This is a genomic window from Paenibacillus sp. ATY16 (assembly GCF_003399985.2).
Lineage (GTDB): Bacteria > Bacillota > Bacilli > Paenibacillales > Paenibacillaceae > Pristimantibacillus > Pristimantibacillus glycanilyticus.
The window spans coordinates 173,015-288,357 of record NZ_NMOK02000022.1; the positions used below are offsets into that span (position 1 = coordinate 173,015).

General features: G+C 51.4%; 99 protein-coding genes and 1 pseudogene (2 of these 100 running past the window's edge). 24 read left to right on the forward strand and 76 right to left on the reverse strand.

The window, feature by feature from the left end; all coding sequences use genetic code 11:
• The 5 genes from CFI03_RS12475 to CFI03_RS12495 form a co-directional block, all read right to left on the reverse strand.
• On the reverse strand, positions 1-681 hold the 5' portion of the coding sequence (locus tag CFI03_RS12475; RefSeq protein ID WP_116393875.1) for a Ger(x)C family spore germination protein. It extends 495 nt beyond the left edge of the window; 681 of the gene's 1,176 nt are visible here — the first part of the coding sequence; its start codon is at positions 679-681; its stop codon lies beyond the left edge, outside the window.
• Positions 678-2,174, reverse strand: a complete 1,497-nt coding sequence (locus CFI03_RS12480) for a spore germination protein (protein ID WP_116393876.1) — start codon at positions 2,172-2,174, stop codon at positions 678-680. The genes CFI03_RS12475 and CFI03_RS12480 overlap by 4 nt, the downstream gene beginning before the upstream one ends.
• Complete coding sequence (locus tag CFI03_RS12485) at positions 2,164-3,294, reverse strand: endospore germination permease (RefSeq protein WP_116393877.1); 1,131 nt, start codon at positions 3,292-3,294, stop codon at positions 2,164-2,166. The genes CFI03_RS12480 and CFI03_RS12485 overlap by 11 nt, the downstream gene beginning before the upstream one ends.
• Positions 3,295-3,403: 109 nt before the next feature.
• Positions 3,404-4,069 (reverse strand): adaptor complexes medium subunit family protein, encoded by a 666-nt coding sequence (locus CFI03_RS12490; RefSeq protein WP_116393878.1) that lies wholly within the window; start codon positions 4,067-4,069, stop codon positions 3,404-3,406.
• Between the two features lie 79 nt (positions 4,070-4,148).
• The gene (locus CFI03_RS12495; RefSeq protein ID WP_116393879.1) at positions 4,149-4,895 is read right to left on the reverse strand and encodes a hypothetical protein; all 747 of its coding nucleotides are present in this window, start codon (positions 4,893-4,895) and stop codon (positions 4,149-4,151) included.
• Positions 4,896-5,212: 317 nt separating this feature from the next.
• Between CFI03_RS12495 and CFI03_RS12500 the strand changes: the two genes are divergently transcribed.
• Entirely contained in the window at positions 5,213-6,277 is a 1,065-nt protein-coding gene (locus tag CFI03_RS12500; RefSeq protein WP_116393880.1) for a CotH kinase family protein, read from the forward strand.
• A 28-nt stretch (positions 6,278-6,305) separates the two neighbouring features.
• Here the strand turns inward: CFI03_RS12500 and cysK are convergent, their stop codons facing one another.
• The 5 genes from cysK to CFI03_RS12525 form a co-directional block, all read right to left on the reverse strand.
• The gene (cysK, locus tag CFI03_RS12505; RefSeq protein ID WP_116393881.1) at positions 6,306-7,223 is read right to left on the reverse strand and encodes a cysteine synthase A; all 918 of its coding nucleotides are present in this window, start codon (positions 7,221-7,223) and stop codon (positions 6,306-6,308) included.
• A gap of 209 nt (positions 7,224-7,432) precedes the next feature.
• On the reverse strand, positions 7,433-8,722 hold the full coding sequence (locus CFI03_RS12510) for an MFS transporter (protein ID WP_116393882.1): 1,290 nt from the start codon (positions 8,720-8,722) through the stop codon (positions 7,433-7,435).
• 71 nt (positions 8,723-8,793) lie between these two features.
• Positions 8,794-9,303 carry a hypothetical protein gene (locus CFI03_RS12515; RefSeq protein WP_116393883.1) on the reverse strand — a complete coding sequence of 170 codons (510 nt, stop codon included), beginning with the start codon at positions 9,301-9,303 and terminating at the stop codon, positions 8,794-8,796.
• Between the two features lie 238 nt (positions 9,304-9,541).
• Positions 9,542-9,964: a DUF350 domain-containing protein gene (locus tag CFI03_RS12520; protein ID WP_116393884.1), complete on the reverse strand. Its 423-nt coding sequence runs from the start codon at positions 9,962-9,964 to the stop codon at positions 9,542-9,544.
• Positions 9,965-10,015: 51 nt separating this feature from the next.
• Complete coding sequence (locus tag CFI03_RS12525) at positions 10,016-12,388, reverse strand: endonuclease MutS2 (RefSeq protein ID WP_116393885.1); 2,373 nt, start codon at positions 12,386-12,388, stop codon at positions 10,016-10,018.
• Between the two features lie 153 nt (positions 12,389-12,541).
• On the opposite strand from CFI03_RS12525, the gene CFI03_RS12530 reads away from it, so the two are divergent.
• The 3 genes from CFI03_RS12530 (at position 12,542) to CFI03_RS12540 (ending at position 14,316) form a co-directional block, all read left to right on the forward strand.
• Positions 12,542-12,910, forward strand: a complete 369-nt coding sequence (locus tag CFI03_RS12530; RefSeq protein WP_116393886.1) for a phage holin family protein — start codon at positions 12,542-12,544, stop codon at positions 12,908-12,910.
• A 155-nt stretch (positions 12,911-13,065) separates the two neighbouring features.
• The gene (locus CFI03_RS12535; protein ID WP_015843009.1) at positions 13,066-13,434 is read left to right on the forward strand and encodes a cupredoxin domain-containing protein; all 369 of its coding nucleotides are present in this window, start codon (positions 13,066-13,068) and stop codon (positions 13,432-13,434) included.
• Positions 13,435-13,635: 201 nt separating this feature from the next.
• Positions 13,636-14,316: an SDR family NAD(P)-dependent oxidoreductase gene (locus tag CFI03_RS12540; RefSeq protein WP_116393887.1), complete on the forward strand. Its 681-nt coding sequence runs from the start codon at positions 13,636-13,638 to the stop codon at positions 14,314-14,316.
• 430 nt (positions 14,317-14,746) lie between these two features.
• On the opposite strand, the gene CFI03_RS12545 is transcribed toward CFI03_RS12540, so the two are convergent.
• From CFI03_RS12545 to CFI03_RS12565, 6 genes are all read right to left on the reverse strand, one after another.
• Positions 14,747-18,574 (reverse strand): hypothetical protein, encoded by a 3,828-nt coding sequence (locus CFI03_RS12545; RefSeq protein WP_116393888.1) that lies wholly within the window; start codon positions 18,572-18,574, stop codon positions 14,747-14,749.
• A gap of 215 nt (positions 18,575-18,789) precedes the next feature.
• Positions 18,790-21,237: a phenylalanine--tRNA ligase subunit beta gene (pheT, locus tag CFI03_RS12550; RefSeq protein ID WP_116393889.1), complete on the reverse strand. Its 2,448-nt coding sequence runs from the start codon at positions 21,235-21,237 to the stop codon at positions 18,790-18,792.
• Between the two features lie 18 nt (positions 21,238-21,255).
• A complete protein-coding gene (gene pheS / locus CFI03_RS12555; protein WP_116393890.1) occupies positions 21,256-22,287 on the reverse strand; it encodes a phenylalanine--tRNA ligase subunit alpha in 1,032 nt (343 codons plus the stop codon).
• A 127-nt stretch (positions 22,288-22,414) separates the two neighbouring features.
• Positions 22,415-22,546, reverse strand: a complete 132-nt coding sequence (locus CFI03_RS31070; RefSeq protein ID WP_283094513.1) for a hypothetical protein — start codon at positions 22,544-22,546, stop codon at positions 22,415-22,417.
• 135 nt (positions 22,547-22,681) lie between these two features.
• Entirely contained in the window at positions 22,682-23,392 is a 711-nt protein-coding gene (locus tag CFI03_RS12560; protein WP_116393891.1) for a response regulator, read from the reverse strand.
• Positions 23,389-24,231: a sensor histidine kinase gene (locus CFI03_RS12565; protein WP_116393892.1), complete on the reverse strand. Its 843-nt coding sequence runs from the start codon at positions 24,229-24,231 to the stop codon at positions 23,389-23,391. Before CFI03_RS12565 ends, CFI03_RS12560 begins: the two co-directional genes overlap by 4 nt.
• A gap of 386 nt (positions 24,232-24,617) precedes the next feature.
• Between CFI03_RS12565 and CFI03_RS12570 the strand changes: the two genes are divergently transcribed.
• The 3 genes from CFI03_RS12570 (at position 24,618) to CFI03_RS12580 (ending at position 26,768) form a co-directional block, all read left to right on the forward strand.
• Positions 24,618-24,764, forward strand: coding sequence for a hypothetical protein (locus CFI03_RS12570; RefSeq protein ID WP_162862759.1), 147 nt, complete (start codon positions 24,618-24,620; stop codon positions 24,762-24,764).
• A 120-nt stretch (positions 24,765-24,884) separates the two neighbouring features.
• Complete coding sequence (locus CFI03_RS12575) at positions 24,885-25,361, forward strand: MarR family winged helix-turn-helix transcriptional regulator (protein WP_116393893.1); 477 nt, start codon at positions 24,885-24,887, stop codon at positions 25,359-25,361.
• Positions 25,362-25,496: 135 nt separating this feature from the next.
• The gene (locus CFI03_RS12580; RefSeq protein WP_116393894.1) at positions 25,497-26,768 is read left to right on the forward strand and encodes an MFS transporter; all 1,272 of its coding nucleotides are present in this window, start codon (positions 25,497-25,499) and stop codon (positions 26,766-26,768) included.
• Here the strand turns inward: CFI03_RS12580 and CFI03_RS12585 are convergent.
• The 7 genes from CFI03_RS12585 to CFI03_RS12615 form a co-directional block, all read right to left on the reverse strand.
• On the reverse strand, positions 26,765-27,211 hold the full coding sequence (locus CFI03_RS12585; protein WP_248757524.1) for a CHASE3 domain-containing protein: 447 nt from the start codon (positions 27,209-27,211) through the stop codon (positions 26,765-26,767). The two genes, CFI03_RS12580 and CFI03_RS12585, sit on opposite strands and share 4 nt — an antisense overlap.
• Before the next feature lie 230 nt (positions 27,212-27,441).
• A complete protein-coding gene (locus tag CFI03_RS12590; protein ID WP_015842998.1) occupies positions 27,442-27,630 on the reverse strand; it encodes a hypothetical protein in 189 nt (62 codons plus the stop codon).
• Between the two features lie 92 nt (positions 27,631-27,722).
• Positions 27,723-28,148: a gamma-glutamylcyclotransferase family protein gene (locus CFI03_RS12595; protein ID WP_116393895.1), complete on the reverse strand. Its 426-nt coding sequence runs from the start codon at positions 28,146-28,148 to the stop codon at positions 27,723-27,725.
• A 3-nt stretch (positions 28,149-28,151) separates the two neighbouring features.
• Positions 28,152-28,937: a LamB/YcsF family protein gene (locus CFI03_RS12600; RefSeq protein WP_116393896.1), complete on the reverse strand. Its 786-nt coding sequence runs from the start codon at positions 28,935-28,937 to the stop codon at positions 28,152-28,154.
• Positions 28,938-28,954: 17 nt separating this feature from the next.
• A complete protein-coding gene (locus CFI03_RS12605; protein WP_248757525.1) occupies positions 28,955-30,070 on the reverse strand; it encodes a 5-oxoprolinase subunit C family protein in 1,116 nt (371 codons plus the stop codon).
• Positions 30,070-30,780: a 5-oxoprolinase subunit PxpB gene (gene pxpB / locus CFI03_RS12610; RefSeq protein WP_116393897.1), complete on the reverse strand. Its 711-nt coding sequence runs from the start codon at positions 30,778-30,780 to the stop codon at positions 30,070-30,072. Before pxpB ends, CFI03_RS12605 begins: the two co-directional genes overlap by 1 nt.
• Before the next feature lie 171 nt (positions 30,781-30,951).
• Positions 30,952-32,241 (reverse strand): VWA domain-containing protein, encoded by a 1,290-nt coding sequence (locus tag CFI03_RS12615; protein WP_116393898.1) that lies wholly within the window; start codon positions 32,239-32,241, stop codon positions 30,952-30,954.
• 143 nt (positions 32,242-32,384) lie between these two features.
• Here CFI03_RS12615 and CFI03_RS12620 point away from each other — a divergent pair, with 143 nt between their 5' ends.
• The gene (locus CFI03_RS12620) at positions 32,385-32,687 is read left to right on the forward strand and encodes a hypothetical protein (protein WP_116393899.1); all 303 of its coding nucleotides are present in this window, start codon (positions 32,385-32,387) and stop codon (positions 32,685-32,687) included.
• A gap of 34 nt (positions 32,688-32,721) precedes the next feature.
• Positions 32,722-33,150 carry a GNAT family N-acetyltransferase gene (locus tag CFI03_RS12625; protein ID WP_116393900.1) on the forward strand — a complete coding sequence of 143 codons (429 nt, stop codon included), beginning with the start codon at positions 32,722-32,724 and terminating at the stop codon, positions 33,148-33,150.
• 667 nt (positions 33,151-33,817) lie between these two features.
• Here CFI03_RS12625 and CFI03_RS12630 read toward each other — a convergent pair.
• The 3 genes from CFI03_RS12630 to CFI03_RS12640 form a co-directional block, all read right to left on the reverse strand.
• Complete coding sequence (locus CFI03_RS12630; RefSeq protein WP_116393901.1) at positions 33,818-34,780, reverse strand: aldolase catalytic domain-containing protein; 963 nt, start codon at positions 34,778-34,780, stop codon at positions 33,818-33,820.
• A 92-nt stretch (positions 34,781-34,872) separates the two neighbouring features.
• Entirely contained in the window at positions 34,873-35,874 is a 1,002-nt protein-coding gene (locus CFI03_RS12635) for a hypothetical protein (protein WP_162862760.1), read from the reverse strand.
• 123 nt (positions 35,875-35,997) lie between these two features.
• Positions 35,998-36,738 (reverse strand): GTP cyclohydrolase II, encoded by a 741-nt coding sequence (locus tag CFI03_RS12640; RefSeq protein WP_116393903.1) that lies wholly within the window; start codon positions 36,736-36,738, stop codon positions 35,998-36,000.
• Between the two features lie 296 nt (positions 36,739-37,034).
• Here CFI03_RS12640 and CFI03_RS12645 point away from each other — a divergent pair, with 296 nt between their 5' ends.
• Positions 37,035-37,373: a winged helix-turn-helix transcriptional regulator gene (locus CFI03_RS12645; protein WP_116393904.1), complete on the forward strand. Its 339-nt coding sequence runs from the start codon at positions 37,035-37,037 to the stop codon at positions 37,371-37,373.
• 137 nt (positions 37,374-37,510) lie between these two features.
• On the opposite strand, the gene CFI03_RS12650 is transcribed toward CFI03_RS12645, so the two are convergent.
• From CFI03_RS12650 to CFI03_RS12660, 3 genes are read right to left on the reverse strand one after another with little or no spacing between them, the layout of a single operon-like run.
• A complete protein-coding gene (locus CFI03_RS12650; protein ID WP_116393905.1) occupies positions 37,511-38,275 on the reverse strand; it encodes an ABC transporter permease in 765 nt (254 codons plus the stop codon).
• The gene (locus tag CFI03_RS12655; protein ID WP_248757526.1) at positions 38,268-39,029 is read right to left on the reverse strand and encodes an ABC transporter ATP-binding protein; all 762 of its coding nucleotides are present in this window, start codon (positions 39,027-39,029) and stop codon (positions 38,268-38,270) included. The genes CFI03_RS12650 and CFI03_RS12655 overlap by 8 nt, the downstream gene beginning before the upstream one ends.
• A 26-nt stretch (positions 39,030-39,055) precedes the next feature.
• Positions 39,056-40,291, reverse strand: a complete 1,236-nt coding sequence (locus CFI03_RS12660; protein WP_116393906.1) for a DUF445 domain-containing protein — start codon at positions 40,289-40,291, stop codon at positions 39,056-39,058.
• 112 nt (positions 40,292-40,403) lie between these two features.
• Here CFI03_RS12660 and CFI03_RS12665 point away from each other — a divergent pair, with 112 nt between their 5' ends.
• Positions 40,404-41,747: a TrkH family potassium uptake protein gene (locus CFI03_RS12665; protein WP_116393907.1), complete on the forward strand. Its 1,344-nt coding sequence runs from the start codon at positions 40,404-40,406 to the stop codon at positions 41,745-41,747.
• Positions 41,748-41,907: 160 nt separating this feature from the next.
• Positions 41,908-43,134, forward strand: coding sequence for an aspartate aminotransferase family protein (locus CFI03_RS12670; protein ID WP_116393908.1), 1,227 nt, complete (start codon positions 41,908-41,910; stop codon positions 43,132-43,134).
• On the opposite strand, the gene CFI03_RS12675 is transcribed toward CFI03_RS12670, so the two are convergent.
• The 6 genes from CFI03_RS12675 to CFI03_RS12700 all read right to left on the reverse strand — a co-directional run bounded on the left by CFI03_RS12675 (position 43,125) and on the right by CFI03_RS12700 (position 48,752).
• On the reverse strand, positions 43,125-43,526 hold the full coding sequence (locus CFI03_RS12675) for an acyl-CoA thioesterase (RefSeq protein ID WP_116393909.1): 402 nt from the start codon (positions 43,524-43,526) through the stop codon (positions 43,125-43,127). The genes CFI03_RS12670 and CFI03_RS12675 overlap by 10 nt on opposite strands.
• Positions 43,527-43,649: 123 nt before the next feature.
• Positions 43,650-44,810, reverse strand: a complete 1,161-nt coding sequence (locus CFI03_RS12680; RefSeq protein WP_116393910.1) for a trans-sulfuration enzyme family protein — start codon at positions 44,808-44,810, stop codon at positions 43,650-43,652.
• 57 nt (positions 44,811-44,867) lie between these two features.
• Positions 44,868-45,695 carry a carbohydrate ABC transporter permease gene (locus CFI03_RS12685; protein ID WP_116393911.1) on the reverse strand — a complete coding sequence of 276 codons (828 nt, stop codon included), beginning with the start codon at positions 45,693-45,695 and terminating at the stop codon, positions 44,868-44,870.
• Entirely contained in the window at positions 45,696-46,481 is a 786-nt protein-coding gene (locus CFI03_RS12690; protein WP_248757527.1) for a carbohydrate ABC transporter permease, read from the reverse strand.
• 164 nt (positions 46,482-46,645) lie between these two features.
• Entirely contained in the window at positions 46,646-47,971 is a 1,326-nt protein-coding gene (locus CFI03_RS12695) for an ABC transporter substrate-binding protein (RefSeq protein WP_116393913.1), read from the reverse strand.
• A gap of 100 nt (positions 47,972-48,071) precedes the next feature.
• Positions 48,072-48,752, reverse strand: coding sequence for a FadR/GntR family transcriptional regulator (locus CFI03_RS12700; protein WP_116393914.1), 681 nt, complete (start codon positions 48,750-48,752; stop codon positions 48,072-48,074).
• A gap of 417 nt (positions 48,753-49,169) precedes the next feature.
• Here CFI03_RS12700 and CFI03_RS12705 point away from each other — a divergent pair, with 417 nt between their 5' ends.
• Complete coding sequence (locus tag CFI03_RS12705) at positions 49,170-49,466, forward strand: CD3324 family protein (RefSeq protein WP_015842974.1); 297 nt, start codon at positions 49,170-49,172, stop codon at positions 49,464-49,466.
• Positions 49,467-49,538: 72 nt separating this feature from the next.
• On the opposite strand, the gene CFI03_RS12710 is transcribed toward CFI03_RS12705, so the two are convergent.
• Positions 49,539-51,089: a TolB family protein gene (locus tag CFI03_RS12710; RefSeq protein ID WP_248757528.1), complete on the reverse strand. Its 1,551-nt coding sequence runs from the start codon at positions 51,087-51,089 to the stop codon at positions 49,539-49,541.
• Between the two features lie 256 nt (positions 51,090-51,345).
• Here CFI03_RS12710 and CFI03_RS12715 point away from each other — a divergent pair, with 256 nt between their 5' ends.
• Positions 51,346-52,971 carry a glycosyl hydrolase gene (locus tag CFI03_RS12715; protein ID WP_116393917.1) on the forward strand — a complete coding sequence of 542 codons (1,626 nt, stop codon included), beginning with the start codon at positions 51,346-51,348 and terminating at the stop codon, positions 52,969-52,971.
• A gap of 546 nt (positions 52,972-53,517) precedes the next feature.
• Here CFI03_RS12715 and CFI03_RS12720 read toward each other — a convergent pair.
• The 4 genes from CFI03_RS12720 to CFI03_RS12735 all read right to left on the reverse strand — a co-directional run bounded on the left by CFI03_RS12720 (position 53,518) and on the right by CFI03_RS12735 (position 58,032).
• On the reverse strand, positions 53,518-53,946 hold the full coding sequence (locus CFI03_RS12720) for an RbsD/FucU family protein (protein WP_116393918.1): 429 nt from the start codon (positions 53,944-53,946) through the stop codon (positions 53,518-53,520).
• A 31-nt stretch (positions 53,947-53,977) separates the two neighbouring features.
• The gene (locus CFI03_RS12725; RefSeq protein WP_116393919.1) at positions 53,978-55,465 is read right to left on the reverse strand and encodes a rhamnulokinase; all 1,488 of its coding nucleotides are present in this window, start codon (positions 55,463-55,465) and stop codon (positions 53,978-53,980) included.
• 42 nt (positions 55,466-55,507) lie between these two features.
• A complete protein-coding gene (locus tag CFI03_RS12730) occupies positions 55,508-56,167 on the reverse strand; it encodes a class II aldolase/adducin family protein (RefSeq protein WP_116393920.1) in 660 nt (219 codons plus the stop codon).
• Between the two features lie 74 nt (positions 56,168-56,241).
• Positions 56,242-58,032, reverse strand: coding sequence for an L-fucose isomerase (locus CFI03_RS12735; protein ID WP_116393921.1), 1,791 nt, complete (start codon positions 58,030-58,032; stop codon positions 56,242-56,244).
• Between the two features lie 144 nt (positions 58,033-58,176).
• On the opposite strand from CFI03_RS12735, the gene CFI03_RS12740 reads away from it, so the two are divergent.
• A complete protein-coding gene (locus tag CFI03_RS12740; RefSeq protein WP_116393922.1) occupies positions 58,177-59,187 on the forward strand; it encodes a LacI family DNA-binding transcriptional regulator in 1,011 nt (336 codons plus the stop codon).
• Positions 59,188-59,229: 42 nt separating this feature from the next.
• Here CFI03_RS12740 and CFI03_RS12745 read toward each other — a convergent pair whose 3' ends face one another.
• Positions 59,230-61,050, reverse strand: a complete 1,821-nt coding sequence (locus CFI03_RS12745) for a PAS domain-containing sensor histidine kinase (protein ID WP_116393923.1) — start codon at positions 61,048-61,050, stop codon at positions 59,230-59,232.
• A gap of 174 nt (positions 61,051-61,224) precedes the next feature.
• Between CFI03_RS12745 and CFI03_RS12750 the strand changes: the two genes are divergently transcribed.
• From CFI03_RS12750 to CFI03_RS12765, 4 genes are all read left to right on the forward strand, one after another.
• Complete coding sequence (locus tag CFI03_RS12750; protein ID WP_116393924.1) at positions 61,225-62,208, forward strand: substrate-binding domain-containing protein; 984 nt, start codon at positions 61,225-61,227, stop codon at positions 62,206-62,208.
• Entirely contained in the window at positions 62,205-63,674 is a 1,470-nt protein-coding gene (locus tag CFI03_RS12755) for a sensor histidine kinase (protein ID WP_116393925.1), read from the forward strand. The genes CFI03_RS12750 and CFI03_RS12755 overlap by 4 nt, the downstream gene beginning before the upstream one ends.
• On the forward strand, positions 63,649-65,004 hold the full coding sequence (locus CFI03_RS12760; RefSeq protein ID WP_116393926.1) for an AraC family transcriptional regulator: 1,356 nt from the start codon (positions 63,649-63,651) through the stop codon (positions 65,002-65,004). The genes CFI03_RS12755 and CFI03_RS12760 overlap by 26 nt, the downstream gene beginning before the upstream one ends.
• A 242-nt stretch (positions 65,005-65,246) precedes the next feature.
• The gene (locus CFI03_RS12765) at positions 65,247-66,623 is read left to right on the forward strand and encodes a sugar porter family MFS transporter (RefSeq protein WP_116393927.1); all 1,377 of its coding nucleotides are present in this window, start codon (positions 65,247-65,249) and stop codon (positions 66,621-66,623) included.
• 205 nt (positions 66,624-66,828) lie between these two features.
• Here the strand turns inward: CFI03_RS12765 and CFI03_RS12770 are convergent.
• From CFI03_RS12770 to CFI03_RS12800, 7 genes and pseudogenes are all read right to left on the reverse strand, one after another.
• Positions 66,829-67,358: pseudogene (locus tag CFI03_RS12770) on the reverse strand (aspartate/glutamate racemase family protein).
• Between the two features lie 110 nt (positions 67,359-67,468).
• A complete protein-coding gene (locus CFI03_RS12775) occupies positions 67,469-68,866 on the reverse strand; it encodes a glycoside hydrolase family 32 protein (RefSeq protein ID WP_116393928.1) in 1,398 nt (465 codons plus the stop codon).
• A gap of 163 nt (positions 68,867-69,029) precedes the next feature.
• The gene (locus CFI03_RS12780; protein WP_116393929.1) at positions 69,030-70,481 is read right to left on the reverse strand and encodes an ABC transporter substrate-binding protein; all 1,452 of its coding nucleotides are present in this window, start codon (positions 70,479-70,481) and stop codon (positions 69,030-69,032) included.
• Between the two features lie 115 nt (positions 70,482-70,596).
• The gene (locus tag CFI03_RS12785; protein WP_116393930.1) at positions 70,597-71,469 is read right to left on the reverse strand and encodes a carbohydrate ABC transporter permease; all 873 of its coding nucleotides are present in this window, start codon (positions 71,467-71,469) and stop codon (positions 70,597-70,599) included.
• The gene (locus tag CFI03_RS12790) at positions 71,466-72,392 is read right to left on the reverse strand and encodes a carbohydrate ABC transporter permease (RefSeq protein WP_015842957.1); all 927 of its coding nucleotides are present in this window, start codon (positions 72,390-72,392) and stop codon (positions 71,466-71,468) included. Before CFI03_RS12790 ends, CFI03_RS12785 begins: the two co-directional genes overlap by 4 nt.
• 97 nt (positions 72,393-72,489) lie before the next feature.
• Positions 72,490-73,824, reverse strand: coding sequence for a response regulator (locus CFI03_RS12795; RefSeq protein WP_116393931.1), 1,335 nt, complete (start codon positions 73,822-73,824; stop codon positions 72,490-72,492).
• Positions 73,817-75,622, reverse strand: coding sequence for a cache domain-containing sensor histidine kinase (locus CFI03_RS12800; protein WP_116393932.1), 1,806 nt, complete (start codon positions 75,620-75,622; stop codon positions 73,817-73,819). The genes CFI03_RS12795 and CFI03_RS12800 overlap by 8 nt, the downstream gene beginning before the upstream one ends.
• A 347-nt stretch (positions 75,623-75,969) precedes the next feature.
• Here CFI03_RS12800 and CFI03_RS12805 point away from each other — a divergent pair, with 347 nt between their 5' ends.
• Entirely contained in the window at positions 75,970-76,572 is a 603-nt protein-coding gene (locus tag CFI03_RS12805; protein ID WP_116393933.1) for a DJ-1/PfpI family protein, read from the forward strand.
• Positions 76,573-76,645: 73 nt separating this feature from the next.
• Here the strand turns inward: CFI03_RS12805 and CFI03_RS12810 are convergent, their stop codons facing one another.
• Positions 76,646-77,482, reverse strand: a complete 837-nt coding sequence (locus CFI03_RS12810; protein ID WP_116393934.1) for an AraC family transcriptional regulator — start codon at positions 77,480-77,482, stop codon at positions 76,646-76,648.
• 147 nt (positions 77,483-77,629) lie between these two features.
• Between CFI03_RS12810 and CFI03_RS12815 the strand changes: the two genes are divergently transcribed.
• Together CFI03_RS12815 and CFI03_RS12820 are read left to right on the forward strand one after the other, a co-directional pair.
• The gene (locus CFI03_RS12815) at positions 77,630-78,145 is read left to right on the forward strand and encodes a hypothetical protein (protein ID WP_116393935.1); all 516 of its coding nucleotides are present in this window, start codon (positions 77,630-77,632) and stop codon (positions 78,143-78,145) included.
• Positions 78,146-78,181: 36 nt separating this feature from the next.
• The gene (locus CFI03_RS12820) at positions 78,182-79,375 is read left to right on the forward strand and encodes an MFS transporter (protein WP_116393936.1); all 1,194 of its coding nucleotides are present in this window, start codon (positions 78,182-78,184) and stop codon (positions 79,373-79,375) included.
• Between the two features lie 50 nt (positions 79,376-79,425).
• Here the strand turns inward: CFI03_RS12820 and CFI03_RS12825 are convergent, their stop codons facing one another.
• The 22 genes from CFI03_RS12825 to ilvB form a co-directional block, all read right to left on the reverse strand.
• Positions 79,426-80,133 (reverse strand): DNA alkylation repair protein, encoded by a 708-nt coding sequence (locus tag CFI03_RS12825; RefSeq protein ID WP_116393937.1) that lies wholly within the window; start codon positions 80,131-80,133, stop codon positions 79,426-79,428.
• A 119-nt stretch (positions 80,134-80,252) separates the two neighbouring features.
• Positions 80,253-81,377, reverse strand: a complete 1,125-nt coding sequence (locus CFI03_RS12830) for an NADH-dependent flavin oxidoreductase (RefSeq protein ID WP_116393938.1) — start codon at positions 81,375-81,377, stop codon at positions 80,253-80,255.
• A 204-nt stretch (positions 81,378-81,581) separates the two neighbouring features.
• Positions 81,582-83,153: a glycoside hydrolase family 43 protein gene (locus CFI03_RS12835; protein WP_116393939.1), complete on the reverse strand. Its 1,572-nt coding sequence runs from the start codon at positions 83,151-83,153 to the stop codon at positions 81,582-81,584.
• 74 nt (positions 83,154-83,227) lie between these two features.
• Complete coding sequence (locus CFI03_RS12840; RefSeq protein WP_116393976.1) at positions 83,228-84,235, reverse strand: endo-1,4-beta-xylanase; 1,008 nt, start codon at positions 84,233-84,235, stop codon at positions 83,228-83,230.
• Between the two features lie 27 nt (positions 84,236-84,262).
• Entirely contained in the window at positions 84,263-86,326 is a 2,064-nt protein-coding gene (locus CFI03_RS12845) for an alpha-glucuronidase family glycosyl hydrolase (protein ID WP_116393940.1), read from the reverse strand.
• 103 nt (positions 86,327-86,429) lie between these two features.
• Positions 86,430-87,350 (reverse strand): carbohydrate ABC transporter permease, encoded by a 921-nt coding sequence (locus CFI03_RS12850; RefSeq protein ID WP_116393941.1) that lies wholly within the window; start codon positions 87,348-87,350, stop codon positions 86,430-86,432.
• Positions 87,351-87,389: 39 nt separating this feature from the next.
• Entirely contained in the window at positions 87,390-88,292 is a 903-nt protein-coding gene (locus CFI03_RS12855) for an ABC transporter permease (protein ID WP_283094518.1), read from the reverse strand.
• A gap of 158 nt (positions 88,293-88,450) precedes the next feature.
• A complete protein-coding gene (locus tag CFI03_RS12860) occupies positions 88,451-90,163 on the reverse strand; it encodes an ABC transporter substrate-binding protein (protein ID WP_116393943.1) in 1,713 nt (570 codons plus the stop codon).
• Positions 90,164-90,296: 133 nt separating this feature from the next.
• Positions 90,297-92,030 (reverse strand): sensor histidine kinase, encoded by a 1,734-nt coding sequence (locus CFI03_RS12865; RefSeq protein ID WP_116393944.1) that lies wholly within the window; start codon positions 92,028-92,030, stop codon positions 90,297-90,299.
• 15 nt (positions 92,031-92,045) lie between these two features.
• Positions 92,046-93,614, reverse strand: a complete 1,569-nt coding sequence (locus CFI03_RS12870) for a response regulator (protein WP_116393945.1) — start codon at positions 93,612-93,614, stop codon at positions 92,046-92,048.
• Positions 93,615-93,961: 347 nt separating this feature from the next.
• Entirely contained in the window at positions 93,962-95,479 is a 1,518-nt protein-coding gene (locus tag CFI03_RS12875) for a leucyl aminopeptidase (protein ID WP_116393946.1), read from the reverse strand.
• A gap of 75 nt (positions 95,480-95,554) precedes the next feature.
• A complete protein-coding gene (locus tag CFI03_RS12880) occupies positions 95,555-96,934 on the reverse strand; it encodes an ATP-binding protein (protein ID WP_116393947.1) in 1,380 nt (459 codons plus the stop codon).
• A 173-nt stretch (positions 96,935-97,107) separates the two neighbouring features.
• Complete coding sequence (locus CFI03_RS12885; protein WP_116393948.1) at positions 97,108-98,403, reverse strand: anti-sigma factor domain-containing protein; 1,296 nt, start codon at positions 98,401-98,403, stop codon at positions 97,108-97,110.
• Positions 98,400-99,191 (reverse strand): RNA polymerase sigma factor SigI, encoded by a 792-nt coding sequence (gene sigI, locus CFI03_RS12890; RefSeq protein ID WP_116393949.1) that lies wholly within the window; start codon positions 99,189-99,191, stop codon positions 98,400-98,402. The genes CFI03_RS12885 and sigI overlap by 4 nt, the downstream gene beginning before the upstream one ends.
• A 177-nt stretch (positions 99,192-99,368) precedes the next feature.
• A complete protein-coding gene (locus CFI03_RS12895) occupies positions 99,369-99,785 on the reverse strand; it encodes a hypothetical protein (protein WP_116393950.1) in 417 nt (138 codons plus the stop codon).
• Positions 99,786-100,074: 289 nt separating this feature from the next.
• Positions 100,075-100,623, reverse strand: coding sequence for a peroxiredoxin (locus tag CFI03_RS12900; RefSeq protein ID WP_116393951.1), 549 nt, complete (start codon positions 100,621-100,623; stop codon positions 100,075-100,077).
• Between the two features lie 150 nt (positions 100,624-100,773).
• Positions 100,774-101,853 (reverse strand): 3-isopropylmalate dehydrogenase, encoded by a 1,080-nt coding sequence (gene leuB / locus CFI03_RS12905; RefSeq protein WP_116393952.1) that lies wholly within the window; start codon positions 101,851-101,853, stop codon positions 100,774-100,776.
• Positions 101,854-101,989: 136 nt separating this feature from the next.
• Positions 101,990-102,388 carry a secondary thiamine-phosphate synthase enzyme YjbQ gene (locus CFI03_RS12910; protein ID WP_116393953.1) on the reverse strand — a complete coding sequence of 133 codons (399 nt, stop codon included), beginning with the start codon at positions 102,386-102,388 and terminating at the stop codon, positions 101,990-101,992.
• 86 nt (positions 102,389-102,474) lie between these two features.
• Positions 102,475-104,019, reverse strand: a complete 1,545-nt coding sequence (locus tag CFI03_RS12915; protein WP_116393954.1) for a 2-isopropylmalate synthase — start codon at positions 104,017-104,019, stop codon at positions 102,475-102,477.
• A gap of 123 nt (positions 104,020-104,142) precedes the next feature.
• Positions 104,143-105,135: a ketol-acid reductoisomerase gene (ilvC, locus tag CFI03_RS12920; RefSeq protein ID WP_015842927.1), complete on the reverse strand. Its 993-nt coding sequence runs from the start codon at positions 105,133-105,135 to the stop codon at positions 104,143-104,145.
• A 128-nt stretch (positions 105,136-105,263) separates the two neighbouring features.
• A complete protein-coding gene (ilvN, locus tag CFI03_RS12925) occupies positions 105,264-105,749 on the reverse strand; it encodes an acetolactate synthase small subunit (protein WP_015842926.1) in 486 nt (161 codons plus the stop codon).
• Positions 105,746-107,491, reverse strand: a complete 1,746-nt coding sequence (gene ilvB / locus CFI03_RS12930) for a biosynthetic-type acetolactate synthase large subunit (protein ID WP_116393955.1) — start codon at positions 107,489-107,491, stop codon at positions 105,746-105,748. Before ilvB ends, ilvN begins: the two co-directional genes overlap by 4 nt.
• A 518-nt stretch (positions 107,492-108,009) precedes the next feature.
• Here ilvB and CFI03_RS12935 point away from each other — a divergent pair.
• Complete coding sequence (locus tag CFI03_RS12935; RefSeq protein WP_116393956.1) at positions 108,010-108,477, forward strand: GNAT family N-acetyltransferase; 468 nt, start codon at positions 108,010-108,012, stop codon at positions 108,475-108,477.
• On the opposite strand, the gene CFI03_RS12940 is transcribed toward CFI03_RS12935, so the two are convergent.
• The 5 genes from CFI03_RS12940 to CFI03_RS12960 form a co-directional block, all read right to left on the reverse strand.
• Complete coding sequence (locus tag CFI03_RS12940; RefSeq protein WP_116393957.1) at positions 108,474-108,872, reverse strand: hypothetical protein; 399 nt, start codon at positions 108,870-108,872, stop codon at positions 108,474-108,476. The genes CFI03_RS12935 and CFI03_RS12940 overlap by 4 nt on opposite strands.
• Positions 108,873-109,164: 292 nt before the next feature.
• Positions 109,165-111,222 (reverse strand): alpha-galactosidase, encoded by a 2,058-nt coding sequence (locus CFI03_RS12945; protein WP_162862761.1) that lies wholly within the window; start codon positions 111,220-111,222, stop codon positions 109,165-109,167.
• 110 nt (positions 111,223-111,332) lie between these two features.
• Positions 111,333-112,970, reverse strand: coding sequence for an ABC transporter substrate-binding protein (locus tag CFI03_RS12950; protein WP_116393959.1), 1,638 nt, complete (start codon positions 112,968-112,970; stop codon positions 111,333-111,335).
• A gap of 116 nt (positions 112,971-113,086) precedes the next feature.
• Complete coding sequence (locus CFI03_RS12955) at positions 113,087-113,974, reverse strand: carbohydrate ABC transporter permease (protein WP_116393960.1); 888 nt, start codon at positions 113,972-113,974, stop codon at positions 113,087-113,089.
• A gap of 28 nt (positions 113,975-114,002) precedes the next feature.
• The gene (locus tag CFI03_RS12960; protein WP_116393961.1) at positions 114,003-114,986 is read right to left on the reverse strand and encodes an ABC transporter permease; all 984 of its coding nucleotides are present in this window, start codon (positions 114,984-114,986) and stop codon (positions 114,003-114,005) included.
• A 215-nt stretch (positions 114,987-115,201) separates the two neighbouring features.
• Between CFI03_RS12960 and CFI03_RS12965 the strand changes: the two genes are divergently transcribed.
• Positions 115,202-115,343: the beginning of a response regulator transcription factor gene (locus tag CFI03_RS12965; RefSeq protein ID WP_116393962.1), read on the forward strand. 1,457 nt of this gene lie beyond the right edge of the window; 142 of the gene's 1,599 nt are visible here — the first part of the coding sequence; it begins with the start codon at positions 115,202-115,204; its stop codon lies off the right edge, out of view.

Genomic DNA, 115,343 nt, shown 5'->3' on the forward strand with positions numbered 1-115,343 from the left:
AAACACGCCGTCAATGGTTAAAAAGTTTAGCTTCTTTTTATTGTTCTCCCAGTCATCCGGCAGAATCGAAAGCGAAGGAAGCTTGACGGACATAGCCGGTTCAAGAGCATCGCGCACAAATGTCTGCAGGGTCATCGGCTCGACATAGCTGTTCTGGTTATTCTCGATTTGAGGTGCGTAAAGCGGCGTTGTCAGCGGCGTTTTGTTGAACAGCATATCCATCGTAAACAACTCGTTAATGTCTGTTTTGGTTCCAAATATAAAGGAATTGAATCGGGTGGAGCTAAGCCGGTTAAGGCTGTCGATAATCTGCTTCATTTCTTTGAAAGCGCGTTCGTGGATTACGACCGACTTCAAGTGATTAAGCGACAGCTTGTACTGGGATGAATCCATCAAATTAAACACTGCGGCAAGATTGGTGTTGCCTTCATGTTTTCCTATCCATATCGGATTCCCTGGCGGCGGTGCGCCGCCTTCCTGCTTGGCGATGACGCCAAACGATATCATTTGGGCGTACACAACGAATTTATCGTCGACATAGTCGACGCCGATAGCCGATATGTAACTAACATCCTGCAAATTTACTTCGTCCCAGCAGCCACCTGTCACAAGCATGATGCAGATGGCAATGGTAGCTTTAACCGATTTTACATAGCCCCGCAGGTTCGCAGGAATCGTCATGACTTCTCACCTTTTGCTCTCGACTTCCACGACTTCTGCAGCAAGCCCGATACAAGCCCCTTCCATTTGATTGGGGCAATCGGCTGCATGTAGTTTTGATTAAACGTTTCAAGGGAACACATATAGATCAAGATTAAAAACACGCTGACAAAGAACCCGAATATACCAAACATGGAAGAGAGGATTAATACGAAGTACCTTAAAATACTTACCGTTCCGCTTAAAGTTTGGTTAACCAGCGTAAAGGTAGCTACGGCTGTAATCGCTGCTGCTACCAGCATTGTCGGAGAAGTCAGACCCGCCCGAATGGCAGCATCGCCAATAATTAATCCTCCTACAACGGATACGGTCTGGCCGACCGGACGCGGCAGCCGGACGCCAGCCTCCCGAAACAGTTCGAACATTGTCATCATTAAGAACATTTCCATCGTGGCGGACATGGGAAGACCAATTCGGGAGTTGGTCACCGTAGCCAGTAGCGTAAACGGGATCTGATCGGTGTTGTACGCCGATAGTGCAACCCAGAAGCCTGGCAAACAGATTGAAAGAATAAACCCGCTAATCCGGAGCAAACGCTCGAGGGAGACAAAATAATAGGGGAGATGAGCATCCTCCGGTGATTTGATCAGGAGCGACAAATTGCCGGGAAGTATAATGACAGACGGATTGCCGTCAACAAACAGGCACACCCTGCCCTGCATTACCGCTTGAACGACATAGTCTGGACGGCCAATATAATCAACCAGCGGGAACAAGCTGTTGGGCCGGTCAGACACAAGCTCCTCCAACTCGGACGAGCTGTACAAGGCCTCGATATGGATAGCTTCCAGTCTTTTTCTCGCTTCATTGACCAAGGAAACTTCTGCTTTGCTGCTCAAGTACATCATTGAAACTTCCGTTTGTGATCGCGTCCCGATTCTCATGTATTCCACTTTTAGATCCGGCGTACGAAGTCTTCTGCGAACAAGCGCGATATTCGTTGCGATTGCTTCTACAAACCCGTCCCTCGGCCCTTTAACCGACAGCTCCATCGTAGATTCTTCAGGCTGTCGCCCCGGAATGCTGGCAATATCAAAGGAATACAAAGACCGCGTAGTCTCGTCGATGGCGATAACGCTGCCCGAAAAAAGGTTGGAATAAAAGAAATCCATTTCCCGTTCATCATCCAATGAGAGACGCGTACCAAACGAGCAGCCTTGTTTGTACAGATTTTTTTCCATCACAACCGGTTCATGCTCGTCTCCTGCCGACTCAGACTGGCTTAAATCTTTATTTAACGTCTCGGCCAGCTTGTCCAACTGCGGCAACAAAGCGATAAACACGGTCTGCATGTCCACCATGCCGCTGCACATAAGGATACGAAACACCCGCTTAGGCTCTGCTCTGCCAACCTCAATGGTCTGGATGACGATATCTCCGGAGCCGTCCAGCTCATCATAAATCTGATCGAGGCGGTCCCGCTTGCGATGTTGTAATTCCGGATCAAGACTCATTACGGTAACCTCCTTGCGCTTCCGGTCGGGCTGATTTCTTTGGTTTGCGGTACGAGAGAACCCATAACAGCAGTAGAACGACGCCAAACAGAATCCAGGCTACTTGAAAGTAGCCTTTCATCAGGATCATGTACCATTTCATATGCATCAGAACGGTAATGCTTGCTATAGCCAAAACAAAAACGGTGATCAGCATGCTGATCCATTTTCGCTTTATTTTCCTGAACGGTCCGTAAAGCTGAATGAGATAGAGTGGCAGCGATATCCGGATAAGCGCTCCGGAAAGCCATTGAAACACGGCAAAAAAATCAACATGCTCGAAATATTTGCCAATCTTCACTAGACGCCATTGCGAATAAGCCGGATAACGCATCATGCTTGCTTCTTCAGGTCCAAACAGAGTAATAGCTCCTACCGTAGGCCCCAGGGTCAAGAGCATGAGCATAATGGTCAGCAGCAGGAGATGCCACTTCTTAAAGCTTCTCTTCATCTCATGTTGGATAAGAAGCAGGAAGGACAGTTCCATAAATGCGCTAAGGGAATAGACAGAACCTTTGAGTATCGGGTACATCCCCATTTCGAACATCGGCAGCAAGTACCGGTAATCCTTGGACGGCATGTTGGCCGACATGACAAAGTCTCCCAGCACTACAACGATTGGAAGCAGAATGCAGGATACATAAGCAATCGTGCGCAGTCCGTTCATAGCCGCAAACATGCAGATAAAGCAGAAAATAAACAGAACCACGTATTGCGGTGTCAACGGCAAATAGGTATTGGATGTCCAGGCGACAACGTCTACCAAAGATCCGAAAGCGACGAAAAGCAAAGCCAAATTAATAATTGCGAGAATCAACCATACAAAAAAAGCCGGAACACGTTGCCTGAGCCATTCGTCAAAGCGTACTCTGTTCATCTTGAACATCACGCGCTGCAAAGGAAACACGGCAATGGGAAGCGCGATAATAAGCGCAACCGGAATACTCAGCCATGCATCTCTTTTCGCTTCGGCAAGCAGTAGGGGAACAACGATGACGTGATTGACAAGGCCAACGCTGAGCAGAGTCATCATAACAATTGGCCATAAACCGATAGGCTTCGCATTTAGCTGCACAGACATTCACCACCTTCGCTTCCAGCATTCCCCTTAGGAAGAAAAGTGATGCATTTTCTTATCCATGGAAAAAAGCCCTTTGATTTGCTGGACGCGATCAAAAGGGCTTTACCGTTTATGGCAGGTGAATCGTTTTGACGTGATCAAAATGGATAAACACCGATGATCCACTCGCATCCGCAAGTTCAAGCAGGTTCAAATCGACATTTTTGAGGACACCTGTTTTTCTAGGATTCTCCCCCAGATCAAGAACGACGAATTGTCCGATATGTTTGCGCAGCTGCTGATCAAAGGTTCGGGCAAGGGTTAAGGGCGTTGGCTTGAGCGGAAATTGTTCGGATGACAACGAGTAAGGGGTAACATTGGCGTTATAAGGTACCAGATATTTAAGATGCCGCATGGAGATCATGACGGAATGGTAGACCGGCGAATAAAAAACAAAGAAATCGTTCATGACTGCCGTCACATAGCCATGTATGGATTGATTGCCGGTAATATAAATTTCCGAAAACATGCCTTTGGAATTCAATAAAATTTTGCGGAAAGATATGGAGTCGTTATACGATTCGAAAGGTAGCTCCGGCGTACTGCTGTAGTTTTGATTTTCATCCTGCACAATTCTCATTTGCTGCAAATGGATCAGCGGTACGTAAAAAAACTGGGTGCCGTTATAAAGCACAAGGATATCGGGGCCAAAATCAATCAGCTTGCCGCGTATGCCCGCTCTTCCGGAAATAACAAGCTCAACCTGTGAATCGAGGAATGGATGCTGGTTTTTCAACTGCTCGACCTCCTTTTCAAAAGCTTCATCTATTAAGGAAGCCGGACACTAAAGTAAATGCCCGGCTTCTATCTATCGATTAGCCTTTTTTCGAGCGGTTGCTGCTACCGGATTTTTTCGATTTGTTGCCTGTCGACTGCCCTTGAGCTTGAGCACCGGTACGGTTGCCCGATTTGTTGCCGCCGGATTTGTTGTTGTTTTTATTGCCCGATTTGTTGTTGTTTTTGTTGCCGCCGGATTTGTTACCGCCTTGGTTGCCGCCTTGGTTGCCGCCTTGGTTGCCGCCGCTCTTGTTGCCGCCGGATTTGCCGCCGAGTTTTTTGATTGTTTTGATGTGGTCAACCAGGAGATAAACAACTTGATTATTTGCTGCTACAACGAGTGCTGTGTTGCCTTGTACTTCAGCGAGGAAGCCTTCTACCTTTTCCGGTCCGCCCCAGTTGATTTGCACGAATTCTTTCGTTAAAGCATTAATAACGCCTCTGAAGTTGTTCGCGTTGATATAATCAGCGCTAGTACCGCCGCTTTTGCTTGTAGCAAATCCTGTTACGCTTTTAACATGGCTGAGGTCAACGTATACAACGCCTTCTCTTGTCGAAAGAACCAGGTAATCGTTTTTAACTGCGAGCAGTTTGCCTTCCAGAGATTCCGGACCGCCACGGTTGATTCTGACAGTTTCTCCTACCAAGTTTCTTAGTTCAGTGTTGCCTGTTCCTGTGTTTCCTGTTCCTGTGCTTTTGCCATTGCTTCTGTGGCTTTTGTGACTCTTGTGCCATTGGTGTCCGCCGCTGTTGTTGCTACCTTGCTGCCAATTGCATCCGTACATGTAATAAATCCCTCCGATAACTTTCTCTTAATAGATTTACAACCGTGCCATCCAATTGACCTTCTACCACTAATAGGCTGAACTTCCTGGTGTTTCGCTATCTAGTCATCTACCATTGGTGACGGTTTGTAATATATTTATATGTAACCCGTATAGGAGAGGTACTAGATTAGTAACCATTTATGCGGACAAAAAGAAGAAATAAACAATTTCATCACTTGCGGGTGTCATTCTCCCCCTTTCCCGAATACCGTAAATAAGCACAGGAGCCTATCGGCCACGATAGGCTTTGACTTCGGTCTTAAGGGGTGAAGCCCGTGGCACAGCTGCCTATACGTAAAATTGAAATTGACGAGGATGATCTGTGGGATCTGAAGAACAATCCTTGGAGCAAATCGTTTAAACCCATCCATATTGAAATAGATGGAAAAAGCTATTCGGGGACTTGCGGCATTCGGGGCGGCCATACGCGCAATTACACGAAAAAATCGTTCGAGATCAGGCTAGACGGGGGCAAAACGCTGCACTGGAACGCGGAATTCGACGATCCCTCCATGATCCGCAACGCCTTATCCTTTCAGTTTTTCAACCTCATTGGAGTGCCGTCCCCGGAAACCCAGCATATCTCCGTCGAGATTAACGGTTATGAGCAAGGGGTTTATTTGGAGATTGAGGCGGTGGACCGGCGGTTCTTTAGAAAAAGAGGCATCGGTTATACCTCCTTGATCTATGCCGTTAATGACAGCGCGGATTTCAGTCTTGTCGATCAGAATACAAATGCCAAAAAAGACTCGCTGTTTGACGGATATGAAATCGTGAACGGACAAACAAACACAAAATACCGGCTGGTCCGTTTCATTCGCAATATCAACTCCCTCTCTAGCAAACAGTTGAGCGTCTATACGGCCAAACGGCTGGATATCAATCAATATTTATTGTGGCTGGCCGGAGCGGTTCTTACCGGCAACTACGACGGCTTTGATCAGAACTATGCCCTCTATGAGCATAAGAAAACAAGCAAATATCGAATTATTCCTTGGGATTACGAGGGAACCTGGGGGAGAAACTGCTACGGGAAGCCATGCGGCAGCGATCTTGTAAGGCTGCAAGGCTATAATAGTCTGACCGGCAAGCTGTTTAAATTCTCTTCCTGCCGCCAAAAATACCGCGCAATCCTGCATAGACTATTAAAAACAGCCTTTACCGTTGAGCGGATCGATCCTATGATTACCCGCTTATACAAAGAGATCACGCCGGCAATCCGTGATGATTTTACCCGCAAAAGCAGCTACGACACGTTTCTCGACGAGCCTTCTTTTATACTCGATTATGTAAGAGAACGCCGCGGACTTATTAAAGAAGCCCTTAAAGCTTGGAAATAAGCTTTAAGGGCTTTCTTTTCGGACTCTTTTAAAATAGATTCATGCTTAAATACCGCTCGCCGGTATCCGGTGCGATGCATAAAACACGCTTGCCCTCTCCAAGCTTCTTTGCAACCTGCATAGCCGCCCAAACGGAAGCGCCGGAGGACGGTCCCAGCAGCAACCCTTCAAGACGCGCAAGGTCTCTCATCGTCCTAATGGCATCTTCATCGGCTACCTGAATAATCTCGTCATAAACTTCCGTGTTCAGGATCGCGGGTACAAATCCGGGACTTGTGCCAACCAGCTTATGAGGACCGGGCTGGCCTCCCGACAGAACGGGAGAACCGGCAGGTTCGACAACCGCGATATGTATATGAGGCAATGAGGCCTTCAGCGTCTCCCCGGTGCCGGTAATGGTCCCACCCGTTCCGGCAGTCGCAACGAAGGCATCAAGCTTGCCGCCCGTTTGCTCCAGGATCTCTACCGCGGTTGTAGTCCGGTGGATGTCCGGGTTGGCATGGTTCTCGAACTGGTTCGGAATAAAGCTGCCCGGTATTTCGGCTTGCAGCTCCAGCGCCTTGCGGATGGCTCCCGGCATTCTTTCCGCGGCCGGGGTTAAAACAACGTCCGCCCCGTATGCCTGAAGCAGCTTGATTCGCTCCGCCGACATATTGTCCGGCATGATCAGGATAAGCTTGTAGCCCTTGGCAGCCGCATTCATCGCCAGACCAATACCGGTGTTGCCGCTGGTCGGCTCGATAATGGTACTGCCCGGGGAGATTAAACCTTGACGCTCGGCCGCTTCGATAAGAGCCGACGCGGCGCGGTCTTTCACGCTGCCGCTCGGATTGAACCGCTCCAGCTTAACGCACACTTCCGCGCTTCCCGGTTGAATAAGACGGTTAAGTTTGATGACGGGCGTTTCGCCGATGAGGTCGATGATGGTGGACACAATTCGTGGCATAAATTCTCCTTTTCGTGTTCGTTAAAAAACTGGCAGCCGTGGCGTATGGCTACGCAAAACTATTAGATTCCGATCGCTGTTGCCCTCGAATTTCTTCATTTCAAACCGCTTTAGCGGTTGAAATTCGGGGGCAAAGGCGAACGCTAACGCTTCTCCATTCTAATAGTTTTGCTTCGCACAAACGGCTTAACAGTTATTTTAAAAAGCACTTAACGAAATTTATTGTTGGCCGAAAGGAACGGCCGGATAAAAAACCATCCGGCGATTGGAACGATACCAACACAAAACATAAGGGTAACGATAGCCGCCGGCGTCTGCGTCTGGGATACGACAACCAGATAAGCGGCTAGACCGATGACACGGCCTATAATGAGGCCGGCCTCGCGGAGAACGATTAACTCTTCGCGATTAACGGCGCTTTCCTCGGAGTGGCCGATCAGGTCGAACACCCGGGATGTCATCGGAATAATGTACAACGGTATAAACAAGGAAGTGCCTATGCCGAAGATCAGCAATGTACTATAGGTGACTTTATAGAACAACGGAAGAATGATCAGACCAATCATGATCGTACCTGCCAGCATCGCGATTCTGCGGTTGCTCGGTTTGAGGCGCTTGCCGACAAACCAGAAGCTGATGAGGGCAACAAGGGAAGTAATCAGCGAGAAATTACCCAATTTTCCTTCGTTTTTAGTTGCGATATAGATGACAAGTCCGATCAGGAACATAAAGACGCCTTCGCGAACGCCTTGAGCGACGATAGCACCAAACATCCGCCGCCATGGACTTCCCTTTTCTTTCAGTTCTTGAAGTCCAAGGAACCATTTGTACTTCTCTCCAATAACGCCGCGGTTCTTCAGCCAGAAGCTGCCGACAACGGCCAGACCAAAGATAACAAGGGAAATCGTGAAAATAAGCTTGTAACCGCGCTCGCCATGCAGCGTCGTAATCAGGAAACCCGACACCCATGGGGCGATAATCCCCGACAATGATCCTAATATGCCTGCTATTCCATTAAACCGGTCGCGGTTATCCGGCTCGGTAATTTCGAAATAAACCACATTATAAGCCATCCAATAAAAGCCTAATGCCATACCGCTTAGCATGCCGAGAGGTATGCTGTAAGTTTTGGCCTGCTGGCCCAGCATGAGTACCATAAAATAAAACGCCCCCGACAGCACGATGCCAAGACGGAGGCTGTACATTTTATGATGTTCCTTCACCCATTTGCCTGCCAGCCAAAAGATGATGCCGCTTGTTATGTATTGTCCAAGCGTGTACCAGCCAATTAGCATAAAGGACTGGCTTGCTTTCCAGAGATAGACCGGGATGAACGTTCCGGATAGTGCGCTTGCTACGCCAAACAGACCTTGTACCGTCAGCAGCAGGATGGCCTGCGCATCCATCGCCCCGCTGTGGCGTGAACCCGGGACAACGCGGCCGACTGATCTGCCAGGCATACGCCCGCCTGTCTTAACGCCATGATGACTCTGCTTCAATCCGATTCCTCCTAACAGTGATGTTCCGTTAGGTTTCCCAATTAAACAGGCCGCATGCCGTATTCCAGTAATTACTCTTTTGGCGCAAGCAGCTCCAGCATCTGGATCCGGGCTTTCTCGCTTAGAACCGTCGAAGTCTGGAAGCAAGACGGACAGATATAAGTTACGGTCTCAAACGGCGATTGGATAACGGGTTTACCGGTTACGGCATGCACCGTTGGCTGAAGCGATACCGTTTGTTTACCCGCCTCCAGCATATATTCACGACAAGAAGGACATTCCGGCGCTTCTTCCTGATTGTCCGTCATTTGACGGATCGTTTCTTCGGCAGCAAGCCAGGAAACATTCATTTGACGGAAGCCTTCGTTGGATTCATCGTTAAAGGAATCATCCTGCTTTTGCTCTTCCTGCCCCTCGTCCCAGTTATCGTCCTGCTCGTCTTCATCGCGGTCGATCCCGATCTGCATCGTACGGTAGCCGCTTAGTTCATTCTCGCAATGCGGACAATGCTTCTCCGGCCCAATCTCTTCATCCCATACGATTTCGGTATCGCACCATGGGCAAATTGTTTGCTCTTCCATTCCAAAACCCTCCACAAGCTTAATTGTTCAAAATATAGATAACGCCTAATCCAAAAAATATAATTGCAATCGCGAGTAAAATTCCCCATAAATACTTCATGACTGCCCTCCTACAAAGAATTGCGAAGCAATTCTTACTTCGAAAGCATACGCTTAAAGAATTGCGAAGCAATTCTTACTTCGAAAGCATAAGCTTAAAGAATTGCAGAGCAATTCTTATTACGCAAGCCTATGCCGCTTACAATATAACCGTTGCTCCGATAACATAAGACAAAGAAATGGAAATAATCATGGCAATAAATCCTACCGCCCGGTTATCCTTAGCGATTTCGTCATCGATCTTGAACACCGGCGTAAGAAACTCAAACAAGAAATAGGCGGCAAGCAATATGATAAAGCCGAATATCCCCCAGATCAAACTTTCGTACACGGAAACTTTCGCTTCAATGGAAAACCTGAAAATATTGCATATCCCGAATATTTTCCCGCTTGTCGCCATAGCTACCGCTACGTTGCCGTTCTTGATTTCCTTCCAGCAATTATAACGGGTCACAAGCTCAAACACGGACAAAAAGACGATAAGCGACAGGACAACCAGCGATACATAAACGAGAGATGCCGCATAAGAATTGCTGAGCAAACGATCGACTTCATTACCCATCCTTATCACTCCCAAAGGCTTGCTTGCCGTGCCGCAAGCTTAACGGCGAAGCTATTTCAGCTCCGCCACGGTTACGCCTGCGCCGCCTTCGCCGTATTTTCCGAGACGATACGCCTTCACAAGACTATGCTTGCGCAAATATTGTTGGATTCCCGCACGCAATACGCCGGTACCCATGCCATGGATGATATATACTTGACCAAGCCCGCCCAAATACGACTCGTCGAGGAAACGATCCACTTCAATAATAGCTTCCTCCAGATTCGCCCCGCGCAGATCCAGCTCCATGCGGAGGCTATCTTCCTTGGAACGCTTCAGGCTTGCCGTCTGCTTAGGCTGCTGCTGCTTGTTGAGCTGCGCCACCGGCTTAATCAGCTCGAGATCATCAAGCGCGACCTTCATCTTCAGAATGCCAAGCTGAACGGTAGCATCCGATGCGCCTATCTCTACAACGATACCCTTTTGATTAAGGCTGTAGACCATAACCTCATCGCCGGCTCCGATCTTCGCCGGCTTCTTCGCTCCGCCGCCTGCCGGACGCTTCTTCTTCGTGGCAAGCTCCGGTGCCGCTTCTTCCAGTCTGCGCTTCGCTTCAATCAGCTTATGCTCCTTGACGGAAGCGCCTTCCTCCAGAGCCAGCTTGCGAAGATCCGCGATAATCTGATCCGCTTCGCGTCTGGCCTTTGCAACTGCCTCATGCGCTTCTTCCTGCGCCTTCTGCAGCATTTTGTCGCGCTGCTCCTCGAAGCGCTCCAGCTCCGCTTCGTGGCGTTTGCGCTGCGCTTCCATCTCGCGCCGCATCGACTCTGCCGTATTACGCTCCGATTCCGCGCTTAGACGATCTTCCTCCAGAGAGGCAATCATGTTCTCAACGCGTTGATCCTCTTCGCTGACCTCGCCCTTGGCATGATCGATAATCGCCTGGCTGAGACCCAGCCTCTCCGCAATGGCAAACGCATTGCTTCGTCCCGGAACGCCAACAAGAAGGCGGTAAGTCGGGCTTAGCGTTGCAACGTCGAACTCCATGCTTGCGTTAATGACGCCTTTGCGGTTATAAGCATAAGCCTTAAGCTCGCTATAATGCGTAGTCGCAATAATGCGGCTGTCGAGCTTATGGATATGCTCCAGAATGGCAATCGCAAGCGCCGAGCCTTCGGCCGGGTCCGTTCCCGCACCAAGCTCATCGAGCAGTACAAGGCTCTTGGACGTCATGGATTCCAGAATCCGGATAATATTCGTCATATGGCTGGAGAAGGTACTAAGGCTTTGCTCGATGCTCTGCTCATCGCCGATATCGGCATAAATGGAGTCAAACACGCAAAGCTGGCTTCCTTCTTCAGCCGGTACAAACAAACCGGACATCGCCATCAGGCTGAGCAGACCCACGGTCTTTAGGGATACCGTTTTACCGCCCGTATTCGGACCGGTAACGATAATGGCCGTAAACTGATTGCCAAGCTCCACATCAAGCGGCACAACTTTGTCCGGAGCGATCAACGGATGGCGCCCGCGTTTGATTTTGAGGAAGCCCCTGTCGTTCATGCGCGGCAAAGTCGCTTTCATTTCATGGGCAAGCCGCGCCTTGGCATAGGCAAAGTCCAGCTTTCCTAGCAGATCCTGGTTATAAAGCAGGTCCTCTACATGCTCTGCCGCGCGGGCCGTCAGCTTTTGCAGGATTTTCTCGATTTCGCGAAGCTCCGCGGCTTTGGTCTCCCGCAGCTTGTTATTCATCGATACAATAGCTTCCGGCTCAATAAACAGGGTAGCGCCGGAACCGGACTGGTCGTGGACAATCCCGCCAAAATGCGAACGGTACTCCTGCTTAACCGGTATGACGTAACGATCATTCCGAAGCGTAATAATGGAATCCTGCAGCATCTTCTGCACCGAAGACGAACGGATCATCTGTTCCAGCTTCTCCCGGATCCGCGACTCTCCGCTCCGCAGCTCGCGGCGGATGGACGCAAGTTCAGGGCTCGCGCTGTCCACGACTTCCGCCTGGTCATCGATGCAGTCAAAGACGGCATCCTCCAGCGGCTTGTGCTCGGATAATTGCTCAGACAGCTGGAACAAAAGCGGAATCGGATCATCCTCATGCAGATTGTCGATATGCTTCTTGACCCGGCGTGCGCCTCTAGCCGTTGCCGCGATATCCAACAGCTCGGCGGGGTTCAGGGTTCCTCCGATTCTTGCGCGATGAAGGGAAGCGCTGATGTCCACAACGCCTCCAAACGGTGCATTACCCTTCAGTCTGTCCGCTTTGTACGCTTCATCGGTCGTCTGCAGCATATGCTTGACGTCTTCCAGATCGGAGACCGGAGCAAGCTGCCCCGACACGTTTTTCCCTAGCGATGTAGCGGCATGATGCACTAATTTATTCGTAATTTTATGAAATTCCAAAGTGGATAAAATTTTGCTGTCCAAGTGAACACTCCTCTCGCCCTTATATTATAGCTGATCGGGGTTTAGGATGCACGACATCACCGCTTGATTCATACATGTTTCCCTGATTAATGGTCATAATAAGGGAGGAAACGCACCATACTTAGGCTAACCTAACATGAGGAGGCTAATGATATGAGTTTTCTTGGTCATGTTGTCCGTTTTATCGTTGCAGCCATCGTTCTGATGGTAGTCGGCTGGATCGTTCCGCAATTCAGTGTCGGCGGCTTCTGGAGCGCCCTCCTGCTGGCGCTTGTTATCGCGGCGCTGGGCTGGATCATTGAAGGTATTTTCGGCAAAAAAGTTACCCCGTTTGGACGCGGTATCGTTGGCTTTATCGCCAGCGCGGCTGTCATCTGGATTGCACAGTTTATCGTGGGCGGCGTATCCGTCACTTGGCTTGGCGCAATCTTAGCCGCTCTCGTTATCGGGATTATCGACTTGTTCATTCCGGTCAGCACCCCGTACGAAGCAGGCAGAAGCGATTACCGCAACCGCGACTAGCAGTAAATAAGCTTTGAAGCCCTTGTCCTGTCGGAAACGATGGACAGGGGCTTTTTCATTTGTCACGGGACTGTCACTGCAAATTGGATGCGGATAAGCTACAATAGGAAAAGAATTGAAGTTTGTATGCTTTTGGCTATGAAAGGGGTATGAAGATGAAGAAATGGCTCATATTTGCATCCGTGCTTTGCCTTGTGTTTGTCGTTGCTGCCTGCGGCTCCAACAGCAAGAGCAATAACTCCGGATCAGACGCGGCAAGCTCTACGGTTGCGGACGTTGTGATTAAAGCGAGCAGCTGGGAATTCGATCAGCCGGAATACCATATCAAAAAAGGTCAGACCATTAAGCTCGAGCTCATCGATGGCGTTCACGGCGTCGAGATTGAGAAGACAAACGTGAAGCTGACTCAGAATAAAGCAAAAACCATCACGCTTGATGCCGGCGAATACGAAATCAAATGCAACATTCCTTGCGGCGGCGGACATTCGAAAATGTCGGCCAAGCTTATTGTTGAAGCTGCCTAAGCCTTATTACCGCAAAGACCTCTTTATTTTGAAGAGGTCTTTTTTTCTTTCCGCGACATGCCTGCTTGCCAGCCTACATATGAATTATAATGATTCCTTTACAAAAGGGTAAGAAAGACTGATGCTATGAACTCTTCCCCTACCGCCTTCCGGTCTGATAAGATGATTCATAAATTATTCTTTTGAGGAGGGGTATGATCCATGAGCTTATTAAACGGACGGATTGCCGTCGTAAGCGGTGCAGGTTCGGGACTCGGAAGAGCAGCTTCCCTGTCGTTCGCGAAAGAAGGAGGCGAGGTTGCTTTGTTAGGCCGCCGTGAAAGCAAGCTGCAGGAGACAGCCGAGCTGATCAAACAGAATACGGGCCGCGAAGCGCTGATCATCCCTACCGACATTACGCAGGAAAGCCAAATTCAATCCGCAGTCCAGCAGGTCATCGATCGATGGGGTTCCATCCATGTGTTATTAAATAATGCGGCCGTATTCGAGCCCGGTTCCGTGCTGGAATTAACCTCCGAGAATTGGCATGCGCAAGTGGCCACCAATTTGACAGGACCGTTTCTGCTTACAAAGGCCGTTCTGCCAACCATGCGCAAAAGCAAATACGGCCGCATTATTAATATAACCTCCGGCTTGTCCTGGAACGGAGCAGGCGGTTACGCCGCCTACAGCGCAGCGAAAGCCGGCCTGGAATCGCTGACCCGCACGCTCGCCGACGAGGAGCATGAGCACGGCATTCTTATTAACTTATACAATCCCGGTACGCTGCGTACCGAAATGCACGCCACCGGCAAAGATCCGGCGGTCGTCACCCCGGACCTCATCCGCTTGGCCAGCCTTCCGGTAGGCGGTCCTACCGGAACGATTGTCAGCTACGGATAACAACAGAGAAGAAGCCGCTCCAATGCTGTGACATTGGGGCGGCTTTTTCTTTGCGTCCGGTAATTCGGTGGTGCATCGTTAAGCTTGCCGGAAACGCCCGAACTTGCTTCGAATCGAGCCCCAGCAGCTCCCTTAACGATGCGGCGCATCGTTAAGCTCTTGCAAGGGCCATTTTCATTGCACCTTAACGATGTCCCGCATCTTTAAGCCTGCCGGAAACGTCCGAATTTGCTTTATATCGAGCACTAGCAGCCCCCTTAACGATGCGGCGCATCGTTAAGCTCTCGCAAAGGCTATTTTCACTATACCTTTAAGATGTCGCGCATCTTTAAGCCTGCCGGAAACGTCCCGATTCTTTTCCACCCCCTATGCCAATAGGCACAAAAGAGCCGCCTGCATTTTTAGCAGGCGGCTCTTTTGTTAGTACGGCTTAGCTGTGCTCGATCAGCTCAATCCATTCATTGTATTCCGTTTGAAGCTTGCGGTATTCGATTTCCAGCTTCTCATGCTTCACGCCAAGTACGCGGAGTTCCTCGCGGAGGGCTTCCGTTTCCCCGGAAGCATCCTGATGCTCAGCCGCCAATGCTTGTGCCTGTTCATCCAGCAATACCCGCAGATCCGCAGCTGCAGCCGCTTCTTTCCGTGCCGCTTCGAGCTCCTCAAGAAGAGACTTTTCTGCTGCTTCGGAGGCACGTTCCGATTCCGACAGACGCTCCGCTTCCTGCTTCGCTTGCTCCGCAAGCTGCTGCTCAGCCCGCAGTTTCTCGTTAAGCTCCTTGATCTGTTGCGAGGCAACCTCGATCTGCTGTACCGTAATCCGTTCGCGAGCAGCGGTATATTCCAGCTGCTCCAGAAGCTCGCTTTCACGTTTTGTTGAATCCGCGAGCTGTTCTTCTTTTTCAAGACTGCGCAGCTCCGACTCTTTCAGTAAAGACTCTAACTCTTCAATGCGAGAGCGCAGGCTATGCTGCTGCTCTTCCTGCTTCGCCAGAAGCTCGGAGTAACGATCTTCCGCTTCCGATAGACGCTCCTCGTAGCGTTGCTCATACAGCTGGCGCTGCTGCTCGAGTTTACGGTTATTCTCCTGTTCCCGTTCGTCCCACTCTGCCTTGAGCTCTTGCTGCTGGCGTTCCAACAGCTCGATTTGCTCCATGTATTGAAGCTCTAGCAATTCATTCTGATCGGTGAACTGCCGTTCGAGGGAACGAAGCTGCTCTTGATGACGCTGCTCCACCTCGGCAATTTGCTGCTCCTGCTGCTCTGCCATGGCGGCATTTTGCGCCTGCAACCGCTCTTCCAGCTCCCGATTCGTCGACTGAACGGCTTCCAGCTGCTGCTTCAGCTCATCGTATTGCTGCGCATAGCGTTCCTTCAATTCAAATTGCTGCTCGGCAAAACGCAGCTCAAGCTGCTCCTGCTGCTCTTGATACTTACGCTCCAGCTTGTGCTTGTCCTCTTCGTATTGAAGTTCCAGTTCAAGCTCTTTTTCTTCAAAAATAGCAGATGCTTCTGTCAGCTGACGCGCTTGTTCCTCAAGTCGGCGTTCCGCTTCGCTGTATCGATCCGCGTGAAGCTGCTCGACAACAGAGCGTTCCGCTTCGAATTGGCGCTGCTGCTTCACCATTTCATCCTGGAGAAGATCGAATTGCTCCTGCAATTGCTGCAGCTTCTCCGTTTGTTCCGCGGCAAGCACTTCAACGGCCGTCTGCAATTCCAGCTGCTTGGAAGCTTGCTGCTCCAACTGCCCGATTTTCTCTAGCGATATCGCATACTGCTGAGAAACTTCCTCCAGCTGTTCTTTTACCTCAGCGTATTGCTGATCAAGCTCCTTCGATTGCTGCTCCATCGTCCGGATAGAAGCACGCAGCGCTTCTTCCTGCTCCATCGCTTGCATCAGATGTTCATCCGCAGCCTCAAGACGAAGCTCGTGCAGCTGTTTATCCTGATTCCAAGCCTGCTCCAGCTCGGACAATTTCGTAAGAAGTTTGGTACGCTCTTCAATCCAGCCATTGCGGCGGCGTTCGAAATCAGCCTTCAGCGATTGTTCCAGCTGAGCTAGCTGCTCTTGCCACTGCTGCTCCTTCGACTGTATAAGCTCCAGCGTTTTTGCGCGTTCCTGCTCCAACTCTTCAGCAGCGATCACTTGAGCCAAGGCAAGCTCGTCTACGGCTTCCGCTACCTTCGCTCGCTCGCGTTCCAGTTCAAGTGCCGCTGCCGCCTGCTGTTCCAAGAGGGCTTGCGCCGATACAGAGCGTTCTTGTTCCAGCTGGGCGGACAAAGCTTCCGCTGCTCTAATACGTTCAACCTCAAGCTCTTCCGCGGCAAGCGTTTGGTTCAGCAACAGCTCTTCTGCCGCTTCAGCCGCTTTCGCGCGTTCGCGTTCGAGCTGTTCCGCAAGCACTGCGGCTTTAGCACGCTCCAGCTCCAATTCTTCCGCGGCATAGGCTTGAGCCAAGGCAAGCTCCTCCGCTGCCGCCGCTTGCTGTTCTGCTAGTGCTTGCGAAGCCCGAGCACGCTCGCGTTCTACTTGCTCGGCTAGTACGTCGGCAGCTTTCATACGCTCCTGCTCCAGTTCCTGTGCAGCTTGCGTCTGCGAAGCGGCCAACGCTTCCGCGGCTTTTGCTCGCTCGCGTTCCAGCTCCTCTGCTGCAAGAGCTTGCGCCAGCGCCAGTTCCTCTGCGGCTTCCGCGGCTCTCGCCCGTTCTTGCTCCAGCTCCCGTGCGGCCTGGGCCTGCAAAGCAGCCAATGCTTCCGCTGCTCCCGCGCGTTCGCGTTCCAGCTCTTCTGCTGCAAGAGCTTGCGCCAGCGCTAATTCTTCAGCGGCTTCTACCGCTCTCAGCCGCTCGCGCTCCAGCTCTTCCTCAGCCTTCGCCTGCTGCTCTGCTAGTGCTTGTGCAGCTGCCAGACGCTCTCGCTCTACTTGCTCAGCGAGCATTTCCAATGCTTTCGCACGCTCTTGCTCCAGCTTTTGTGCGGCCTGGGCCTGTAAAGCAGCCAAAGCTTCCGACGCTTTTGCGCGCTCGCGTTCCAGTTCTTCTTCGGCCAGGGATTGCGCCAAAATCAGCTCCTCCGCAGCTTCACTTGCTTTCGCACGCTCTTGCTCCAGTTCCTGCGCCGCCTGCGCCTGCTGCTCCGCCAAACTTGCCGCTGCTGCAGCGCGCTCGCGTTCCCGCTCTTCGGCCGCCAAAGCTTGCGCCAAGGCCCATTCCTCGGCTGCTTCAACGGCCCTTAACCGTTCACGCTCCAGCTCTTCGTTCAGCTTCGCCTGCTGCTCCGCCAAACTTGACGCTGCTCTCGCTCGTTCCCGCTCCAGCTGCTCTGCCAGCTCCTCCGCAGCCTTCGCGCGCTCGCGTTCGAGCTCCTCCGCCGCCAGCGCTTCGGCTAGCGCCAGCTCTTCCGTAGCTTCAGCCGCTCGCGCGCGTTCCCGCTCGAGCTCTTGCTCCGCTGCCGCCTGCTGCGCGGCTAACGCTTCCGCCGCTCGCGCGCGCTCCCGCTCCAGCTCCTGCGCCGCTGCCGCCTGCTGCTCCGCCAGCGCTTCCGCAGCCTTCGCGCGCTCGCGCTCCAGCTCCTCCGCGGCTAGCGCCTGCGCCAGCGCCAGCTCGTCCGCTGCCTCCGCCGCACGCGCGCGTTCCCGCTCGAGCTCTTGCTCCGCTGCAGCCCGCTGCGCGGCTAACGCTTCCGCCGCTCTCGCGCGCTCGCGCTCCAGCTCGGCCTCCGCTTTTGCCTGCGCAATTTCGAGCTCCCGCTCCAGCTGCTCCGCGGCAAGAGCTTGAACGCGCTCAATTTCCTCCGTCGCCTCCGCCTGGGCTAAAGCCAGCAGCTCGGCTGCTTCTTCCAGCCTCGCAGCCAGTTCTTCGGCAGCAGCCTCTTTCGCGGCGGCAAGCTCGGTATCATATTCTCCCCGCAGCTCTTCCAGCTCCGCCTTGGACTTCTGCTGAACAGCCGCAAGCTCCTCGCGCAGCGAAACCTCCAGCCGGCTGGCCTGCTCGAGCAAATCAACCAGCACAAGCCGCTTGGCCTCGGCGTCGTGCAGCGTATCGTTTTCGCGGCGAAGCCGGAAAACTTCCTCGGTCATCTGAACGGCTGCCAGAACGGCCAGCTTGGGCATATCGAGACGTGGATTGCCAATCGCCAGCTTTTTCATGGCGTCATCGATCGTGCCGGCTACCCGCTTTATATAATCAGCATTGTTATGACCTTTAAGCTTATATTGATGTCCGTATATATCAACTGTTACTACGGTTTGGTCAGCATCCATACTGGGTTATCCTCCTATTCAACGCCTCGCGTTTTTTTAAGTGCTACGCAAATCCAAACAATTTGCCTTCATCTATGTAACAAAAATCGATTGCGAAAGTTTCAAATATGTGAAAAAACTCATCTTTTGAACCCTTTTTAGCGCCTTTCAGCATAAAAAAGCCGCATCGAAAGTTCACAAGGAACTATTTCGATGCGGCTTAAAAGGTTTCCTGCCTACTTTCTTAATTCTGCGGCAAAAGATTGCTCAAGCTCGGCTACGACTTTGCCGTGCAGCTCGGTCACTTCTTCGTCGGTCAGCGTGCGGTCCGCATGGCGGTAAACAAGCGCCACGGCAACGCTTTTCTTGCCGGCTCCAAGCTTCTCGCCGGTGAACACGTCGAACACTCGAACGGACTCAAGCAATTCGCCTGCAACGGCCCAAGCAACGTCCGTCAGCTTCGCAGCCGGCACGGCTTGGTCAAGCACTACGGCGATATCGCGCTGCATAGCAGGGTAACGAGGAAGCGCCTTGTACTCGATGCCGGAATCAGCCAGCTCATACAATGTGCCTAATTCCACCTCTACCACGTACGTATCGGCAAGGTCGCTTTCATGCTGCAAAGTCGGATGCAGCTGGCCGACGTAACCGATCGTTTCCGGTCCATGAGCGGTGTCCACGATAACCGCTGCCGTTCTGCCCGGATGGAAGTTCGTTGGCTGAGCCGATTCGTAACGAACCTTCGAGGTCAAGCCAAGAACGTCAACCACGGTCTCCAGAACGCCTTTGGCATCGTAGAAATCAACCGGCTCCGCTTTACGGTTCCATTGCGCGTCTACACGGTTGCCCGTGAGCAATACCGCCAGGCGCTGCTTCTCCTTCGGAAGGCGCGTAAGCTGCTCTTCTTCCGTATGGAAGACGCTGCCGATTTCGAAAATAGCGGATGATTCATTTTTACGGTTGCGGTTATACGTCGCCGTCTCGATCAATTGAGCGATCAGCGTAGTACGCAGAACGCTGCGGTCCTCGCTCATTGGCATAGCCAGCTTCACCGGCTTCAGATCCTTGCCGGTCAATTCGGGGAACAGCCCCGTGCGGGAAGGACCCGTGAACGAATACGTGATCACTTCATGCAGGCCGGCATCGGTCAATCTTCTGCGCAGCTCGCGGCGAATCGTCTGCGGCTTGGTCAGCCCGCCAGGCGTCACATCGCCGTGAATTGGCGTAGTCGGAATATTGTCGTAGCCATACAAACGGGCTACCTCTTCGATTAAGTCAACATCGCGCGTAATGTCACCGCGGCGCGTCGGCACCGTTACGGCGAATTGGTCATTAGCATCGGACAGACGGTAGCTGAAATGCAGACGGTCGAAAATCGTCTCAACCTCAAGGCGCGACAGCTCCGTTCCAAGGTAACCGTTGATTTTGTCCAGCGTTACTTGAACAACAGCCGGCTCCGTTTTCGTAATTACCGCTTCCACGATTCCTTCCGCCACAAGACCGTTAGCAAGCTCCGCAATAAGAGCAGCCGCGCGGTTCAGCGCCGGGATAACGCGGGCCGGATCCACTTCCTTCTCGAAGCGGATGCTCGATTCCGAACGGAGGCCAAGCTGGCGGGAGGTTTTGCGGACCGTACCGCCGTCGAACTTCGCCGACTCCAGCAAAATGTTAACCGTCTTCTCGTTTACTTCGGAATTCGCTCCGCCCATGACGCCAGCGAGGGCTACAGGCTTCTCGCCATCCGTGATAACAAGCATATGAGGCTCAAGCATGCGCTCCTGATCATCCAACGTAACGATCTTCTCGCCTTGCTTCGCCAGACGAACGTCGATCCGGCCCGTCGTAATGGCATCCGCGTCAAAAGCATGCAGCGGCTGGCCGTATTCCAGCATAACGAAGTTTGTTACGTCAACCACGTTGCTGATCGGACGGATGCCCGCCGCGATCAGGCGGTTTTGCAGCCATTGCGGGGACGGACCAACCTTCACGCCTTTGATGTAACGCGCGCTGTAATGGGAGCATTGCTCCGGGGAGCTGATCGATACGGCAATATGGCTGTCCGCACGGTCTGCCGCATGGTTGACGGCCGGTTCGGGAATGCGAACCTCGCGGCCGGTCAAGGCGCCAATCTCGTAAGCAACGCCCAGCATGCTAAGGCAGTCCGAACGGTTAGGCGTCAGATCCAGTTCAAGCACCTCGTCGTTGATGCCAAGCACTTCGCCGATTGGCGTGCCGACCGGAGTCGATTCCGGGAGCACGAGAATCCCTTCCTGCTGCTCTTTCGGCAGAAGCTTGTCGTTAATGCCAAGCTCCTTCGCCGAGCAGATCATGCCTTGCGATTCCACGCCGCGCAGCTTCGCGCGTTTGATTGCGAAATCTCCCGGCAGCTTCGCGCCGATCATCGCAACCGGCACCTTTTGGCCGGCGTCCACGTTTTTCGCTCCGCATACGATCTGAAGCTCTTCGTCCGTACCGACATCGATCTTGCATACGCTAAGCTTGTCGGCATCCGGATGCTTCTCGCGGGATTTCACATAACCGACAACAACGCCGGAAACCCCTTTATTCAGGGATTCCACGCTGTCGATCTCGATGCCGCCGCGCGTCATTTTTTCGGCTAATTCCTCGCCTGTATAGCCTGTCAAATCGATATATTCATTTAACCATTGGTAAGATACTTTCATCGCTTGTTTCCCCTCCCTTTACATTCTCGCGAATTGGCTTAAGAACCGCTGATCGTTCGTGTAGAAATGACGGATATCGTCGATGCCGTACTTCAGAAGCGCGATACGCTCAACGCCCATGCCGAACGCGAAACCGCTCACTTCCTTCGGATCGTAGCCGCCCATCTCGAGAACGCGCGGATGCACCATGCCGCAGCCGAGAATTTCAAGCCAGCCTGTTTGCTTGCACATGCGGCAGCCGTGGCCGCCGCATTGCACGCAGGTTACGTCAACCTCCGCGCTTGGCTCCGTGAACGGGAAGAAGCTTGGGCGAAGACGGATTTGAGCCTGCTCTCCGAACATTTGCTGCACGAATTGCAGCAGCGTGCCCTTCAGGTCGCTCATGCGGATGTTAGGGCCAACGACAAGGCCTTCAATCTGATTGAACATGAACGAATGCGTCGCGTCGTCGTCGTCGCGGCGGTAAACTTTGCCCGGGCAGATGACTTTGATAGGCTTGCCGTTCATTTGCTGCATCGTGCGAACCTGAACCGGCGACGTATGCGTGCGCATCAGAATGTCTTCCGTAATGTAGAACGAGTCCTGCATATCGCGGGCAGGGTGGTTCTTCGGCAGGTTAAGAGCTTCGAAGTTGAAATAATCCGTCTCGACTTCCGGACCTTCGGCAATGGAATACCCAAGTCCGATAAATACGTCTTCGATTTCCTGCGCGACTTTGTTCAGCGGATGCACCGCGCCCGTCGGCAAAGCTTTGCCCGGCAGCGTTACGTCAATCGTCTCCGCGCGAAGACGGTTTTCCGTCTCGGCAGCGAGGAACGCGTTTTGCTTCTCGTCGATTACGCCTTCAATTGCGGCGCGAACATCATTGGCCACTTGACCGATAACCGGACGCTCTTCCGCGCTCAGGCCGCCCATGCCGCGCAAAATCTCGGTCAGCGCCCCTTTTTTTCCCAAGTACTTCACACGCAAATCATTCAGCTGCTGCGGACTGTCAACCTGCTGCAGCTCTTGCAGCGCTTCTACGCGCAATGCTTCCAAACGTTCTTTCATCGTAAAATCTCGCCTCCACTCTGGAATTAAAAACAAAATAGCAACAAAAAAAGGCCTTTCTCCCCGCAAGGGACGAAAGACCGTGGTACCACCCTAATTCGGATTGCCCATAAAAAACGGCAACCCCTCAAATCCCGTTAACGGCGGGAACCGGACCTTCCCTAATTCGCCTTCGGCCATTGGAGGCTTGAAGCGGTTCAGGCGTCTGCTCCGGAGTGAACTTCGGCAGCCTAATCCCGTAAAGACGCTCGCAATCCATGGCGCCTTCTCCCTGTACGGAAGCTCTGCTTACTTATCTCCATCAAAGCTTTCATCCATTTTTACACTTGGACACAATAATCTATATTATATGCATTTCCTTATTTCCTTGCAACCATTCGCTGCCAAGGCAAATTTATTTTTCGAGCAGCCCTTGTTCATAGGCATAACGGGTAAGCTGAACGCGGTTATCCAGATGAAGCTTCTGCAAAATGTTTTTCAAATGGTTTTTGACCGTATGCTCGGACAATCCGAAGGCAACCGCAATCTCTTTATTCGATTCTCCCGTCACCACCCGTTCAAGAATATCCTTCTCGCGGGAAGTAAGCGGCGTTGTCATTGCCGAAGCATCACTGGCAACGCCAGTTCTTGTACCGGTCTTAGCCGGGTTTGTCCCGTTTGAAGAGGCAGCAGAAGTAAACTCCTGCAGCAGCCTGAAGGCAATTTCCTTCGACATCGGCGCCTCGTCATCCACAACGGCCCGGAGATATTCCCTCCATGCGGAAGGAGAAAGATTTTTGAACAGGTAGCCCTGAGCCCCCCGCTTGATCGCTTCGAACAGATGGGTAATGTCGTCCGAGACGGTCACCATAACAATCTTCAGGGACGGGTAGAGGTATTTCAGCTGCTGCGTCGCCTCAAGCCCGCCCATGCCCGGCATGTTGATGTCCATCAGCACCAGATCGGGCAGCACGTCATCGATGCGGGCGATAGCTTCCTCGCCGCTGGCTGCTTCTCCGACAACCGTAAATTCCGGATCCGCTCCGATAATTTCCCTCATGCCTTCCCTTCCGTGGGGATGATCATCCACCAAAAAAACGCGAATCTGCCCGTTTGCTTCACTCATTTCCCTTCACCTCCGGATTGAATGCGTACCGTTGTTCCTTCGCCGACCGCGCTTTTTATGTCAAACAGCCAGCCCATTTGCTCTGCGCGATCCCGCATCATGCGAATGCCGTACCGATCCTTTGCATCGATCTGGCTAGGTTCCGCCCCAATCCCGTTATCCTTTATTTCGCATACAAAATCCTCATCGCCCTGCTGCCGGCTAATGACCCGAACCTCGGTCGCCTGCGCGTATTTGCGGACGTTCATAAGCGCTTCCCGAATAATCGACTGCAGCTCGACCAGCTGTTTGTTGGATAATACGCCTTCCTGCAGCTGCCAATCGAGCTTTGCGCGAATGCCGCTGTTTTGCAATAAATCATTCACCGCTCCGTGAATCGCGGTCAGCCATGAATCGTCAACGACTACGGCCGGGGACTGCAAATTCGCAATGGACTGCCGGACATCCTCGTACACATGCTTAACGGTCTGCCGGATTTGAACGGTCGTTTCCCTTGCATCATCTCCAAGCTCCATACGCTCCAGCTTATCCAGCTTAACGGAGAGCAGGAATAACGATTGGGAGATGCCGTCATGCAGCTCGCGGGCCAGCTGCTCCCGCTGCTGAAAGGACGCCTTGGACACCCGTTCCCGTTGAAGGGCTTCCTGCGTCTGCTCCAGCCTGCCGAACAATCCGCGCAATAAAGTTAACGTAAACAGAAATACAAGAGCCGGCGCCAAAAAATTCCCCAGCTCCATGGAAACGTACGGAAGCAGAAAGACGTGCCTGACGTACTCCCATAAGCCAACGACGATAGTAGGGATCCATAATATTAAAAATTTCAGGGATTTGTAGGACATTTTTGCATCTCCTAAAAAGAATTGTCACCTATACAGCCTGATGTAGGCTGTATGTGATGATTCTTGCTTCGTAAGCATTAACTTAATGAATTAGAACACAAGCAGCTTAAAAGCTGCTCGTGGTGATTCATACTTCGTAAGCGATCACCTAAAGAATTGTCACCTATACAGCCTGATGTAGGCTGTATGTGATGATTCTTGCTTCGTAAGCATTAACTTAATGAATGATCGCACATCACTAATGCTCTAAATGATTAACGCAGATAACATTTCCCGGGTAATCGCATTTGACTCCCCTCCAAGTGTACTAGACACCTTGCGAAAGAACAATTCGTATAAGAATGCTCCACCGCGAGCACAATGAAAATTAGAGAGGAGGAATACCAATGACCAATAATCATTTCAAGCTTGCTGAGCTTGAAGGCCATACGGAAGCGCTTGAAGAGATCCGACAATTAGAGCAAAAGCTAACCGGCCAGATGGGTTCAACAATCAGCTTAATCGCTTACGAGTCCGAGGACGAACATAAGTAGATTCATAACGCCTCCATTTTGGGCATGGGGGCGTTTTTCTATTGACAGGAAGTTCAATTTGAATTATTTTTGTTGTACATACAAAATAGAAGTCATCAAACTCCAAGGAGGGCATAGGATATGACAAAAGACATCGACCCGGCAACGGCTGCTGATATTGAACAACAAGTGGAAAATCCCGAAGCTTTCCTGCATACCTGCTTATATTTTACGGCGAACCGCCTGAGCAGAGCGATTACCCGCATGGCAGACGATGCTTTTGCTACCACGGGGCTTGCACCCGGTTATGGCTATGTCATTCGTCTCAGTGTCGCCAAACCCGGCATTACGCAAAAGGAATTATCCGAGAAGCTGTATATTACCCCTTCTACCTTAACCCGCTTTATTGATAAGCTTGAAGCCAAACAGCTTGTCGAGCGCAAGGTGCAAGGGAAAACCGTTCTGGTCTATCCGACGGATAAAGGCCGCGAGCTGGAGCCAGCGATTCGTGCCGCTTCCAAAAAGCTGCTTGAATCGTACCAAGCGATTCTTGGCAATGAAGCTGCGGCGCAGCTGACGCTATCTCTGGAAACAACAAGCGAACAGCTGGAGAAATAACGGCCCGTAACTGCAATAAGTCATACTTTTGCAACTCGAAATGGGTTTAAATCAAAGCTTCTGCCATAGTTCCTTTATCCGAATTATTTATGTTCATACGTTTGTATGTACAAACAAATTAAGTAGAGGTGCGACATGAATCAGGTAAAGAGCAAGTTTTATTACGGGTGGATAATCGTTCTGCTCACCTTCGTTACCCTGCTGGTATCGGCAGGCATTCGTTCCATGCCAAGCGTACTGATGATCCCTTTCCAGGACGAATTCGGCTGGAGCCGGGGAGAAATCTCCAGCGTAGCATCCATCGGCATTTTACTATACGGTCTGGTTGGTCCGTTCTCCGCTGCCCTGTTACTGCGCTTCGGCATCCGTAAGGTCGTGCTTATCGCTCTAGCGGTATTGGCCGCAAGCCTTGCCGTTACGCCATTCATTACAGCGTTATGGCAGTTCGATCTGCTGTGGGGCCTCGTCTCCGGTCTTGCAACCGGCATGATGGCCAACGTGCTTGGCGTTACCGTCAGCAACCTGTGGTTTGTGAAGCGAAAAGGGCTGGTTGTCGGTATGCTGACGGCAAGCGCCGCCGCCGGACAGCTGTTGTTCCTGCCGCTGCTTGCCAAAATGACCTCCGATTATGGCTGGCGCTCCGCGATGTATACGGCAGTTGCTGGTATTGTAACGGTGTTTGTGCTGGTTGCCATCTGGATGAAAAATCATCCTTCCGATGTGGGTGCCGCTCCTTACGGTACGGATGAAATCGTTAAGCCTACGCCGTTCCGCGGCAATCTGTTCCTGTCTCCTATCCAGAATCTTGGCTATGCGATGAAAAACAAAACGTTCTGGCTGCTCGCCGGCACTTTCTTTTTCTGCGGCTTCTCTACAAACGGCCTGATCGGCACCCATCTGATTGCCGCCTGCGGGGATCACGGGATGGTAGAGGTTGCCGCTGCGGGTCTGCTCGCGATGATGGGGATCTTTGACCTCTTTGGCACCACGATCTCCGGCTGGTTGTCCGACCGTTTCGACAGTCGCTGGCTGCTGTTCTGGTATTACGGTCTGAGGGGGCTGTCGCTGTTGTTCCTTCCTTACGCGCTTGACGCCACTCCGGCTATGCTTGTCATTTTCTCCGTATTCTATGGCCTGGACTGGATTGCGACCGTACCGCCTACCGCCAAGCTCGCCGGCGAAACCTTCGGCAAAGAAAAGTCCGGCATGATCTTCGGCTGGATCGTGGTAGCTCACCAGATCGGCGCTTCAACCGCCGCGTACGGCGCAGGCGTTATGCGCGACTGGCTTGGCAGCTACACGCAGGCTTTTGTTATCGCTGGCTTCACTTGTTTCTTCGCTTCCCTGATGGCAATCCGGGTAAAACGGCATCTGGCGGAGCGCAAAGACATGACGCTTCAGGCTTAATGCTGTAAAAAACCTCGGGCAGCTCCTTGAATAAGGAGTGTCCGAGGTTTTTGATCCTTCAGCTGCATCTCCCGAGTGGCGACCTCATGGAACTGGTTCTCCAGCCCAATTAGCTGCTCAAGCAGCTCCTTTGCTTTCGGAAGCTTTACGATGGCGCTTAGCTCCTTGCTCAGCTGAAGGAAGCTTTCATGGGCAGCATTGAAATTTTGCGAGGAGGAATCATCCTTCAGAATCAAATACCCCCTTGCGCTAAGCTGCTCTTTTTTGATCGCTGCGTTTAGCTCCTGAATCAGGATCAGCTTCTTCGCCTTGTCATCAATCAGCTTGCCATAGGCGCGGTCAACCGTCGTAATTTTGGAGTAGCCGATAAATACGATTGCGGCCAAAACGATAAGCACAGCCAAAAATCCCATAAATAATTTCCTGCTTACGGTTACCTTCATAACTACACCTCTTATCGGTAATTGGATACATGCACGGCTGCGGATTTTATAAAAGTTAACGAATTTTCGTTTTATTCCACCACTTCCATAAATTAACTGCATTAACAGTCCTTATTTTAGGAGATTTGGCCTATCTTGATCTAGTACAAAATTTGGGGTTGCCACATTTTTGAAGGATAAAGAAAGAGAATGTACCACATGGTACATTCTCCCGTTCAAGCTTTATCGTGTTATTTCAGAAACTTCACCAAGTCCAGCTTAACCTCTTCTACCCATACATCCGTAATTTCAGCATCTCTGAAGTATTTCCAGGCTTCATAATATACCTTTGTCATATAGACGGATACATCATATCGTCCCATAGGGAATGTGACCTTATAACCTTCAAAAAACTCTCCCGTGATCCCATCTTCAGTCATAGTTAATCTCTCCCCTAGCCCTAGATCATACCTCTACATCATATCTAATTCTAGGAGATTATGTGATTCCAGTCTAGCAGTAATTTTACATTTCATGAAAGCTTTGGTTTAGTGGTCAAGCTATTCAAATAATCCGGCCACGATGAACCGGGAACCGGCGGGCAGCTGCGGTCTGACGGCCAAATATAGACCCAGCCCTCGAGCTCTGGATTCCTGGCATCCTGGACCCAAACCCGCTCGTAGTCATTGCTCTCCTCGATCCCGTAAAACTCCTCCAGCTCGTCGAGCACAGCTAGTCCGGCACGGTCGATCGTAAGCCATAAGCCTTCGATTACCGCACCGTTCGTTCTGGCCGACTGATCCCTGACCGCAGCCGGATAAGCCCCAACGTCCACCAGCCTGCCCGAAATCATGCCGCTCCTGCTGTCTATAAGAAAAGGTGCTATGACAAAATGGTTGATCAAACCCGGGAGTAAGGAGCCATATACAAACACGGTAAGCCTGTCGCGTACAAACATATCTTACGCCTTGCCCGGCGCCCGGAGAGTAATCCCCTCTTGGATCAACGCCTCCCGAATGCGGGAAGCAAACAGAGCCGCGTGGGAACCGTCGCCATGCAGGCAAATCGTGTCGGCTTGCACGTTTACCGGAGCGCCTTCCGGCGTAAAAGCAATGCCCTTCGCTGCCATCGCTACCGCTTGGGCTGCCGCTTGATCCGCATCATGCAGAACGGCTCCTTGCTTGCCGCGGGGAGCGAGACTTCCGTCCGGCTCGTAAGCCCGGTCCGCGAATACCTCGGATGCGGAAGGCAGTCCGTATTGCTTGGCCGCATCCAGCAGCAAGCTGCCGGATTGACCGTAAATAATAAGGCGGTCATCAACAGCCAAGGCCGCTTTGACAATCGCCTCAGAGATCGCTTTATCGCGATTAGCCATATGATAAAGGGCTCCATGCGGTTTCAGGTGAGCCATTTCCCCGCCTACTGCCCGAACAAAAGCCTGCAATGCGCCAACCTGGTATAAAACAAAATCATACACCTCGGCTGCGGTTACCTGCATCTCCCGGCGGCCAAAGCCAAGCCGGTCGGGCAGGCCGGGATGGGCGCCAATTGCGGCGCCCGCGGACAAAGCCTGCTTCACGGCCGCATGCATCGTGTGGGGATCGCCGGCATGAAAGCCGCAGGCGATATTCACGCTTGTTATATAGGGAAGAAGCTCGGCATCTTGCCCGAAGGAATAGCTGCCGTAGCCTTCTCCGAAATCGCAATTGAGATCTACCGCGCGATTGTCCGTATCAATGTTTACCATGCTGGTGCTCCTTTCTTTTAAGGCTGACGGCTGCGGATCGCGGAGGCCAGATAGCGGATATCCTGCTCGCGCTGGCGATCCAGCCGCTGCGCTTCGTCCAGGGTAACAGGCTGGAACCGGATCGTATCGCCCGGTTTCGCCTGGGCCAGGAGCGGCATGTCGACCGTCGCGACATGCGCGATTTTGGGGTAGCCGCCGGTTGTCTGGCAGTCGGCGGCCAGAATGATCGGCCCGCCGCCGGGCGGTACCTGGACGGCGCCGGGCGTTACCCCGTGCGAGAGCAGCTCCGCACGGGACTCTCTTGCCAGCGGGGTGCCGATCAGGCGGCACCCCATGCGGTCCGAGGCGGGAGCGATGGCATACCGCTCCCGGAAGAACGCTTCACGGGCAGCTGCGCTGAACTGCCCGTGCTCGCTCCCCGGCATCGCGCGAAGCACGATGCCGGTTTCGTCGCCGCCGTAGGCTCCCGGCGGCGCGAACCATGGCGCGGCCGCCCACGGCAGGCGGCGGCCCGCGCCTTCCGGCGCTTTCGCGGCGGAGGCTTCGCCCTGCCGCGAAAGCGCCGCTGCCCATGCGGCTGCCCACCGGGACGGGGCAGCTGCGCCATGCGCCGCGCCGCAGGGCAAGGCGTCGCCGGCGGCAAGGCGCCGCCCGGCGAGCCCGCCCAGCGCGGCGCGCGTATCCGTGCTGCGGCTGCCAAGCTCGCGCGGCACGCCGAAGCCCCCCGCTGCCGCCACGTAGGCGCGGCAGCCGCTTACGGCGCGGCCAAAGCGAAGCACCGCGCCGCGCGGAACAAAGACCGGCCTCCACATCGGCAGCTCTTCCCCGTCTATGGTTGGCTCCAGATAGGCGCCGCAAACGGAAATGAGAAGATCCGTATCCACCCTCAGCTCCGGCCCGACAAGCGTTACCTCAAGTCCCGCTTCCCCTTCCTCATTGCCCACTAGAAGATTGGCCATCCGCAGCGCATACCGGTCCATCGCCCCTCCGGCCGCAATGCCCGAAGAACGGTAGCCCTCCCTGCCCAAATCCTGAATCGTGGTCGAGAGGCCGGGTTTCAATACCTTTAATCCACTGAAGCTCTCTGCTTCGCTTTTTATCGCGGTAATCCCGGTTATGCTTTGATCCGTCATTAGCGGAAGTCACCTCCGGAAACGGGAATAAATCGGACGCGGTCGCCTGCCCGAAGCAGCACAGGCTCGCTGCGCTCCTTGTCAAACATTTGGATCGGCGTGTAGCCGACGATCTGCCATCCCCCGGGCGAAGCAAGCGGATAAATCCCGGTTTGCTTTCCCGCAATTCCCACAGACCCTGCCGGGACAATAGCACGCGGCACGGCCTTTCGCGGCTGCTCCAGGTTATCCGGAAGCCCGCTCATATACGGAAAGCCCGGCATAAACCCAATCATCGCCACGGTATACTCCACCCTCGAATGCTCCTCGACGAACTCCGCCGCCGTCAGCCCCGAACGTTCGGCCGACTCTTCCAGATCCGGACCGTATTGGCCTCCGTAATACACGGGAAGATCGAATCTGCGGCCTTTTCCTCCTCGATCCGAGGCTGCTCTTCCATTCTCGATCAAATCGCGCAGCTTCCGTTCCGCAAGCTGATACGGCAGCAGAACGGCAGCCTCCGGCCCTTGTTCAATCTCCCGCCACAGCTTGGCAGGGTCATACAGGACGGTAACCGTCTCGTAAGCCGGTACAATATCAATCACCCACGCTTCGGCTTGCTGCTTCAATGTCCATGCAAGATCGGCCATCTGCTTCCAGCCGTCCGCTCCCTGCGTATCCTGTCGGAGGACAAGCGCGCGGTCGCCAAGCGGCGTTACGTGAACAGACATGATCAGCACCTCCGGATCTGCTCTTTTTCCCCATTGTAAAAGAAATCCGCGATACCTACCATCCTATAGTCACAAAAAAAGAGCTGCCCGTTTATCCGGACAACTCTTGTTTTTACAACCAGGACAACCACTATCCCGTCCAAACGGTCCGTTAGGGGCTTTATCCTTTACCTATTGAACATACCGGTTAATGACTTCAACCAACAGATCATTTAACAGCTTTGTCTCGTATTCGCCTACCGCCGGTTCCAGATGATCGCTGCCGATGCCGCTGTCGTCGGTCAGGAACAAATAGGTGCCTCCGGTTGCAACCGCTGCAAACCTGAGCAAATATTCCGTATCCACATCAACGCCGCTTGAGGCAACCGGAATAATGCGAATCCCTGCCTTAGCCGCTTCCGCCAATACGCTATGCATTTCCTGCATAATCTGGGTTTCATGATGAGGCGGCGCGTCCAGCACAAGGAACAGAAGCCTTGCCCGCGCGTTCTCGCTCCATTTATGATCGCTGACCGCATTGCGCAATGCCTGCTCCACCGCTTCCGGATAATCCCCGCCGCCCTGCGCTTTTTGCATAGCAATAAGCTTTACCGCCTGATCGATATTGGCTGTAAAAGGATTTGCCTTCACCACGTAATCATCATGAATATCCCGGTAAAAATTCGTGCTCATCCGGATGTCCAGCTGATTGGCATGCTTCTCGCCCACTCGGGTGATCACATCCTTCAGCTCGGCTTCCAAATAATCCATCTCATCCTGCATGGAGCCGGTCGTATCCATCACGAACATGACGTCTACCTGATTAGATTCCGGCAGCTCCCCGTCCAGATCTACCTTCAAGGCTCCCTGACCGGGCACCTCGATGTTCGATACCTTTTTCTTCTGCTGGTCGGCCATTACCTCAACCGAATAACGCGTTCTCTGATAAGGCTGCTCGTTATCCTGGAACAATCCCGCAAATACGTATGCCTTGCCCTCTGCATTTGTCTTGGCATCCCAGACCGTCTGATTCTGCTGACCGATCAGCCTTACCCTTGCATCGGACACGGCACGGCCGTCAGAGGTCACCGATACTTCCAGCCGATTAAAATATTCAAAGCCCCAATGCGCGGAGCTGTCGCTGCCTTCATAACTATTAAGCAAATTATTGAACCGGTCCCATGCGGCAAGATCATCCCACTCGCCGGCAGTCAGTTGACCTGCCTGAATAGGCGCGTCGGTCCGTCCTTGTCGGCGTACCTCTTCCCGGTGGGATTCAGGTTCTTCAGCCCTATTCTCAACCCGGTTCCCCCGGTCATCCGCTGAAGATTCGGCTTTACTGCTATCCGTCCCGCGATCCGGAGCCGCCCGGTCGGCTGCGTTATCGTTCCGGCTTGACGAACAGCCGGCCAGAATAAGCAACATAACGAGCATTGAAACGATCATGGACATGAGCTTGTTTTTTGTTTGGTTTTTAATCATTTTCCATAACCCCCTTTATTTTCTAAATAGACGTTGGGAACAGGGGGATTGTTGCATTAACCGGCAATCAACATTACAATCAGAAGCAGGCATCCCGGCTGAAGATCGGGCCGTTTTATGCCAGTTCATGGAGGGCTGCAATAATGGAAATTATTCAACTTAAGAACATTGAGATTGTATACCGGCAGCAGATGAAGGAGCTTCTGTTCCGATCCGCTGAGCTTGTGCTAGTGTCGGATTACGGATCAAAGCTATGGTATGTGGATGTTAACGGAGTAAAAGATACCGAACTGCTTCAATGGTTTGGACAAAGCGAGGATATCCGGGTCGAATTATACGCAACGGCAACCGACGGACGAGCCTTTAACGGGACCGCCTATTTGCACCCGAACGAGCCGCATCAGGCCGCTGCCATCCGGGGCGACGGCGAGCTGCGCCAATCCTAGCCTCTTGTACATAGGGAAGGAGAAAGAGAACAACATGACAATTACTTCAAGATTGGTTGCCAATGAACAAGATCTGAAGGCGGTTTACGACATCCGCAAAAAAGTTTTTGTGGACGAGCAAGGCGTGCCGGCCGAGAACGAATACGATGAATTCGAAGAATCGTCCAAGCATGTCTTGGTCCTTTACAACAATGAGCCCGTAGCCGCTGGCCGCGTAAGGGTAGTTGACGGCGCAGCAAAGCTGCAGCGCATTTGCGTCCTTGCCTCCCACCGCAAATACGGACTCGGCCGCGCCGTTGTGGAAGCACTTGAGTCGGTTGCCCGCGAAGACGGACTCAAGGAAGCAAAGCTTAACGGCCAGACGCATGCGGAAGCCTTCTACTCCAAGCTGGGCTACCACACTGTCTCCGACGTATTCCTGGAAGAGGGCATCCCTCACGTAACCATGAAAAAGAAACTTTAAGGTCCCTGTTGCACCAGAAAGGAGCTGCCCTAACCGGCAGCTCCTTTCTTCGTTGTCTTTCCACGCCTTTCTATCCCTTTGAATCTATGCCTGTCCCTTACTTCGTTTGTCCATCAGTGCTTGACTAGTTATGCTTCCCCTTCAATTACCTTTCCACTGCCCTTTCATCTGCCATATCGGAGCCGAACCTCGGCACTAACAATAAGTAGGTTATGATTTTTCTTGCAGCATCCTGCAGTCGCCAATTATTTATCACTTTTCGTAAGGCATGTGCTCACACGCCTTTCCCGGCCCGCGCCTGGAATCCACCAGGCGCCTCCACTTCCCCACCACAAAGGGGCTGCCTATTTTAAGGCAGCCCCTTTGTGGGCAGAGTGCGAAGGTTGGGAAGCACGCGGAGTGGGCGAAGAGAGGGTATTGTATCTCCTGGAAGAGCGGAGCGCCTGCCTTTGTTCCTCTGAATACTCATCAGATGAATAAGTTCAATATTCAGAGGAACAACAGCAACAACGAATTGTTGTAGGGTGAATTACTACTATTGCAATTCGGTGAGCTGGAAGGAGATACAATACCCGACCTGAGCAACACGCAGCGCAGCATGATCCAACCTGAGCATGCAGTCATCCCTAAAAAACAAAGGCTGCCTTAAACCAAGGCAGCCCCACCATTATTTGCTATGAGCAACTTCCGGAGTCGTCAAACGATCGTAGAAGTCAACGCATTTATCTTTGTCTTCGGAATCACGAAGCGCCATCGCCGAGCGCGGATGCTCATCCAGCATGCCTGTGATCATGTAAGGGATAATGTAGCCCCACTCTTCCTTCTCGCGGAGAGGAATCATGTATTTCTCGATCATGTCGAGAACCGGACGCACGTTGTATTTCGCGTTTTGCAGGTTAGCGACAAGCAGCTCCGTGTTGCAGTTGCCTGCAGCGCGGCCCATGCCGTATACGGAAGCATCAAGCAGCTCTACGCCTTTTTCCGCGGCAAGCAGCGTGTTTGCGAAAGCAAGCTGCATGTTGTTATGCGTATGAATACCAAGGCGTTTGTTAGGCAGATGATGCTGGAATTTCTCAATCAGGTAGCTGTAATCGTTAGGCTTCAGGCTGCCGTACGAGTCTACGATGTAGACAACGTCCACTACGCTTTCCTTGATCAGTTCAAAGGCATCGATCAGCTGATTCTCCATCACGTTGGAGAGTGCCATGATGTTAAGAGTAGTTTCGTATCCTCGTTCATGGAACAGTTGAACCAATTGCAGAGCCTTATCTACATCCTGGATGTAGCAGGCTACGCGGATGAGGTCAAGAAGGCTCTCGCTGCGCGGCAGAATGTCATTCTCGTCTACGCGGCCGATATCGACAAGAGCAGACAGCTTGGTATTGCCTTTATTAGGGATGACTTGCTTCAGGAAGTTGTCATCCAGGAAACGCCAAGGACCAGCCGAATCTGCGCCTTTCAGCAGCTTTGGCGAGTTTTTGTAGCCGATTTCCATATAGTCTACGCCGGCTTCGTTCAATGTATTATAGAGATGTTGAACGAATTCAACGCTGAAATCCCAGTTGTTCACAAGTCCGCCGTCGCGGATCGTACAATCGACAATTTTACAATGGCTAGTTTTCGAGTTCATGTCCTACTCCTTCTGGTTCGTTTATGTTACATCCAATCATACTTGAAATAGATGCGGAACGCAAAATAATTTTGTCGTTTTTTGGATGCGCTCTAGGCTTCCTTCAACAGGTTTAAAGCCGTCAGGCGGTAGTTTTTCTGGAATTTCTTCACCTCTGGCAGCAGCTGCGTACCAGCAGGCCCGCGCATCATGCCGACATCATCCGACTTCGCCAATATCTCCAAAAACCGGTTCGCCATAATGCCGGTAACGGTATCCGGATTTTCAGCCGCCACTTTCTTATAACTTGCTTTCACTTCCGGTATTATCTTCAAATGGTTTGAATCGAAAATTGGCGTATTCGAAAGTCCGTTTATATACATTCTCAAATAAGTATCCAGATAGATACTCTCAACCTCCGTGTATTCCGGGGAATCCGCATATTGCTTCAGAAAGGTCTCGGCCATCACCGCTCTGCTCGCTAATTCGTTCCACGAAATAACAAGCCCGGCATCCATGGCAGCCGGTTCGTCGGATTCCGCGGCTTTCAAAGCGATATAGCTGTTTAACGGCTTGGACAGATACATGCTGTATTTCTGCTGGTTGCTATAGTCTACAATCGGATAGATGGTGCCTTCTACCCATACCAGCTTGTAACCGCCGGACAGCTTGGTCACCACAAGCTGCCTGACCGCTTCGTCGGTAATGGACGCCGCGTTCGCCGAGGTGATCGGCCAGTCCATTTCCGTCAGCACATTTTGAACATTATCGCCAAAAAAAGCTTCCTGGGAGGTCGGCAGATCCTTCGCGTAAAAGGCGTAAAGCTCCCTAACCATCTGGTCCGCATTATTCTGCCCCGCTTTGTTCAAATTCTCGTTCAGAAAGGATACGATATCGGAAGCTTCCTTCGCCGTGCTGACCACCGTCTTGAATTTATGTATGAGAGCATCCTGCTCAGAGCTTTTCTCAACGGCTTCCGTGGTTGCAGGTTGCTTGACAGCCCGGTCAGCCCGGGCGGCATTATCATTTGGTTCCCCTTTGCTGCACCCCATTAATCCGAACACGATGCAGACGGTAAATAGTCTATATAAGAATTGTTTTAGACGAGAGTTCATTTACACCCAACCTTCCGTTCCATATAGTGTATGCCAGATTGAGCATATCCATTAGACGACAGGATAGATCGATTGGTTTCGGTCATTGCGCAAAAAAAACAGGCCGAATGCTCGGCCTGTTCCTTATTTTACCGCCAGCTCCCGCTCGAAATGACCGGAACGGGCAACCTTGGTGGATAAATACTTCTCATTATGAACGGATGCCTCTCCCCATAACGGCACGCGGGAGGTGATATTCATCCCCGCGTCGCGAAGGGCTTCCACCTTGCGCGGATTGTTCGTAATGATGGATACCGGCGCTTGGCGAAGAAGCTTCAATACGTCAATAGCTTCGCTGTAGTCACGAGCGTCCTCGGCAAAACCAAGCTCAAGATTGGCATCTACCGTATCAAGGCCTTCCTCTTGGAGCAGGTAAGCCATCGCTTTGCTGAATAGTCCGATACCGCGTCCCTCATGGTTGGCCAGATAGAACAATGCGCCTGCTCCGTGGGCCATAATCATCCGCATCGACTGCTTCAGCTGGAAGCCGCAGTCGCAGCGCTGGCTGCCGAAGATATCGCCGGTATGACAGATGCTGTGCATGCGAATAAGCACTTCCTCCTCATGCTCGAAGTCGCCGTATACCAGAACGCTCGACTGCTGAAAGTCCGCATAATGAACTTGATTAAGCTCCGTAATCAGCTCTTCCACGGATTCGCTCTTCCCGATATCGCGGCGGAGCCAGCTGTACCATTGGAATGTTACGGTTTCTCCGTCCAGCTCGACGGGAAGCTTGATTGGACCTACGACATGGATCGCATGATCGCCTTTGTCGATGGTTTTAATTTTATTTTTTAATATCGATAAGATATGTTCATTAGACATGTTTACCGCACCTTCTTTTTAGCTGAATAATAAACCACGAATAATTGACCAAATTCTTGCAGTAGATACCAGTATATTGAGAATGAAGCCATAGCGCAACAGGCTGCTGGTCCATCCTCGCATTCGCCCATGTAGGCTGGAATAGGGATATCTTCATCAGAATTCCTCGTTACTAATAGTAACTAATTATAATTTCATAATGAAGTGACGTCAAGTTACAAGCCTAACAAAAGTTTGCTTGTATTCATTTAACAATGTGACTATAATGGAATGGAAATGAACCAGAGGTGATCGTTATGGAGCAATCTGACCTTTGTCCGCGCGTGCAGAAAGGGATGGATCTCATTGGAAAACGTTGGATCGGCCTAATTATTTATCAGCTGTTAGCTGGCCCGCAGCGTTTCTGCGCTGTTCAAGCCGCGCTTCCGATCAGCGGCAGGCTGTTATCCGAACGTTTCAAGGATTTGGAGACTGAAGGAATCGTTACCCGCGTTGTTTATCCGGAAATTCCTGTCCGCATCGAATATTCCCTAACGGAAAAGGGCCGTGCACTAGAGCCTGTTGTAAGGGAAATCGAGAAGTGGTCACGGGAGTGGATAAGCCTGGAGGAACAGGCGGCGACCCTTTCTGAATAAATGTAGTTTTGGTAAAGGCTTGTCTTTTCCGATACGGAAAAGGCGGGCTTTTTTTCTTCTATAAGAATTGCCGCCCTCTAATTATAGAACGCATGTTCGCAACTTTCAATAGAATTTACAAATTCTTTTTCTTAACCTCAATTATCTTCCGGAAGCATAGGCAGCAGCCTGGCATCCTTCGTAAACCATAAGCGGTAACTGATCAAGCTGAGCACCATTGCGGTCATTGCCGCGGAGGAGGCCAGCACGAACATAATGAGAATCTGATAACGGACCGCTTCAATCGGATCCGCTCCCGCCACAATCATCCCTGTCATCATGCCGGGAAGCTGCACCAGGCCAACCGTCTTCATGCCGTCTAACGTCGGAATCATGCTGGCTCTGACAGAGCGGCGCAAGGAACCGTGGACCGCCTGCTTTTCCGTTGCCCCCAGGGCAAGAAGCATCTCCATCTCGCCCCTGGCCGTCTCCATCTCCCTCTTCATCTGGTTCAAGAGCAAGCCGCATACGATCATCGAGCTTCCAATAATAATACCGCTGACAGGTATGATATATTGCGGCGTTGGATCTATAATGCCTAGGCCAAGCAAAATCGCCATCGTGACCCCTTCCGTGCAGGCCAGTGCTATAGCAATCCGGCTGCGGATCCCCCGGACGTGCTTCGCCTTGGCTCCCGCATTCCATGCGGCAACCATAATCATGCATAAAATAATAATAATGATGAAAGCCGGATGGCTTGTTTCGAAAACGAAATGAAGAACGTAGCCGATAAACAGCAGTTGAACCGCCGACCGGATCGTGCCGATCAGAATTTCCTTCTCCAGCCCAAGCTTCTGTTTCATGGAGATTAAGGCCGCAACCGCAACAAAACATACGGTGCATAGGAGGGCAATATTATTCATTGCTTCTCCCCCCTGTTTCCTGCAAGCTGCGTATAAACAAGCCCGCCTGTTCCGTAGCCGGATTTTCGAAAAACATCTCTGTAGCGCTCCTCTCAAGCAACCTTCCTTCGGCCATAAACCAGACTTGATTGCTGATCAAGCGTGCCTGATCCAGATCATGCGTAATCCACAGGTATGCTCTCTCCAATCCATTGGCCTGTCCAGCCGCCCAATCCATAAGAAGCTTCTCGACGGCTCTCTTGCTTGCCGGATCTAACGAAGACGTAATTTCATCAAGCAGCAGCAGCTCGGGATGAAGCAGCAGGGAACGGACAAGCGCAAGCCGCTGCTGCTCGCCGCCGGAGAGATCCGAAGCCTGCTTGTCCCAATCCATCCGCCCTAGGCCAACAGCCTCCATATAGCTGCGGGCCAGCTCTTCTTCGAAAGGCTTATTATGCAGCTCGCTGACCGTACGGAGATTGTGAGCAACCGTGCCGCTTCGCATAACCGGCTTCTGCGCCACATAGGTAACCTTTTTGCGCCAGTTTTGCGGCTTGCATTCGGCGGACGTCTGCCCATCCAAATGAATGTCGCCCTTATCGAAAGGCTCGAGCAGCGAAAAAATACGGAGCAGCGTGCTTTTCCCTTGGCCGGAGCCTCCCAGCAGAACAATCCGGTCTTCCGGCCGGATCTCTGCCGTAACGCCGCTGAACAGCCACTCATTACGGTTATCGAACTTGGATTTTGCCATTTCATTTACCTGCAATACGGTCACTAATTTATCCTCCAATACGGCCCTCATTAAAAGAAGGAAAGGATGATGCCGACGATAAAGCCGCACACCGCGCCGTTCACCCTAATCCACTGCAGGTCCTTACCGATCTTCTGCTCCAGCATTTGAACGAGCGCCTGATCATCCATTTGGTTGACGTTATCCCGCACCAGCACGCCAATCCGGTAATGGTTCTTCTCGATCCAGCTGACCAAATAAGCCAGAATAGACTGTTCCCAGCGATGGATTAACTCTTCTCTGCTCTTCGCCTGCTCGACCAGGAAGCGGAAGGCTTTGACGAGAATGCGTCCCCCGTTCAGGCATTCCTCCTCCAGCTTATCGAGCAGCAGTTGACGGAGCTCTTCCAGACGAAGATGGATAAACCGTTCCACTCCAACGCTCTCCGCGCCGGACTCCAGTCCAGCCTTCATGCGGGTCATCAGCTCTTCATTGGAAGACAAGGCCAAAGCATGCTTCTTCAATTCATCCAGCAGCTTCTGCCTGTTCGGATTGCCCGGCGTGCCAAGCTCCTTGATACTCGAGAGCAGCATGCCCTGAATGATCGGTCCCAGCTTCTCCGGACTCATAAAGCCAACAAAGGCTTGCACGGCGAAGCCCATAAAGCCGCCTACCTGCAATTCTTCCATCTTGCTATGCGCCAGTCTTCCGAAGAATTGCTCGGTTTCCCGCTTCTTCACCCATTCCTGTCCTTGCGCAAGAACGAAATCCAATGCTTTCTCGTCCCAGCCTTCATAGACGAATTTGTCCGTCAGCTTGTCTACGATCGGAACGATATCCTGCTTGCGGATATAATCCACGGCAAGCTCCTGAATTTTGGCGCTCAGCTTCTCGAGCGGAACCTCTTCAAGCGAGGACTGGGCGAACCGCAGAATGCCAACCCTCAATTTACGCTTGCCGATCAGTCCCGTAATGCCCGATGCCAATCCTCTGAACAGCTTCAGCTCCTTCAGCTTTTTGCTGATGCTTTCCTTGTTCAGCAGCTCGTTTTCCATCGCCGATATGAGAGAATTGACGATTTTGTCCCTGTTCTTCAGCAGCAGGGACGTATGCGGAATCGGAATGCCGAACGGATGACGGAACAAAGCCGTAACCGCAAACCAATCCGCAATTCCCCCGACAAGACCGGCTTCAAAGCCGCTCTCGAGGAGCCGCGTCCACCAATTGTCCGGCAGCCACAACCTGGTTACGATAAAGCCGATAAACATAATGGCCAATGACAAACTCGCAATGTATCTTGATTTCATAGTAGCTGTAGTCCTCCTGTACCGTTTGCTTTATACTAATTATACCAGATAACGTCGGGAACTTAGAATTTTCGCATAAGTCCTAGGCTTTCCATGAAAGGTGATACACGGCTTGAAGAAATCCACGCTAACCAAAATCAGTCCTCCGCAAATCCTGACCGCAGGCTTTATTGTTATTATTCTGATCGGCTCTATTCTTCTTTCGTTGCCCTACGCTTCGGAAGACGGCATGCATACGCCTTTTAACGATGCCTTCTTTACCGCCACAACGGCGGCCTGCGTAACCGGTCTTGTCGTTGTCGATACCGGGACCCATTTCTCTGCCTTCGGCGAGCTTGTCATCCTGATGCTGATGCAGGTCGGCGGACTTGGCTTTATGACGATGGCCACCTTATTCGCTCTCGCCTTCCGCAAACGGATCTCGCTCCGGGAACGGCTGTGGCTGCAGGAATCGATGAGCCATACCTCGCTTGAAGGGATTGTCCGTTTTATCCGCCGCGTCTTGATCTACGCGTTTACGATTGAATTTGCCGGTGCCCTGCTCCTTACCTTGCGCTGGTCGGCTATGATGCCGTTTGACAAAGCCTTATATTACGGCGTCTTCCATAGCGTATCCATGTTCACGAATGCAGGCCTCGATATAATGGGACCGATTCATGGTCCTTTTAACAGCTTTACCAATCATGTCGACGATCCGATTATCAACGCGGTCCTGATGCTGCTTATTTTTCTTGGCGGGATCGGCTTTATCGTTCTGGCCGAAGTGATTGACTATCCGAAGATACGCAAGCTGTCGTTACACTCCAAGGTTGTGCTGTATACGTCCGGCCTCTTGTTCTTGGGAGGAGCGGTTCTCCTCTTTATATTCGAATATACAAACACGCTGGAGCCTCTTAGCTTTGCGGGCAAGCTGTACAGCTCCTTGTTCCAGTCCATCTCGCCGCGGTCCGGCGGCGCGAATACGCTGAATATCGCCGATATGCGCAATGCGAGCCAATTCCTGCTTGTTATTCTGATGTTTATCGGGGCCTCCCCGGGATCCGCGGGCGGCGGCATTAAGGTCACGACTTTCGCCATTCTGATCGGAGCCGTTATTGCCATGATCCGCGGGAAAGAGGATGTCGTCTTCTTCAAGCGCCGTTTGGCAAAAGACCGGGTACACAAAGCCCTGACGATTACGGCCGTATCCGTTGCCACCATTGTCTTGTTTACGATGATTTTGTCCGCTACGGAGAAGACGGATTTCCTGACGGTGATGTTCGAGGTTACCTCCGCCTTCGGAACGACGGGCTTATCGATGGGGTTAACCCCGCATTTGACCGACATCGGGAAAATCTTAATCATTATCGTTATGTTTGTCGGAAGGATGGGGCCGCTCACCCTCGCTTATACCCTGGTTCCGAATCAGTCCAAAGAGCTTTACCGGCACCCGGAAGGAAAAATTACAATCGGATAAAGGAAACGTAAGGCCATCCCGCCTATGCGGGATGGCCTTTTCTCATGCTTAAAAGCAGGAAAAATATTCTTTTCGCAAATCGCTCGTCCCGATATTGAATTAATATACATTATGCTGTATATTAATTCACATCATGTTAGAGATGGAGGTTCGATCATTCATGCAATCGTTAACGAAAACAACCGACGCCTTGCTCGCATCCGCCAAGCAATCGCTCCTATATACGGCTAAACGTCCTGAAGTAGTCATGACCCGCGGGGAAGGCATGTATATGTGGGATACCGAAGACAAGGCTTATCTGGACTTTATTGGGGGTTGGGCGGTTACGAGTCTTGGACATTCCCCTGCCGTATTGCAGGAAGCTCTCGCTCATCAAAGCGGTCAACTCGTGCATGCAAGTCCGGGATTCTATAACAAGCCCATGATTGAGTTCGCGAACCTCCTTACGGAGATTTCGGGCTTTGACAAAGTTTTCTTCGCAAGCAGCGGCGCCGAGGCGAACGAAAGCGCGATTAAGCTTGCCCGGAAGCATGGCGCCCTTCATCTGAACGGCGCTTACGAGATTATTACGTTGACGAACAGCTTCCACGGCAGAACGCTGGCCACGATGTCGGCAACCGGCAAACCGGCGTTCGAGAATTTATTCGAGCCTAAGGTCCCAGGCTTCAAACATGTGCCGATTAATGACTTCGACGCCTGCTTTGCCGCGATCAGCGATAAAACCTGCGCGATTATGCTTGAGCTTGTACAAGGCGAAAGCGGCGTCCACTCGGTGGATGCTCCTTATTTGCAAGCCTTGCGCAAAGCCTGCGACATATACGACATTATGCTGATTTTCGACGAAGTACAGACCGGCCTCGGAAGAACCGGGAAGCTGTTTGCTTACGAGCATTACGGCGTGAAGCCGGACGTGATGACGCTCGCAAAAGGAATCGCCGGCGGATTCCCGCTTTCGGCGATGCTGACTACGGAGCAATACGATCTGTTCGAGCCGGGGGATCAAGGCGGCACCTATAGCGCGGCGCCGCTTGGCATGGCGGCCGGCCATGCGGTCGTGAGCGAAATCCTGCAGCGGGGACTAACGGATAATGCGGCAAAACAGGGGGCTTTTATTCAAGAGAAGCTGAACGGACTGGCTAACAATTATGCGGTCAGTCAAGTCCGCGGCAAAGGACTGCTGCTTGCTTTTGACGTACCCGAGGGAACTGCCCCAGCCCTTGCCGAACAGTGCATGAACAACGGTCTGCTTGTGAATGCACCAAATGCGCACACGATTCGCTTAATGCCGCCGCTTATCGTAACCGCCGAGGATGTAGAGAAGATGATTGGGATTCTTACGGGCGTACTGGAAACCTGCGGTCTGAAAAATGAGGCCGTTTATTCCTGAGATTTGAAAAACTTCCTAAGCTCGTCCGGGACCGCGCGGCTTTTGCGGGTGGATTGATCCATCGTTACGCTCGTAACCAAGGCATCGGCCCGGACTTCGCCGCGCTCGTCCTTAATCTCCTGCCTCAAAACGTAGCTGGAATTGCCTATTCGTTCAGGCTGGCAGGTGACCGTTAATTGGTCTCCTTGCCTGCACTCGCTTCTATAGTTTACGTTGATGTTTACGGTAACCGTTTGTATATTCATGCTGGCGAAGGCTTCATAAGGAAGCCCGCATAACTCGTACCATTCCTCTCGTCCCCATTCGAAATATTCCAGGTACTTTGCGTTGTTCACATGTCCGTTGACGTCAATTTCCGTAGAGCGAACAATGATAGGCAGCGACGATTTCATCTCATCCATTCTCCTTCTATATATTAATGTGGCTACTTATTAAAATAACACATGCCCTTAAGTTAGCAAAAAGCCCGCCATGCGGCGGGCTGCTGTCCTGCTATTCCTTATAACGGACTGACGTTATGTTCCGATAACGTGATCCCAAGCCTGCTCGATATCCCCGATCAGCGTTTGCGGATCCTCCAGACCGATGTACAGTCGGGCTACAGAAGGGTTATTACCCGCTGCATTGCGGCTTGCAGGCGTTTGCCCAACCGTCACCAGGCTTTCGAAGCCGCCCCAGCTGACTCCAATCCGAAAATAACGCAAGGCGTCCGCCCACTTCTTCAGCATTTCTGCCGGCAACTGAGTTTCGAAGGAAAATAGGCTGCCGTACCCGTCCAATTGCTTGCATGCGAGAGCGTGCTGCGGGTGCGAAGGCAGACCGGGGTGATTCACGCGGTTCACGAGCGGATGCTTCTCCATAAATTCCGCGATAATCAACCCGCTGCTATGATGTCTTTCCATCCTGAGAGGCAGCGTTCGCAGCCCCCGGATCATGAGGGAAGCCGTATGCGGAGTCATAACGCCCCCAAACAGCATATACCCTTTGTTTGCAATTTCATCGATCAGGTCCGCGCGGCCTGCCACGACGCCTCCCAGGCAATCGCTATGGCCGGAGAAATATTTGGTCATCGAGTGAAGCACGAGATCTATTCCCCAATTAAGCGGACGCTGGTAGCATGGCGTCGCCCAGCTGCTGTCAATCATCGTAAGAACACCCTCGCGTTTCGCAAGCGCCGCGACTCCCTCCAAGTCCTGCAGCTGGAACAAGCCCGATGTCGGGCTCTCCAGATAGATCAGTCGCGTATGCGGCTGTAACTGCTCTTCGAAGTCGGATAACAGACAGCCGTCGACATAAGTAACTTCGACCCGGTACCGTTCCGACAATTCGTCCAGGAACTGCCTCGTTGGTCCATAAGCTTGATTGACGCAGATGACATGGTCTCCTGATCTCAACAGCGCGTGCAAGGAGCCGGCTATGGCAGCCATCCCCGACGCGAAGCAGCGCGCCCGTTCAGCCTCTTCCAATTCCGCTATTTTGCCCTCCAAATATTGTACCGTCGGATTATTGCCCCGGGAATAGACGGTAGCAGCCAATACGTCCTGCATGGCATGATCGAATGATTCATGGTTTTCGAACGCAAACAGGCTATTTTGATAAATCGGCATCGTGACGGCGCCGTAATGCTTCGTATCCACTTCGTCATGCGCTACTTTGGTATGCAGTCCTTCATTCATTCGGTTTCTCTCCCTATGCATTCATTCCTTTGTTTGCGTCATTCCGCCGCTATGCCTCTAACCCTTCTCGGCGCCTTGCGTCAGCCCTTCCACGATATACCGCTGAGCGAACGCAAACAGAACGACGGTCGGAATGACGGACAATACGGTACCGGCGGACATGGAACCCCAATCCACGTCGAACTTCATGACGAAGGAGTTCATCGCCACGGGCAGCGTCTTCAAATTCTCATCGTCAATAAACATAACCGCCATAAACAGCTCGTTCCAATTTTGCACGAATGCGAAAATAAAGGTGGATGCAATTCCGGGCAGCATGACCGGTATAATGACCCGAATCAGAGCCGTCAGCCTGGAGCAGCCGTCAATCATCGCCGCTTCCTCCAGACTGCTGGGAATTCGCTGGAAGAACCCCCGAAGCATAATCGTGGAAAAAGGAATAAGCATAACCGTGTAGGCAAGAACCAAGGAAAACCGGTTATTGATCAGGTTCATGTCGGCCATCAGCAGATAGAGCGGCGCGAGCGAAATAAATCCGGGCAGCATTTGCGTCAAGAAAAAGGCCATCATAATTTGCTTATGCCCCCGGAACTGGAACCGGGCCATGACATAACCGCTTAACGTTGCAATGCAGATGACGATAAGTGCGGCAATTACCGAAATAAGCAGACTGTTTCCGATATAGACATGAAACTTTGAAACTTTAAAAATATTGGCATAGTTTTCGAAGGTAAATTTCTCCGGCCAATACCGAATCGGCAAAGAAAAAATCTCCTTGCGCGGCTTAAGCGAAGTGATCACGATCCAATAGAGCGGAAAAACCATAATGAGGAAAAAAATGGCAAGATAAAGCGACTTCAGGCCCGTCAACGCGCGTTGCTTCATCTAGAAGTCACCTGCCTTTTCCGATCTTGTAGCGAACAAATAGAACACGGTGTACAGCATAAGAATGATGATCATGATTACGCCAATCGCCGAGGCCATTCCGTAATCCCCGCCATAGATAATCTTATCCAGCATAAGCGAAGAAAGAATATGGGTCGTTCCGGCAGGTCCGCCGTTCGTAAGGCCGTAGATGATGGACGGATCGTTGAAGATCCAGATGGCCCGAAGCAAAGTCGTTGCGATAACCGTCGGCAGGATATAAGGAAACGTCACGTTAAAAAACTTGCGCAGCCCTCCGGCACCGTCCATTTCCGCCGCTTCGTACAGATCCGCGGGCACGGATTGCAGCGCGGCCAGCAGCATAATCGCGAAGAACGCGATGCCGTACCAGACGTTAGCGATGATAACCGACGTCATGGCCCATTTCGGATCGGAGAGGAAGCCGATGCGCGTATCAATAAGGCCCGTTCGCATTAACAGATCGTTAATGACGCCAATTTGCGAGTTGAACATCCACTTCCAGATCAGGCCGATTAGAAAACCGGACAAAGCCCAGGAATAGAAAACAAAGCCTTGATAGATCCCTCTTCCCCTGAATTTTTTTCGCAGCGTCAGAGCAAGCGACAAACCGATCAGGAATTGCAGCACAAGCGAGAAAAACACCCAATACCCGCTGTTCTCGAGCGCCGAAAGAAACTTCGCGTCCCGAAACGCGGTTCCGAAGTTTTGCAAGCCGATGAACTGAACGTTGGTCAGGTCAAAGAGCACGTAATTTTGAAACGCCATGACTACCCCTTGCAAAAAAGGATAGAACGTAAAAACCAGCAGCAATGCCAATGCAGGAAGCAAACTGAGTAATATGTACCTTCGCTGCTTGCTCATGCCATCTCACCTTCCCCCGCTAGTAAAATGCGGCAGGCGGTTCTCATGCCGCCCACCGCTATTTAAGGTCATTTTTTCAATTCAGCTTTCGCTTTCACCCAGTAATCGTCCCATTTCTTCAACGTATCTTCCACGCTCGTCTGTCCCAGCAGCATGCTCTGTCCGGATTCCATGGCTACCGTGCCCCATTGTCCATTCGCAGGATATTGGAAAGGCGGCTTGAAGTTAACGAACGTGTCCGGCTGATTCGTCATATCGAGCAGCGTCTTGTACGGTCCGCTTTGGAAAAATGCATCCTCGGTAGCGGAAGAGTGAATCGGCACGGTGCCGTGGCTCTTCGACAGCTTGGTATTCTCTTCAGGCGAGGACAAGAAGCTGATCAGCTTCCAGGCAGCTTCTTTGTTTTTCGAGTAGGAGGTAATTCCCCAACCCGCGCCGCCGGCGGAAATGAGCGCTTTGCCATTCGGGCCCTTCGGCATTGGAGCGGTTGCCCACGTGCCTTCCTCCATGCTATCGTTCAACGTCTGTATAACGTCCGGATCCTGCAACAGGAATGCCGTCACGCCGGACGTAAACGCTTGCACCTGTTCCTGGAAGCCCCAGTTGATAGAGTCGGGCGGCGAGCCTTCTTTATAGAGCTTCACGTATTGTTCGACCGCTTCCTTCGCTTCCGGAGACGAATAGATGGTGCCGCCGTCCTTCAGGAACATCGCGTCATCGATATTGATTTTTTCCGAATCGTAAGCCTGGATCATCGTATCCGGAACGGCGTTGGCGCCGGATCCTCCGCGGAACGAGAAGCCGAAGCGGTTTTTGGAAGGGTCGGTCAGCTTCACGGAAGCATCGATTAACTCCTGGTATGTAGCCGGAACGGAGATGCCCGCTTCCTTCAGCCAATCCGCGCGATAGAACAGCTGCCGCTGATAGAGTCCGTTTGCGATGAAATACAGCTTGTCGCCAACGGTAGCGACGGACTGGGCGACGGAGGTGACGGTTTTGAAGTCATCCCAATTTTTCGTATAGTCATTAAGCGGTTCCACGTAGCCGTTGTTTACGAATTCCGCCACGTTGAGATCGCGAACCTCAAGCACGTCAAGCTCTTGCTTCGCGTTAAGCATCGTTCTGATCTTGTTGTCCGCCTGATCGAACGGCGGCGAGATCAGTTCGACCTTAATGTTCGGATTCTGATCCATGAATGCCTTTATGCCTTCTTGAATGATGGCCGTGCGATTAGGGCTCGTCAAGCTTTCGATCATGCGCAGCGTAACAACCTTGTCTCCTCCACCGTCTCCATTCTTGGAGCCGGAAGAACTGCATGCCGTTACGGTCAAACTTAGTGCCACACCAATCATAGATACGGATAACAGTGATTTCTTCCAAGACATTTGTTGCATTGGAATCCCCCTTAAAATGAGTGAGTATCATACTGTATACCTGTCTGATAGGTTTAATATAAGTGAGCCATTTACAAGTTGTCAATATCTAAATTTTCTGTCAATATTCCCGTATAGTCTCCTCGATAATGTCCATCATTTGGCTAAATTCTTTCAACGCGTGCTTTGCATCGTGGTTTGCAATCCCGTCGAATAAGGTGCGGTGGAACGGGTAGGTATTGTCGAACAGTTCTTTAACCCCGAACGGGCCCGAAAAGAACTTCTTAATCAGCTCCGATATGGAGTCGTACACGCTATGAAGCAGCGGATTTCCTGCGGCGTCGTAAATATGCTGATGGAATTCGTAATCGATCGCCGACGTATCCAGACCTTTTTGCTTTCGTTCGTCGTATTCCGCGAGGCATGCTTTCATCTCCTCGATCTTGGCGTCCGTTATCCGTTTCGCGGCCAGCTCGACGGCTTTGCCTTCCAGCGCCCTTCTAACGTCAAGAATATCGAGCAGAAACGATTTTTCGTCGTCTATTTTTACTTTTCCGCTGTACCGGTAAGAGCCCGCATCGTTGACGTATATGCCTTTTCCGTTAATGACCTTTACGATTTCAATGGCTTCCAAATATCGCAGCGCTTCGCGCAGGGAGGACCGTCCTACACCAAACATCCGGACCAGCTCGTCAACGGACGGAAGCTTGTCCCCTTCGGTCAATTCCTTGTCTGCAATATATTTGATGATCTCCTCGGATACGAGTTCATGGGTGTGCTGCTTTTTAATTTTGCGAATCATCGTTCAACCGTCCTTTATACCTGTCAGATAGGTGAATATTATTTAAATATTTTAAGAATGTCAACTAGGCGTACGTTTCAGCTGGCTGAGAAGGCGAATGAGCAAGAAGGATTTAAAATTCGATTATGGCAAAATACAAATTTAACCGTTTTTGCCCTTGCGGGACACCGTCTTTCTATGCGTTAATATAGATGTCGGGCCGACGAAATGAACGGAAAGGAGGCTGAACGAAATGATTCAGATCCAGGAGGTGGCATTCGCGTAAGCGAATGTCCCATATAGGGGGAACCTACCCGGTTCCCCCATCAATTTTGAATATAATCGCAACGCAAAATACGAAAGGAGGAGGGTTAGCCATGTTTAACGCAAAACAAGCCAACGAAAGCCAATGGAACCAAATATCGAAGGAGGGCCTCGATGGGGCGTTACAAAAACGGAAAAGATGTGCTTCCCCCGACTCTGCTTAGGCAAATCCAGCAATATATTGATGGCGAATTGCTTTACATTCCGAAACAAAGCGAAGAGCGAGCCGGCTGGGGACAGCTGAGCGGCACCAAAGCGCGGATCAACGATCGCAATGGTGAGATCTACGCGGAATATTGCAAAGGGCGGTCAATCGCTGACCTTGAGCGGGTTTACTTTTTATCCGGGGACAGCTTACGAAAAATCATTTGCAAACAACAGCAGAATGCCCGCATAGGCAGCGGAAGCTGATGCGGTACTTATATAGCATGACCATAAAGATAGCCTGCCACCGGTAATTCGAGGGCAGGCTATTCGCCTATTTTAATGAATCCATCTATAGTTCATTTTGTTGTCGACAATAAGCGTATCGTCGACTAATTGAAGCCCCTCACCGAGCGGTTCATTAAATACCGTAACGGAGGTGGCATGATTCACCGGGCTATAGCGGCTAATCGTCAATTGCTCCGAGCTGTAATCGCGTGCCGCCCATATCAGCTGCGGCCCTTCCGGTTTCGACAGCAGTACGTAATTCCTGTCTTCATTGGCCTTCTCTTCCGCTGGCGACCAGAATAGCCCCTCATCACGGTCAACAAACAGAAGCGGTCCGGTTCGGTTGACCACCGCCATCGGCGACTTCAAATCCTCCAGCTTTTTCGCTGGCTTCAGGTTCGTGATTTGACCGGTCGTCACGTTAGCCAAGGCGTATGTTCGATCAATCTTGCGGGGGACCGCCCCCTCTTCAGCACGATCCAGCCGGTACCACGACAGCACTCCCTCATTGCCTTCCGCAAGCCAGCCGTTCCAGTCCACATGAGTCAGACCTTCCTTCGTCTTAGCCTGAACATCCCAGGTCAAGTCCCCTTTCTCATCATAAAAAGCTATTGCTTCAGGCGCGATAATGTAGACCTCATCCCCGCCCAGCACATTGTCATGACTGTCGCTCAACGTAAAGGACAATGCCGCAAACCGGCTGTCCGGGCTCCATTCGAATGCCGGATAGGAATGGTAACCAAGCGTTGGCGGAATAACCTTAAGCTCTTTGCCATTCCGGTTGTATAGACGGAAGCTGTCGGTTTGTTCATGCCAGAACAGATTGCCGTCCGGCGAAGGCGTCACGAGATATAACGGCCATTCGTGCTTGAATGGTCCTTCTATCCGCCGAACCTCGCCCGTAAGTACGTCCACCGACCAAAGACGGCCATCCGAATAGCTGTTCAGATACAGATATCCGGAATTGTTCATCCATCCCCTTGCATAAAAAGACGGCGATACATCCGGCACCGCATTCGCCGCTATTGTCTTCATCCGCCCATTGCGTAAATCGAGCGCGACCACGTCGTATTGGAGCCCCTCCTGCCCGTCCTCCCGCTTCTTGGGCTGCACAAGAACAAGCTGATCCTGTTTCGTAAACCCGTAAGCCCCGGCAATGGAATCGACGGAATAATTATCCTTCACGGTAATATCCGCCACCGGATACAGACTATACGTCTGCTCTTTGGGATTAACCGCAACGACGTCCAATCGATATCTAATCCCCTCCGGGTCGTAGACGGTTCGTTTTACGAGATGGGCCACGAGATTACGGTCATTCGGGACTGGAAATGTTTGTGCGACAAAACCGTTAAGTTCTTCCGAGTCATGTAAGGGAAGGGAGAACCCTTTATCCTGTTTTATTAAGTCTATGCGCAAATCTTCGCTAGCGGATGGCGCAGCGGAAGGCGTAGCGGATGCCGGCGGAATGCCGGAAGCTTTTGCTTCCGCCGTTGCCGGCTGTTTTGCAGAGGTCGCAGAATTAGAGTTTGAATCCGGGCTGCAGCCCGTTAAGAGTAACGGCACAAATAAGATTGCAGTCGTTATGGCGGTGAGCTTCATTCGTTAAACCTCCCTTTTGCTCCTATATGATCTAGACTTTATTTTCCAGATAAAGGTTGCTGCGATTGAGGTTTGGCTTTTCATTTTCTTCCGTTTCAAGTTCCCTGGTCTATGTGTAAAAGAAGTTAATAGGACTAAAGTCGTCTATTTCGGACAAGTATTCAGCTGTGCAAACGCGAAACCGATAATTGTAGAAAGAAATGCCTATTCCAGGCAAATACAACAAGCTATAGGACAAATAAGGAGGGCATGACAAATGACAACCGCTCGTAAGAAAAGCTGGAGGGGATTGCGCTTCATCCTTGCGATGGCGTTTATTCTAGCCTTAACGGTACAGCCGCTCGCGCAAACCGTGCATGCGGCAGACACGGTACACCATTGGAAGCATTACACAAACGGTGTTTCTTATATGAATCAAGGCAAAATCAAGCTCGCGATCAAGGAATTCGAGCTTGCCGTAGCCCAGTCGGAGCAAGCCGGTTACTTGCGTAAGCTGGCAGAGGCTTATACGCTGGACAATCAGTTCCAGAAGGCAGCCGATACGTATTACCGGGAAGCCAAAATCCACAAAGCGATCGGGGAAAAATCCGGCGACCTAAACACGTATTTTGCCGTACTGGCCAAAGCTGACGCCTTGAATACGGAAATCGATCTTTATCTCGAGAAAGATGGCGCCTCACCTGCATCCGGAAGTAGCCATTTAGCGAAGTTCGAACCCGCGTCGGGTATGTACATCGGTGCCTACGTAGAGAAAGACAGCGGCGTCGAGAAACAAAAAGACGGCAAATTTGACGCCTTCAACAAGCTCGCCGGCAAGCAGCATGCCGTATTTTTCAATTACCATAAATACGGCAATCCGTTCCCTTATCATTGGGCAGAGACCGTAAAAGAAGCCGGTGGCGCGATTCAAATTGCGCTGCAGCCGGATGACGGGTTAAACGCGGTGAAGGATGATGCGTATTTACGCAAATTCGCGCGGGATGCAAAAGCTGCGGGCGTTCCGGTCTTCCTCCGGTTCGCCTCCGAGATGAACGGCAGCTGGGTGAAGTGGAATGGCAATCCGTCGCTCTACATCGAGAAGTTCCGCCTGGTCTCGAAGGTCATGAAGGAAGAAGCTCCGAATGTCGCTATGGTCTGGTCGCCGGCGGCGAATCCGAAGCAAAAAATCGCCGCTTATTATCCGGGAGACGATTATGTTGACTGGGTTGGCCTCAGCATCTACAGCGTCAAATATTTCAACGGCAACGTGAAGGAGCCCGCCGATCAAGTGAATCCGCTGGATTCCGTGGATTACACGTACAAGCTGTACGCTTCCCGCAAGCCCATCATGATCAGTGAATTTGGCGCGACGCACTTCAGCAAAGCCGGTAATACGTCTGCCGTCAATTTTGCCATTACGAAGATGAACATGCTCTATCATGGCGCAAAACTGAAGTATCCCCGCGTAAAATCAATCAACTGGTTCAGTCTCAATACGTTGACGGATTCCTACAGCGCGGAGCGCAGCCTGAACAACTTCAGCCTGACGGAAAGTCCGGCATTGCTCGCTTCTTACGGCAAAATGATCCAAGATCCTTATTACTTGTCGAAGGTCGTATCGGGTTCAAGCAGTTATACGAAAACCGTAAGCAAGTTTGCGAATCAAGGCACAATCGGCAAGCCGGCTACCGGCGTCGTATGGGTGAAAACGTATGACCCTTATATTAGCAAGGTCGTCATCAAGCTGGACGGCGCCGTTGTATTGACGCGCCAGCAGTATCCATACACCTTCTCGATCCAGCCGGACAAGCTGAAAGCCGGCAGCCATAAAATCGAGGTTGTTGTGTTTGATTCCAAGAACCGCGAAGCTTCCCGCAAATCGTATACGTTTAAAACGACTTAGATCTTGTTGGCCGTGCCGGATTACCGGCACGGCCTTTTCGCGTCCGCGTCCCCTACGCGTTGACCCGCCGGCCCCCCAGTAACACGGTTTTTCCCGCTTACCGGGCTGCTCTCACCTCGCGTTAACCCGCCTGCTCTCTCAGAAACACGGTTTTTCCGGCTTACCGGGCTGCTCTCACCTCGCGTTGACCCGCCGCCCTCCCAGTAACACGGTTTTTCCCGCTTACCTGACTGCTCTCACCTCGCGTTGACCCGCCTGCCCATTCAGTAACTTGGTTTTTTCGCGTTATCTTCTTAACGATGTGCCGCATCGTTAAGACCAGTTAATATACTCGCTTGGGCTAACTTAACGATGCCGCGCATCGCTAAGCTACTTAAAATCAACCAAAACTGGGCATTTTCCCTGTATGAGCGCCACCTATACGATGTGCCACATCGTTAAGACCAGTTAATTTACTCACTTGGGCTAGCTTAACGATGCCGCGCAGCGTTAAGCGATCGCGAACGAAAAAAGCTGCCCTCGCGGGCAGCTTCCTCAAGAAATCTATTATTTAATAACGCCTTTTTTCAAGATTAAGTTAGCGTAGATCGCGCTTTCGCCGGTTGCAACGATAGCGTAGGCTTTCTTCGCGCGCTCGTAGAAGGCGAACCGCTCCACTTCCTCGAATGGCTCTTCCAGGCCGCTGCGCTGCGCAATAATGGCCTTATACTCGCCCCAGATCGGCGTCTCCGCCGGATCGCCCGGCATCACCTGCATGAGAGCAGCCGGCTTCTCGACATATTGGTCAAGCGGGAACAGCTGCATAATCGCATCCAGCAGCTCGGGCACGTCATGTCCGTCGCAGCGGACAAGACGCTGGGCGTGGCTTGCCGCCGGGAAATTGCCGTCGGCCAGCACAATTTCGTCGCTATGCCCCATTTCCATCAGGATCTTCAGCAATTCGGGTGAAAGGATCTTCGGAATACCATTCAACATCGCTAGGGGTCCTCCCTAAATTAAGATCAGCCTATAACAGCTGCTTGAATCGTGCATAAGCCTCATTCCATACATCCGTATCCGTTGGCTCGTAGATTTCAACCGGGAAGGAAGCTGCCGACAAATGCCGTGCCTCCTCCAGATTCGCGCATTCTCCAAGCGCCATAAATTGTGCCAGCATGTTGCCAATCGCGCTTGCTTCTACCGGTCCAGCCCATACCGGGCGGCCGATCGCATTTGACGTCAGACGGCATAGCAGCTTGTTCTGAATGCCGCCGCCAACCATATGCATGCCGCCGTAATGCTTGCCCGTCAGCTTCTCAATCTGCTCGAGCGCATTCCGGTACTTAAGAGCAAGACTGTCCATAATGCACCTTGCAACCTCCGCCGCCGATTCCGGAACGGGCTGCCCCGTCTCGCGGCAATAGCCTCTTACCTTTTCCGTCATGTTGGACGGGCCGAAGAACCGCAGGTCATCCGGATTAATGAGATAACGGAAAGGCTCCTCCCGCTCGGCCATAACCGCAAGCTCGCCAAAAGAAAACGCCATCCCCTGCTCTTCCCACTCCCGCCTGCACTCCTGCAAAATCCACAGTCCCATGATGTTCTTGAGCAGCTGGTATTTGCCGCCAACTCCGCCCTCATTCGAGAACTCAAGCTCCATCGCCTCTTCGGTTAACAACGGCTGGTCAAGCTCCGTCCCTACCAGCGACCAGGTGCCGCATACCAGGTACACAAACGGTTCTTCCGCTGCCGGAATGGCTGCGACGGCCGATTCCGTGTCATGCGTGGCAACGGCAACCGCTTCAACGGCCGGAATTGCCAGCTCCTCGCAAACTTCCTCCGACAAGGGCCCAATCCGGGTTCCCGGATAAACAGGCTCAAGGAACATCTCTTCCGGAATCCCCAGCTTCTTCATAAGAGCCGTGTTCCACTTCCTAGTATCCGGATGAAGAAGCTGCGTGGTAGTCGCCATCGAAAACTCGCAAACCCGCTTCCCCGTCAGCAAATAGACAAGCAGGTCCGGCGTCAGCAGCAGCGTTCTCGCCGTTTCCAGCTTTGGAGAAGCCGCCTTCTTCATGGCATACAGCTGATAGACCGTATTAAACGGCATAAACTGCAGACCGCCCTGCCGGAACAGCTCTCCTCTGCCAAATCTGGCTTCGATTTCCTCAATCAGCCCTTCCGTATGCGGATCCCGGTAATGATAGGGATTGCCAAGGAGCTCGCCATTCGCGTCCAGAAGGCCAAAGTCGACGCCCCATGTATCCACGCCAAACGTAACCGGCTTATACCCAAGCTGGAACGCCTTGCGCAGCGCATGCTTCATCTCCTGCAGCAGCCTAAGAATATCCCAGTGCAAATGACGGCCAACCTGAACCGCAACATTCGGAAAACGGTGTATCTCCTCTACTTCCAGCCTGCGCTCCGCCAAATCGGATCCCGTCAGCCTGCCAATCAGCGCCCTGCCGCTGCTTGCTCCAAGATCAAACGCCAATACGGTGGTTGCTTGTTCCATATGCCTGAATTCCTCCTTGCAGCGGCAGCCGCTGTCCTTAAGTTATTGCTGCTTCTGCAGCAGCTTGATCCGGTAAGCCTCGCTCTCAAGCGACGCGATCTCCTCGAATTCTTCCTTCGTCAGCACCTTTGGTTCTTTAACCTGGCTGGCGATTAGGAAGATCTTCGCGCTCTCTTCCACAACCTCCGTCCGGTAATACGCCTCGCGCAGGTTTCGTCCGGTTGTGACAAGGCCGTGATTGCCAAGCAAAATGCTGCTTGCTTCCTTCACTTTAGGGACAAGGGCATCCGCCAGCTTTTCCGTCGTAGGCAGCACGTATGGAATATAGACGGTCTTGCCGACAAGCGCCGCCTGGTCCGGGAACATAATCGGAAGCTCCTCTTCCACCAGCGTAAAAGCGATACAGTATGGCGGATGGGTATGAACAATGGCCCCAATCGCCGGATTCGCACGGTAAGCGTACAGATGCATCAGCACCTCGGAGGATGGACGAAGTCCGTTATCCTCTACAGCGCCGGTCTCGATATCAACGGCTACCCATTGCTCCGGCTCCACTTCGTCAAGGGCAAATCCGCTTGGCGACAGATACATTTTCCCTTCATGCTTCGCGCTTATATTGCCGCCCGGTCCAACGACCAGCTTATTCGAAACGGTCTTTCTTGCGTATTTACACAGCTCCTGCCGAATATCCAATCCTCTCATCTCCTAAAAAGAATTTCCGTATTTGGGCCCACTAGTGGACATATTAGGTAATTCTTACTTCGAAAGCATGTTGCTTACTTGTACAATGGCCCGAAATTCGAGCAAGCCCGGTAGTCAGCCGCTTCTTTGTCGTTAGTGCCGAACAGTCCCCATGCCCGCGGACGGAAAATGTTCTCTTCCGGAACGTTATGCATATTGACCGGAATACGCAGCATCGAAGCAAGAGTAATCAGCTCTGCGCCGATATGGCCGAAGCTGATCGAGCCGTGGTTGGCTCCCCAGTTGTCCATCACGTCGTATACGGAAGTGAAGGCGCCTTTGCCTGTCAGATTCGGGGCGAACCAAGTCGTTGGCCAGGTTGGATCCGTCCGCTTGTCGAGCTTGTCATGCACATCGCTTGGCAGCTCCACGGAGTAGCCTTCCGCAATTTGCAGAACCGGCCCTACGCCTTTAACGAAATTGATCCTGGACATCGTCATCGGCATGCCTCCGCGCGACAGGAAGTCGGAGGAGAAGCCGCCGCCGCGGAAATATTCCACGCCCGCCGGTCTCCACGAAGTAGCCGCAAGGCAAGCCGCCGCTTCGTCCTCCGTAATATCCCAGAACGGCTTCATCGCCGGCTGGCCGTCAAGCTGCTGCTCGCCGGTACCGTCAAGCGTTGCCGAACCCGAGTTAAGCAGATGCAAAATGCCGTTAGCCGCATGGCCTTCAAGCTTATGTCCCGTTACCCGCTCCACGGAAGCCGGGCTCCAGTAAGTGCGCACGTCCGCGAAAATTTGCGGCGTATTCGTCAGCAGGTAACCAAACAGCATAACGACGCCGTTCAGGCTATCGTTCTCCGTTGCGACAATAAACGGAGGGCGGATGCCGTTCCAGTCAAAGGAGGAGTTCAGAATCGCTTCCATAAAGTCGCCGTTCGGGAAATGGTCCGTCCACTGGCGTTGTCCCTGGAAGCCGGATACAACCGCGTTATGGCCCATCGCTTCTTCGCCGAAGCCAAGCTCCGCAAGGCGCGGGTTGCCGATCATCAGGTCGCGGGCGATCATCGTCATTTTGACAACCGTCTCCCAGTCCTGATCCTTCTTCTCGCGCGAGGTCTGAATCGCTTCCGGGTTATTGTCCGGACCTTCCGCGCAGTTCTCTTTCACCCAAGCAAGCGCTCTCTCGAATTCGGCAGGATCGTAGATCTGCTCTTCGAAGCGGCGTACAAACTCGGACATATCGATGTATTCCGTCCGCATGCCGAGGTATTCCTGGAAAAAGGAATCGCTTACAATAGAGCCCGCGATGCCCATCGATACCGAACCCATCGACAAATACGATTTGCCGCGCATGTAAGCTACCGCAAGTCCCGATTTCGCAAAGGAAAGCAGCTTGCCTCGCACGTCATCCGGAATGGAGGTATCGGATGCTTCCTGAACTTCCTCGCCGTAAATGCCAAATGCCGGAATGCCTTTTTGCGCGTAGCCTGCCAGAACGGCAGCCAAATAAACCGCACCCGGACGCTCCGTTCCGTTAAAGCCCCATACCGCATTCGGGATGGAAGCGTTCATATCCATCGTTTCCGTACCGTAACACCAGCAAGGCGTAACCGTTATCGATACCCCAACATTCTCGCGGGCGAATTTGTCCGCGCATGCCGCTGCTTCCGCCACCCCGCCTATTGTCGTATCCGCAATGACGCATTGCACAGGTTCACCGTTCGGGTAACGCAAATTTTCGGCGATCAGATTCGCGACCGATCTAGCCATATTCATCGTTTGAACCTCAAGCGACTCGCGAACTCCCTTGCGGCGTCCGTCTATCGTCGGACGAATCCCGATCTTGGGAAAACCATTCTGAAAGCGATAAGCGATGTCCGTCATAAATACCCCTCCAAATGAATGAATAATAACGAAACTAGCAAATAAAATGTTACCGATAACTCTAATTTAACAAGGCGTCCTGTTGCTGTCAATCGTTTTCTCTTGTAAGATAAAAGCATGAAATGTCGATGAGGAGCAGTAGGTATGGTTACAATCTATGATATTGCGGAGAAAGCTAACGTATCCGCGATGACCGTTTCTAGAGTTATCAATAACACAGGAAGAATAAGCGAGAAAACAAGAGCCAGGGTCAAAAAGGTAATGGAAGAGCTGAACTATGTTCCGAACCAAATGGCCCGCAGCCTTGTTCTGCAGCAGACCCGGAGCTTGTTCCTGCTTATTACCGATATAACGAACCCGTTCTATACAACATTGTCCCGGGGGGCCGAAGATGCTGCCACCAAGAACGGCTACCGCCTGCTGTTCGGCAACAGCGACGAAAGTCTGGAGAAGGAAGCCGATTACATTAACACGATTCTGACGACCCGGGTAGACGGCGTGCTGATTGCCCCGGCCGGCGATCCATCCCTGCCCCATCTCGAATCGCTGCAGCGGCATAACATCCCGTTCGTCCTTCTGGACCGCGAGGTGCCCGGCGTCGAATGCGACATCGTGCTTGGAGACAGCAAGGAAGGCGCACGCCAGCTGGTTAACCATCTTGCCAAGCAGGGCCATCACCGCATTGCGATGGTAAACGGATCGGATACGATTTCAAGCGCAAGACTGCGTCTTGAAGGCTATAAGGAAGCGCTAATCCTGAACGGATTGACCTATGACGAGAGCATCGTCTTTGAGACCAGTTACGGTCCGCGCACCGATCTGTCGGAGATGGAAGCCTGGCTGGATTCGCTAGACCCGCTCCCGACGGCCGTCGTAGCCGGCAACAATGTGCTGGCGATCGAAGCCATCCGCCTGCTGAGAAAACGGAATATGCGGATTCCGGAAGACATCTCTATCGTCTGCTTTGACGATTTTGGCCCGTATTCCGAGGTTGATCCGTTTATGACGGTTGCCGCGCAACAGGCCTATCAATTCGGTTACCTGGGCATGCAGATGCTGATCGACCGCATTCAGAATAAAGAGGAAGCCGGACCGTGGAAAAAAATCGTCCTGCCCGCGGAGCTGATTATCCGCCGGTCCGTCTCTTCCCTATAAAAGACAAAAAAGGCTGAGCGATATCGTCGCTCAGCCTTCTCTTCATTGCTCCTCCGTATTTAACGGCAGAATAATTTCAATCGTTGTTCCTTCTCCCGGAACGCTTGATATATTCATCAGCCCTTGATGCTGCTCGATAATGCGCGAGCTGATCATAAGGCCAAGCCCCGTCCCCTTCTCCTTCGTCGTAATAAACGGCTGTCCGATTTGACGGATGATCTCGTCCGGAATGCCCATGCCTTCATCGCGGATCGTAAGGCGCATCCGCTCATGATCCGGTTCCATCGCCGCCGTGATCGTGATCTGCCCTCCAAGGGGCATTGCTTCTATCGCATTTTTAATAATATTGATAAAGACCTGCTTCAGCTGATTCTCATCGCAATAAATCGACGGAATACAGCTCTCGAACTCCGTGCGGATCGATACGTTCATCAGAATCGCCTGCGTTTCCAAAATCGAAATGACGGCATGTAAAATATGATCCAGCCTTCGCGTGCTAAATTTGGAGAAATGCGGCTTCGCAAGGGTCATAAATTCGTTCACGATAAAATTGATCCGGTCCAGCTCATTGGTCATAATGTCATAATAGAACGAGTTCCCCTCCGCCTTGGATTTCAGCAGCTGGGTAAAACCTTTCAATGCGGTTAACGGGTTGCGGATTTCATGCGCTACGCCCGCGGCCAGCTGCCCGATCACCGAGAGCTTCTCGGAACGGACAAGCATCTCTTCCGACCGTTTGCGGTCCGTCAAATCCCGGATAACGGTAAGAATCACCATTTTTCCCCGGTAATTATGGATCCGGATGCTTGACATCTCAACGTCGATCGTCTGGCCGTCGTTGCACAGCAGCTTATTTTCGATAAAATTCGTGGGGTCGTCGGTATGAATCACTTTGTTGAGCACATCCATCAGATCGTCGCTATAAGCGGGATCGACGTAATCAAGGATAGGCCGTCCGACCATCTCGGAGTCGTCGGCAGCGCCAATCAGCTTGACCGCTAATTTATTGGCATACACAATTTCGCCATTGTCGATCAAGACAATAGGCTCGGGGAGGAACTTGATGATACGCTGATACATGTTGGCACTGTCGCGAAGGGAGCGCTCTTTTTCCTTCTTGATCGTAATATCCTGTACCGTGCCTAGCAGCGCAGGCTTGCCTTGAAAGGAGATCAGGCAGGAGTTGCCTTCGAGGTGAACAGGGGAGCCGTCCTTCTTAACCCCTGTAATGTTGAAATGAAAGTAGATTTGCTTCTGATCCATCAAGGTTACTTGCGCATCCCGCGTAACGACTTCCAGCTCGCCGGGCAGCATTAACCTTTTCAAGTCAACCTGCAGCAATTCCTCGTTCGTATAACCGTAAAGAGCCGCCAAATAAGGATTGGCGTACAAAATACGCCCCGCCTGCCCGACAAACACGCCGGCCAGCGCACTGTCAGCCAGATGACTGTACAAGCTTTCCGCTTCAAACAAAGAGGCTTCCATCTTGATTCGGTCGGATATATCCCTCTCGATTCCAACAATCCCGATAATACTTCCGCGCTCATCCCTAAGAGCTGTAAGAGTAAGACTGACATACACCATCGTGCCGTCCTTGCGCAGCTTAAACGTCTCCTGGCACTGCAGACTTTCGCCAAGCTTGGCCTTCTCGATCATTAATCTTCGTTCTTCCAGAAGATGTACTGGCGTAAAGCAGCAGGGCCTGCCAATCAGCTCTTCCCTCTTCCATCCGTGAAGAGCTTCAAACCCCGGGTTCACATCAAGAATATTCTCATCCAAATCTATCACGACAATCCCATCCGGGATATTGTTCCATATCGATTCCATAAAGTTATGCTTCATTATATGACCATGCTTGTCCATTCGAATATTTTCCACCTTTTCGAAGTCAAAGTGATCGCTACTCAAATCAATTCCACAAAATGCCGGAATCCCCTGCTAACATGAACATTGAATTTAGATTAATTTTGGCTTTAATGTCCGTTCATGTATAATGTGGCTATTATTCAGACACCCGAGGAGAGCTTAAGAAGCCATATGGCCAACCGAAGAAGATGGAACATCGGCGTCCTTCTGTTACTTATTATTTTTGCCTATGTACTAGTCCAGTTTTATTGGTCTACCGTACGGATTAGAGGCCTTGTAACCCCGCTGGAGGCAAGCGATCAAGATCAAACCAAGCGGCAGATCGCCCTAATCTCGCAAGAGCTGGACAATCCGTTCTGGCGATCCGTCGAACAGGGGGCGCTCAAAGCTGCCGGTCAATACCGGATGGAGCTGCAATACATGGGACCGTTCCGCATTAACGCGGAGGAGCAGATGAAGCTGCTGGAGAAGGCGATTGCCTCCAAGATGGACGGGATTATTTTGCAGGGGATCGGAACCGAGCAAGATAAGGCGTTAATCGAAAAAGCGAACAAGCTTGGGATTCCGGTGGTTACCGTCGACACGGATGAACCCGGCAGCAAGCGCCTCGCTTATGTCGGCACCAATAACGCTTATGCTGGTCAAGAAATGGGACGCCTTATTGCGGAAGACGGACCGAAGGAACCAAGCGGCGTCATTGGCGTTCTTGTAGGCAGCAAGGAGGCCGCCAATCAGCGGCTCCGACTGGAAGGATTCCAGTCGGTCATTAACGCTAATAAGGGGCTCTCCATTGCGGAAGTACGCGCTTCGAATATATCCAGGCTTCAAGCCGCGCAGCAGGCTGAGTTAATGCTGAAGGAGCATCCGGAGATCGATTATATGGTCGGCTTCAGCTCCCTTGACGGTATTGGCATGGCGGAAGCCGTTGCCCGCGTTAAGCCCGGCGGGGTTACTATCTTTGCTTTCGATGACCTGGAGGATACTCTAACCGCTATCAAGAAGAAGCAGATCGAAGCTTCGATTGTGCAGCAGCCCTCCCAAATGGGCTATGAAGCGATGTCGCTGCTGAATCAATATTTTCAGGGACAAACCGTTTCTTCGAAGCAGTATACTCCGATTTCCGTCATTACGGATAAGGAGGTTCCCTCCCCATGACACTTCGAAGGAAGCTGCTGCTCTTTATCCCGCTGCTGGTGCTCCTGACAAACGGCGTCACGTTCTTCCTGTTCGAAAGCTCCAAAACGGTGCAGCACAGCTACAATACGATGATGGACCGCATGCTGCTGTATACCCGGTCGGCGCAAACGGCCGATGAGAATGTGCGGGCCTTGTACGCGTATCTGCTGAACCCCGAAGGCAACAACCGGGCTTCGCTTCAGCAGCAACAGGCGGAACTCGCGCAAATCAGCGGGCAGCTGGCAAGCCAGCGGACGGAATCCGACATCGCCGGTGTTCTGCGGGGATATATTCATATGCTTCAGACGCTCGCAGAGCAAATACAAGCGGCTGAAAAGTCTGCCGCTCCGAACGAGGCGCTGGATTACTATGAAGATACGGAGCGGACGAGCTCTTTTATAAGAGAGGAAGAACGCCGTCTCATTGACCTGGAGCTTAGCGCTTACGAGCCGGTATACCGGAGCATCCAATTGGAAATCGTACGAATGGACTGGCTTGGTCCTGCCGTATTCATCATCAATACGCTGCTGAGTATCGTTCTTGCGTTATGGATATCCAGAAGCATTACGGAGCCGGTGGACCGTCTCGTGCAAACGGCGCAGCATCTGTCCAAAGGGCAGCTCGATACCGCTTATCTTCCCGAACGCTCGAATGACGAGCTTGGCATCCTGTCGGAAGCGTTCCGCCATATGATCAAGGATTTGAATGACTTGATGGGCCGGGATAAAGAACGCATGGAATCGGAGCGTCTGGTGAAAGAACTGGAGCTTCAAGCCCTTCAAAGCCAGATCAACCCGCATTTTTTGTTCAATACGCTAAATGTGCTGTCCAAGCTGGCGCTGCTTGAAGGGGCCGATCAGACAAGCGACCTTATTGTGTCGATGTCCAAGCTGATCCGTTACAACTTAAGCCAGCTGGACCGTCCGGTTACGCTTGGTGACGAGCTTAAGCATGTTCAAGAGTACTTCACGATTCAACAAGCCCGGTTCCGCAACCGCGTAGAAATCGGACAACAGATCGACGAATCCGTGCTGGATATGTTGATTCCCGCTCTGACGGTACAGCCGCTTGTGGAGAACGCTTTTGTGCACGGCGTGGAACGGATGGAGTCAGGCGGAATGATTCAGCTTGTTATCGAGCGGTCCGGCGAAAACGTTAAAATAGTCATTAGGGACAACGGAGCCGGAATGACGATAGAGGATCGCGACGCGCTTCTTGCCTTGCAAGAGCCCGTCCAACCCGCTCCCGCGAAAAAAAATTCGATGGGCTTTGGCACGCGAAATGTAATTAAGCGGCTGAGGCTTTTCTATAACCGGCAAGATGTCGTAAGGATCGAAAGCGAGCCAGGACGGGGAACCTCGGTTATTCTCCTCCTGCCTTATCCACCGGGCGAAGAGCAGAAAGGAGGACCGGATCACGATGTACCGTCTATTGATCGCCGATGACGAAGCGCTGGAACGCGAAGGGCTGGAGCATCTCATTCACCGCATGCTGCCGGACAGGTTCCAGATCGAGTTTGCCGATAATGGCCGAAGAGCCATTGAACAGGCAGAGGAATTCCGCCCCCATATCATTATGATGGATATTAATATGCCCGGTATTCAAGGTCTGCAAGCCATCCGGGAAATAAAATCGCGCCTTCCGGACACCAAGTTTATTCTGGTGACGGCTTATGACTTTTTTGCCTATGCCAAAGAAGCGGTGTCCCTAGGCGTAAAAGAATATATCGTCAAGCCTGCCGGACGCGAGCAGATCTCGTCGATCTTGAACCAGCTCATTGAGGAGCTGGAACGCGAGAAATCCAAACGGACCGAGGAGCTGCATTTGCGGGATAGAGTATCTCAACTGCAGCCGCTGGTGGAAAACGAGCTGTCCCTCCTGCTTATGGTCGATCAGGTGTTGGATGCGGATGAAGAGAAGCTGTCCGACTGGCTAAGCTTCCCGCTTGATGAGGGCTGCGCGGTTGTTGCGGCCTTCCCTAAGCAGATTTATACGCTGGATAAGAAAAAGCTGTACGAAACGTTCCGCAGCTTCGCCAAGACTTACGGGATTTCCTGTATTGTCAGCTCCTTGATCGACTTGCATATGGCTATTTTTATTCGGAATGATACGAAAGATCATGCCTGGAAAGCCGAAATCAAGATGTTTGGAGAGAAGCTGTGCAGTCTGGCCGAAAGGCAATTCCAGCTGCCGGTTACGATAGGAATCGGATCGGTCCAATCGGGCGCTGGAGGCTGGCGCAAATCGTATTTCGAGGCTGTATTCGCTTCTGACGTTGACCGGCATCTCGGCGAGGTCCGCGATTTCGAAGGTGTGGTACAAGGAACGGGGGTAACCGTTGCCGCAGCGGCTGCTGCTCCAGCTTCTTCGGGCGAACACTCCGATCCGGAGGATCAGCGCTCCTATGTCATCTCCGCCTTGCAGCGGATTCGGGAGCAGCGGGAGCAGCAGACGATTAACGTAATGGATAAGGCTAAGCAATACATAGGGCTTCATTTTACGGAGGAATTGTCGCTCGAGGAGACAGCCGAACATGTCCATCTGAATCCCCACTACTTCAGCAAAGTGTTCAAGCAGCAGGTTGGAGCCACGTTTATCGATTATTTGACGGGGCTTCGGATCGAGAAAGCCAAGCAGCTGATCTCGTCGGCCGATGAGCTGGCGTTGAAGGAAGTATGCTTCGAGGTTGGTTATAAGGACCCGAATTATTTCAGCCGGGTATTCAAGCGGGTGACCGGGCTTACCCCGACCGAATACCGCAGTCAAGCGAAATGATCAGGATATGCAGGAAGTTCATGCCAGGGCAGCATGGACTTTTTTGTTTTGGCAAACTAATAAAATGCTATTCGCTTCAAGCGCTCTCCTTTATAGCGGACAAGGCGGCTTTTCCATGCTGGAACTACACAAATAAGTGCTGACGAATGTCCGCTAACCCTCTCCATTCCGGTGTTATAATGAGACTCGTTTCAATAAACGCAACCATTCAATCAGTCACATATGGAAGGGGAATAAATAAAATGAGCAGCTTAACTGCAAATGCCGATGGCAAAAGCATGAAGTTTGTTACGCTCGTTTCGATGATTGCCGCTCTCGGCGGTTTATTATTCGGCTTCGATACCGCTGTCGTATCGGGAGCAATCGGATTTATGCAAGACCGTTTTGACTTAAACGAGGTGGCCGTCGGCTGGGCCGTATCCTCGCTTATCATCGGATGTATTGTTGGCGCGGGATTCTCCGGCGTGCTAAGCGACCGTTTCGGCCGTAAAAAAGTACTTATCGCGGCAGCAGCCCTGTTCATTATCGGCTCGATTGGCTCCGCGATTCCGGATACGTTCTCGATGTACATCGTTGCCCGCATGATCGGCGGTCTTGGGATCGGGATTACGTCCACGCTTTGCCCGCTGTATAACGCGGAGATTGCTCCGGCTAAATACCGCGGCCGTCTCGTTGCCTTGAACCAATTCGCAACGGTTACGGGGATCTTCCTTGTTTACTTCGTCAACTCGGGTATTGCCGGCTATGGCGACGATGCTTGGGATATTGCAAACGCATGGCGCTGGATGTTTGGCGTAGGCGTTGTGCCAGGCGTTATTTTCTTCATTCTGCTCTTCCTTGTGCCTGAAAGCCCACGATGGCTAATTAAGCAAGGTCGGGCGGAGCAAGCTCTCCATATCCTTCTTCGCATCCATGGCGAAGAAGAGGCAAGGCAAGAGGTTCTCGATATTAAAGCCTCTTTCGCTGAGGAAAAAGGCAGCTCGCTCAAAGAGATTTTCCGCCCGGGCATCCGCCTTGCATTGATCGTTGGCGTCGTGCTTGCCGTTCTTCAGCAAGTTACCGGCATTAATGCGGTTATGTACTACGCGCCGGAAATCTTCAAGTCGATGGGCTCCGGCACGGATTCGTCCCTGCTGCAAACGATCCTGATTGGACTCGTTAACTTCCTGTTTACGATTCTGGCCATCTGGCTGATTGATAAAGTCGGCCGCAAAGTATTGCTGCTTGTTGGTTCGTCCGTCATGACGATCTGTCTGGCGGTTATCGGCATCGCATTCCATACCGGCCATACGACCGGCTCGCTTGTGCTGATCTTTATCCTGATCTATGTTGCGGCATTTGCCGTGTCGCTTGGACCTGTTGTATGGGTCGTTCTGAGCGAGATCTTCCCGAACCGCGTCCGCGGCCGGGCTACCGCAATCGCATCGATGGCGCTGTGGATCGCCGACTACGTCGTATCCCAGTCGTTCCCGCCAATGCTTGAATCGGCAGGACCATCCGTAACGTTCTGGATCTTTGGCGCCATGTCGCTGATTACGTTCCTGTTTACGATGCGCGTTGTACCGGAGACGAAAGGCAAGTCGCTGGAGGAAATCGAGGCGTCCTGGAACGGGAAATAAGAAATTAAGGTATCGCTCAGGCGGACGGGATATCTCCTAAAGCCGCTGTTGCCATTGTGAAATTTCGAATTAATCGTTATATGTATATTTCACAAGTGGCAAAGGCGGACGTTACACTCTTTAGGAGATACCCCTTTCCTCTACCGACTACCTTTTTAAAATAACTAGAAAAGCTGGGCGATTAATTTCGCCCAGCTTTTTTTATTTAGTTGCTCCTGTCCTTTCTTGAAACATAGCCTTCCAATGGCGCTAATGGATTGGAGATGGAAATATTAAATTCCAGTGCCACCTTTTCAACTGCTTTGACCATCGAGAGCTGAGCAACGGCTATTTTCTTATCCTGTTCCGATTGGAGCAGTTTCTCGATATACTTGAAGACTTCGTCGTTTCTGTCCCTGCATAATAAGCTGGAACGCGTTCTCAATCACTCTGACTTCAATGTCCGGAAGCTGGTAACCATGCGATGAAGCAAAATTCTTCAGCCGCTTCATCGTACCTTCAACAGTTGCGGGATTCGTGAACAGAAGAATTTGCGGCTGCGTTATTTTACATATTTCATGGCAGATTAGTCATAGTCTCAACTTCTTCAAGTATAGCAATGTAGCCGGTGCAAGTAATGAGAATCGCGTCTACTCCTGATTGAGTGATCCATTTGATCTGATCAGCCTTCGAACCAATTGAAGCTTCAATATATTCAATATTGGAATAATGAGCATGTAAACAGCCAATCTTCATTTCATTCAACCTGCCTCTTTGCATGATCGATATTATTTAAAGAATATCATGATGAGCTTGGTGCTGAAAGTCAAAAAGAGCACCCGCGATGCTCTTATTATTGTTATCTTCTATTTGATTCCCGCAGCCTTCATCTCCCAAATCTGAAGACTGGAAACCTCGGCTTCACCGCTGTCTGTTCGGAGCTGGATGCCGCTACTGTTTTCCAATGACGGATAAACTCTGGCCGTTAGGCAGGTCTCGTCATCCACAAACACTTCCACAATGGATTGGTCCGCGAAAATACGAAGCTTGATAAGCTCCGTGCCGTCTGCAGCCGGCAGTTCACCTTGAACCGGCGTTTTATGTACCTTTGGAAGCAGGCTTGAATTCGACCGGTCGATCGTAATCGTATGGGAAGCCAAGTTGAGGCATACATCGGTATGCTCCTTGCCGCAGTCGGATGCGAATAAGGAAACGGTCAGACCTGCTGCTTCAATCGACTTCCTGTCGATTTCGAGCAAACATTCGAAGGAGGTCGATTGTACTCCCGATAGAACTGGCGTTTGTCCGATTGCTATATCTTTAAAGCTGTAATTCACGCCTCGCAGCGTCTCCACCTCAGGTACCGGGGACATGGAAAGCGCGCCGCTTGGCTTAAGATCTACGACACGCGGCAGCGCCAGAGCCCCGGCCCAGTCCAGGTTCTCGGGAAATTCCTCGCCTCTGCTGCCTTCCGGGATCCAGCCATGCACAATGCGGCGGCCGTTCTCGTCTACGAATCCGGTTGAAGCATAATAGCCTTCCCAGCCGCCATGGTCTACGGTGCCGTGCTTTTGCACATCGATAAGCTTATCCCCGCTGATCGTACCGGAAAGATAACGAACCGGACCGCTTGGCGAATAGAACAATACCGCTTTATCGCCGAAACGGAACAAATGCGGACATTCCCAGATCCATTCTTCGCCCTCATAAAAAATACCTTGGAAACTCCATTTCTCCAAATCCTCGGAGTTGTATATAAACGCACAGCCTTTTTCCTCATGGATTCCGCCAAGAATCATTCGCCAGCCGTCTTCCGTCTTCCAGACGTAAGGATCCCGCCAGTCCCGAATCTCAAGGTCTCCATGAAGTTCCAGGGTTAGAACCGGGTTAATGTCCGGTTTCCGCCAGGTACGCAAATCCGTCCCGCGAGCCATCCATTGCTGTGCTCCGGTAGCCGCATTCCGTTCCCCCTCGCCAATGCTTGTATAGAACAAAGTCACTTCGCCGTCATGGACTACGGAGCATCCGGAGAAGCAGTGAGCTTCGCCATGCTCATAAGAGGGAGCCATTCCAACGGGCAGATGCGTCCAATTCACCAGATCCGGACTTGTGGCATGCCCCCAATGAATATCGCCCCACTCGGGCTTTGACGGGTTATGCTGGTAAAACAAATGATACTCGCCGTTTAACTGAAACGGTCCATTCGGGTCATTCATCCAGTTGCGAGGTGCCGTAAAATGATACCTTGGTCTATAACGATCCATGTTATCTCCCCTATCCTTTTGGCTGCCAGCTTCATACGTTTACCTTCACAATATAAACGATATATTGAATATGTCAACGGTCAAATAAAAACGGCCGTGCAGATTCAAATTCATCTGCACGGCCGCTTATAGGGTTAGACCGAAGGAGAAAATCCCGTCCTTCTTATGGCTTGATTGCGTCGTAATACTTCGTTTGCATTTCTTTCGCTGCCGCGTCGAGCTGAGCTTGCGTGTCGGTACCTTTTTTCGAGAATACTTCTTGCAATACGTTCGTCATAGAGCCGTAGTATTCTTGCGTGTTGTACTGAGCCTCAGGCTTGCCGTCGAGCAGAGCATTGGATTCCGCGTTGTATTTGTATACGTTGTCGTACTTGTCGAAGATCGCTTGAACTTTTTTGCCATACTCCGAATCCGGGCTGAAGTAGTTAATGTGCGGCGGAATGAAGTATTTGCCTTCCGTTTTGCGAGCTTGAATGTCTTTTTCGATCGAAGTCAGATAGTCTTCGGTGAAGTAGTCGAACGTGATGTAACGGAACGCCATTTCTTGCTCGTCTTTCGTAGCGTTAGGGTTGATGACGAGATAGTCGCCGCCCAATACGCCTGTATGTTTGCCGCCTTTTTCGGCTGCTGGCATTGGATAAGTCAATACATCTTCGATCTTCATGCCGCCTTGGTTCAGCGCTTGCTCCAGTACGCCTTCCGCGCCGGCGATAACCATGCCCGTACGTCCTTGACCAAACGCGCCTACGGCGTCGCCCCAGCCAAGTGCCCAGTCTTTCGGAATAACGTCCGCGTCCCATCTCAGCTTGTTATAGAAGTCGAGAGCTTTCTTGCCGGCTTCGGAGTTGAATGCCGCCGTTACTTTGCCGTCCGCAATGTTTTGAATCTCGCCGCCTGCCTCGAACAGGAAGTTGGTCCAGTTCCAGCCTGCTTCGTTGCCTTTACCCATTGGAGCGATACCCGCGATCCCTTTCTTCGCATCGGCAACGCCTTTAGCGGTATTCACCATGTCATCCCAAGTCCAGTCGTACGAAGGTACGGCTACGCCTTTGTCATCCAGCATTTTTTTGTTAACAACCGTAGTTGTTACATAACCTTTTTGAGCGATACCGTATACTTTGCCGTCAATGATGAATTGGTTTTGAAGAACCGGGTTGATTTGATCCTTGAACTCATAGCTGTTGTACAGGTCCGTAATATCGGCTGCCCAGCCTTTTTCAACGAGGAACTTCGCTTCGGTTGCGTAAGTGTTGAAGAAGGTTGGCGCTTCGTTGGCAGCCATTTTGATTCCGATTTCGTTAGGAGCGTAATGCCAGTCGCTCTTCACGATCTCTACGTTAGGATACACCTTGTTGAAGCGTGCGATCTTGTCGTCTTCCAGCTTGCGGTTTTCGACTTGGTCAGGAAGCGGATAATAAATGCTGATTTTAATTTTCTTTTGCGTGATATCCTCAGATGGTTGTGGAGTGGCTGTTGCCGTGTCAGTGCTTGCGCTTGCATTCGCGCTTTCAGCCGGCTTGTTGCCGTTGTTCGACGTATTGTTGTTGCCGCCGCAGGCAGCAAGAGTCGAACAAAGTAATACCGCAGCTACTGTCGTAAAGACGCTCTTTCTCATTGTAACTCCCCTTCTCGAGTTCGTTTATTTGTTACACCTTCATCATAGTGGAGAGGTGCAGGCGCCTGCGAGGTGTATTCCTATTCCGATCATGTGCACGATTACGATTTGAATACTACCCTTTCACGCCGCCCAGATGCAATCCGCGCATGATGTACTTTTGGAAGATCAGGAACACGACGATTGGCGGAAGCATAACCATGGTCAGAATCGCAAACCGGATATTAAGCGCCAGGCCTTTGGCGTTAATAACGTATTTGTAGATCGCCGTCGCCAGCGGATAATGGCTGTCATTATGCATGATGAGCGATGGCCAGAACCAGTCGTTCCAGGAAGACGAGAAAATAAAGATCGCAAGCGTCGAGAAGATCGGTACCGACAGCGGCAATGCAATCTGCGCAAAGCTTCTCCAGTCGGAAGCGCCGTCAATACGAGCCGCTTCGAAAATTTCGTAATGAATCTCGTCGAAGAAGTTTTTGAGCAGCAGCAGGAAGAAGGCATTTGCGCCTGCCGGCAGCCAGAAGGCCGCAAACGAGTTCATGAGGCCAAGATCCTTCAGGTTCACGAAGTTCGGAATGATATACGTTGTTGGCGGAATAAACAAGGTCATCATAAAGAAGAAATAGACCGCTTTGCGCTTAGGCACGTTCAGCCTCGACAAGCTGAAAGATGCAAGGCCAAGAACGCCGACGGTAATGACCAGGTTGCCTCCGAAAATATACAGCGTGTTTCTTAGAAATTCGGGCAGATCGATAAAATTCCAGCCTTTGTTAAAGTTGTCGAAATGCCATTCGCTTGGCAGGAACCTCGGCGGGAAAGAGTTGACTTCCACATTGGTTTTGAGGCCGTTAAAGAATGTCGTCAGTATCGGATAAATCATCGAACAGGACATGACGACCAGAATAAGCACCATGATCGAATAACCGATCAAGATAGGCTTCTTCTTCAGGTCAAACGAAGAGAGTATACCTCTGTCCATCTGTTTCATCGTACGTCTCCCTCCTTGCCTTGAAGCCTGTATTGAACGATGGCGAGCAAGCCCAGCACGATAAACATCAGAACGCCAAGCGCGGCCGCAACCCCGTAATTTTGCTGGTTAAAGGCGTATTTCACGATAAGCAGCGCGTATGTCAACGTAGCATTGTTAGGTCCGCCGTCGAGCATCGCAAGCTGGGATTGGTAACCCTGCGAGGTGCCGATCAGCTGCAGAATGAGAAGCAAGCCGAGCAAGCCTTTAATTGAAGGCAGCGTGATATGCCGGATCCGGTTCCATACGCCTGCCCCGTCGATTTCCGCCGCTTCGTACCAGTCGCGCGGAATGCTGAGCACGGCGGCCAAATAGATAAGCATCGCCGATCCGAATTGCTGCCATGATTCCATAATAACAAGGGAGATCATCGACCATTTGGTATCCGTCATAAAGGATACCGGTTCATCGGCGCCAAACCAGCCTGTAATCACGCCGTTGATCGGGCCGACAGGGTCATAGAACCAGCGCCATAATCCGTACAATACGACTACCGGAATTATATTCGGCAGATAAGCGGCTACGCGGACAACGCCTTGGAACCGGCGAAGCTCGGAAATCGCAATGGCGAACACGATCGGAATCCAGAAGCCAATCACAAGACAAAGGAACATATAATAAACGGTGTTTTTCACCGCCGTCCAGGCGTCTTTATCGTGAAGCGCGACTTTATAGTTGTCGAATCCAACGAAGCTGTTCCCTTTTACAAAGTCAATGTGGTAGAAGCTGTAGATGAATCCTTTGAAGATCGGGACCCATAGAAACAAGATAAAAATAATAAAGGCGGGAAGCAGGAACAGTAGTCCCCAGAAATGCTTCCTCAAAAATACGGCAAATCGGCCTTTACGCTCGAGAGGCGCGTTTGCGACAGCGTGTTGCTCCATACAAGTCTCCCTCTTTTCTTTAACAATCCTCTATCCTTATTGTAAAAAAAGGAGCCTCCCGAGGTAATGTGCGTATCCAAGGCAATGATGAGTAATTCTACTTCTTTAGCTCGCTCGGACTCATGCCGTAATACTTTTTAAAAATTTTGCTGAAATGCTCCGGCGATTCGTACCCCACCTTCTCCGAAATCTCGTAACGTCTCATGTCCGTATGAAGAAGAAGCCGCTTGCTCTCCTCCATCCGCAGCTTAACGACGTATTCCCACAGGTTATAACCCGTCTCCTTCTTGAACAGATAGCTGAGGTAGTTCGGGCTGACATGGTTGTTCTGCGCGACTTCATGCAGGGTTAAGCCCTTCTGCGCGAAATTCTGGTTAATGTACTCCATCGCTTTCTCGACAATCAGGCTGGTCTGGGCGGTGAACTCTTCTTCGGTTGGGCGCTGGGAATATTGGTTCCAGTTGAAATCCCCGTAATAGAACACATAGTGGTCCTTATGGCGGTCATTGCAGCTGAGCGCTTTGATCACCTGATCGTGAAGCACGTCAATAAATTCGATCCCCTTCAGAATCTGGCTGATTCCGATTACGCTTGTGATTCCCAGAAACTTCTGGATGTTGAAATGCAGGCTGCGGCCGATCATATCCAGCTCGTTCATAATGCCGGAAGATGCCGTCTCCCCATACAACGTCTCATTCCATTGCAAAATAATATTGATTTCCCGCTCCGAAGCGTAAAAGGCGGTATTATTCCAATGCTCGTCAAAGAGCTCGTTTACGATATTAAGCGCGGCATAACGGAGCAGTCTTTCATCCGTCTTCGATAACTCGCGGTTACGGTCCGCAAGATTAAGCCGGATGCGGATCATGGAGAAATAAGGACCCTCGAGCCGGATCCCGTGCTTCTCCTTCAAAATTCGAACGATATCCTGTACTTTAAGCGATGGCTGACTGCTCACGAGTTGATTAAGCCAATCCACGGATTGCGGATTCAGCTCATCCATATGGAAATGCTCCTGCATGCCCGCGATCAGCTCCTCTTGTTCGGCGGGTTCGGGCTTATGGAGCTTTAGCAATACGTTGCGCACGGAATCCAAAAACTGCTCGTTGTTCAGCGGCTTGATCAAATAGTCCTTAGCTCCGAGACGGATCGCCATCTGGGCATAATGAAACGTCTCGTGGGCCGAAATAATAATCGTCTGCACCCATGGCTTAATTAATTTCGCCTGCTGCATCAGCTCGATGCCGTTCATCGTCCCCATCTGAATATCGGTAACGAGCAGATCAATATCGTCGGTCCGCAGGACGTCAAGCGCCTCGTAACCGTTATGAGCCATGTGAATGGCGGAAATATCAATGCCGGAAGAAGCCAGTACGCTGCTTAGACCTTTGCAAATAAGCGGTTCGTCGTCCACCACCAGTATGTTATACATCGCCTAGTTCCTTCCTTTCGCCGACTGCCGGAAGCTGGATCGTAACGATCGTTCCGCCGCCGTTTCTTTTTTTGTACTGAATGCCGTAGACATTGCCGAAATGCAGCTGAAGCCGCTGATGGATGTTTTTGACGCCGTATCCGGAGGACGATTGTGCGGCCGGTTCGTTCAGCAGAGACTCAATCGCTTTATGATCCACCTCTTTATAACCGTTGTCCTCCACGCGGATCAGCAGCTTGTCGCCTTCGTATTCCGCGTTAATATGAATCTCGCCGTCTTCCCCCATGTTCTTGACGCCGTGGATGATAGCATTCTCGATCAACGGCTGCAGCGTTACCTTCGGAATGAGATGATTCATCATCTCCTCCGGTACCGCCCAGATGACCCGGAAGTCATAGTCGTAACGCTTCTGCTGCAGCTTCACGTAAGCAGCCGCATGCTCCAGCTCCTCCGCCAGCGTAATCAGCTCCCGGCCGCGGCTTAAGCTGATCTTCATCAGCTTCGACAGCTCCTTGATCATTTCCGCCGATTCGGAATTGCCTTCGAGCGAGCTTTTCCAATAAATGCTTTCAAGCGTGTTGTAGAGTAGATGAGGATTAATCTGTTGATACAAAATTTGAAGCTGGCTTTCCCGCTGCTTGATCTCCATCTGGTATTTGTCGTGAATAAGTCCATTAAGCCGGCGGGCCATATCGTACAGAGCTCCAATCAATACTCCCACCTCGTCGTTTCTGCCTTTGCCAGGCGTCTCCGGCACTCTCTTGCCAGGCTCGTAACGGCGGACAAACGTTGCCAGTCTCTGCAAAGGCGTCATTAGCGAACGCCAGAAATAGAAAATGACGATACACCCGAACAGGATGTAAGCCACCGATATCAGCTGGATAACCCGCTTCACTTCATTTTGCTGCTGTAGGAGCGATTTGATCGGGATTTTGTAGATCAGCCGCTGCTGCAGCAGCTCGTTGTCGCTGGCCATATAAATGTACTCCGAGGTCATAATCGGTTTATTCAGGCTTTCCGCTTCGCCGGAAGCGGTTACAGGAAGCTCAACCGTGGAGCCCATCGTCTTCGGACTTGTGGAGGCCAGAATATAATTCTGCTTATCCGTGAAAAAGATTTCTCCGCCGGGCAAGGATACCGACTGCATGGATTCGGCAAGCTTCTTATCCATGTTGGTTGCGATGAGCACGCCGATGACGCTGTGCCCCTGACTAACGGTATTTACCGCCCGGATATAAGCCAAAGTACGTTTCTTGACGAGCATATCGTTATTTTCGATAATCTCCATAAAGCCTTGACCCTTCAGCCCTACCGCTTTATCAAACCATTTCGGCTTATTGGCGTCGGAGAAGAAATATACGCCGCTCTGGATCATCTGAACTTTAGGCGCAAAAAAATAATAGTTATTAGGATCATAGATATACAGGCTGTAATAAACAGCCTCCCCGCCGTTTAAGGCGGTTGAATAGCCTGCCAGCAAAGCATCCATTTTCTCGTATTTCCGGACGCGTTCAATGACGGTTTCATCGTCATCGGGGACTAGCTGCTGAGCCGTGGGGTTCTGGATAATCGTCGTTGTGATTTTGTTGACGGTATCGATATCCCGGTCGATCAGCGTATGGTTCTGTTTGTTCAGTTCAGCGTAGGCATTCGTTACGTGGCGTTTGAGTATCTGTTCGGCCTCCGAATTTCCGTAGCTGTGAAGAATGAATATCGGGCTGACCATAAGCAGGAACAAGAGCAGCAGCTGCTGCTTCACGCTTAGCTTGGTCATTGGATTGGAAAAGCCCGTTCTCATGATGACGCACCCCCAGCTTCCTTCCTTTAAATATAGCAAATATGCAATTCGGCAGTATGGCTATTCTTATTTATTGTATAGGTAATTTCACGCACTTCAAGCTTTGATTCTAGTAGAAACGAACGATTTTTCGAGACAAGAAAAGGAAAATATTGACTGTCCCAATAGTGAAGGGCATAATAGCTGTGTATTCATCATCACGATTCTTTAAGCGAATGCTTGCGAAGTAAGAATTGCTTCACCATTCTTTAAGCCCATGCTTTCGAAGTAAGAATTGCTTCACAATTCTTTTAAGCCCATGCTTTCGAAGTAAGAATTGCTTCACAATTCTTTTAAGGAGTGATCCTATGTCGAACAAAGTGCTTATCGTGACTGGCGATGCCGCGGAAGTGTTGGAAGTGTATTATCCTTATTACCGACTGCTGGAGGAAGGCTACGAGGCTGTTATCGCTTCCCCGACGCAAAAAACCTTACATACCGTCTGCCATGACTTTATCGAGGGCTGGGACACGTATACGGAAAAGCCGGCTCATCAGCTGCAGTCCCATTTGGGCTTCGCCGATGTTGACCCTTCCGAATACGCTGCGATTATTATTCCCGGGGGAAGAGCGCCGGAATATATTCGCGGCAACGCGGAGCTGCCTCGCATTCTGCAGCATTTTATCGATGCCGACAAGCCGATTGGCGCGATCTGCCATGGGGCGCAGGTATTCCTGTCGCTGCCCGATTACAGCTATTTCAACGGCCGTACCATGACGGCTTACAACGCTTCGCGCCTTGAAGTTGAGCGCCTTGGCGCCTGCTATGCGGACGAAACGCTTCATGTGGACGGCAAGCTTGTAACCGGCCATGCCTGGCCGGATCTTCCCGGCTTTATGCGCGAGTTCCTGAAGCTTGTCCGCGAGGATGCCGCAACAACCGAAGCAGACGCAGAAGCTCTGACATCATAATTGCAAATACGCACAAGCGGCAGCTTAATGGCTAAATGGCCATAAGCTGCCGCTTTTTTGCTTGGAAAGCTTTTTAGCGGGGAAACAAATTTTGCTGATTGCTCTCCCGGAACCGGTTGGGCGACAAACCCGTGACCCGGCGGAAAATAATCGAAAAATAATTCGGATTGTCGTAGCCGAGAAGCTTCGCCACTTCCCATACCTTCATCTCCGTTGTGACGAGCAGCCTGGTCGCCTCTCCAATCCGGCGGTGAATGGCATAGTTAATCGGGGAAATCCGATAATGATCTTTAAATACATGGGAAATATAATAAGGATTCACGTGGAATTGCCGCCCCAAATCTTTGAGGCTTATATTTTGCGTATAATTCCTGTCGATATAATCCTTGATCTGCTCAGCCAGTCCGGTATTGGATTCCTGCTTAATTTGCTGCTGATTCCTTACCGCTCTTCTGAGCAGCAAAATAACGGAATTAATCAAATAACGGCTGATCCCCTCGTATCCTTCTTCCTTGATGGAGGATTCATCAACAATCATCCTCATCAAAGCCTCAATTTCCGAAAACGCGCGGCTGGACCGGATCACGGGCTCGACGCCAGGCGGGATGACCCAATCCTCGGAAGGGCTTGCCTTAGGCAGCGAAAATCCGCAGTAATAAGTGATTAACGGATTATCGATTAAGGACTGCTCTTCATGCAGAACCCCTTTATTGTAGACCAGAATGTCTCCCCCGCTTACGCTATACGATTGTCCTCCAATCGTAAACATCCCTTCGCCGCCGCATACGACGATAATTTCATGCAAATCATCATGCTTATGGCTCGGAAAATTCCAGTTGGGCGTATCGCTTACTTTTCCGGCGTACAGCAGATGACTTTGTATTTCCTCTCCGGCAGCGGAAGCCGTCATCCCTACTCCCTCTTTTCCAAATATCTTTTATCTATACAGCAAGATATATCACATCGCAAACATATCCGGCAAGATGCTTCATTGCCGCTGCTTGAGCCTTCCATTAAGCTTTGACTGTAGGAAAGAGAGCCAAAATGAGGTGAGGGTATGCGCGAGATGGAATGCTGGAAGCAGTATGGCTTTGCTTTATTCCCAAGGGCAGTAACGCATTTTTATGCGCTGCGTTATCTTCTGTGGGTGAAGGAGCTTCCCTTTGACCAGCCTTACGACATCCATCATCAATATTTATGGGATATACGTATGCATGAGCCTGTTTACGAGGCCTTTAGCGAGATACTCGGGACGACCGCGCTTTGGGCGCATCTGTGCCCTGGCGAACCCGCGACCGTCAAAGGCGGAATATGCTTGCAGCAATCGGTTCAGGTACCGGTAAAGCAATGGAGCATTGCAAATATCGGCGATTTATTTATATACAACGCGGAAGAATGCCGTATTGACCTGGATGCCATGCCGGATTACAGCTGGCTTCCGATGACTTACTTCCCGGCAGCTCCCGATAACCGGTCCCTGCTGAAGGAAAGGCTGCGCAGCTGGAAAGCTAGTCCCAATCAAGCTTATCTGTCAGCAAGAGGCAATAAGCTTCTTGGCTTCGAGCGTTGGTAGAAGACATACAAGCAATAAACCTGGAGGATCTTCAACATGAAAAAAGAAAACCTGCTTATCTTTACCTTTACCCTGCTGGCCTTTATCTTGGGCACGACCGAATATGTAATCGTTGGTTTGCTGACACCAATTGCGAGCAGCCTTGGCGTCTCCGTTGCGCAGACCGGCATTATGGTCTCCGGCTTTGCGATTGCTTATGCGGCCGGAACGCCCTTTGTTATGATGGCCGCCGGTTTCTTCACGAAACGCCGCGCCTTGCTGATAGGTGCTTCATTGGTTGTTTTGTTTACGATGGGAAGCGCATTGTCCTTCTCTTATCCGCTATTGTTCCTTACCCGAATGGCAACGGCTGTCTTCTGCGGGCTTAGCGTTTCTCTCGCCGTCTCCATCTGTACGGATTACGTGTCGCCTGAGCGGAGAGGGCTTGCGCTTTCCTACATTATCGGCGGATTCACCATTGCCAACGTGCTGGGTGTTCCGATCGGCACCTTCGTAGGCCTGCATTTCGAATGGCCTGCCGCCTTCTGGCTGGTTGCGGCTTGCGGGATTATAAGTATTCTGCTTCTGTACCGAATCGTACCGAGAAATTTGCCGGCGGTGCAAAGCTCGCTCAAAAACCAGCTCCGCCTGATGACTAACCCTAGAGTGCTGCTTGCCTTCTTTATCCCGATTATCGGGGTCGCGGCCATATTCGTCATCTACACTTATATTAATCCGCTTATGCTGGAAGTTATGCATATCTCGGAAGGACGAACCAGCACCATCCTGCTCGTATACGGAGCCGTGACCATTCTCAGCAACATCCTAGGCGGCAAAATCGCAAGCGGCACTTACATGGCAAAGCTGAAAACGCTGTTCCTGGTTCATGCCGTTGTTTACGTCATCTTTGGTTTCACCTTATCGTTCACTTGGCTTGGCATCGTCAGCTTGATGGCTATCGCTCTCATTTCGTTCTCAATCAATGCGGCATGCCAGCTGTACTTCATCCATCTGACCGAACGATATGTGCCCGAAGCCAAGGATTTCGCCTCTTCCCTGCTGCCAATCAGCGCCAATATCGGGATTGCGGTTGGCTCCTCGGTCGGCGCCTTCGTAACCGACCATTATGGTCTGCGTTATCTTCCGTGGGCAGCGGCCGTGCTTGCCTTGCTTGCATTTACCGCAACGGCCTACAGCTATAATCTCGATCGTTCAGCCCAAAAAGCAGCCCTGCAACAGGCCGCCGGATAAACGAAGGAATGAAAGGCTGCTCCACCGTCTGGTGGGGCAGCCTTTATCATTTAACAAATACAAGTCTTTTTCTTGATGCCGAGCTTTCCTCTCGCTTCTACCTTGGCGATATAGTCGGAGGCGAGCGGAACCTTGCAGGCGGTATCGCCTACATCGACTTTTACGGCGCCAATCGCCTCCGCAACGGCTTTGGCCTCCTCCGTCAAGGGCGCGACGTAAGAAGCTACGCAAATAACAAACGTATTCATCGTATACCGTACGCGGTTCCGCTCCTCATGGACGCTCTTCCGCACCTGCTCCAAAAGCCTGCGGAGTTCCGTCAAATCGAGTTCCTCATCCGGAGCGATCGTCACGTAATTCGCATAAGCGCTCCACCCCGCTACCGCAACCATCTCTTCCGGGGACTGTAACCATTCCAACGCAAGCTCCCGCGCGAAAGGACTCTCCGCCGTAACATTCGCTACCGTATATTCCGCAAGCGAATACCAATAAGCCTGCTTCACCCAATGCCGAAGCCTCTCTTTGGCGATCGTTTTCGGATTAACGGCCAGTCCCGCCAAATACATGGCATCATGATTGCCGGAGTCGTACAGCTTGTACACCAGCTCCTGGTCTTTCTTCACCTCTTTGACCAGCTTCTTCATGTCGCCGATCTTTACGCCAAAAAACGGCTCCTTCGCACCATGCCGCACATAAGTGCTCTTGGTCTGCTCGCTTCCCATTCCCTCTAACGCCCGCAATACTTCATCAAAGGTCATTGCTTGGCCTCCAATTATGCTCTTATGGATTCGAGTATACCTTTGCCGCCTATTTTATGCAAAACAAAAAGGACTGACAATCAGCGCACCTGGCGCCACATTGTCAGCCCTCATTTATATTAATCGGTAAATGACAGCCAGCCTTCTCTTGCCGTCAGCATGCGCCATAAACCGTCGGGAATTACAAGCTTCTTCTGCGAGCTTAAGCTTAAGCGGGACTGAATCTCATCTTCGCGTCCTTCTTCAACCTTCCGTACCCAATCCGGATCCGTCAGAAGCACGCGGCCGATGGCAACAAGCGGAATACCCGTTTGCTGAGCTTCGATGGCGTCATCCGCCGAATGAATCGACCCTACGCCGATAACCGGTACGCGGCCGGCTACACGCTCCGCGATCCATTCCAGTCTTGTTTTGCTATCATCCGCGCCGCGCGCCGGCTTGGAACGGAAATCGAACAAGGAGACATGGAGGTAATCCAAATCCTTCTGCGCAAGCTCATCCAACAGGCGGAAGGTGTCCTCCATCGTAAGTCCCGGCGTCTCCGGTTCTTCCGGAGAGAATCGGTATCCGACCAAGAATGGCCCTTTGGCATGCTCAGCCGCAGCACGTTTCACTTCATCAACAACGGCGAGCGGGAATGTAAGTCTCCGGTCGATATCTCCGCCCCATTGATCGTTTCTGCGGTTGGAATGCGGAGAATAGAACTGCTGCAGCAGATAAGTGTTCGCGCCGTGAATTTCGACTCCGTCGAAGCCGGCAAGCGCCGCGCGGCGGGTCGTTTCGCCAAAATCGCGGATAATCGCTTCAATCTCTTCATGCTTCAGCTCGCGCGGAACAACATCCGGGCTTTCCGTCGCCGCAACGGCGCTTGCGCTAACCACATCGCCGTTCGGCACCAATGCCGGCGGTACACGACGGCCGCCATGGAAAATTTGGAGAATAGCTTTCGCGCCTTTGGCTTTAATCGTCTCTGCAAGACGAGTAAGCCCCGGAATCATAGCATCGCTGTCTCCGGCGAATTCCCCGGGAAATCCTTTGCCGTTTGGCGTGACATAAATACATGCCGTAATAACCATGCCTGCGCCTTCGGACCGGCGGGCGTAGTATTCCAGCTCCGCATCCGTTACCGTTCCATCGTCATTCGAGGATGAGTGCGTCATAGGCGCCATTACAATACGGTTCTTTACTTCCACGCCGCTTGGGAAAGTAAAGGATTCAAATAAAGGTTTGTATTTCTGTTCCAAAAACTCCACTCCTATCGTATTCTCTTTTTTCGCTCATTAACTGTAACAACTTTTGTTACTGTAATATTATTATATACAGTTACTGAAGTCAAGCAAATAATTGTCATTTTACACGCACTGATAGTCTGCTCATAAAAAAGAAGCTGCCGCATAAACAAAAAAAAGCGGTACAGAGCTTCCCGCTCTGCACCGCATAGTCTTCATTTACTCGTTAGCCGCAAGCGGGCGATACTCGAAATAATCGTAATAAGCTGGAGCCGAATGGCCTTCCTCCGTTCCCGCCGCATACATCCCGAGGCATACGCCCGTAAAAGCTCCGTCCGCATCCGGCGTCAAGGCTTCCGCCGGCAGGGCTCCCAAGCTGACCCACTCCGCGGACGCACCTCCCAAAGTATACAACAGCTCGTATTCCTTCCCGTCCGAACGGATCGATAGCCGGACGGGAACTTGCTCCTCAATTGGAGTAAAAGCTTCCATCCCGCTTCCTTGCGCCATTGCCGTTACAAGAATGCCGGTCTGTCCGTCTTTCTTCGTTATTCCTACCGAATAATAAGACTTGTCGCTCAGCCGGGCGGCAATCCCCGCTTGCTCGCCTTCTCTTCCCGGAGCAAAGCTCAGCCGGGTCTCGATGCTCATCCGGTGATGCTGCTGGCGGCGGCATACGAATACATGGGCTCCGCCGTCGCGAAGACCGTTGGCATTGCCGCGTAGTCTAAGGCAGCCTTCCCTCTCCGTTAACGACAGCTCCTCCTGTCCAGGGATCACTCGGTTATACATCCATTCGAGGCCAAGCCCTTCGGAGGTAAACTTGGTGGTCACGGGATTGTCCAAGCCGGCCGCGGAGTCTTTACTCTCCCGGATAGCCGGACCTTCCATCACCATTGCCGCATGACCTTCGTTATTGTCGATCATCGGCCAGCCGTCTTCACTCCAGCGAACGGGCGCAAGGAACGTCTCCCGGCCAAGCACGCTGCCCTTCCCGCCTTGCGGCCGGACGCCAAGAAACAACGCCCACCACCGGCCATGCACGTCATCGAGCAGCTCGACATGGCCGGTGTATTGAATCGGATGATCCTTTAACCCGTTATGCGTCAGAATCGGATGCGGCAGCATTTCGAACGGTCCGTAAGGAGAGGTGCCGCGGCCGATAATCTCCCTGTGCATCGGCCCCGTTCCGCCGGATGCGGTCATCATGTAATACAAGCCGTTTATTTTGTACAGATGCGGCCCTTCCACCCAAGGCCCTTCATCACCCTCAAATACGACAACCGGCTCCGATAATGCCTCGCCCGTCAGGATATCGATCTCGTATTGGATAATATGGGACGTCTCGCCAAAGCCGGCCTGCGCCGATACGTATACTTTGCCGTCATCGTCAAAAAACAGCGAAGGATCGATGTTGCCGTAAGGTATCCGAATCGGGTCGGACCATGGCCCTGCCGGATTCGTTGCGGTTACATAAAAATTGCCGATCCCGTACACATCCGTTGTAATCATGTAAAATACGCCATTATTATAACGGAGCGTAGGCGCGTAGATGCCCTCCGAGCTGTTGCGGCTCCGAAGATTCACCTGGCTTTCCCTGGTCAACACATGGCCAATCTGCTCCCAATGAACCAGATCCTTGCTGCGAAATACCGGAACACCCGGAAAATATTCAAAGGTGCTGGTCACCATGTAATAATCTTCGCCTACCCGAACAGCGCTTGGATCCGGATAAAAGCCCGGCAGTACCGGGTTCCGGTACGTGATCTTGCCCGTTAATGCGTGTGCCATGAATCGTTTTGCCCCGCTTCCGTTTATTGAGATAAGGAACGGAGTCCCGCGAAGGACTCCGTTCAAGTTCACGCTTATTTCTGCCAATCGGTTATTTTTCCGAACGATGCTTTCGGCTCGTGCTTGGCATCAAACACAAACGGCCAATTTTTCCGTCCGCGAACCGGGAAGTTATCCAGCCAGGTGTAATCGTCGGCCGCGCCCCAGAACGTAACGGCGGTAATCGCCTCTTTGTACTCGCGGAACAGCTCGAATACCTGCCCGTATCGTTCCGCCTGCCGCTCCAGCAAGTCTGCCGTAGGCTCCGTCAGATCCGTCCGCTTATCGTCATGATCGAATACCGAAATATCCAGCTCCGTGACCTGCAGCTTAAGCCCCGTTGCCGCGTAACGCTCGATGGCTTCCCGGATCTCGGCAAGGCTTGGACCGTTCAGATTCCAATGTCCTTGCAGGCCGATTCCGTGAATCGGCACTTGCTTAGCCTGCAGCGATTGAACGAGACGGATAATTTTATCCCGCTTCTCCGGGTTGCACTCGTTGTAGTCATTGTAGAAGAGAAGCGCTTTCGGGTCGGCGGCATGCGCATATTCGAAAGCTTTCGCGATAAAATCTTCTCCGGCCAGATTCAGCCATTTGGACTCCCGGAGCCAGACACCGCTTTTATCCTCAATCACTTCATTCACAACATCCCAGCAATAAACGATACCTTTATAGCGGCCAACAACGGTATCGATATGGCTTTTCATCCGGGCAAGCAGCGTTTCTCTATCGACTGGCGCCCCATTCGCGTTTTGGAATACCCAATCAGGGGTCTGATTGTGCCACACCAACGTATGCCCGCGCAGCTTCATGCCGTTTGCCGCCGCAAAGTCGGCGATCTTGTCCGCTGCTTCGAACGTATAAGCCTCTTCGGAAGGATGCACGCTCTCGAATTTCATATCATTCTCGGCGGTAACGCTGTTGTAGTGGGCAGTAAGAAGTTCCTTCTGGGATTCAATCGTCGTCAGATTAACCGCTGCCCCAATATCGAAATAATCCTTGTACACGGAACGAAGTGCCAATAGTTTTGAAATAGATGACATATTCTGCACCAACTCTTTCCTTCTAGATTAGTAAATCACCCGGTTACGGGCATCCGGAATGCCGGATTTGCGGAAGAAGTACGTATTAACGATATCTCGCCATTGCTTGGCATTCTCGAGCTGCCGGTTCATGCGGCCCGTTACATGGCGGAACCGGTCGCCGTCAACAAGTCCCTCGAGCTCCTGCCAGCGGCTAATCCAATATTCAACCCGCTCCACGCCGGCGAAATGCGTATCGTAAATATGCTGAATAACCGTCTTGCCCGATTTCAGCCGATGCGTGTAAGGAACATGATGGAAGAAGAGCAGCAGCTCATCCGGACAAGCTTCCAGGCTGTCGTAGATCTCGGCATTAGGCAGCGTATATTGGCTGCTGTAGCCGGTACCCGTCGCCACGGTACGGTCAACCCCAATTCCCTTATGGTCGGCAAAATGGTACGTTCCCCACTTGGAATATTCGTAGCCGTCAATATCCGGTCCGTAGTGGTAATGAGGCGTAACCATCCAGCCTACGCCTAGCGGCGCCGTATAATTCTCGTAAATGGACCACGATTCCAAGAGGAAGTTTACGAGAACCTCTTGAACGTCCTTATTGCCGCCAAACGTTTGGACGGCCCATTCCGCCGCTATCTCCTCCGAAGACAGCTCCGGATTCCAGATCAGGCGGCCGTAGCCGTACAAATTCGCCTGCGCGAGATGATGCCCGGTCCAGTTCTCGTCATTGCCGATATTGCTGACGGCCGTAATGCCGCTATGCGTATAGGCATGAACGCTGCCTGCCGCAATCTCCTTCACCGTGCTGCCCGCGCCTTTGACGTAAGTATCAAAGTTCAAGACTTCCTTCCACTGCGGAATGAGGAAGCAGACATCCTTCTGCTGGCCCGTATATTCCTGGGCAATCTGGAATTCCATCATCTGGTTGGTATGCTCCATCGCGCCAAAAAGCGGCGAGACCGGCTCGCGGACCTGGAAGTCCATCGGACCGTTCTTGATCTGCAAAATCACATTGTCCTTGAAACGCCCGTCCAGCGGCTTAAAATGATCGTAAGCGGCGCGCGCGCGGTCGGTTGAACGGTCGCGCCAGTCCTGGTGGCAGTTGTAGACGAAGCAGCGCCAGAGCACAAGTCCGCCGTACGGCTCCAATGCTTCGGCCAGCATGTTGGCCCCATCCGCATGATCGCGTCCGTAGGTAAACGGACCGGGACGATTCTCGGAATCGGCTTTCACCAGAAAGCCGCCAAAGTCCGGAATATAACGGAACACCTCGGCTGCTTTCTCCTTCCACCAGCCTCGCACGGCCGGATCAAGAGGATCGGCTGTTTCCAGACCGCCAATCTCAATCGTTCCGGCATAGTTCACGCTCAGGAACAGCTTTATGCCGTATTCGCCAAATACCTCGGCAATACGGGCAACATCCGGCAGAAGCTTCTCCATAATAAGGAATGTCTCCTCGCGGTGGACGTTGACGTTATTAATCGCGATGCCGTTAATTCCGACCGATGCCATCAGGCGGGCGTAATCGCGAATCCGTTCCGAATCGGCCAGCACGTTGTTATTATCGTAAAAGATCGAACGGCCGGAGTAACCGCGCTCCACGCTGCCGTCCATGTTATCCCAATGGTTAATCATGCGAAGGCTGTATTTCGGCGACTCGACCAGATTCAACTGATCAATCGCAGCCCCGGACTGCATCAGACGCAGCAGATGGAATACCGCGTACAGCACTGCTTTCTCGGACTTGCCGGCCGCGATGATATATTCCTTCTCCGCTTCCCGTACGGTTTTTAACAAGTATCCCTCATTCGTTAAAGCGGTTACACCGTCTGCCGCATCGTCTACCCAAGTGCCGCCGCCGAGTACCCCGAGCACGATAAACCGCTGCCGGGAAGGTTCATGCGTAACCGAAGGCGCTGCGCCCAGCATGGAGCGGATTCCCCGCGACAATTCCACGGCGGCCGTCTTCAGGACCCCTTCCATCGGCACTCCCGCGGGCAGCACGAGCTCACCCGTCCAGCCTGCGTATTGCTCCAAGCGCGTTTCATCCTTCACTTGCTCGTATCTTAGCCATGCCGCGTATCCGTTGTCTCCCATGCTTTAATCCCCCTATTAAGAATTGTCGTGCAAACAGCCAGAATTAGAAAAACGCGTCCGCCCGATGTAAAGTCGAGGGACGCGTGATTCAAGCGATAAGCGATTAACCTTTAACGCCGCCTACGGTCATCCCTTTAACAAAGTATTTCTGCAGGAACGGATATACCAGAATAATCGGCAGACTCGCAACAATCGTCATCGTCGCACGGATCGAGGTTGGCGTAACCGCTGTCACGCCGCTTTGTCCGGCTGCAAACTGATCGCCCGCATTGGTTGACGATGCCGCCGTATTGGAGGTTTGCAATATTTTCATCAACTCGTACTGCAAAGTGCTCAGGTTAAGATGCGAAGAGTTGTACAAAAATACGTCAAACCAGGAATTCCATTGATACACCGCTACGAAGAGCGATACGGTCGCAAGAGCAGGCACGGTCAGCGGCAGCACAATTCGCATAAAAGTAATGAATTCGCCCGCGCCGTCGATTTTCGCCGATTCCATAATGCCGTCCGGCAAGCCTTCGATAAAGGAACGGATAACGATCATATTAAAGACGCCGATGATGCCGGGGATAATATAAACCCAGAACGAGTTAATCATATGAAGCTCTTTGATCAGCAGGTACCCCGGAATGAGACCGCCGCTGAAATACATCGTGAAAATTGCGACCATCGTTACGAATTTGCGCAAAACAAACTCCTGGCGGCTGATTGTATAAGCCAGCATGGCCGTACAGAAGACGGAAGTAATCGTGCCAAGAATCGTACGCAAGGCGGAGATCAGCGTAGCGTGATAGATGGATGCTTCATTAAAGATGTAATTGTAGTTATCCCAGGTCCACATGCGGGGCCAAGCATAAATACCGCCGCGGATCGAGTCATTCGCATCGTTGAAGGACAACGCAAACATATTAAGGAAAGGATATAGCGTAACCGTCACGACGAGCAACATAAAAACTATATTACTTATATCAAAAATCTTATCCGGTAAAGAGCTGTACCTGGCTTTGGCCGAACTCTCTTTCATGTCGATAGCCTCCTTGCTTCGTCCAACTTTCGGGTCAATCTAGAACAGTCTGCTCTCGCCAAGCCGCTTCGCAATCGAGTTGGCCGACAAGAGGAAGATAAAGCTAACGACCGTTTTGAACATGCCGGCTGCGGTAGCCAAGGAATAGTTGCCCATGTTCATGCCGTATTTCAACACAAATATATCAAGGTTCTCGGAATAGTCCACGGTCATGCCGTTGCCCAGCAAATATTGCGGCTCAAATCCCGATTCCAAAATATTTCCAAGATTCATGATCAACAGGATAACGATAACCGACTTCAAGCCCGGTAAAGTAATATGCAGAATCCGCTGGAATCGGTTCGCCCCGTCAATCTCGGCAGCTTCGTATTGGGAAGGATCAATGGTTGTGATGGCCGCCAAATAGATAATGGTGTTCCAGCCGACGTTTTTCCAAACTTCCGATGCGCCAAGGATGCCCCAGAAGTAATTCCCTTTGCCCAGCCATAGGATAGGCTGATCAATCAGATGCATTTTCGTTAACAAGATATTAACGATGCCTTCAGGCGCAAGCGCCGAAGAAATAATATTGGCCGCAACGACCCAGGAAATAAAATGCGGTAAGTAGCTGATCGTCTGCACGACCCGCTTAAACATAACTTGGCGAAGCTCGTTTAATAAAATCGCCAATACTATGGCGGTAACAAAACCTAATACAAGATTGATTGAGCTCATAACGATCGTATTTCTTAACACGCGATAGAAGGAGTCGTCTTTGAACAGGAAATTGAAGTTTTTCCAGCCTACCCATTCCTGATCGAACAAATCCTTTGCCGGTCTGAACTTTTGAAAGGAAATGGTCCAGCCCCAGAGCGGTACGTACTTAAACAGGAACAGCCATAATACAAACGGCATCGACATAAATACGAGCACTTTTTGCTGCATTAATTTTTTGAAAAACAGTTGAAGCCGTGATTCGCTTGCTTTGGGACTCCTGACAACAGACGGTGTAACTTCTTGTATGTTCTCCACTTGCTCTTCCCCTCTCTAGCATCCTGCATGAATCCAATAGATCGGAAGGCCGGAATCAGCTTTCCGGCCTTCCGTCTACTTTTATTTGCTTACCACTTGCCCGCGACGCGGTCTTGAACTACTTTCGTTACGAAGGTTTCATAGCCTTTCACGTCAAGCTTGCCCATTTGGCCTACATAGTCGTTCCAGATCGAGTCGAACTCGCTTGGCTTCGCAAGAACGAGCTTCGGAATATATTTCTTTTGCAGGTCGCTCGATTTTTGCTGGAAGATTTGCTCCGGAGTGCCTTGACCTTTGTTGATACTCCAAGCTGGGTACCAAGCACGGTCATCCGGCTTGCCGAAGTATTCCGAGAACGTCTTCACGCCGTATGCATCCAGAAGCGCTTTGTCGCCGTCTGTGTAGCCTGCGTATGCTACTTCAGGCTGGTTGGATACTGCATACGAGTTTCCGTCAGCAAGGACAGAGTTGTTGCCGTAACGCGGCCAGCTGTATTCGAAATATTGCCAGCCGATCGAACGTTTCTTCTCAGGGTCATTGCGGTCAGCGATTTGCTGAGCGTCCATCACGTAACGGCCGTTAGCGTCCACTGTGTAGTTCTGGTCTTTAACGCCCCATTGAACGAGAATTTGGTTCTCTTCCTTGAGCAGATTGTCGAAGTACTTGATGATGCGTACAGGATCTTTCGCTTTTACCGAGATACCGATACCGCGGTTGTTAACAAAGCTAGGCGGATCTACGTATTGGTCTTTTGTATTCTCGTCAAATACGATTGGCAGCGGAGCGTAACGCTTCTCGTCGATGCCGGCTTTCATCAGGTTGTTTGTCGCGTCCCCAACCTGCCATGCATAGTTGAAGTAACCGAGTACGCGGCCGGAAGTCAGCTTAGCCAGGAATTGGTCCTTGTTCGCTGTAAAGGTCTCAGGATCGAACAAACCTTCAGAGTTTACTTCGTTCAGCTTTTGCAGCCATTTTTTCTCGATATCCGTAGCAGCGTAAGTTTTAGCTTCATGTGTGTTCATGTCGACGATTACATCGCCGTCGTTCGGGTAGCCTGCAAGGTGCATTGCAGGGTTTGTGATCGAGAAGAAGCTGTCGGCAGGGCCAGCAAGCGATGCGAAGCCGATGGTGCCCTTGCCGTCTACTTGCGGATGCTTCTCTTGGTATTGCTTGATCAGATCGAAGTATTGGTCAAGCGTCTTGACCTTCGGATATCCAGCTTCCTTCAGCACGGAGCGTTGAATCCAGAATGCGCCTTGGCTGATGCCCGGATCGCCGATGTAACCTTGGTTCGCGCCAAACGGCAAGAAGTACATTTTGCCGTCTGCTTGTCTGAATTTATCGAAATAAGGACCGTATACGCGCTTGATGTTTGGACCGTATTTGTCGATCAGGTCATCAAGAGGAATAAATGCGCCGGCGTCGAGCAGCTTGTCGATTTCGCCTTCCGGAACGATAACGTCCGGATAGTCGCCGCTTGCGATCATAACGCCGGATTTCGTTTGCGGGTCGCCAACGAGGAATTCCATTTTCCAATCTACGCCGGTCTGGTTTTGCAATTCTTTACCGATAACGGTATCGCTTGCAAGAGTATCTTTCTGGCTAGTAAAGCTGTAGTACGAGAAAGTGACGGGTGTTTTGTCATCCGCTTCTGGAGAAGCGGAATTGGAAGCTGCGTTGCCGTTGTTGCCGGTATTTCCGCCGCTGGCATTGCCGTTATCGTTATTGCCGCCGCAAGCGGATGCCGTAACAGCTAACATGGCAGCAGCCAGGCTGACAGTTAAAAGCTTTTTGTTAACCATTTCTGTTTAGACCCCTTTCGTCATTTCAACGTGTTTGTTGTAAGCACTTTCATCATAAAACGAATCCGAAAGCTTGATTACCCCTCAAACTTTAGTTCGTACTTTGAAAAGCATAGTTCAACTTTTTTGTCGTTTATTGCCCGTTCATGTCGAGAGGAAGACGCAGCTCAACGGTTGTTCCATGACCTTCTTCGCTGACAATGTCGAATTCAAAGGAGTCTTTATAGCAGAGCTTCAGCCGGGTATAGACGTTTTTCACTCCGACATTGTCACCGATGGAATCATCCAAACGCAGGTAACTAAGCAGCTCCGACAGCTTGGCTTCGGACATGCCAATCCCGTTATCGGACAGCCTGAATATCAGCTTGTTTCCGGCAATTCCGATATGAATCTGAATAAGGCCGATTCCCGGCGAGCTTTCAATGCCGTGTATGCTGGCGTTCTCGACAAACGGCAGGAAGGTCATCTTCGGAATCATCTGGTCGTATACGGTATCTTCGACGGTAATCTGGTATTGCAGTTTATCTCCAAACCTGTATTTTTGAATTTCAAGGAAGCATTCCGTCAGCTCAATCTCTTCCCGGATCGACACCCAGCTGCGTTTCCAGGAAATCGACTTCCGAAAAATCTTTGCCATATAGTGAATGGTCTTCGCAGTCTCGTTCTCCCCCTTCATCAGGCTTCGCATCCGAATCGTCTCGAGCGAATTGAACAGGAAGTGCGGATTGATCTGGCTGTGAAGGGCATGAAGCTGTGCCTGCCGCTGGCGGATCTCCAGATCCTTCTTCTGAATATCGGCCTGGTAGACATCGGTAATGAGGTTGTCGATCCGCTCGGTCATCCGGTTGAATTCGCCGGTCAATTGGCCGATCTCATCTCGCGCATCGTCAAGCGGGATCGTCTCGAAATGCTGATTTTTCACCTTTTTCATATGCTTTACAATCTTGACGAGACGTTTGTTTATGGATCTGGAGAGGGCCGCGATAATCAAAGAAGGCAGCACAAAGTTAATAAGCGCCAAATAGATGACAAAGGAACCGGATTTCCGCACGTCATGCAGAAAGCTCCCTTCGTTAATGACGCCATGGAGGGACCAGTTGTTCAAATAATTGTTGTTCGTATACACCTTGTCAAAGGAAAGAGAGTTTTTCGGCATCGGAAGCGCTTCGCTCTTCTGAGCCTTCGAGTGCCAGTCTACGCTGGAATCGTTGGAATAGAGGACGTCACCTTCCGGATTCAAGAAATAAATGCTGCCCTCAAAGCCGGATAACGCAAACAACTGCTTGACTGTTGCCATATTCAGATCAATCTTGATCAGATTGTTATAGCCGTTGCCTTTGACATAGTTCAGTCTTTGAACAAGGCTAAACGTGTCTCCATCCTGTATAAACAACGGATAAGAAACATTCGTTTTTATAAAATCCCGGTACCAGTCGGCTTCCTTCTCCGTTTCGCTAAGGGGCATAATAGGTCCGGAGGACAACACGGTTGGATTATCGGTATAAATAACGGTAGCGCTGGTTGTTTTGTAAGCCTGCTCGGATTTGTTGAAGACGCTTCGGATATTGTTAAAAGCTTCAACGTATTCGATTTGAGAATCGTACTTTTCGTCCAGCAGCTGATTCAGCATCGGATCGATATAATACAGGTAGGAAATACCCGCGGCTTCATCGATGACAGCACGAAGCTCGCCCTGAAGCTTCTCCAGGGCGATGTCGGCGTCATGCGATTTTTGGTTTTTAATATTGTTGGTTGTCACGTTATAGAAAACGATATTGGTTAATACGATCGGGATAAATACGCAAAAGACGTACATCAGCAAAAGCTTGTCCCGCAATTTAAGATGATTCCAATGAAATCTGCCCATCAAATCTCCACCCGTTTATTTTTTGCCCAGCAGCTTGTTGCGGTAGTCGGTCGGGGTCACTTTCTCCAGCTTCTCAAATTGGGTCACAAAATAATCGGCATTCTGAAAGCCCACTTTCTCCGCAATCTCGTACATCCGGAAATCGGTCTGGCGAAGCAGCTTTTTGGCTTCTCCGATCCGGATCTGCAGGAGAAAATCATTGAAATAGGTCCCATAGGTTTTGCGGAACAGCTGCCCCAAATAAACGGAGTTCATATAAAATTTGCCCGCAATGCTCTTAAGGCTAATATTCTCGGTATAGTTCGCCTCGATGTATTTCTTGATGCGTTCAATCCCGCCCTTGGACTGCTCGTTCCGAAGCTCGGCCAAATAAGCGGCAGCCTCGCGGAGAAAATCCGTGAAGAGTCCCTTCAAGTCCTGCAGACGGCTATGGCTGCCCTGCCAGTCCATAATGAGCGGGAGCTTGCTAAGTCCCTTCTCGTCTCCTTCCATCTTCCGAATAATATTAATAATTCCGATCACAAACCGGGTAATCGTATTGGCAACCGCATTGGGAGCAAACCGCTTCTCGACGAATTGGCGGAATAACAGCTCGATATCCTGCTCATACGACTCCGCGTTATTCTCCTCCAGTCTCTCGAGCAGTCTGCCGTACAGCTCCGAATCAACGTCGAAATAATACAGCGGGGTCCCCTGTACCTGATTCGCGTAAATAACGGAGCTGCCTTGCTCGGCGTATTTATAGGACATGGCTTCATTCGCCGAACGGTAGGAAGCGTACATTTCTTGCAGTCGTTCCACGGTCTTGCCGATATACAAGGTAGCCGGCCTGCCCGAAGTCTTCGTAACGGCTGCATGCAAGCTGTTATAGGCGGATTCAAGACGTGTTTCCGGCGATAAAAACGACCTCTGATCCATAAGCAGACCAAATAAACCGTTCGCCTGCTCATAGACCGGAATTTTGCTGCTTGGAGCAGCGCTCACCGATTGCGCGACGGCGGCCAGCTCCTTCGCCTGCCATTCGGTCCCATTGGATTGCGCGCTGGCATGAAGCTCAACCAGCACATATTCGAAGCTTGAGAACTCCGGCATTTGCAGCGCCGCGCATAAAGCCGCGTTATCAGCCTCCGAGAACTGGCCTTGAACCAGCGTTTCCACAATAGAGTCCGTGACCAGGCTGTCGCCTGCGATCGTGGCCAGCTTTTTTAATCCCAATGTTCCGGAAAGCGCCTTCAACGTTGTCTCCAGTTCATCCTCATCGATAGGCTTTAATATATAGTCATGAACTCCGTAACGGAGAGCGCGCTGCGCATATTGGAAATCGTGATACCCGCTGACGATAATAAAGGTTGGGCTATATGCGCCTTCCTCGGTAACCTTTTGAATCAGCCCCAGCCCGTCCAGCACCGGCATCCGGATATCCGCGATAACAAGATCAGGCTTAATCAGCTGTATTTTCTCTAAAGCTTCCTGTCCGTTACCCGCTTCGTCGCAGATCTCATAGCCAAGCGATTCCCAGTCTATTAAATTTTTTAATCCTTTGCGCACAAAAATCTCATCATCCACCAATAACACTTTGTACATAGGCAAGGCCCCCTTACAGTTGAATCTTCAAGCCGATACTTAATGACATTAATAATTATAAAAGCAATCCAATGATAAAACATCCTGCTCTGATTACCAGTTTTTCTCCTATTATTAGGACTTTTGAACAGTTAACTTTTTTTCTGTAAGCGATTTCAAATTATGGCTTATTACGTCCCGTCAAGCTTATAAAGAAAATTATAAAGCGGTTGTACGGTGTCCAATACCGAGAAACTATAGAACTTTCTTTGCGAATTAAAGAGAATCGAATTGGTTTAAAAAGAAAACAGCCAGCTATGACGGCTGAATTTCAGCCGTTCATAACTAGCTGTTTAATGAGAATGCCTTTAACCCTCGTTCTTCGTTACGAGTTCGACCAGCGTGCGAACCATTACCCCGGTTGCTCCTTTTGGCTCCAGCCCGCGGCTCTTATCGAGGAATGCCGTACCGGCAATGTCCAGATGAACCCAAGGAAGATCCTCCGCGAAAGCCCCGATAAACAAACCGCCTGTCGTTGCGCCGGCATACCGTCCGCCGCTGTTCTTCAGATCGGCTGCATCGCTTCGCAGCTGTCTCTTATACTCCGGATAAGCCGGAAGCTGCCAGATCCGTTCGCCGCTGCGCCCTGCAGCTTCGAGCACCTGCTGCATCAGCGGTTCGTTATTAGTAATGGCGCCTGTCGCTTCCGTGCCTAACGCGACCATCACCGCTCCGGTTAGCGTTGCTACGTCAACCAGCTGCGTTGCGCCTCTGCGGATCGCCGTTGTCAGGCCGTCCCCAAGAACAAGACGTCCTTCCGCATCGGTATTGACGATTTCAACCGTTAAGCCATTCATCATTTTAATGACATCGCCCGGTTTAAAGGCTTGGGCAGAGGGCATATTTTCCGCTGTCGGTATAACCGCAATAACGTTTACGTCCGGCTTAAGCTCGCCAATAACGCGCATGGCGCCCAGCACCGCTGCCGCGCCGCCCATATCGGAGATCATTTCCTCCATGCCCGGCCCTTTCTTGAGCGAAATTCCGCCGGTATCAAAGGTGATGCCCTTGCCGATTAATCCCCATGCTTCTTCCTTGTCGGGAGCGCCTTTATAATGAATAACAATCATTCTTGGCGCATGGACGCTGCCCTGGCCTACCGCCAGCAAACCGCCCATTCCCTGCTCGATCGCTGCCCACTCATCCAGTACTTCGATATCCAGATCCCATTCGCGGGCAAGCTCTTCCGCATGAGCGGCAAGCGACTCCGGAACCAGCTGATTACCCGGAAGATTAGTCAAATCGCGCGCAACCTTCACGCCTTCCGCGTACAGCTGGCCGACCTTCATGCCCTCATTCCACGTTTCCGCCATATCCGCCGGTATCGCAGCACCCGCAGCGGGCACAAAGGATACATGGGAAAGCGAATAACGCTGCTTGGCTTGACGCAGTTCCGGAAGGCGGTCGTGAACCGCTAGCGTCAGCCCTTCAACCAAAGCCTGCGCGGCTTGCTGCACATTGTAGTCGGCAGACGAAATAATCGCTTCAGGCAGGCGGATTTGCGCGGTTTGCGCTTTGATTTTCTTTAGGGCATTCGCGGCTGCTGCAGCCGCAAGACGAAGGCCGTGTACGCCGGTCTTATCGTCATAGCCCGCAAAAATAACATGGGAAGCCGAATGAAGCCCAAGCGTCGACAACGTCTCGGTTTGTTCCGGCTCCGCCTTGAATAATCCTTTGGCATACAGTCCTCGAACCGCCTCGTCGATTTGCGGCTGCACCCACTCCGCCATGCTGCCGGCCTTAAGCTCGGCACTGCTAATCAGTCTCACGATCGCATCCGCAGAACCTGCCGTTGACGCCGGTTCATATGTAAAATGTGTACGCATTAAATAATTCCTCTCTCTCAATGACAAAATCGGGGACCGCATCCTAATAAGCGATCTATCCCCGATTCTAATCGTTTATTCAGCTAATGGCAAATAGATAACAAACGAAGTACCGCTGCCCTCGGTACTGTCCACCCGGATCGAGCCTCCATGATTCCGGATTATCCGGTAACTGACGGACAAGCCAAGACCGGTTCCCGCTTCCTTCGTCGTAAAGAAGGGATCGAACAAGCGGGCAAGCGTCGCTTTGTCCATGCCTTTGCCGTTGTCTTTCAACGTAATCTCCGCAAATTGGCCATCGGATCTCACCACAAGATCAATCCGGCCTCTTCGTGCTTCCTGCAATGATTCAATGGCGTCAATGGAATTCTTGACGATATTCAGAATGACCTGCTTGATCTGCTTTACATCGATGGAGACCATCAAATCATTTTCATTCTCATAGGTTTCCAATTGGATGTCGCAGTTGCGCATCAACGCTTCGCTTTCCGTAAGCAGAATCACTTCCTGCACAAGCCGGTTGATCGATACCGACTTCTTCATTGGCGCGGAAGGCTTGGATGAATTCAGGAATTCGAAAATAATATCGTTCGCCCGGTCGATCTCCGTAAGAATAATCCGGGCGTATTCTTCCTTTCCAAGCTGCATGAGATAGGGCCGCAACAATTGAATAAACCCGCGAATGGACGTGAGCGGGTTACGGATCTCATGAGCAATCGCAGCCGCAATCCGGCCTAGCATCGCCAGCTTGTCGTTTTGCAGGGCAGTCTGCTCGATTTGCTTATACTCGGAAACATCCTTTACGCTGATCAAAAAGTCACCGTTCATCTGGTCGCCGTAAGTAAAGGACACAAGCAAATGCTTGCCGTCCTTGTCCTGGAACTCGTAGTACACATTCCGCTTCAGAATCATTTCCTTATGTAAGCGAAGGATAACGCGTTTGGTAGAACGCTTCAGCAGCGGATGCAGCAGAATCTCCCGCAAATTGCAGCCGACTAATGTTTTACGTGGAATATCCAGAAGCTTAGCCATCCGGACGTTGATAAATGACAAAATCCCGTCGCTGTCAAATAACGCAATGCCGCTGTCCATATGCTGGAGGACATTCTCATACTTATGTTTAACCATCTCGAAGGAGCGGTTGGAAAGAAAAAGCCTCTCGCGCATATCCGAAAACTTTTGTTCGACCGTCTCGGCCGGTACTTCATTCATTCTGTGGGCAACCATCACTTCTATAAGAAACATGAACGATTGATTATAAAGCTTTAACGCTTCTTCGGATTCCACATTGGCGGCCAAATATTGGATACTTTCCTCGTGAACAGCAATAATCTCCTCAGGGTTGAACCCCTTAATGTCTTTACCGAGTTCTGATGCTTTGTAGAGGGACTGCTCCTCGCCGCCACGAATATATTCGGCAAGCGCCGGGAAATAGCGCTTTCTAATGGAATGCATCATCAACCCTCCCCGGCCACAACGATTTACAACATTTAACAACCTTACATATCTCTATTATCATAGGATTTATTGCCAATAGCTGTCAATCGGAGACTTTGTCGAAAAATGGGCCTGTTTTCCAGCGAAAAACCGACTTTTTTCCCGTGCCCAACGTCCTATGATTCGAGTTTTTATTTATCCCGATCGTTGTGGTCCTCCCGGTCCTTGTCTTTCTTGTTGTCATTGTGGTTATTCTTGCGGTCATTTCCCTGGTCATCGTCATTCTCGTTATCATCGTTTTGCCAATTCCACTTCTCCAGCTTACTCGAGCCGTTCACCGCATTATTGTTTTTTTTATCGTCATTTTTGTCGTCATCGCCATCTTTACCCGAATTGTTTCCATGGTTAGACCAATTCCCGTTCTGCCATTTCTCCTTATCCGGGCCAGATGGCTTGTTTGGAGATACCGGCTTCGCGGGACGGGAAGGTTTATTCGAGTTGTTTTCTTTGGACCAAGACGGTTTTTCGGCATGAGACGGTCTCGTCGGATGCTTCAACGGAGTCTCGGTTGGCTTAATAGGCGCCGTCTTATTGATGGTTGCGCCCACGCCTTGCGAGGATTGGGATTTATCCGCAGCCGGTGTAGCCGTTGCTTGCGATTTGTTTTGCTTTTCCTTGACGGCAAGCTCTTTCAGCTTCTCTTTGCTGGCGCCCTTTTCCACGATTTTCTTCACGCCGCCCGCTGCCTTTGTCGCTTCGGCAAGGGATTGTGCCTTGATTTGCTCAAGCTCAATATTGTAGCCTTCATCCTTGGCTATGAGATAAACGGCCATCTTACCCGAAGAAATGCCATTCTGGGATGCTTCCTCGCGTACTTCCGTAGGAACGGAAAGCACCGTTACGTTAGGCTCCTTAGCCGCGTCAATCTGCTTAATCGTCTCTTGAACCTTCTGATCGACAGCGTCGGTCACCGTCTTTTCCAGCTCTTTTCCGGGGCTTTTATCCTCCAGCATGTAGCTTGTAATGACGATATCCTTATCCGGTTTATCCAAATAATGCTCTGCCGCAACCGTACTCATAATGGAGGCGGCAACCTCTTCGATAGACTTGCCCTTATAGCTGATTTTGCTTACGATCGCTTGTCCGTCACGATTAAGTCCGCTAAGCTCCTGCACGCGCTGCTGTTTGTCCACGCCCAGCTCAATGCTTGGATTTATGTCAAGGCTCACATATGCAACGACGGGATGAGCTTCTGCCGTAGTCAAATAGAAGAAGGGGATAAAGAAGAGCAGGATGGCTGCCGCTGCCCCGGAATACCAGTAGACTCTCTTAGGGTTACGTCTTGGCATGGCGCCCGTCTCCGCCGGAATCGTTGCTTCCTCCCCGATTCGCATATGGGCTTGACGCGGGATTGAAATGAATTGGCCCTCCGCCGTCATGACGACTGCCTTCTTGTTTTCTATGGAGAGAACAATCCCTCGTTTCATAATCCCGCCTCCTTCCCTGGCATTGGTACTGAAATGTTTAAGTAATCGGATAAATACGGATATGTACCGTTTAAAATAAGCGAAATGGCAATAATATATTTTCGGTTGCGTTCTACCGTTTTCCTCGATACGCCGCATAGCTCCGTCAGCTCTTTGACCGGAAGCTTGCCCGTTACATACAGCTGGGCAAACAGCTCCCGCTGACTCGCAAGCGTCTGCGCGATACCCTGCAGAAGCAGGCGGGAATCGGCATGCTTCGGCGAGCTGTCGGCGAGTTCCATGAAGGAAATCTGGAACTGCTGCAGTTCCTTCGAATATTCCTCTATTTCAAGCCGCCGGTCATCACCGTCTTGCTTCAGCTGATAAGCATGCATAGCCATTTTGGTATCAATCGGGTTGTAAGTCTGTTCCTCTTCATCCTGCTGATCAAAGGCCGTATACGGCACCGTCTTGAGATGACGCTGCTCTTTGCGCACATAGTCAATAAGCCTGCGGCGCATGACCGTCTCTGCAAAGCTAAGGAAAGACCTGCCCGACTCCGGGGAAAACTGCGTGATCGCTTCATTAAATGCCGTTAAGGCTACGCTAAACTCATCATCGCGCGTGGGGTCGACGAACCGCTTGCAGAATCCGCTCGTCACCTTCGCTACATACGGCTTGTAATCGGAAATTAACTTTTCCCTCAATTGGTCATCGCCGTCATGAATTCGTTTAATAATCTGTTCGGGAGCTAATCTTTCGTCATTAGCAGCTTCAGCGGCTGATTTCCGCAAAAACCGTTTAAACATGAAGAGTATCCTCCTCTCTATATAAGTTTCGATACCTTGCTTTTGTTTTCAGGGGGTTCTGTCTTAGCAAATGTTAGAAATATGAGAATAAATATGAGAAATCTATGGTAAAGCCGTCATTATGCTTAGAAAAAAAAGCCCCCGACTCGGAGGCTTAACTTTGGTCGTGCAAAAAAGTTAAACAGAAGTTCGTCGCTGCCGTAGTTTATTTCGTCTTCCGCTTAACATCCCAAGACGAGTCTTAAGCTCGTTTTCCCATGCCTCGTCGCCAATCTGCTTCGCAAAGGTGAGCAGGTCAAGCGAAATATCGATTTGACTCAATACAACCTCCATGGGATCCTCATTCTCGTGATTAACGCAATTCTCATAAAGCGCTTTGCCTTCCTGCTCCACGTAATCCTGGAAGTCAACCTCGGCGGCTCCGTCCCCATGGGCATACTCAGCCAATATTTCATATTCATTCTCAATCAAATAATGTATCTCTACGCGATGGCATACAGGACAGAAAAGAATCGGTACATTATGAATGTGAGTTCGCATATGCTTCAATGTGCCTTTCGTTCCGATCATACTCGCTCCACAACAAAAGCTCATCGGGCGACAACCTCCTAAAAGAATTTCGCGGTTTCGGCGACAATTCTGCTTCGTAAGGATCAGCTAAGAATTTTCGCGGTTTTTGCGACAATTCTTATTTCGTAGGGATTAACTTAACCAGCGCATGCTTACTTCTCAAACTTATTCGCTTCTTCCTGCCGAAATTCCTGCTTTACAAGCATAATCCGGCTTCTTTCTACATGCAAACCAGGATTTACCTCCGCGCGGCCAAAAAACAAAAAAAGCCCGTACCACATTGTGGTACGGGCTTTTTCCAGCTTAGAAGAACTTATTTCGCAACCAGATGTTGTTGACCTGGTTTCCAGTTCATTGGGCACAGACCGCCGGATTGCAGAGCTTGCAATACGCGGAGCGTTTCGTCAACGCTGCGGCCTACGTCGTTATGGTTAACGACTTGGTATTTTACTTCGCCTTCAGGATCGATGATGTACAGGCCGCGCAATGCAACGCCTTCTTCTTCGATCAGGACGCCGTAGTCACGAGCAACGCTCTTAGTGATGTCGGCAGCCAGCGGGAAGTTCAACTCGCCAAGGCCATTGTCGTTAACTGGAGTGTTGATCCAAGCACGGTGGCTGTGCTTGCTGTCAACGGAAACGCCAAGAACTTCTGTATTCAGAGCTTTGAATTGCTCGAAAGCAAGGCTCAAAGCTGTAATTTCAGTTGGGCATACAAATGTGAAGTCGAGTGGGTAGAAGAACAATACCAGCCATTTACCTTTGTAATCAGCAAGGGATGCTGTTCCGAAATCTTTACCGTCACCTGTTGCCGTATCCATTTTGAAGTCCGGAGCCGGACGGCCTACCAAACGCTCTGCCATAATACAATTCCTCCTTAACCTATCCAACAATTTTTATAGTTAATGTCACTATTAAAGCCGTGACTTACTTATAGAATAGTAACACTAGCCTAGAATAAAGTCAATATTGGAATCAATATTTATTTATAATTATTATAAATAAGGAATTGCTTATTTTTTCATAGCAGCAACGATCAGATCGCCCATTGCTGTTGTACCGATTGCGGAGCTCTTGTCCACGGCGATGTCGCCCGTACGGTGACCGGCGTCAAGAACGTTTTTAACCGCGTCTTCAATAACTTGAGCCGCTTCATGGTAGCCAAATGTCAGGCGGAACATAAGCGCAACGGAAAGAATCGTCGCAATCGGGTTCGAGATGCCTTGACCGGCAATGTCAGGAGCGGAGCCGTGTACCGGCTCGTACAGGCCAAAGCTGCCTTCGCCAAGGGAAGCGGAGGAGAGCATGCCGATCGAACCTGTCAGCATAGCTGCTTCGTCGCTCAAGATGTCGCCGAACATGTTTTCCGTTACGATAACGTCGAAGCTGGACGGACGGCGGAGCAATTGCATCGCGCAGTTGTCTACGAGAACATGCTCGAGTTCAACTTCCGGATATTCCGGAGCAATCCGGTTAACCACTTCGCGCCACAGACGGGAAGTTTCGAGAACGTTTGCTTTGTCTACGGAAGCCAGACGCTTGCTGCGCGTCATTGCGATGTCGAAGGCTTGGCGAACGATACGCTCAACTTCTTGCACGTTGTATACGCAAGTATCCACGGCTTCTTCGCCGTTTGCGCCTTCGCGGCGGAATTTCTCGCCGAAGTAGATGCCGCCAGTCAGCTCGCGGACTACGATGAGGTCAGTGCCTTCGAGAACTTCAGGCTTCAGCGTCGATGCTTCTTTCAGACAGTCGAATACGTTAGCTGGACGGATGTTCGAGAACAAGCCCAGTGCTTTACGGATGCCGAGCAGACCTGTTTCCGGACGAAGCTCTTTCGGGTTGTTGTCCCATTTCGGACCGCCAACAGCGCCGAGCAATACAGCGTCAGCCTTTTTGCAAATATCAAGCGTTTCTTGCGGCAGCGGCGTGCCTTTCTCGTCGATTGCGATACCGCCGAACAGACCATGCTCGAATTCGAATTGGTAACCGAACAGCTCCTCGGTTTTTTTCATAACTTTAAGCGCCTCGCCAACTACCTCTGGGCCGATACCGTCGCCGGCGATGACAGCGATTTTTTTTACTTCTGACATAATTATACACTCCTCGTATTCGCTCTATTAAGCTATTCTCATTCTTTTATCATTTGTACCACATTTCTAGCATGAAAACCAAGATATAAAATCTATCATCTTTATAGGTGCTGCTTATAAAGGCAGTTAGCCTGCTTTAACCTTCAATAAGCTTGAGATGAAAATGGCGGGTTCGCGGCCCGTCAAACTCGCAGAAATAAATGCCCTGCCACGTGCCAAGCACCAGCTTGCCGCCGTTAATGATAACCGTCTGGCTTGTCCCGGTCGTCAGCGCCTTCAGATGGGAGGCCGTATTCCCTTCCGCATGGCGGTATTTCGGGTGCTCCCAGGGATATACCTCGTTCAGCCTCATCAGGATATCGTGCTTCACATCCGGATCGGCATTCTCCTGAATCGTAATCCCGGCCGTCGTATGCGGACAATACACAATAGCAAGTCCATTCTGGATACCTTCGCGGGCAACAATAGAGGCCACCTTGCGGGTAATGTCGATCATTTCGTCTCTTCTTGATGTTTGCAGCGTCTCGGTAATCATTTATTCCGCTCCTTTCATCGCAAAAGCCAAACGGAGAAAGTCTGAATAGACCTTTTCGGTTTGGCTTTTGTCGGTACTATGGCTTCTTAAATCAAGCTCATCTTGTCGCGGCGTCCCGGGGACTTGCGCTTCTCGATAAGACGGTTAAGAGCGTCGATATAAGCGCGTGCGCTTGCTTCAAGGATGTCCGTGCTGAGACCGCGGCCTTGGGCGGAAATATCGTCCTGCTTCAGCACCACGTGCACCTCGCCTTGCGCATCCTTGCCTTGCGATACGGACTTGATGGAGTAGTCCTCAAGCTCAACCGCTTCAGCCGTTACTTTATCAATCGCGTTGTAGATCGCGTCTACGGAGCCGTTGCCGATAGCGACTTCTTCGCGAGTCTCGCTCTCCGCTGTACGGATGCGAACCGAAGCGCTAGGCGTCGATTGGTTGCCGTAGCTGACTTGAATCGCTTCAAGCGTATAAACTTCCGGCGTATCGACCAGCTTCTCTTCCAAGAAAGCACGAATATCTTCATCCGTAACATGCTTCTTGCGGTCAGCCAGATCCTTGAACTTCGCGAAAGCAACGTTAACTGCTTCTTCGTCCAGCTCGTAGCCGAGGTCGATCAGCTTCTCGCGGAACGCATGGCGTCCGGAGTGCTTGCCAAGAACAAGCTTCGAATCGCGAAGACCGATCGTTTCCGGAGAAATAATCTCGTAAGTCGTTTTCTCCTTCAGCATGCCGTCCTGGTGAATGCCGGACTCGTGAGCAAACGCGTTGGCGCCAACAATCGCTTTGTTGCCAGGGATGACCATACCGGTCAGCTTGCTGACAAGGCGGCTTGTTCTTGCGATTTCCTGCAGGTTCAGACCCGTTTTTGCGCCAAAATAATCGAAACGCGTCTCGAGTGCCAGAGCCACTTCCTCAAGCGCCGTGTTACCCGCACGTTCGCCGATACCGTTGATCGTACCTTCGATCTGGTCGGCGCCGTTCAGGATAGCCGCGAGGGCGTTAGCCGTTGCCATGCCGAGATCGTCATGACAGTGAGCGCTAAGCTGGATTTTTTCGATGTTTGGCACATTTTCCTTCACCGTCTTGAAGATATTGCCGTATTCAAGCGGATTCAAATAACCAACCGTATCCGGAAGATTCACGACGGAAGCTCCCGCGCGAATCGCCATATCCGTCATTTGGCACACGAAATCCAATTCGGTACGTCCTGCATCCTCAAGCGAGAATTCGATTTTGCTGAAATACTTCTTCGCGTAAGTGATCGCACGTTCAGCCGTTTCCAGCACCTGCTCCTTCTCCATCCGAAGCTTATGCTTGCGGTGGATTGGGCTTGTTGCAAGGAAAACGTGAATGGATGGATCCTGCGCGCCTTTCAGCGCTTCACGTACCGCGTCGATATCCTGTTCGCGGGAGCGTGACAAGCCAATAATCGTAGCATTCTTAACTGCGCTCGCAACCGCGTTTACCGCCGCGAGGTCTCCAGGGGAAGCCGCAGGGAAGCCTGCTTCAATCCGGTCAACGCCAAGCTTCTCAAGCTGAAGCGCGATCTCAACCTTTTCCTTCGTGTTCAGGTTAACACCGGGAGATTGCTCTCCATCGCGAAGCGTCGTGTCAAAAATATAAATTTTTCGCATTTGTGCCTTACACCTCCGGGAACAGAATCATCCCGGCCGCACAGAGCGCGTGACAGGCAGGTTGACCCTAACCTACGCGCACTCCGGCGAACCGGGATAATTTATCTGCGGGTTATGATTTTATTACTTCTTGATCCAGTGCATCAGTTCGCGCAGCTGTTTACCAGTTTGCTCGATTGGATGAGCAGCCTCGTTGCGGCGAGTAGCTGTCAGCATAGCACGGTTCGATTGGTTTTCAAGGATGAAGTCGCGTGCGAAGCGGCCGGATTGGATGTCTTCCAGAACGCGTTTCATTTCTTTTTTCGTTTCTTCCGTAACGATACGAGGACCAGTTACATAGTCGCCGTATTCAGCCGTGTTGGAGATCGAGTCGCGCATTGTAGCCAGACCGCCTTCATACATCAGGTCAACGATCAGCTTCAGCTCGTGCAAGCACTCGAAGTAAGCCATTTCCGGAGCGTAGCCAGCTTCAACCAGAGTTTCGAAGCCTGCTTTAACGAGTGCGGAAGCGCCGCCGCACAATACGGCTTGCTCACCGAACAAGTCTGTTTCTGTTTCTTCTTTGAAGGAAGTTTCGATAACGCCTGCACGGGTACAGCCGATACCTTTTGCGTAAGCAAGACCGATTGCTTTCGCGTTGCCGGAAGCATCTTGGTGGATTGCGATCAGACCAGGAACGCCGAAGCCCTCTTGGTATGTACGGCGAACCATATGACCAGGGGATTTAGGAGCTACCAGGAATACGTCTGTATCTTTGCTTGGCACGATTTGGCCGTAGTGAATGTTGAAGCCGTGGGAGAACATCAGAGCCGCGCCTTTTTTCAGGTTTGGTTCGATTTCTTCCGCGTATACTTTCGCTTGGGTTTCGTCAGGGAGCAAAATTTGAACAACGTCAGCAACTTTAGTCGCTTCAGCTACAGTCAATACTTCGAAACCGTCTTTTGCTGCAACGTCTGCGGATTTACCCGGACGAAGGCCGATAACGACTTTCAGGCCGCTGTCGCGAAGGTTTTGCGCTTGCGCGTGGCCTTGGCTGCCGTAACCGATAACTGCGATTGTCTTACCTTGAAGTACGCCTTGATCCGCGTCTTTTTCATAATACAATGTAACTGCCATTTTAATGATTGCCTCCTTTAATTTAACCCTTTTGAACGGGTGTTTAAGCAGAGAATGGACCCTATAAATTCTCCCCTTAAACCCCCGTTCAAAACGGGACATTGCTAATTTTTTTGTAAAACCTGTTATTAACGCACGTTACCGCGGTTAAGCGCTGTTACGCCAGTACGGGAAAGCTCGCGGATGCCATAAGGCTTCAGCAGCTCTACCATGGCATCGATTTTTTCGGTATCGCCAATAACTTGTACGATAAGCGAATGAGTGCCGATATCCACTACCGCTGCGCGGAAGGTGTCTACTACGCCCAGAATTTCGGGACGGGCCGAAGGCTCCGCGCTTACCTTGATAAGCGCAAGCTCGCGGGAAACCATCGGATTGGAGCTCAAATCGATAACTTTGATGACATCAATCAGCTTGTACAGCTGTTTCGTGATTTGCTCGAGCGTATGGTCATCGCCTGTTGTGACGATAACCATACGGGACAAGCCCTGCTCTTCGCTTGCGCCTACGGTAATGCTCTCAATATTGAAGCCGCGGCGTCCGAACAAGCCGGATACGCGCTGCAGAACGCCGGGCTGATCGTTGACGATAACTGCGATCGTGTGCTTTTTCATTCTGCATCCCCCATGATCATCTGATCGATCGTGCTACCCTGCGCTACCATCGGGTATACATTCTCGTCTCTGCGAACAACAAACTCGACAACTGCAGGGCCCGGATGGCGAAGCGCCTCTTCCCACACAGCTTTCGCCTCTTCCTTGTTCGAAGCGCGGAAGCCTTTCACGCCGTAAGCTTCTGCCAGCTTAACGAAGTCGGGGCTGCCTGCCAGATCGATATGGCTGAAACGGTTCTCGTGGATCAGCTCCTGCCATTGACGAACCATGCCCAGTACCTGGTTGTTCAGGATAACAACCTTAACCGGAATGTTGTTGATGGCACAAATCGCAAGCTCTTGCGCGCACATTTGCATGCCGCCGTCACCGTTGATCGATACAACGGTACGATCCGGATTCGCCATTTGGGCGCCAATCGCGGACGGGAAGCCGAAGCCCATTGTGCCGAGACCGCCGGAGGTTACCCAGGAGCGAGGTTTGTTGAATTTATAGTATTGCGCAGCCCACATCTGATGCTGGCCTACGTCCGTTGTTACGATAGCGTCGCCGCCCGTTGTTTCGTGGATCAACTCCACAACCCATTGCGGCTTCAGTTCAACATCCGAATCCTTGTAGCTGAACGGATATTGCGCTTTCGATTCTTGAATCTGCTGGCGCCAAGCATCTGCCTTGTCCGCCCGTTTCGCAAGCTGGTTAACCTGCTGCAGAACCGTTTTTACGTCGCCTACGATTGGAATATCGGTCGGAACGTTCTTGCCGATCTCCGCCGGATCGATATCGATGTGAACGATTTTCGCGTGTGGCGCGAAGCCCGCGAGCTTGCCCGTTACGCGGTCATCGAAGCGAGCCCCGATATTAATGAGGAGATCCGCAGCTTGAATCGATTTGTTCGCCGTGTACGTACCATGCATACCCGGCATGCCGAGCCACAGATCATTGCCGCTTGGGAAGCCCCCGAGACCAAGCAAAGTTGTCGTGATCGGAATATCGGTTTTCGTTACGAACTCCAGCAGCTCTTCATGCGCTCCGGAGTACACTACGCCGCCGCCTGCAAGAATGAGCGGACGCTCGGACGCTTCGATCGCTTTGATCAATTTGTCGACTTGCAGCTTGTTAGGCGAGATCGTTGGGTTGTAACCGCGGATGTTCACTTCCGTTACCGGTTTGAACAACGTTTTTGCCGCCGATACGTCCTTCGGAATATCGATCAGTACCGGACCTTTACGGCCAGTGTTCGCGATATGGAAGGCTTCATGGATGATGCGCGGAAGATCCTCAACATCGCGGACCATGTAGCTGTGCTTCGTGATTGGCATTGTAATGCCCGTAATGTCCGCTTCTTGGAATGCGTCCGTGCCGATCAGGGACGAAATAACATTACCCGTAATGACAACGAGCGGTACAGAGTCCATATAGGCTGTTGCAATCCCCGTTACGAGGTTGGTTGCGCCCGGACCGGATGTTGCGATACATACGCCGACATTGCCGCTTGCGCGCGCATAACCGTCCGCTGCGTGAATCGCGCCTTGTTCATGTCTTGTGAGAACGTGGTTGAAATCGGAGAACCCGTGCATCGCATCGTAAATGTACAATACGGCGCCGCCCGGATAACCAAACACGCAATCGACGCCTTCCAGCACCAAACTGCGGAGTAATATTTCAGAACCGGAAATTACTTCAGGCTTTCTCATCCGTTCCATAACTTCTTCTTTTGACTTCAGCGTTGCACTTTGCGTGACCATTAGTCATCCTCCTCTCGAAAACAACAAAAAAACCTTTCGTTCCTCCAGCTTCATATAGCGAAGCCTGAGGGACGAAAGGTTATATCTTCCGTGGTACCACCCAAATTCGTTATACATCTTGCGATGTACAACCTCCATAGGTAATGAACGTGTGCGCACAAAACGCCCATACCTTTGACACAATAACGCGTGTCTTGCGATTTTCCCTAATAGCCAACATTGACAGTGTTGCTTTTCAGGAAAACAGCTCCGAGGTGAGCTCGTAGAAAAGGGGTTTTGGCGATGGTTGCAGCTGATCCATCCGCTCTCTGAGCAAAAGAGCCCTTAACACTTCGTCCTCATCATTGCCGATAACATATGCTTGGATAAGATTTTCTTTATTATATGCCTTGCACATCTGTTCGTCAAGCTAATGTGCCTAACAATTTGAAAAATTGTGTGAGGCATATTTCGCCAGCCGATCATACAATAACATAGCCCATTTTCGGCAATTTCATTCGGTCAGGAAGGGATCGCTGATGATACGAGCACGTAATCCCAAAACAGACGATAAAGAAATATTCCGTCTCATACAAGCTGAGCTGATTCCGATGTCGCATACGGCGCATCCTCTGGACGCCCAGACGATACGGGATCTTCCCGTACGCTTCCGCCGGGGTGTCACTTATGTAGCCTCAGAAGGAAAAACAAGTAAGCCTTACGGCTTTATCCGCTTCGAAATCACGGGGGAAATTCTGTATTTGGATATGCTTGTTGTCCATCCGGATCACCGTAACCGGCAATGGGGCCGTAAGCTGCTGCTGGCCGCCGAAGCTTACGGCTTAACCCAAAACTGCAGAGCATCCAGACTTTTCGTGGACGACATTAATGCCAGGGCCAAAAATCTGTACACCCGCCTTGGCTATCAGGCCATCCAGTATCATCCGGAGCTCCGCTGCTATGAGATGATTAAGCCGCTTGCTTCCTCATCTTATCCTTACTATTAAAAGAATCCGCCGCCACCGTACGGGCCGCCGCCGTATCCGCTGCCATAACCGCCGCCGTAGCCACCGCCGTATCCGCCGCCATAGCCGCCACCGTATCCGCCGCCGTAGCCACCGCCACCGCATCCGCCGCAGCCAGCGTTGCCGCATCCGCAACCGCCGCCGCCCCAGAATCCAAGCGTACCGATCGCCAGCAGATCAAACAATACAAGCGGCAAAATCGCTTTCGTCCGAACGACTTTCCCCTTTTCTTTTTTCAGAGGTGCTAATACGAGCTTGTTGTGCCGCAGTTCCACAAGCTTGCCCGTAACGAGAGATCCGTCTTTGCGAACCGCATAAATGGGTTTGCCGACCAGCTTCTTTACTTGTACTTTAGAAACTTTGCTCACTTTGCTCATGAGTATCCCTCCCTTCCGTTATTCTACAGATTATTCAGGCAGCATCGCTTCTGCCTGTTTATTTGTCCTTGCTTTAGCGGATTCAAGCACAAATCTATTTCATCTATAATTCGGGAATAGATATCATCCAGGGATGAAGAACACCCCGATTTCGGCACTCGTGCACGTGCCGTGATCGGGGTGTTCTATTTTCCGGGAAGGAAGGTTGCGATAGAGAGGAGACAAGCTGCATCAGACAGCGGGCAGCAACAAAATAAAGCGGTGCAGGATATTCCCTGCACCGCCTCTTCTATTAAATGTAGAACAGCAGCTTCGACTCGGCCGGCTCCAGCTCAACCGTATGCTCGGAGGTGCCCGGCTTCAGGCTGTACGATTCCCCGCTCCACAAATCGCGGACCGTCAAGCCCTTGGCGCCGTCGATGCCGACTCGGGATAGATCGATTGCTTTCGACTTCCCGTTCTCCCCGTCGAAGTTGAAGACGGCCACCCATGTACCGCCATCGCCGGCGAGGGAATACAGATCCTCGCCGCCCATGCCGCTTCGGCCTTCGGCCGGACGGAAGGACTCGCCGCGTCTTGCCAGCGCCATGACTTCCCGGTTGGTCATCCAGGCTTTAGCGCGTTCCGCCGCTTCCTCCATCCGGTAATCGTCGCCAAGGAGCAGCGAAGTACCTGAGATAACGCCGGAGTTCAGGCGGCTGCGCCCTTCATGCTCCGTCGTCGCCCGCTGATTGTCGCTCTTGAACAGAACGATATGGTCCGGATCGTTAAAGCGGTACAGATTGTCGCTGATCCACCAGCCGTACGTCAGCGCGTTAAGCATATATTCCGTGTCTCCGATCATGCCGAAGGCATCGCAGGATACGCGTCTGCTATGCGCGTAGCCGTGCGGGAACAGCGGAGCGATCGACAAATTGATCAGGAAAGGACGGCCAAGCTTCTCCGGGCTTAACGCTTCGGCGATAGCCGCCATGCCGTAATTATACGCCTGGATGCCCGTGCGAATGGAAGGATCGTGATGGACGCCTTCCATTGCGCCATGCGCCAGGAAGTCCATTTTCAAATACTCGAAGCCGGCAGCCGTAACCTGATCAAGCTTGCGCATAATGCGCGCAATCGCTTCAGGATGCGAAGGGTCGATCGGGAAGGCGCCGTCCAGCTTCGGCAGCGGATTGCCGGCCCCGTCCTTCAGCAAAATTTCCCGGTACAGAACCGCACCGTTCGTGCCTTCCACCGGCGTATCCGGGTTGCTGCCCCAGAACGCAAACGGCGTGTAGTACGTTCCCGGCTTTTGTCCGTTCGCCTTCACGCGGCGTACCGCATCCTCAAGCTCGCCTTCCTTCAAATTGTCGGAGAAGGCGTCGAAGTTGACGTACAGGCTGCCCTCCTGATCGGCGAACCCGTTTTGCTGCAGCTCTTTCGCAAAGAAGTCGGAAGTATGCGTATACACGTCGTAGTCCAGCTTCGTCATAACGGCCGACCAGCTGTTCCAGCCCATCGGAACGCCGCCGTTCCAGGAAAGAGCAGGCTGAATGACCGCATTGGCTTTGCCGTAAGCCTCCATGCCTTCGCGGTAATCGTCGTAAGCGCCTACAAGAATCGTCGGCGATACAAGGGAGGTGCCGCGGAGCGAACCGTGCGGAAACGTGTCGCGAGTCTGCAGATCCGATACGCCGGAGATTACCCGCAGGCGGCCAATGGCTTCGGTGAAGGTGCCTTCCACGTCAATAGCCGTTTTCCATGTATCATGGGTAACCGAACCGATCACGAAGCCGCGGCGCGATTCCGCGCGGTAGACTGCCGTTACTTCATAGCTGCGGACGCTGGACGGATTGGCGTGGGAACCGAAACGCACCCATTTGTCGTTATCAAACGGAATAAACAGCGAGCGGATTTCTTCCTTCGAGCCGTCGCCGAAATCAAGCACGCCGTTGTCATTCAAGTACGAGGCTAGAGGCGTCAACTCATTGGTTTCCCATTCCTGCGAGTCTGCCGCCTCAAGCTCAATCAAGGCGTAAGGCAGACCTTGATACAAGCGGATGTGCTGCTTCAGCGAAGGTTTGCCCGGCTCCGTATGCTCAAAGCTGAAGCGAATCCCTTTGCCAAAGCCGTCCTCAACCTCTTGAACCAAGCTTTCCTGAACCGCATGCCCACCGTACCAGGAAGAACGGACAACGGCGCCGCCAATGCGCGCTTCCGCGTAAAAACCCGTCATCGTCTGCCCGCTCTTCCAGGCAAGCGCAAGCGTGCCGTCTTCCGTATTTGCCGTTACCTTCAGTAGCCCGTTATCGGCCGCAAACGTTCCCTCAGCCTGCTCCAGCTTGAATTGCCCCATCTCCGTCGTCATCATTTCTTCGCTCCCATTCGTCCATAGATTCATAGCCTGATGATGATGGAAGGAAAAAGGCCAGCACGGCTGGCCTTTTTCCTTCTACTGCTTATTTAAATAGATCATCCCAATTAGTTCCACAGCTGTTTGCGGGCATCGTAATTCGTTGTGTAGACCGCTTCCACTTTTTCGTCGCCAGCAGCTTTCATATCCGACAGCATTTTGTCAAAAATCGAGCTTGCTTCGTCTGCCGTAGGCGCCATAATCGCTTTTGTGATCGCCTGCTTCGTAATATCGCTGATTTTTTGCTCGGACAGAGCTTCCGGCGTGCCGCCTTGCGGGCTTATGCCGTCGTAAATCGCGGTATCGAATACGCTGTCCGACAGGTTTTTGATTGCCATTTGGTCAACCGGAGCCCGCTCGTAACGACCCGGAAGGTCATAAGGCGTACCGTCTTTGCCAGGGCCGTTCTTGATAAACCAAGTCCATTTGCGGATACCCGTTTCTTTCGTGTAGGCAGCCCAGTCGTCTTTGAACGCTTGCAGCGTTTCTGGACGCGGTACATGCTTGCCGTCCTTCATATCCCAATGCACGCCTTCGATCCCCCACATGAGCAGGTATTGACCTTCTTCGCTTGCGAGGAAGTTAATGAATTGCATCGTGCGTTCCGGATTTTTGTTCTTCTTCGTGATCGCAATCGCATCCCAGCCAAGCGAGCTGCGGCCGCCGTAAGTCGTTTTCGAAGGATCTACGCCGTCTGCAACCACTTTGTACGCGAACAGCTGCGAGTCTTCGCCTTTATCCTTTTTGAGGATCGTGTTGGAGTTGCCAAGATCCCAATAAGCGCCTGTCGAGGAGAAAATGGTGCCCGTAGCGATCTTTTGCTCCCACACTTGGCGTTTGTTGATTGCCCATTCCTTATCCATCAAGCCGGAACGGTACAGATCGTTCATGTACAAGATCATATCCTTGTATTTTGGATCCTTCACGTCGTATTGCAGCTTGCCGTCATGCTCGTAATAAGGCATCAGGCCAAACATCCCTTTGAACGTGCCCAGCGTTCCGCCCCAGTTCTCGCCGTCCATCGTCAGAGCGATAGTATCCTTGCCGTCCATTTGCGGATATTTCGCTTTGAAGTCGGTCAGAAGCTGTTTGAATTCGCTTTGCGTAAACGGCACGCCGCCATCCGCTTTATCCGGAGCAAGCTCCTTCACGATGTCTTTGCGCATGTTGAAGCCGAACACCGGCTCATGCTCAAGACCGTACCAGTTGGACAGGTAGTAGTTCTTGCCGTCCTTGTAACGCGTCTTGTTCAGAACGTCGCCGTACATTTCTTTGACATCCGGACCGTATTTCTCGATAAGATCGTCGAGCGGGATAATCGAGCCCGCTTCCGTATATTTCGCTACCAGGTCGCTGGAGCGGTCGAACATGATCATGTCGGGCAAATCGTCGCTCGCCAGCATCAGGTTCAGCTTTTCCGTCGGGTTGCCCGTCGGCTGCTGAATCTCGATTGTAACGCCGGTACGCTTCGTAATCTCTTTGGCGATCGCATTGTCGAACTTGTCGCCTGTATTTTTATCAAAGAAGGTAATCGTAATCGGGTCCGTGCTTGGATCCTTTGTTGCGCTGTCATTGGTACCGGTATTCGCCGATCCCGTGTTCGAGCTCTTGCTTGGTTTATCCGATGAATTCGAAGAACAAGCGGAAATCAAGGAAACCGACATAACGGCCGTAAGCAAAGACAGCATCCATTTTTTCGAGTTCATACTGTAATCCCCCTATGATTGATCTTGGACTTATAATAGCATTGGCAAGCTGCCAGGGCATCCCCGGCTGGGACACACCCCCTTATAAGTAATCTGGTCCGGCTAAGCCGGGCGGATTAGCTTTTAACCGCGCCCAGCGTCATTCCTTTAACGAAATATTTTTGCAGGAACGGATACACCATAATAATAGGAAGCGTTGCAACCATGGTCGCCGCCATCCGGATCGTATCCGGCGATACCTGCATGCGTTTCGCCGAATTCGCCATCGCCTGCGCATCGCCAACCATGGAACCCGTCTGGTACTGGTTAAGGATTTTGACGAGCACGGCCTGCAGCGTTTTCAAATCCGGGTTGTACGTAAACACGTACGAGTCAAACCAGGAATTCCAGTGGCTGATCGCCGTGAACAGGCCAATCGTTGCGAGTACCGGCGTTGTCAGCGGCAAAATGATGCGGAAGAAAATCTGGAGATAATTCGCTCCGTCCATCTTGGCCGACTCGTCCAGCTCCTGCGGCAGCCCTTGCATAAACGTCCGGACGATGATCATATAGAACACGTTCATTAAGCCCGGCACGATAAACACCATAAAGTTATCGATCAGATGATAGCTTTTGAGTACCATGTAGTACGGAATAAGTCCGCCGCCAAAATACATCGTAAAGACGAAGTATAACGTCCAGAATCGGTTGGCAACAAGCTCCTTCTTGCTGAGCGCAAACGCCAGCATGCTGATCGTGAGAACCGCAAGCGGCGTTCCGATGACGGTCCTGAGCAAGGTAACCCGAATGGCCGTCCAGATCTCGCTGTCGCCAAGGATCTGCTCATAACTTTTGAGACTGAACTCTCTCGGCCACAGATACAAATGTCCTCTTAGAGTATCCTCCGCACTGTTTAACGAAATAATGAAAATGTTCCAGAAAGGATAGAAGGTAATCACAAATATCGCAACGATAAAGGCGTAAACGGCAGCCATAAACAGAAAATCTTTTTTGTCTTTCACCATAGCGTGTTCTCCTCTTTGCGTTATTGTTCTAGAACAGCGACTGCTGTTCCATTCTTTTAGCCATCTGATTCACGCTGATGACAAGGATGAAAGCCACGAGCGATTTGAACAATCCGACGGCTGCCCCGTAGGAGAACATCCCGTTTTGCAGGCCGTACTTGTACGTGTAGGTATCGATAACTTCCGAGTATTCCATAACCGTATTGTTCTGGAGCAGGTACTGCTGGTCAAAGCCTGCGTTCAAAATACCGCCAATCGCGAGGATCGCGAGAATGATAATGGTCGGACGGATGGACGGCAGCGTGATATGGAGCATCTGCTTCAGGCGGCTTGCGCCGTCGACCTTCGCCACCTCATACAGTTCGGGGTTAATCGCCGAAATCGCTGCCAGATACATAATGGCGTTAAAGCCCATGTCCTTCCAGGCATTCGAGAAAGCGATAATCCACCAGAACAGGTGACCCTTCTGCATGAACTGAATCGGCTCGTTCACGATATGAAGGCCGGTCAGAATGTTGTTGATTACGCCTCCCGACGAGAGCATCGTAATAATAATGTTTGCCGCGATAACCCAGGAAATAAAATGCGGCATGTAGGAGACGGTCTGGAACGTTCGTTTGAACCAGCCGTTTCGCAGCTCATTGATCATAAGCGCCAAAATGATTGGCATCGGGAATCCGAAGAGCAGCGACAGGAAGCTTTGCGCCAGCGTATTTCGCATAATCCGTACGAAATCGCCGTTGGTGAAGAAGTAGTTAAACCACTGCCAGCCTACAAACTCTGTCGTGAAAAATTGCTTGAAGAACGTTCCCCCACCCGGCTGATAATTGATGAAGGCCATATACAACCCGAACATCGGCACATAGGAGAACATCAGAGTCAGGATAATGGCGGGCAGCATCAGTACATAAAGCAGCCGCTGTTCCTTGAGCCTCGCCAGCAGACCGCCTTTATTTCTCTTGACGGCAAGCGCTCCGGTGCTTTGTGGATGCGCTTTCGTTTGCATGTTCATCGTGTTGCCCTCCCGCGAATATAGTTTCCGTTTGCATCGCTTTATGGACTTAATTATAGCCCGGCATTGTGGCCGTTCTATATTAAGATCTACCGATTCATGCTCCAATCCCACACACTTCCGTTTGCTCCATTGTTGAATAACGGCATACCCGTTAAACTAGAATCATCGTACATCATGAGGTTTTATTTCTATCGAAAAAAGGCGGTGCCGACATGTATACAGTACTTCTGGTTGACGATGAAGCGCTCGAGCTCGAGACCATGGAGCATTACGTTCCTTGGGAGCAGGCCGGCATTCAGGTCGTTGGGACAGCACGCAACGGGAAGGAAGCGCTGGCTAAGCTTACCGAGCTGA

Coding starts and splice junctions, on each gene's coding strand:
- CFI03_RS12695 (WP_116393913.1), bottom strand. CDS start 47,971: ATGCAACAAATGTCTTGGAAGAAATCACTGTTATCCGTATCTATGATT.
- CFI03_RS12645 (WP_116393904.1), top strand. CDS start 37,035: ATGGAGCAATCTGACCTTTGTCCGCGCGTGCAGAAAGGGATGGATCTC.
- CFI03_RS12715 (WP_116393917.1), top strand. CDS start 51,346: ATGACAACCGCTCGTAAGAAAAGCTGGAGGGGATTGCGCTTCATCCTT.
- CFI03_RS12710 (WP_248757528.1), bottom strand. CDS start 51,089: ATGAAGCTCACCGCCATAACGACTGCAATCTTATTTGTGCCGTTACTC.
- CFI03_RS12530 (WP_116393886.1), top strand. CDS start 12,542: ATGAGTTTTCTTGGTCATGTTGTCCGTTTTATCGTTGCAGCCATCGTT.
- sigI (WP_116393949.1), bottom strand. CDS start 99,191: ATGTTTAAACGGTTTTTGCGGAAATCAGCCGCTGAAGCTGCTAATGAC.
- CFI03_RS12615 (WP_116393898.1), bottom strand. CDS start 32,241: ATGATTAAAAACCAAACAAAAAACAAGCTCATGTCCATGATCGTTTCA.
- CFI03_RS12945 (WP_162862761.1), bottom strand. CDS start 111,222: ATGATGACGACGGAGATGGGGCAATTCAAGCTGGAGCAGGCTGAGGGA.
- ilvC (WP_015842927.1), bottom strand. CDS start 105,135: ATGGCAGTTACATTGTATTATGAAAAAGACGCGGATCAAGGCGTACTT.
- CFI03_RS12950 (WP_116393959.1), bottom strand. CDS start 112,970: ATGAACTCGAAAAAATGGATGCTGTCTTTGCTTACGGCCGTTATGTCG.
- CFI03_RS12775 (WP_116393928.1), bottom strand. CDS start 68,866: ATGGATCGTTATAGACCAAGGTATCATTTTACGGCACCTCGCAACTGG.
- CFI03_RS12895 (WP_116393950.1), bottom strand. CDS start 99,785: ATGAGCTTTTGTTGTGGAGCGAGTATGATCGGAACGAAAGGCACATTG.
- CFI03_RS12705 (WP_015842974.1), top strand. CDS start 49,170: ATGGGGCGTTACAAAAACGGAAAAGATGTGCTTCCCCCGACTCTGCTT.
- CFI03_RS12790 (WP_015842957.1), bottom strand. CDS start 72,392: ATGGAGCAACACGCTGTCGCAAACGCGCCTCTCGAGCGTAAAGGCCGA.
- CFI03_RS12725 (WP_116393919.1), bottom strand. CDS start 55,465: ATGGAACAAGCAACCACCGTATTGGCGTTTGATCTTGGAGCAAGCAGC.
- CFI03_RS12485 (WP_116393877.1), bottom strand. CDS start 3,294: ATGTCTGTGCAGCTAAATGCGAAGCCTATCGGTTTATGGCCAATTGTT.
- CFI03_RS12840 (WP_116393976.1), bottom strand. CDS start 84,235: ATGTCATCTATTTCAAAACTATTGGCACTTCGTTCCGTGTACAAGGAT.
- cysK (WP_116393881.1), bottom strand. CDS start 7,223: ATGCCACGAATTGTGTCCACCATCATCGACCTCATCGGCGAAACGCCC.
- CFI03_RS31070 (WP_283094513.1), bottom strand. CDS start 22,546: ATGGATTGCGAGCGTCTTTACGGGATTAGGCTGCCGAAGTTCACTCCG.
- CFI03_RS12495 (WP_116393879.1), bottom strand. CDS start 4,895: ATGTACGGATGCAATTGGCAGCAAGGTAGCAACAACAGCGGCGGACAC.
- CFI03_RS12560 (WP_116393891.1), bottom strand. CDS start 23,392: ATGAGTGAAGCAAACGGGCAGATTCGCGTTTTTTTGGTGGATGATCAT.
- CFI03_RS12675 (WP_116393909.1), bottom strand. CDS start 43,526: ATGAAATCGTCGCTGCCTATCATTGTTCGCTCTACGGAAATTGACGTC.
- CFI03_RS12540 (WP_116393887.1), top strand. CDS start 13,636: ATGAGCTTATTAAACGGACGGATTGCCGTCGTAAGCGGTGCAGGTTCG.
- CFI03_RS12825 (WP_116393937.1), bottom strand. CDS start 80,133: ATGACCTTTGATGAAGTATTGCGGGCGTTAGAGGGAATGGGAAGCGAG.
- CFI03_RS12605 (WP_248757525.1), bottom strand. CDS start 30,070: ATGACGGATCAAAGCATAACCGGGATTACCGCGATAAAAAGCGAAGCA.
- CFI03_RS12795 (WP_116393931.1), bottom strand. CDS start 73,824: ATGTATAACATACTGGTGGTGGACGACGAACCGCTTATTTGCAAAGGT.
- pheS (WP_116393890.1), bottom strand. CDS start 22,287: ATGAAAGAACGTTTGGAAGCATTGCGCGTAGAAGCGCTGCAAGAGCTG.
- CFI03_RS12820 (WP_116393936.1), top strand. CDS start 78,182: ATGAAAAAAGAAAACCTGCTTATCTTTACCTTTACCCTGCTGGCCTTT.
- CFI03_RS12685 (WP_116393911.1), bottom strand. CDS start 45,695: ATGAAGCAACGCGCGTTGACGGGCCTGAAGTCGCTTTATCTTGCCATT.
- CFI03_RS12515 (WP_116393883.1), bottom strand. CDS start 9,303: ATGGAAGAGCAAACAATTTGCCCATGGTGCGATACCGAAATCGTATGG.
- CFI03_RS12785 (WP_116393930.1), bottom strand. CDS start 71,469: ATGAAACAGATGGACAGAGGTATACTCTCTTCGTTTGACCTGAAGAAG.
- CFI03_RS12735 (WP_116393921.1), bottom strand. CDS start 58,032: ATGACGGACATCGCTTATCGCTTTCAGAATGGTTTTCCCAAGATCGGG.
- CFI03_RS12650 (WP_116393905.1), bottom strand. CDS start 38,275: ATGAATAATATTGCCCTCCTATGCACCGTATGTTTTGTTGCGGTTGCG.
- CFI03_RS12850 (WP_116393941.1), bottom strand. CDS start 87,350: ATGAAAGAGAGTTCGGCCAAAGCCAGGTACAGCTCTTTACCGGATAAG.
- CFI03_RS12805 (WP_116393933.1), top strand. CDS start 75,970: ATGTCGAACAAAGTGCTTATCGTGACTGGCGATGCCGCGGAAGTGTTG.
- CFI03_RS12800 (WP_116393932.1), bottom strand. CDS start 75,622: ATGAGAACGGGCTTTTCCAATCCAATGACCAAGCTAAGCGTGAAGCAG.
- CFI03_RS12660 (WP_116393906.1), bottom strand. CDS start 40,291: ATGAAATCAAGATACATTGCGAGTTTGTCATTGGCCATTATGTTTATC.
- CFI03_RS12630 (WP_116393901.1), bottom strand. CDS start 34,780: ATGAACTCGAAAACTAGCCATTGTAAAATTGTCGATTGTACGATCCGC.
- CFI03_RS12520 (WP_116393884.1), bottom strand. CDS start 9,964: ATGGGTAATGAAGTCGATCGTTTGCTCAGCAATTCTTATGCGGCATCT.
- CFI03_RS12955 (WP_116393960.1), bottom strand. CDS start 113,974: ATGGTGAAAGACAAAAAAGATTTTCTGTTTATGGCTGCCGTTTACGCC.
- CFI03_RS12960 (WP_116393961.1), bottom strand. CDS start 114,986: ATGAACATGCAAACGAAAGCGCATCCACAAAGCACCGGAGCGCTTGCC.
- CFI03_RS12885 (WP_116393948.1), bottom strand. CDS start 98,403: ATGAAACGAGGGATTGTTCTCTCCATAGAAAACAAGAAGGCAGTCGTC.
- CFI03_RS12590 (WP_015842998.1), bottom strand. CDS start 27,630: ATGACTGAAGATGGGATCACGGGAGAGTTTTTTGAAGGTTATAAGGTC.
- CFI03_RS12815 (WP_116393935.1), top strand. CDS start 77,630: ATGCGCGAGATGGAATGCTGGAAGCAGTATGGCTTTGCTTTATTCCCA.
- CFI03_RS12570 (WP_162862759.1), top strand. CDS start 24,618: ATGACCAATAATCATTTCAAGCTTGCTGAGCTTGAAGGCCATACGGAA.
- pheT (WP_116393889.1), bottom strand. CDS start 21,237: ATGAAAGTATCTTACCAATGGTTAAATGAATATATCGATTTGACAGGC.
- CFI03_RS12690 (WP_248757527.1), bottom strand. CDS start 46,481: ATGGCGTTTCAAAATTACGTGCTCTTTGACCTGACCAACGTTCAGTTC.
- CFI03_RS12860 (WP_116393943.1), bottom strand. CDS start 90,163: ATGGTTAACAAAAAGCTTTTAACTGTCAGCCTGGCTGCTGCCATGTTA.
- CFI03_RS12620 (WP_116393899.1), top strand. CDS start 32,385: ATGGAAATTATTCAACTTAAGAACATTGAGATTGTATACCGGCAGCAG.
- CFI03_RS12865 (WP_116393944.1), bottom strand. CDS start 92,030: ATGGGCAGATTTCATTGGAATCATCTTAAATTGCGGGACAAGCTTTTG.
- CFI03_RS12915 (WP_116393954.1), bottom strand. CDS start 104,019: ATGCGAAAAATTTATATTTTTGACACGACGCTTCGCGATGGAGAGCAA.
- CFI03_RS12625 (WP_116393900.1), top strand. CDS start 32,722: ATGACAATTACTTCAAGATTGGTTGCCAATGAACAAGATCTGAAGGCG.
- CFI03_RS12635 (WP_162862760.1), bottom strand. CDS start 35,874: ATGAACTCTCGTCTAAAACAATTCTTATATAGACTATTTACCGTCTGC.
- CFI03_RS12780 (WP_116393929.1), bottom strand. CDS start 70,481: ATGAGAAAGAGCGTCTTTACGACAGTAGCTGCGGTATTACTTTGTTCG.
- CFI03_RS12935 (WP_116393956.1), top strand. CDS start 108,010: ATGATACGAGCACGTAATCCCAAAACAGACGATAAAGAAATATTCCGT.
- CFI03_RS12810 (WP_116393934.1), bottom strand. CDS start 77,482: ATGACGGCTTCCGCTGCCGGAGAGGAAATACAAAGTCATCTGCTGTAC.
- CFI03_RS12545 (WP_116393888.1), bottom strand. CDS start 18,574: ATGGATGCTGACCAAACCGTAGTAACAGTTGATATATACGGACATCAA.
- CFI03_RS12580 (WP_116393894.1), top strand. CDS start 25,497: ATGAATCAGGTAAAGAGCAAGTTTTATTACGGGTGGATAATCGTTCTG.
- CFI03_RS12730 (WP_116393920.1), bottom strand. CDS start 56,167: ATGAGAGGATTGGATATTCGGCAGGAGCTGTGTAAATACGCAAGAAAG.
- ilvB (WP_116393955.1), bottom strand. CDS start 107,491: ATGGTCACGCAAAGTGCAACGCTGAAGTCAAAAGAAGAAGTTATGGAA.
- pxpB (WP_116393897.1), bottom strand. CDS start 30,780: ATGTCTGTTCACGTAACGCCGCTTGGCGACCGCGCGCTTGTCCTCCGA.
- CFI03_RS12720 (WP_116393918.1), bottom strand. CDS start 53,946: ATGTTGAATGGTATTCCGAAGATCCTTTCACCCGAATTGCTGAAGATC.
- CFI03_RS12835 (WP_116393939.1), bottom strand. CDS start 83,153: ATGGCACACGCATTAACGGGCAAGATCACGTACCGGAACCCGGTACTG.
- CFI03_RS12575 (WP_116393893.1), top strand. CDS start 24,885: ATGACAAAAGACATCGACCCGGCAACGGCTGCTGATATTGAACAACAA.
- CFI03_RS12670 (WP_116393908.1), top strand. CDS start 41,908: ATGCAATCGTTAACGAAAACAACCGACGCCTTGCTCGCATCCGCCAAG.
- CFI03_RS12595 (WP_116393895.1), bottom strand. CDS start 28,148: ATGTTTGTACGCGACAGGCTTACCGTGTTTGTATATGGCTCCTTACTC.
- CFI03_RS12750 (WP_116393924.1), top strand. CDS start 61,225: ATGGCCAACCGAAGAAGATGGAACATCGGCGTCCTTCTGTTACTTATT.
- CFI03_RS12640 (WP_116393903.1), bottom strand. CDS start 36,738: ATGTCTAATGAACATATCTTATCGATATTAAAAAATAAAATTAAAACC.
- ilvN (WP_015842926.1), bottom strand. CDS start 105,749: ATGAAAAAGCACACGATCGCAGTTATCGTCAACGATCAGCCCGGCGTT.
- CFI03_RS12870 (WP_116393945.1), bottom strand. CDS start 93,614: ATGTACAAAGTGTTATTGGTGGATGATGAGATTTTTGTGCGCAAAGGA.
- CFI03_RS12745 (WP_116393923.1), bottom strand. CDS start 61,050: ATGGACAAGCATGGTCATATAATGAAGCATAACTTTATGGAATCGATA.
- CFI03_RS12940 (WP_116393957.1), bottom strand. CDS start 108,872: ATGAGCAAAGTGAGCAAAGTTTCTAAAGTACAAGTAAAGAAGCTGGTC.
- CFI03_RS12600 (WP_116393896.1), bottom strand. CDS start 28,937: ATGGTAAACATTGATACGGACAATCGCGCGGTAGATCTCAATTGCGAT.
- CFI03_RS12910 (WP_116393953.1), bottom strand. CDS start 102,388: ATGATTACCGAGACGCTGCAAACATCAAGAAGAGACGAAATGATCGAC.
- CFI03_RS12740 (WP_116393922.1), top strand. CDS start 58,177: ATGGTTACAATCTATGATATTGCGGAGAAAGCTAACGTATCCGCGATG.
- CFI03_RS12585 (WP_248757524.1), bottom strand. CDS start 27,211: ATGAAGGTAACCGTAAGCAGGAAATTATTTATGGGATTTTTGGCTGTG.
- CFI03_RS12900 (WP_116393951.1), bottom strand. CDS start 100,623: ATGGCAGAGCGTTTGGTAGGCCGTCCGGCTCCGGACTTCAAAATGGAT.
- CFI03_RS12765 (WP_116393927.1), top strand. CDS start 65,247: ATGAGCAGCTTAACTGCAAATGCCGATGGCAAAAGCATGAAGTTTGTT.
- CFI03_RS12565 (WP_116393892.1), bottom strand. CDS start 24,231: ATGTCCTACAAATCCCTGAAATTTTTAATATTATGGATCCCTACTATC.
- CFI03_RS12680 (WP_116393910.1), bottom strand. CDS start 44,810: ATGAATGAAGGACTGCATACCAAAGTAGCGCATGACGAAGTGGATACG.
- CFI03_RS12880 (WP_116393947.1), bottom strand. CDS start 96,934: ATGCATTCCATTAGAAAGCGCTATTTCCCGGCGCTTGCCGAATATATT.
- CFI03_RS12535 (WP_015843009.1), top strand. CDS start 13,066: ATGAAGAAATGGCTCATATTTGCATCCGTGCTTTGCCTTGTGTTTGTC.
- CFI03_RS12845 (WP_116393940.1), bottom strand. CDS start 86,326: ATGGGAGACAACGGATACGCGGCATGGCTAAGATACGAGCAAGTGAAG.
- CFI03_RS12760 (WP_116393926.1), top strand. CDS start 63,649: ATGTACCGTCTATTGATCGCCGATGACGAAGCGCTGGAACGCGAAGGG.
- CFI03_RS12700 (WP_116393914.1), bottom strand. CDS start 48,752: ATGATTCGCAAAATTAAAAAGCAGCACACCCATGAACTCGTATCCGAG.
- CFI03_RS12755 (WP_116393925.1), top strand. CDS start 62,205: ATGACACTTCGAAGGAAGCTGCTGCTCTTTATCCCGCTGCTGGTGCTC.
- leuB (WP_116393952.1), bottom strand. CDS start 101,853: ATGTCAGAAGTAAAAAAAATCGCTGTCATCGCCGGCGACGGTATCGGC.
- CFI03_RS12480 (WP_116393876.1), bottom strand. CDS start 2,174: ATGAGTCTTGATCCGGAATTACAACATCGCAAGCGGGACCGCCTCGAT.
- CFI03_RS12875 (WP_116393946.1), bottom strand. CDS start 95,479: ATGCGTACACATTTTACATATGAACCGGCGTCAACGGCAGGTTCTGCG.